Raw genomic sequence first — 115,343 nt, 5'->3', positions numbered from 1 at the left:
CTTGGATGAGCAAACACTAACTAAAGTGGCAGAGATGACTGGTGGACAATATTTTCGGGCGCGAGATACTGAACAGCTCGAAAAGATCTACGACACGATCAACCAGCTCGAGCCCGTGTCAAGCGACACGCAAACTTGGCGTCCGCAGTCAGAATGGTTCCCATACCCATTAAGCGCTGCATTCGTACTGTCGGTATTGTTATTCCTACTGAGGAGAAAACATGGCTGAGTTTATTTTCCTTAACCCTTATTGGCTTTTGGGGCTTATCGCAATCCCTATTGCGCTCTTGCTCAATCACAAATTTAGAGCAAAAAAATCGACACTGATTGCCCCTCACCTAGCTAAAGTGCTCGGACAAAACACGCAGTCCAAACACTATTTTATTCTCTGGGGCGTAGCTTGGGCGATTGCCTGTATTGCGCTAGCGGGACCAAGCTGGCAATCCAACGCTCGCCCAAGCTTTGAGTTAAACCAAAACCGCATTTTAGTGCTTGATATGTCTCGCTCGATGTTCGCTACGGACATCAAGCCTAATCGACTCGCGCAAACACGTTATAAGGCGCTGGACTTACTTCCTAAATGGAAAGAAGGGGCTACGGGTCTTATTGCTTACGCTGGCGATGCCTATAACTTAAGTCCACTGACGACTGATTCCAGTACGCTTGCCGTCATTATCGAGAATTTGTCACCAGAGCTAATGCCTTTTCAAGGGGCAAACCTGCCTTCCGCAATTGAATTAGCGCTCAACCAGTTCTCTCAAGCAGGTATGCAACAAGGCGACATCATCGTGTTAGCTGATGACCTTGATGAGTCAGAACTGTCTCGGACGTTGAATTTGGTCGAAGGTAAAAACATTCGCATCTCAGTTCTCGCAGTAGGAACCGCTAATGGCGCTCCCATCGCCCTACCCGATGGTTCTCTTTTAAAAACTGCACAAGGCACAACAGTCGTAGCGAAAACAAATCTGAAGAATTTACAAATACTAGCAAAGAAAACAGGTGGAATTTTTGTTCCTATTCAGCACACCAATCGCGATGTTGAGAACATTTCAGCCTTTACGAACAACGTTGGCAGTCAACTTTCGGCCAAGCAGAGTGAAGAAGTGAGCACTGACTCTCGCTTAAACGGTGGCTTTTGGTTGCTGCCGCTGTTACTTCTGCCTGCGGCTTTACTGTTCCGACGCGGCCTGATTTGGATGTTTGTGGCAACAATAATACCGATGACTTGGACACAACACGCCGAAGCAAATCCGTTCTTAAATGCCGACCAACGAGGAGCGGAACTCTACAAGCAAGGTGAGTATGAACAGGCGCAAAACCTATTTACAAACCCAAGCTGGAAAGGAGCCGCCAGTTACCAAAAAGGTGACTACGAAGCCGCTATCGAAGCATTTTCTCATGACTCCTCTCCTAACGGCCGCTATAACCTTGCCAACTCTCTGGCGCAAAATGGTCAATTAGAAGAAGCAGCAGAGCTTTATAAAAAACTGCTTGAAGAAAAGCCCAACTTTGAAGCTGCAAAGAAAAACTTGTCGGTTGTGGAACAGAAGCTGAAACAGCAACAGCAACAGCAACAGCAACAGCAACAGCAACAGCAACAGCAACAGCAACAGCAACAGCAACAGCAACAGCAACAGCAACAGCAACAGCAACAGCAACAGCAACAGCAACAGCAACAGCAACAGCAACAGCAACAGCAACAGCAACAGCAACAGCAACAGCAACAGCAACAGCAACAGCAACAGCAACAGCAACAGCAACAGCAACAGCAACAGCAACAGCAACAGCAACAGCAACAGCAACAGCAACAGCAACAGCAACAAAAGTCTCAAAACGGTGAGAAGGAAGAGCAAGGACAACAGTCACAAAATCAGCAAGAATCTGAAAATAAAACAGAAAAGCAAAAAACAGAGCAACATCGACCGAAACGAGGTGAAAAGCAGGCTCAGGAACAAGGTGAGCCAATGCAGGCTCAAGTGCAGCCAAAAAACACGCATCGGGATGATCCTGAATTCCGTCGTCTAGAAGCAGTCGAAAGCGCTCGCGATCCAAGCTTTTTGATTCGTGCACAAATGCAGCTTCAAGCTCAACAAAAACAACCTCCACAACAATCTCAAAAGGAGTGGTAAGCCCATGATGAACAAAGGCGTACAACTGATCTTTATTCTTGTGGCCAGCCTATTATCCAGCTTCTCGGTGATGGCACAGACGCTTCAAGCAAGCGTCAATAAAACACAAGTTGCTAAGAATGAAGTGATCAACCTCAGAATCATGGCAGATACTGAGCTCAGCTCAGATGCAATTGACTTTAATGTACTTGAGAACGACTTTTTCTTGGGTCAACCTCGTTATGGGCGCTCCAGCAATAACATTAACGGAAGAAAATCTGTACGTACTGAGTGGAGTATTTCGATTGCGCCGATGAAAGAAGGTGTTCTGACTATTCCGAGCTTTTCCGCAGATGGTATGAGAACGGAGCCAATAAAGCTTCGTGTCACCGCAAGCCAAGCTGAACCCAATCTCGATAACCTATTTAGCTTTAATATCAGTGTCGACAACAGCACGCTGTACCCTCAGCAATCTGCGACATTACGTATGCAGCTTTTGATCAAAGCAGATACCCGCCGTCTTGATAACCCACAAATTGTGCCTCCACAGATTGAAGGCATGAAGCTTGAAGCGATTGGTGGCTTACAGCAGGGACAAAAGATCTTAAATGGATTAGAAGTAGCGGTCATTGAACAGTCGTTTCGCTTAACGGCGAATCAGCCGGGTACTTACACCTTGATAGGTCCTAGACTGACAGGCTCTTACATTTATGGCGACAGCTTAACGGGCTCTACCAAGATCATGCCAATCAACACCAAAGCTGAGCAAATGCCTATCGAGGTAAAACCAATTCCAAGTGAATTTGAAGGGGAATGGCTTCCAGCTTCAGCGTTAGAAATGACGCAGAGCTGGCAAGACGATCAAGGTAATCCACTGTCGGTTAATGCGCTCAACACTGTCAAACAGGGCTCTTCACTCACTCGAACCATTCAAATTAAAGCTCGCGGAACACAAGCCGAATACCTTCCACGAGTAAGTATTGATTATCCAAGTTCGCTGCGGGTCTACCCAGAACAGCCTCAATTCGACAGCGCGAGAGATGGCACCGTTATCATGACAGTGAAGCAAGTCATTATCCCCACTGAGGCTGGGTCATATACCTTGCCGGGATACCATTTGAACTGGTGGGACAGCCAAAATGATGAAGCGAAAAAAGCGACGTTACCAGAGCTACAATTAGATATAGAGCAAAGTGACACCGGGCTTATCACGTTGCCGGAATCGCCTCTGCCAACACCACCTGAGTCAGCCATCAGTCCCGAACCAAACGGTGGAGTGAGCAGTCTCTGGCAAACCCTGACCTTTATTTTCGCTGGGCTTTGGGTGGCGACGTTAGGAATCGCGATTTGGGCATGGAAGAAGCGTCCTATGACGGCGAGTAACACGGTTTCGAATACCGAGCAACCTCTTTGCGTTGATACGTTGAAAAAAGTCATCAATGAAGGGGACGCTGCTAAAATTGAACGCTCAGTAAACGAGTATCTAAACACTCACCGAGACAGGTTAAGCCCTGGTGATGCGCAAGCCGTAAAACAAGAACTTGATGCTATGAACCAAGCGCGTTTTAGTGCCAATCAACAACCTTGGCGTCCAGACTCGCTACTGGCAAAAATTCAAAACCTTAGCAAAGCAAACGTAACGAAAACCGACCACCAGCTAGAAAAACTATAAAGAAAAATGGCAGCGCTCTAAACGCTGCCATTGTTATTTTCAAAGAATCAAAATGTGTTTATAGACGATAAACAATATTTAAATTAACACCGCTTAAATCTAATCCTTTGTCATCATAAAGCTTAATCCATTCAATTTGCAGTTCTAATGGTGTTCCTTTATTAAATGCAAATCCAACCCCATATTGCAAATCTTCATCACTGTCAGAGATTCCGTCCGCTGACACTGTTATTTTCCCGTATCCTAGTAACCCATACAGGTCTACATTTTCACCCAAAGGAACCAAACCTTTTGCCAACAAAGCAAAATTACGTTCCACCTCGACTGAAATGCCATATAACTCATCATCAGATACGCTTCCATAACCTCGGACTTCAACACCAAAGTTTTGATGGAACCTGTAGCCAAACATCGCGCCTAGAAGAGAGTTATTCAACGAGTACGATCCCAAAGAGCCAAGATTTATATCAGCGTCGGCGTACTGATAGCCTACCCCCAAATATCCAAAAGGTTCAAATTCACTTACACTATTATATTGCTTTCCTTGAGATACTCCGGTGAAACTCAACGCCAACATTGCTAGTAACACACTACCTTTTTTCATAATCACACCCATACCAATCAAGTTGCACACTGCAATATAAAAGTAGTGGACAAGATAGATACCAGCAATAAATTTACAAATAAAAATAACAATAGTGGACAAATTATTGTTCACGTCACGCCACTATTTGATCTTTTTGCTCATATCGCCTTACGCAATTTCGACCATGACTCTTCGCTTGATAGAGAGCCTTATCCGACAACTGGTAAAGATGGTCGAAATTAAAGTCTTTGCCTTTCGTTTTGTAGCAAGAATAACCGACTGACACAGTGAGCAACTCCCCTTCTGGGTTGTGTTGGTGTTTGATGCCTTCATCTTCAATGCATTGACGAATACGTTCCGCTCTCTGCTTTACCGCCTCTTGATCAGAGCCGATCATTAGTAACACAAACTCTTCTCCACCAATGCGACAGAAAACCTCGTCTTCACCTTTGGTATGATGATCCAAGATATGACCCACGCGCATTAGTGCGATATCCCCTTCGAGATGGCCATAGTGATTGTTAAACAAGCCAAAGTGATCAATATCAATCAGGATAAGACCAAAGAACATCGCTTCCTCACACTCTAGCGCGCAATATTTCTGCATCACATGTTCTAACATACGGCGATTGCCAAGACGTGTCAGAGGGTCAAGTTTAGAAAGCACCTCAAGCTGTCGGTTGGCTTCTTCCAACTCTTTGGTTCGGTTCTGTACTTCTAACTCCAGGTTTTCGTTTAATCCGCGAATCGCCTCTTGCGCTTGAGTGCGCTGCAAAACCTCCGCTAGACTGGAAGCGAACATACGAATCACTTCACGTAGCTGAGAAGTCAGCGGCGCGCGCGTCAATAAGTTATCAACGGCAATAAAGGCGATGGGCCCGCTGCTATTCGAAGTCAAAACCGTCATCGCAGCCCAGCCAAAGCCGACAATATTACAGTCATGATAAATAGGAACGGATTCCTCAAATGCAACTTCACTAGGTACGGCGCGAGCTAAATTGATCAACGAAAAGTCTTGTGTCTCACCAAAGAAATAAGACTCATCCACCACATTGCCTTGAATGTCAGTCCCCCAAGTACCTTGCATGTATGAGCAGTTTTCATCGGTCAAAAACACCGCCATCCGATCAATACCAAGATTTTTGATGGCAAAAGTGACGGCCGATTTACATACATCACTGACGGTTGTACAGCGTGATAGCTCAACCATGCTTGAATGCAACATACGCACGTTCTGCTCCTGGCGCTTTCGAATGTAAATTTGTGAGAAAAGGGAGCCAAACGAGTCCAACATCTGTTTTTGATACGCTGTTATCGGCTTGCGATGAATAAAGTTATCAAGCGCGAACCAACCAAATGGCTCATTGCCATCACGTAGGATCAACATCGCGTTCCACCCCTGCCCAACCACTTTACCAGCTGTGTATATCGGCGCATCTTCCACGATCACTAGGTTGCTCTCAAGGCTTGACAGCGCAGCGATGTATTCTTCGCTCAGTTGGTGTAAATCGTATTGCGTGTGGAACTCATCAATGGTGATGCCTGATTCATCCGTGCCGTATGTTCCACTGAAACTGCGCTTTTTCATATCTAGAAGCATCAGTGTGGAGCGATCAAACCCCAACCGTTGACGTAGCGCTTCGACGGCTTTGTAATACAAATCTTTTAAGGAATCAGGGTTGGAGATCTCGAGAGCAACTTGCTGAACTAACTTCATGTTCTCGATAAAGCGCTCGCGTTGGTTAATTTCATCGACATATTGCGCTTCACGAATATCTCTGTGTCTCATCTCTTGCGACGCATTTTTCTCGGCGCGAATGCACTGCCAACGCGCCGCTGCAAGCTGCATTGCATCATAGCTTTCTTCATAGATATTGTGTGCCGTGCGAGCATGAACAGATTGAATCAGTAGGTAGGTGCGTTTGATAGGCGTGTTATCGAGCATCATTATGTAACTATCTCCACCTAAATCTTGGGTGTGATTCCAGTTACAAGTATTGATCGCCAGAGGAATGATGCTTTCAGAAGTGTCAAACTGACTTGCCCACTCCCAGAAGCTGTCAGGATAGCTTTGGATTGGGTAAAGCTCCCCGCGAGAGAAACTCACAGAATAACGGGGATTGATTGAAGGATCTTCAAAAATGGCTAAGGCTTGAGGGGAGAACAAACTCTCTAAATGATCAAATATCGCCTCCGCTAATAAGCGATGATCCCTCGTTGAAGACACTTTTCTTGTAAAACTTCTTAAACTCACCCTACCAACCTAATCTACTTTTTTATTCTCGATAAAAAACTACTTAGGCCATCATATGCAATCAATACAATCAAATTTGAGCTGTTAAGTCATTCGCAAAATTATCAGACTTAGTTTCACATTCGAGAGCTCTTCAGCACTTTTATAACCGTATTTCACATAAGTTACATGTTCTATAAAAAAGGGAGGGATATTTGTGCTTCCTTGCAAGAATTATTGGTATAGGTTGGTGTTATAAATCTGCAGCTTGAAAAGAAAAAGGCCCCTCAAAAAGAGGGGCAAAGTTACCATCGCTTATAGTTATTTAGTTATGCTTGTAAATATGGCGAATTAACCGAAATCACCATTTACGTAGCCTTGAGTACGGTCATCTTGAGGGTTACTGAAGATCACTTGAGTATCGTTATGCTCAACCAGCTCACCCATTAGGAAGAACGCAGTACGGTCAGAGATACGACGCGCCTGTTGCATTGAGTGGGTCACGATAACGATGGTGTAGTTCTTCTTCAGCTCTTCCATCAACTCTTCGATTTTATGTGTCGCAATTGGGTCAAGTGCCGACGTTGGTTCATCCATCAGAATCACATCCGGCTCCATCGCGATCGTACGTGCGATACAAAGACGCTGTTGCTGACCACCCGATAGACCAAATGCGTGTGACTTCAGACGATCTTTCACTTCGTCCCAAAGTGCTGCGCCGCGTAGTGAACGCTCTACCACTTCGTCAATGTGTTTCTTGTCTTTGATACCTTGAGCACGTAGGCCGTAAGCCACGTTTTCGTAGATGCTCATCGGGAATGGGTTTGGCTTCTGGAACACCATGCCAACCTTGATGCGAAGATCCGCGACATCAATGTTGCCGTAAATGTCTTCGCCGTCCATCGCCAATTTACCCGTGATTTTCACGCCTTCGATTAGGTCGTTCATGCGGTTCAAACAACGTAGAAGCGTTGATTTACCACAACCTGACGGGCCGATAAGCGCCGTTACTTGGCGAACTGGAATTGGTAGGTTGATCGATTTCAGTGCTTGGTTTTCACCGTAGAATAAGTCTAGGTTTTCAATATCAAATTTGTTCATTTTCTTAATCTCTTAAATCTTGAATTCGTGTCTTTTAACGTGCGTTCTTAATTAGTGTTGTTAGTAAGTTGCGGTGTTAAAACGTCTAGCAATCAGTTTCGTTACCATGTTGATCAGAAGAACAACCACGATAAGCACTGTTGCGGTACCGTAAGCCTGATTCCATTCTTCAACGGTAAACAGTTCGGTAGTCAGTTTGTATAGGTGAACGGTTAATGTACGACCGGAGTCCAACAGAGAATCTGGAATACGAGCAACCATGCCTGCTGTCAGAAATACAGGAGCAGACTCACCAATGACACGACCAATACTTAGAATGACCGAGGTTAAGATACCTGGCATTGCGCTCGGAAGAATCAAACGCCAGATAGTGTAAATTTTTGAAGCGCCAAGGCCGTAAGAGCCTTCACGATACGTTTGAGGCACTGCCATCAGTGCTTCTTCCGTAGTACGGATGATCACTGGCAGAATAAGAATACTTAGAGTCAGTGCACCCGACAGAATCGAGAAGCCCAGACCAAGAATTGCCACGAAGAACGTCATACCGAACAGACCGAAGATGATCGACGGGATACCCGCCAACGACTCAGTACAGAACCGGATAATCTTTACCAATCGGCTACCGACTTTCGCGTATTCGGTTAAGTAGATTGCCGTCATGATACCCAGTGGCGCCGCTACCGCGATGGATGCGATAACCATGTAGATGGTCGAGACGATCATCGGGAAGATACCGTGCTCTTCACCAGTACGTGTGTAGTTATCAGTAATGAAGTTCCAATCTACGTGTTGTAGACCATTTGATAGGATGTACCAGATAATCCAGAACAAAAAACCTACCGTTAGTGCTGCCGAAATCCAAACCAAAGCGTTAAAGACGTTATCTTTGAACTGGCGAGCTTGTTTTAGTTTTGCGCGATCCATAATAGTCACCTTTAACGAGCGATTACTTCGCTTTTTCTCGGTTTAGGTAAAGAAGTACAGCGTTCAACGACATGATGAAGACCAGAAGTACAACACCAGTGGCGTAAAGAGCGTTGGCGTGAATACCACTTGCGTAAGACATTTCAATCGCGATGTTTGCGGTTAGCGTACGTGCCGAATCCAGGATGCCTTCTGGCATAGCAGGTGCATTACCCATCACCATGATGATCGCCATTGTCTCACCTAGAGCACGGCCAATACCCAAAATCACACCCGTCATGATGCCTGAACGAGCCGCTGGAACGAGCAATTTGAAGATTGTGTATATTTTCGAAGCGCCAAGTGCCAAAGAACCTTCTTTGTATGCGCGAGGCACAGCTCGAATAGACGTTTCAGATACTGTGATTACGGTCGGTAGAATCATCACCCCAAGCACGATGATACCTGCCAAAATCGTGTTACCCGCAGGGACATTAAAGATGTTTTGAATCAGCGGTACAATGATAACCAAACCAAAGAAACCATAAACCACAGACGGGATACCTGCCAAAAGCTCAACTGCAGGACGAATAATATCCGCAAGACGCTTTGGTGCAATTTCGGCAATAAAGATAGCCGTCAGCACACCAATTGGCACACCGACGATTACCGCACCTGCCGTCGATACAATAGATGCAACAATCATTGTCGCAACACCGTAAAGTGCAGGCGGCAGCCAGTTTTGTCCAAGAACGATGCCCGATACACCAGCTTCTTGGAATGCCGGGATACTTTCACGAACAATAAAGTAAGCAATAACGGCTAATGAGACGATGCCGATAACGGCACTGGTTAGGAACAAGCCGTGGAAGATACGCTCTTTCCAGTCTACGCGACGTTTCTCACGCAGGCCGGGCTTGCTGATAGCTTTAGCGTCAGTATTCATAAGCTTTTCACTATTTGTTGCGATGGTCATTTAAAAAATCTCACGGTTCTGGGCGTTTTGCCGGTGAACACTATGGATAGAAAAGGCTCAGCCCTAAATGGTGGGCTGAGCAAACTTAAGAGTCCCGATAAAATTAGTGAACTGAGATGTAACCGTTTTGGTCAACTAGCTTTTGCGCATCTTCAGTTAGCATCCAGTCTAGGAATTTTTGCGTTTCAGCTGATGGCTTGCCTTCTTTGTAAAGCACAAGGAATGGACGAGCTACTTTGTAAGAACCGTTTTTCACGTTAGCTACCGTTGCATCAACGCCGTCGATTGCTAGAGCATTAACAGTGTTGTCTACAGTACCAAGAGAAATGTAGCCGATTGCGTATGGGTTAGATGCAACCATTGTTTTTAGTGCGCCGTTACCGTTTGCAACTTGAGCACGTTGAGAGATAGCTGATACCTTCTTACCAGAAATCTTCATTTTAAGAGACATGATGTCTTCAAATGCGCCACGAGTACCTGAAGCCGTGTCACGAGTAATTGCTACGATTGGCTTGTCTGCACCACCGACTTCTTTCCAGTTTGATACTTCGCCTTTGTAGATTGCAGTCACTTGCTCTGCTGTTAGGCCAGGCAGTTTGTTTTGTGGGTTAACAACCACTGCGATACCATCACGAGCAACCACTTCTTCTATTAGTGTTGATTCTTTTTCAGAGTCTTTTAGATTACGAGAAGACATACCAAGGTCTGCTGAACCATTTTTTGCTGCTTTAACACCAGCTGAAGAACCAGGGCCTTGAACTTCGATAAATACGTTAGGGTTCTTCTTCATGTACGTTTCAGAGAAAACTTCCATCAGTGGAGTTACGCTGCTAGAACCCACTGCAGAGATAGTTTCTTTAGCAGAAACAGGAGTCACTGCCATTGCGCCTAGAAGTGCGATTGCACCGATTACTGTCTTTTTCATCACAATTTCCTTAAGTGGCTTTATTGCCGTTGTGTTTCACTTGAACGGTGCTCACTTTAGAATTTGAATATGACAGTTGTGTTTCACTTAGTTGAACCCTCTATGACACGTTGTCATTTCTGTATATTAATTCCGCGACTGATCCCTCTACCGTTTTTAGCTTAGCGCTTTTATAAATTGCCGCGCGTTCAAAATGATAACTCCATCGATTTTGGTACATTTCATAACAATTGGATATGAGTAAGTCATTGATTTGACGAGTATGGCAATTAAAATCGAAATGCTTATTTATAAAAAAGATAATAATCAAACCGATAGAGGGTCAATCATGCGTCAATTTCTTAGTACGCTTTCTATTAAACTTCAGGTCTTTTTACCTGTTCTATTCACCGTTGTATTACTCATCATTGGATTGAGCGTCGGAATCGGCAAGCTCGACCAAGCATTCAATAAGGTTTCCACTTCCACCAACAAGCTGATCATTCATAAAGAGGAACTCAGCGCCATCGTAGACAACACCTACGCTATGCGCATCAAAGCCATTTACAGTCTATTTAGAGCCGAAGATGTCCAATCTCTCAACCAAGAACTGTCTGAACGACAAAACAAAAACCGCGATTTTCTGAATTCCATCGATAGCCTCCCAGGCGTTCAAACCGAAGTGAATACTATGCGCAAAGCCATGGATCACTATGTTGATTTCACGCGCGTCACCATGACACCTCTGCTCACCACCAAACACTCTTCTGGCTACACCACATCCGATTTCAATCAAAAGTACGAATCTGCGATGGCAGAATATCGATTGGCTGGCGAAGCAATGATCAACGCCATCGACAACCTGTCTAAACAATTGAATCAAATCGTCACCGATGAAGTGGAAGCGAATGGCGAACAGCATTCAACCACGCTCACTTACAGTGCGGTTTCACTTGCGGTGATCTTGAGTGCTGCTTCGCTTATTAGTTGGATACTAGCCAGCTATATCGTTGCACCGATTCGTAACCTTCAAGGAACCATGCAAGAAGTCGCGAAAGGAAATCTATTGGTTAAAGCCGAAGCCATCGGAAAAAACGAAGTGTCGCAACTGGCTCAGGATGTAAACCAAACCATCGACAAACTGCGTGAAACCGTGAGTGCATTAGTTCGAATTAGTGAGGATGTGGCATCAGCATCGACCGAGTTAGCGACTGTTATGACTCAAAGCAGCGTTAACTCAGATCAAGAAAAGCAAGAAGTTGAGCAAGTGGCTTCGGCAATCAACCAACTAGAATCGACTGCAGCTGAAGTGTCGACCAATGCACAAGAAGCCGATAGCGCATCAAATCAAGCACGCATGCTTACCTCACAAAGTCTGAGCATGTTTGAGGAAAGCACTCGCGCAAGCGAAAAAATGGCAGAACAACTCAACGAAGCCGCAGCCGTCGTGACATCGCTGAAAGATCAATCAGAACACATTGGTCGCGTGATCGAAGTGATTGAAGGCATTTCTGAGCAAACCAATTTGCTTGCACTGAATGCAGCGATCGAGGCTGCACGAGCGGGCGAAAGTGGCCGAGGCTTTGCGGTAGTCGCCGATGAAGTACGTATGTTAGCGGCGCGAACTCAGGAATCGACGAAAGAGATCCAAACCATAATCGAAGAGCTTCAGCAGCAATCTGGTCACGCGAATGAAAGCATGCACTCTAGCTTAGCCATGTTGTCAGACAACCAAGCTCTGGCACAAGAAGTTAGCCAATCACTTGCTAATATCAGTAATGCTATCGCCGCTCTGAACTCAATCAACACGCAAGTGGCGACCGCATCAGAAGAGCAGAAACAGGTCACGGCCGATATCAACAACAACTTAACGAACATCTATGAACTAGTGAGCCAGAACGTGACTGGCATTACGCAGTCCGCCTCTGCCGCTCAAGAACTTTCTGGCCTAGCGGAAAACCAAAAGCACCAACTTAAGCAGTTCCAAGTTTAAACATTCTGCTCAACACGATAAGTGCCAAAGGTTAGGGTTAGAAAAGACAAAAGCTCCGCACTGGCGGAGCTTTTTATAAAGGCAAAGCTATCAATCTTTATTAACGTAATAATTATTATTCATCTGTCACTAACAAGAGAGAGCTTTTGAAACTTGAGTCTAACGGATCTCTATTGAAAACCTCACCATTAGTCGTATCAAGAGTAGCAACATGCTTACCGTCACCATTAGGTGTGTTACTCCAGATATTACGTCCTAAAATATCGTCCTTGTCTGTCAGTGTATAACCGCTCGCAAAGCCTGTACCATTCATCGCTGGGCTATAGCAAGCTTGCTCCGTTAACGATACCAACTCTTTAATGTTTGCTAGTCGCCAATTCTTTTTGCCAGCAAAGTTGTGTAGAGGGTGGTTACCGGACGGATTACGAATTTGTTGGGCCGTAGACAGCGCGAATTGCCATGACATCGTAGCTCGCGTTCCGGTGCATTCTTCGTTTGCTGCATTCCATGTCATACCGACTGGACAGCGCATCCATGTAAGACCTGTTTTTAAGTCAGTTACAGTTCCCTTATCTGAATAAGTGTAACGTGTATTAGGTGCTGTTTTAGCAAACTCAGTCGAACACTCTTGTGCTGCCATTGCTACTTGAGAAGCCAACACAAGAGATAGCGCGGTCATTAGTTTCTTCATCTTATTGTCCCTTAACTGCTACTAGACGGATTGGGAATTGGTAGGAATCATAGGCATCTTCACTTGTACTGCTTGAGCGAATCTCAACGAATGAAGTGGCCCCTCTATCTGCGCCCCGAGAGACAATTGCGGGGAAATAAATCTCACCATCCATGAGCTGTGATGATGTTTCCGTAAACCTAAAACCATCATGCCAAAACGCACCTTTTTCTAAATAAGGGCTGCCTAAAGTTTGCTGTGGGAAGTATTTGACATTAAAACCATACACATTGTTCGGTTCATATTCTGTGCTCGGCGCAAATAGTGTCTTTTCACCGAAATCTAGTAAGTCATAAGTTTCACGGTAAGTAGGCAGGCGCCAACCAGTGATTCCACATAACGATTGTTTGTTTATGTACTCAACGTATTGGCTCGTAGTACAAATTTCATCGCCCACCTCTTTACAGCCCGCAAGATCTACATCTTTGCTAAATGGCTTAAATGTTTCAGACTCAAACGCAAATAGGCGGTCTTTAAATTGAATAGAGCTCGCATCCGCACTCTTGTTTTCCCAAACAAGACCAGTACGCTCATCCAAAGTGCAAGCCCACTCAGTGGCATCTGCAGCTAAAGCAGCGCCTTGTGAATCTAGCTTAACGAACTTAAAGCCCGCGCCTGTCGACGTTTGCTTGTCCTCTTTGTCAAAGCCGTATTCCGCATCTTGACCAGGGTAAGAAGCTTGAACCTCTGCAACGTCTGCTGCGCCATCAGCAAAATGAAGAACGGCCCCCGTATCGTTGCTGCCAACCGTTTGTTCAGCAACTGCTGCAATTTCTTCAGCAAATGCACTCACTTCCGCTTCAGACAGAATATCAGAGGCTAGCGATTTACCTTGGAAGCTAAGACTTTGAGCAAGCAGCGCTACGCCTTTGGTCATTTGTTGTGGTTGCATCGCAGCTAATAGCGCAACCGTGTTTTGCTCTAGCTTGTCTAGCTCGCTGGCTTCTGCGTTAGACATTACCGTACCAGATAGAGAAACACCGGCATCCGTGAGTTGCGCTTTAACAATATCTTCAGCTTGAGCAACGGTTTTACCGTCAACCACAAGACCTGCGAGCAATGTTGTTACACCATTTACTGTGTTACCCGTGGCTAAGTTTTGGCCTGGAGCCGCAAGACGCAACGTTTGGTTTGAGCCTTGATCAACTTGAGCAAGAATCGTGCTAGTCAAAATGTTCTTGTCGCTTGACGTCAGGGAGAACTTACCAGCATTATCCGTTTTAGCACTCGGTTCAGTAGTATCACAAACGTAGTTCTGGTTTAAATCGATACATACTGGCGTATCAAGAAGTGTACCTGCAGAAACGATGGTGCCAGCTACATTATAGGTCGGTGTTGACGTGTCACCACCAGAACCACCGCCACAACCAGCTAGGGCTAGTGACATAGCAACGAAAGAATATTGAAACTTCATAAATTTTGTCTTCTTTAGATTTTAATTAACGAGAACGAATCACTCTCACCATTGAAAGCAGGAAAAGTCCTAACAAGGTCCAAGGCGAACCACTGCCACCTGAACCACCACTGCTTTCTTTAGTGGTATCAGCACTACACTGATACTGAGCAAAGTGACTAACACCCCACTCTTTCAACACCCCAGAGTTCCCTGACACGCGGTCAGATACTTCGAGACGCCAAGTACCCCAACTCGGTTGACCGACAAGTGCTTGTAACTCCTCGTCATACTGAGCGGTGAAGTAACCTTTAAATCCATTGGTATTGCTTGATTGATGGCTAAGTAGCACAACCGATTTACCTTGCGGAGACACAAGCGTCACTTGCAGATCCTGCAGTGAGTCATGTTCGATGTTCAGGTAAACCGCAAACGAATCATCAATCGTGCGTGACTTGTCCGATAGCGTCTGAGAGAACAATCTGTCACCCTGCTCCGGCAAAGCGGAATTCACGGATTGAGGCTGGATATCGAGCTCTGGCGTACCATTAACCAGCATCACCTTTTCGCTCCACTGGTGAGTCTTTAAGCCTTCAGCAAATTGGTAATCCAATGAAATAGAGGAATCGAATTGCGTGCCACATGTCAGACCGCTTGGTAACGCCACCTTCATTGAGGTCGAGTCAGAAAGCGTTTCATCAAAGTCGAAAACGGATGCGTTATTTAGCTGCCATTGCCCTTTGATGCTCGCTTCGCGGCCAGTTTGGCTCAGGCTCACTCCCACGTCTTGACCTTGTGCGATGTATCGAGCGTCATAGCGAACGCGAAAAGGCGCTTTAAGCAAGTTGTGTTTGTTGAAGCTGTCCGTCAGGAACTGGGCATAGTCTTTATTTGGGAACAAAGTGCTTGCGGCAAACACGGTGGACTCTGCCAAATCATGCATTTTTACACCACGACCAATACCGTACATGCCTTCAAGAACAATGGCGTCAAACTCGCGGAACACGCTATCGGTGTCATCACCGTATCGTTCAACCGATGCTTTAAGCGCTTGGAACAGTGGCGTTGACCACAGCTCATCGCCTAGTTCACCGCCCACACTAACGTGCGCTGGATACTCTGAGCTCTCGAAGTAACGCGCTCTTTGGTTCCATAAGCTACGAGTTGTTTTGCGTGTTCCGAACATACCGTCCCAGTTGAACACCGTATCTAACTCGAATTCTTGGCCACGGCGAGCTGCGTCTAAATACTGTGTTCGGTAGCTCGCGCTGCCCGCCCAGTAATCACCAACACCTTCTCCAATCGCGCCAGTATGGCCATACGCCCAATCAGGAACGATTTGATAATGAATCCCGTGTCCTAGCTCGTGCAAAATCACATCTGCATCTGCAGCATCTGGAGATACTCCGCCAACGCCTAACATCAGCGCACGCGAACCTGTGTAGTAAGAAGAGTTGTCGAGTGCTAAACCACGTCCATCAAAACGAAGCGGCTCTTCAAATAAGTCATAGCTCAAGCTCGATAAGTACTGCAGTGAGCTGTCAAGATGGTAAAACGCCATCAACTGCAAAAAGGCATTGTCGCCAAGTTGAGCGCTTTGCATCGCTTTTACATCCGCAAAAGATTGAACCCCCTCAGGCGGCAAAATACTGCTTGTATCACGCACAGGCTCCGCACCTACCGCAGGTGAAGACAGTAATGCAAGTGCATCCACCTGTTTAACGCGCTCGTTGGCTACGTAGAACTTGCCACCAGACTGCAAAACTTGAATCTGCTTCTCAACATATTGAAGTGGCTGCGGATAATCCTCTAACGAATTCCAAGCAGAATCAGGCGCAGCTTGTTGTTGCATTGTACGTAAATCAGGATCAAAGAGTGAGACGGGAACCGTTACTAACTCACCAGAGCTCAATGCTGGCGGCTCGGTCACTTCCAAGCGAACAGGCAGTTCCAGTTCTCCGGCTGGCATCGCCTCGCCATTACGAATCACCGTATCTTCAAGGCTTTTGAAAATACGCTCGACTTGGCTGTCTTGGTTAGTCGACAGCACAATGGTGCGTTGCGGTTGATACTGCCCATCGACCCACACATCAAAGTTGTAATGATCTCCGAGCTGAGAACGAGTTTGATAGCGAAACTTAAGTTCGCCAGCGCTAGCGTAATTGGCTTGTAAGTAGCGCAGCGCTTCGGCTTGGTTCGTGACCGTAATAGCCGCGCTAGGGTAATCCCACTCGGCAGCGTTCGTCACTTGAACGCCTGCCAACGCAAGAGAAAGCGCTAAAAGTTTGAGTTTCATGCAGGGCTCCTACTAAAAGATGTACTTCGCGTTAACCGTAAAGTAACGACCTGGTTCCGTTGAGTAGCGTTTGCTCTCATCTGCTATGCCAGCAACGTCTTGGTAACGAATGTATTCTTTGTCGAACAGGTTGATGATGGTCGCACTCAAACGAAAATCTTGGGTGATTTGGTAACTTGCCCCCAAATCAAGCGTGTTCCATGAATCTGTTTGTGCGCACTCGGTCTTTTGTCCAAGTGACGTTTGGCAGCTCGGCACACGATCCATCGAACCAGCCCAGTTCCACGTCGCGAACGCATTAAAGTCTTGCTGCTGATAGTTCAGCCCAACATTGCCCTCGAAAGGTGTGATGCTACGAACGTACTCGCCTTCGGCGTCCTTTCCGTCAACATAACCAAGCTTGGTACTTAGCTTCCAAGACGATGTGAAAGCATACGCACCAGAAAGCTCCGCGCCGTAGGTTTCAACACCGTGTAAATTTTGGTATTGCTTGATGTAGTTACCGAAGTTATCTTGCCCTGTGGTAACAACATCGATGAAGTTTTGGAACTTGTTGTAAAACGCAGAAACGTAAAGTTGCGCGTGGCCATTATCGAATTTGTTACCGATTTCAAACGAGTCCGAAGTTTCAGCCTCTAGGTCCATGTTCGGTGCAATGACAAACGGCGTTAGCGGCACAAAGTCATGGTTTACGAAGCCATACGCTTTGTCGTATTCCGGAGCACGATAACCGTGGTTATAAGATACATAAGCGATGTTATTGACAAACACTTCACGAGAAATCGATAGGCTTGGAGATACCTCTGAGCTATCCATGTCTTTTAATGGGAAGCCGCCCACTTCACCCTCACCGTCCGGTGTTAGACGATGCGCATCAAAGCGCAGGCCGCCTGTAATGGTCCATTTATCCAGCTCCACCATGTCTCGAACGTACAGACCAATGTTATAAGCACGAGCAGGAGCGAAAGGTTGTTTGGTCGAAGGCGTTACCCCGTTCCAATCAATCTTGGAATCGCTATCTGTGCGTTCATAATAGTCAGTAGAAAGCTCGATACCGTAAGCCAATTGGTGCTCAGCATTTGCCGCATAAATCGTATTGGTGAAATCACCACGGAAGCCAATTGTTTCGTCAATGAAGGTTTTGTGTTCTAGCTCGCGACGTCTAACAGTCAAACCATTGTGGTCAACTTGTCTCATTAAACGATTCGTGTCTTCCACCACTTCGGTGTGGCGCCAGTAGACCTTTGTATCTAACTCTTCGAACCAAGTTGGATTAATCGGTGTAACCTCTGCACCAATGTAAGCGCTGTACTCTTTTGTCGATTCATCTTCTGCGAAGTCTTCGATATGCCATTTGCCATCCTTCTGTACAGATGGCGAACCTTCCAGGCGTTGTTGGTCTTGCCGATAAAGTTCGGCACGCGCTTTGACCATCACTTCATCATTGAAGAAATGATTGATGGCGTATGACGCGCTGTAACCATCCAAATCGCGGTTGTACAAATCTTGGTTGAAGTTACGCGTCTCTTCACCTTGCCAATACGCCGCGTTGACTAAGCTTTCCGTGTCGCCAGAACGAAACGCCAGATTGCTCGCGCCTTTGTATTTATTGCTGATCCCCGTGTAAGTGCCCGTGGCATCAACATAAAAGTCACGATCTTTTAAAAACTCGCCCGGCTGTTTGGATTTTAGAATCACAGCGCCACCGATAGCACCAGAACCTAAGACTGAGGAGCTCGCCCCTTTCACTACTTCTAATGATTCAAGATTAGAAAGATCAAACGTATCGCGGCCCACTTTGTCATTGCTGTCATTCGCACCAAAACCGTCTGCTGAGCGAATGCCGTCACGAATGATCATAATGCGGTTACCCGTCATGCCTCGAATCGTGATGTTTTGTGGACGCCCAGCGCCACCCGACACACTTACCCCAGGTTCATGACGCAGCGCATCATAAAGCTCTGTTTCGCCCTTTTGTTCAATCTCTTCGCTAGTGACAACTGCGACGCTGCCTGCTAGTTCAGACATTGGTTGTTCAATCCGATTCGCCGTCACCACGACCTCTTCCATAGAGAAAACGTCAGATTTGGCGTGCACTTGGCTGGCAGCTAGTACCGAAAGTACTGCCGCTGACACTGGGGTAAGCTTCATTTACTGCTCCGCTTTAGATGTTTTAATTAGTGATAAAAGAAAGGCGTATTCTTTTGCTTGTTGTTCTTGCGCTTGTCGTGGGTCCATTTGGTGGCCCGAATTAAAATCGGTCTGCAACAAGTACGGCCCGTCGCGCTCACTTAGCGCGGAAACCTTGGCGAGATACTTGGCACCTTCCCAGTAAGGCACGCGCTGATCGATCAAACCGACTTGAACCAGCATGGGTGGGTAAGCGTCTTTATGAATGTTGAGAATTGGATCGTACGCTTTCATTAGCGCCAGTTGCTCAGATTTGGTTGGGTTACCCCATTCGCCATACTGCTGTGTGGTCAGCGGAAGTGAGGTATCCGACATGCTTGCTACCACATCAACAAAAGGTACTTTAAGCACGACACCTGAAAACAATTTAGGGTCTTGATTAACCGCTCCTGCGACCAACGTGCCACCAGCACTTGAGCCGATGGCAAAAATCTCTCTATTGCCGCGTTCAAACGTTTGCAGCGCATTAGCGGCCGCAACAAAGTCGCCAATAGAATTAGCTTTGCGCACACCACGGCCCTGCTCGTGCCACTCATCGCCAAAGTACCCACCACCGCGAACATGGGCGATAGCGTAAATCACGCCTTGGTCGAGCAAGCTTATGACTTGAGGCATAAAGTAGGGCTTCATCGTAAAACCGTATGCGCCATAGCCGTAAATCATCACAGGTGATTGCGCGTGTAATTTGTCTTTGCGATACGCTAAAGAGACCGGGACAGAAACACCATCGTGCTTGATAAAAATGCGTTGGGAGACATAACGTTGGTTATCAAAATCTTGGTAAACATCTTGAGAATACAAGGTTTTAGTCAGCGTTTTTACATCAAACTCTTCCCACTGAGGAGGCGTAGTCATCGACATGCTTCGTATACGAATCTTGTTTGATTCAAAATCGCCCAACGTGCTCAACCAAGCGACATTGCCATCCTGTTCCAATGGCAGTATCGCTTTTTCCTGACCTTGGTATGAATACACCGTCAATGTCGCTACGTTGTTCGGCTTACTGAGTGCCACAACTCCTGCATCATAAAGGAAGAACTGGTCAAGCGGTTCACGAGGGGTCGTAAAGCGTTGCCATGTTGCGCTAAGAGGTGCTAGATCGGTTTGATAAAGTGCAAATGTACCTTCAAGGTTGCTGTTGATATAAACGCGCCCTTTCGCCACATCCGCGTAATATTCCACGCCCGCTTCCGACACTCTCAGTGAATCGCTTACGGTGCCCGTTTCTAGATCAACAAGCTTCTGCTCTGTGGTTGACTCGTTGTTACTTTGCAGCACCACGTAACGGCTATCTGCCGCACGGTAGAAAGAAAGTAACCAATCTGATTTGTATTCGTGCCATACAACGGTTTTAGCCAAAGATTCAGTGGAGATGCGTAGGATCTGATGAGGTCGCTGTGTACGCATTTCCTTCGAAACGAGGTAAGCCATCTTACCATCAGGTGAAAGCAATACACCGCTATCGACGTGCGTTGCCAGCTCCGTAGATTGGCCAGAGAGTAAATCAACAACCACGGCGCGATATTGCTCGCTGCCATCAATATCTTCAGTGAAAAGCAACGTGTCTCTGCTTACTTGCCACTGTCCTACTTGATAATACGGATATGCAGATTGACGTTCAGAGAAATCAAATACTGTGTTCTCTTGTGCATACTGGTTCGAACGTGATAGCAACACATAACCACCGTCACGACGCGTTAACGTCCATTCGCGTCCATTTACGATCGACCATGGTTTATCACCTTTATCTGCCACCATGGCTTCCCACTGCGCGAGCAGATCTTGCGTCAACGTCTGATATTTTTTTTGATGCTGTTCAGTCTTACGGTTCTGCTCTGTTAGGTAGGTAAGAACTCGCTCATCTTTACGAGCGTCATCTCGCAACCAATTAAAGTCATTAACGGCAAAGCAAGAACTAGAGGTAATTATGAGCCCTAAAAAAACATGAGTAAATTTCATATAGAGAGCGAATTCATTTATAGGATTAATACAATGGCGCGTATTCTGCCCTTAAATAAAAATGAGATCAATTATCATTTTCATAATCATGTGAAATTTTTATCTAGTATGTGAGGAAAAACGTTTGCTTGGACCGAGTTGATAAAACTTAATACCTCTCTAAATTAGCGATCTATGCTGTTTATATAAAACCAGATAAATATAAAAGCCTAGCAAACACGTTAGTACAGAAAGACATCATTTCGCCTAGAGATAAGCATAAAAAAACCCGAGTGCGAACACTCGGGTTTTGAAAAACTAAAATCAGTTGAAAACTGGAGCGACTTTTACTCTTCAGAGTTTGGTGCCGCTGGCTTTTTCTTCGGGATGAACACATCATCACCCACTGATACGTTTTTGTAGAAACTCTTGTCACGTTTAACAGGTTTCTTAGCCGACTTCTTCGCTTGAGGGCGTGATTTCTTCGCTGTCGCTTTCTTGTTACGGAAATCTGGCTTAGGTGGCTTCAGGCCTTTGAACTTACCTTTCAGATCTTCGAATACTGAAAACTCAAGATCTTGTTGTAGGTAAGCTTCTACACGTTTAAAGCTATCCCAGTCTTTTGGACCAACAAGAGAAATCGCATCACCCTTGTTACCAGCACGGCCCGTACGGCCAACACGGTGTACATATTCTTCAGTATGCTTTGGCATATCGAAGTTAATGACGTGTGTTACTGTCGCAATATCCAAGCCACGAGAAGCAACATCTGTTGTCACTAGGATCTTGAATACCGCTCGCTCAAACTGGCTCATGATCGTATTGCGTTGAGTCTGGTTCAAGTTACCACTCAATGCAACGGCCTTCAGTTTCTTCTCGTTTAGCTTCGCTGTTAGGCGCTCAGTATCATCGCGCGTCGCCGTAAAGATGATAACTTGGCGATATTCTGCTTCTGAAAGTACGCGATCTAGAATCGCCTCTTTATGATCAAGATGATCACACAAGTAGAATTTTTGCGTGATATCTTTGTGTTCTTCGTTAGAAACACCGATAGCAATACGTTTCGGAGCATTAAGCATTTCAGCCGCAATGTCATTTACGTCGGCGTGATCCAACGTTGCAGAGAACATTAATGTTTGACGGCGACGATGCTTAGCTGCTTTATGGATACGACGAAGCTCTGGTGCAAAGCCCAAATCCAGCATACGGTCTGCTTCATCAAGGATCAGCGTTTCCAAACCTTCAAGGTAAAGCGAGCGGTGCTCTAAGTGGTCAGCCAGACGTCCTGGTGTCGCCACGATGAATTTCGGGTAACGGCGCAGTGCTTTCACTTGATCATTAAAGTTCTCACCACCCAAAATCAATGCAGCTTCATAAGATAGGCCAGCAAGCATAGAGCGAAGCTCACCATACACTTGTTTCGCTAGCTCACGAGTGGGAGCAAGAATAACTGCGCGAGGGTCTTTGGCAGAAAACGATTTTGTCTTTAAAGACTTGTGAAGCATTGGTAATACAAACGCCAAAGTCTTGCCCGAACCCGTTTTCGAAGATGCCAATAAATCCTTGCCTGCAATCGCAACAGGAATAGCCTGCTTTTGAATGTCAGTTGGTTTTTTAAAATCGTAGTGTTTTAGGTTCTTCAACAATCGGTTGTCTAGGCCTAGATCTTTAAATTGCAAAGTATTCTCCAATAAATCAGTCAGCGTCTGAGCGCTCTGTAATGTCGTTTCCGCTCTAACGCAGCAAAAAAATAAAGCTTGGTATAATACCGCAAATCATAGGAGTATAGATAGAGATCACACAAACTAATTCCCACGGATGAAAACAAAACATCATTTGCGGCTCAATTAAGAACAACCCCTCGCTTTGTTGGTCAGCAGCTTGGCTTAAGATTTAGAGAAAAGCGAGCTCAAGGTGCGCCTCTCGTTCTCCAATAAAACTGCGTAAATGGCAGTTATTTGCGCCGAGAAACTTTCATTTGTGTCAATATCGTCTAAATTATTGATATCAGGAACGTGGCAAAAACACCTGCTATGAGAACTGTTGTGGGAATAAGGGAGATGATAATTCACTCACCTTTGTTAAGCTCAGGTAAAAGTTGACGTCAGGTACTCCATGAAATTCTTGGGTTTTTTTGACTTTTGCTACATCATGTACTGATAAAATGTATCCACATTTAACCTCGCTACTGTATAAAATAATAGTTGGTAGCGAGACTTTCACTATAAGCAAGGAGTTCTTATATGAACAAAACGTTGATCGCAGCTGCAGCAACTTCAGTACTTCTACTAGCAGGTTGTGCTTCTTCTGATGACGCAGCAACAGCAAATGCAGCAAAACTAGACGAACTAAGCAACCAAGTTAGCCAACTAAGCCAAGACGTACAAGCTCTTCAATCTGACGTTCAAAAATCAGGTGCAGCAGCAATGGCTGCTCAAGAAGAAGCTGAGCGTGCTAACGAGCGTATCGATAACATCGCTCAGTCTTACACTAAGTAAGATTTGATACCGCGTCTTAACGCCTGTTAAGGCGCGGTTATTTCGACAGGAACCCCATTCTGTGCGGCAATCGCTGCTTTAGCCTTCACATTTTTCAGTCCGAACTCATCCAGCCACCACTTTAACTCTTTTGGTACCTGTAGGTGATCTTTCTCACCATTGCTGCGAGTCAATGGCTCATGTGCCTCTAAAAATACACTTCTGTCCGGCTCTAGTGATACTTTCACTGGTTGGTTAATGATATTCACTTCTTCACCGTTACGAACTTTTTCAAACAACCATTCAATGTCGCTCGGGTCCATACGAATACAACCCGCGCTGACTCGCATACCGATGCCAAAGTCTTTGTTGGTACCGTGAATAAGGTATTCACCATTTCCGTAGGCTAAACGCAATGCAAACATGCCCAGCGGGTTGTCTGGACCGGCAGGTACAACGGTTGGCAAGTCAATGCCCTTCGCTTTGTACTCGGCACGAATCGAGGCTGGCGGCGTCCACGTAGGGTTTGGACGTTTTTGGCTAATACGCGTTGTCATCACCGGGGTGTCTCGCCCAATTCGCCCGATTCCCACGGGGAATACATGCACAATATCTTCTCCTTTCGGGAAGTAGTATAAGCGCAATTCCGCTAAATTAATGACAATGCCTTTGTGGGGTACATCTGGGAGGATCAGTTGTGTTGGAATAGTAAGAACGTGTCCCTCTTCTGGCAAGAAGGGATCCACGCCTTTATTTGCCGCCATTAAACCTAGCATCCCGACATCGTAGTGCTTGGCAATATTTGCCATGGTTTCGCCTTCTTGCACGACGTGGTTTTCAAGGCGACCAATTAAACGACTGCCATCCTCTGGTAGCTCGTACATTTTAGCGAATGACAAACCACTCGCTAAAGATAACGATACAGATAACAGCGTACGTTTTGCGAAACTCATTGATCGCTTTTTGCTAAGCATTTCACTTTATTCCTTGGCACTTTTAAAGAGCCGTAAGGTTATCTCTCTTTCTGTCTTGTGATCAACCATCGGCTTGTGATATTCCAGTAAAGAAAATCCCTCCCAAGTCCAAGGTTTATGGATGTATTTGTTTGGCACACTTTTGATTTCAGGCACCCAGTGGCGCACGAATTGGCCATCAGAATCAAACTTCTCACCTTGGCTTATCGGGTTGAAAATACGGAAGTACGGCTGCCCATCACAACCCGTCGATGCAGACCACTGCCAACCACCATTGTTTGCTGCGAAATCGCCGTCCACCAGCTTACTCATGAAGTACGCTTCGCCCCAACGCCAGTCAATGTGTAAATCCTTGGTGAGAAAGCTCGCGACAACCATACGAAGCCTGTTATGCATCCAGCCTGTTTGGTTGAGCTGACGCATTGCTGCATCGACGATCGGGTACCCTGTCGCTCCAGCCTTCCATCGCTCAAAAGCCTGCTCATCATAAGACCACTGAATTTTATCCTCCCAGTCGATAAAGCCTTTGCCTTTAACGAGCTTTGGTTCGAAAACCAACAGATGCTGATAAAACTCACGCCAAATGATCTCACTCAACCAAGTTGCTTTTCCTTCTGTTAGGTCATTTTGTTGGTTTTCAGCATACAAGCGAGCAATACATTGCCTTGGTGACAACGCACCAATCGCAAGATAGGGAGACAGTTGACTGGTGCCATCAATAGCCAGAAAATCTCGATCTTCCTTGTAAGCATCACTGCGCTCACGAGCAAATTCCCTAAGCTGCTTTAAAACATCATTGGTCGAAGCAAACCAATCCTCGCTGGACTCTCGAGGATAGCTAAACGTGAAGTCTGAACTAAATCGAATCGGCTCTAATTGTTCCAATATTTTGCTGCTTAGCGGCGCTTGTTCGTGAGGCTTTGTTACCGCTGGCATTTGAAACTGCGTCAACCAAGCACGTTTGAATGGTGTAAATACCTTAAAATACTCACCTTGCTTATTGAGAACCGTCGTTGGTGGGTGCACACATTTGTCGTGAAACAGTTCAAAATCGATATCATGGGAAGCTAGCGCCTCACTCACTTGTGCATCGAGCTCTCTTTCATTCACTTCATAGTGAATATTCGCCATAACAGACGTTGCTTCAAGTGTTTTCGCCCATCCACTAATCACTTCGGTACAATCAGAAAACGACGGCACCTCTTTGTATAAAAAAGGAACATTCAGGCTTTCCAACTCGTCGTTGAGATACTCTAAACGACGAGCAATGAGATCCGCCTGCATCGGCGCCATGTGGTGTTCTCGCCACTGCTCTGGCGTCGCGATAAAACAAGCGACAACAGGCTGACCTGAATCTAACGCCGCTTTAAGTGCGGTGTGGTCTAACGTTCGTAAATCACGTCGAAACCATACTAAGATCATGGTGTCTCCTTCGTTTCGTCTACTCTGTTAGGTGCAGTTTCTCAATCACTTCAGAACATCCAATACGTTCGCCAAAACGTGTTTGAAGCATTTTGATGGACTCCACTTGCTTAGCTGCCAGCGCTTTATTGGAAAACAGGTAAATGAGCGAGTAGCTATCAACAACTTCGTGATCCAGTAAACCAGAGACATCATCAACTTTGTCGATCAACGTCGTGTGATACCCTTGCTCACACAACTTCGCCGCTTGAATCCAGCTCTCTGCTTCCCTATGTTGTTCAAAGCTGATAAGCAAGCACTTCCCTTTGGAAGCGGCTTTGTTTTCAGAGTCGATAACAAGGGCAAGACGAGTGATCAAACAAGTTTGAAATAACCCCATCTGCAACGATCTCAGCGATCCTTTGACCATCTCCAGCGCGTCAAATACAGGGTCAATAAATTGTTCAATAACCAAGTTCAATGGATATTCTTTGAGAACAGAAGCAAGTAAGCTCTCCGCTTTGCCTCGATTCAGTTTCGAAAGTGCTGATAACATGGTTTCTACTTCTTCAAGAGTACGAACTTCATTGTTGACTTCTACGTCTGCACTTTTTCCCAAAAGTCCCTTTACTTTACCGATTGCAATCCCCTTCGCGAGCCAACTCTGGACTTCACGAATCGTATCGAGATCTTGCTGTCGATAAAGTCTGTGCCCTTTTTCTGTTCGCTGAGGCTGGATCAAATTGTATCTTCTCTGCCAAGCTCTCAGCGTAACTGGCTTTACACCCGTGATTTCTGCGACGTCTCGGATCGCGTATAGTTTTTCTTCTGAACTACAAACCATAGCGTAATCTCATCTCCTGCGGATACGGTTCTAAAAACTTCTGTTTTGCTAAATACTCATCTGGGTAAGTGTTTAAGTAGTGCTTAATCAATGTCAACGGTGCTAACAATGGCAATGTACCAGTGCGGTAGTCATGAATTACTGTTGCTAATTCTTCTTTTTCGTCTTTAGTTAAAGCGCGCTTAAAATACCCTTGTAAATGCATTAGTACGTTAGTGTTGTTTTTTCGGCTAGCACGATTCGCAAGTGCCTTCATAAGACCTAAGCGATACTCTTGATAGAATTCTTCGATTTCATAGCTAGCGACATCGGCAACTAAACGACCAAGAGAGCGGTATGACTCAGGGTGATGCGCCATCAAGGTCAACTTATAGCGCGAATGAAAATCGATAATTTTGCCTCGAGTTGGCTCTCCGTCCATCGAGTCATAAAAGTCGTTCAAGCAAAATACTCGGGTAATAAAGTTTTCTTTTAATACAGGATCGTTGAGTCGGCCATCCTCTTCGACGGGCAACCAAGGCATTTTTTTCATCAGCGTTTGTGTGTACAAGCCGACGCCTTCTTTCGCTGCGTTATTTTTGCTATAAACCTTGACGCGCTCCATACCGCAAGTTGGAGACTTGGCACAGACGATGTAACCACAAAGTTGCTCGCTTTGTAGCTCCTCCACTTTGTTAGCAGAGTAAGCAAGCATATTATCGGTATGGTCATTTTCTGGATTTTTAGTTTCTACTAGAGCTACACGCTCTTCTTCGGAAATCAAACGAATTGTTGGTCGCGGCACTGGCATTCCGACGCCCACTTCGGGACATACCGAAACAAAGTCAAAATATGGGCTGAGCTCTTTAGTCACAAAGTTACTGACTTTATGACCAGAGTCAAAACGAACCCGTTCACCCAAAACACAAGAACTGATACCTACTTTGATTGAAGATTCCATGATGACGCATCCCTATACAAAATTTTTTGTTGTATAACTTATAGCAAGGCTTTTCAGATTGTACAAGAAAATAAATTGTACAATTTAATCGTTTTACTGTTCTCAAGAGCATTTCGATCAGCGCTTTCTCAAAAGTTTTTTATGTTCTCAATGTCCATTTTGTGCGCGCAATCGACAAATCGCTCAAAAGCGAATCGATTGCTCTTTTGCTTTCAACAGATTTAGTTATCAATGATGTTCATGGTTTCTAAAAGCGTGGTTTTTGTGACTAAGCTCTCAAGGGGCCACTGTACGTCCCGATATTATTGCTTCAACGAAAACGAACAAGTTCAACAGAATTGGTAATAGCGTTCTATACTAGAGGCGTTTTATCAAAACAAAACTTTGGAGAGCACTTATGGCAACCCCACACATCAATGCACAACCAGGTGATTTCGCTGAAACGGTTCTAATGCCAGGCGACCCTTTACGTGCTAAATACATCGCAGAAACGTTTCTTGAAGATGTGAAGCAAGTTTGTGACGTTCGTAACATGTTCGGCTTTACTGGCACTTACAAAGGCAAAAAAGTGTCTGTTATGGGTCACGGCATGGGTATCCCTTCTTGCTGTATCTACGTACACGAGCTAATCGCAGAATACGGCGTGAAAAACGTAATCCGTGTAGGTAGCTGTGGTGCGGTACGTGACGACGTTAACCTAATGGACGTTGTTATCGGTATGGGTGCTTCTACAGACTCTAAAGTAAACCGTATCCGTTTCAACAACCACGACTTCGCTGCAATCGCTGACTACGGCCTTCTAGAAGAAGCGGTAAACCAAGCGCGTGCTCAACAAGTACCAGTGAAAGTTGGTAACGTATTCTCTGCAGACTTGTTCTACACACCAGAAGCTGACATCTTCGAGAAGATGGAAAAACTAGGCATCCTAGGTGTAGACATGGAAGCGGCTGGTATCTACGGTGTTGCTGCAGACCTAGGTGCGAAGGCGTTAACTATCCTAACGGTTTCTGACCACATCATCCGTGGCGAAAAACTAAGCTCAGAAGAGCGTCAAAAGTCGTTCAACGACATGATGAAAGTTGCGCTAGAAACCGCAATCAACATCTAAGAACAAGTAGTAAGTAATAATTTGCAGCCAGAGTTATTGCTGGCTGCCCGAATTATCCCGAGGGGGCGATTGTGTCTAACGGCGAACTGCCAAAAGACGCAGATGGGTTACAACTCAACTTTTGTAAAACATTGGCGTGTGACAACTTTGGATTGAGTGATGCAAAGCGTTACGTTCTGCAACATGCTAACCCTAAACGTCCGGCGATGGTATGCCGTGAATGTGGAGCTTTCCCCCCCTTACTTAACAATCGCGATGTCGTGAACGAACTTCATCGCCTGCGACACGTCCACAGTGACGGGTTGCCTGCGTGCCGCAATGATGATTGCGAGAACTTTGGACTATCCGTCCACACGCATAAACACCTCTACCACGCTTTCGGTTACAGTGGTGATCGTCAACGTTACCGTTGTAAAGCGTGTCAAAGTACCTTTGTTGATAAATGGTCAGGCGCGAACAAAAAGCTACAATTCCAAGAGAATTTAATGGGCTTATTGTTTACTGGTTACTCTGTGCGCGAGATCTGCCGAAAACTCAGTATCAACCCGAAAACCTTTTACGATCATGTTGATCATATTGCGAGTCGCTGTCGCCGTAAATTAGCCACTATTGATGCTCGTTGGGTAAACCACGCAACGCACTATGAATTGGCCTCAAACTATGTTGCATTGCAGCCAAACAGCAATAATGGTGTCTACTGGATTGTTTCTGGTGAAGCCCACTCAGGCTATATTCTTTGTCAACATGTGAACTATTCTGCTGATGAAGAGCCAATCGCCACGCTAGACCATAACCCGTACGACGAGGTCTCTCGTTTTGTTTCCCAAGAGTACACTGCGGAAGCAAGTGAACCGCCAGCGGAACCTTCGAACCTCCTGCGTGAGCGTATTGACCAAAAATACCAAACCATTTTGGCTCGCGGTAACGTGGAAGATCCTCTTGGTAATCTTTCCGTATTCCATTACCCATCTAAAGGTGCATTAGTTCGTCCGCCTTACACATCATACGCTCATTACTTGCATGTACTTGATATGTGTTGCCCCAACAAACGTGTATCTCTATATATGCCTCAAGACCCCCTGCTACGTTCGGCAGCACTGAGCGTTTGTTTGTCTCGAATTAAAGAGAAAAATGTCGACTTGATGTACGTAGAAGAAGATGCAAATTGGGACATGAGCACACCTTTTGGCAAGGTCGATATCGCCTATATGAGCTGGTGGCGAGATCGCTGGGCGATCTCCACTCAAGACGAAAGCCACAAAGGCATTTGCTACCTTGCTGGTGATAGAAATGAGCCCGAGAAATGGTTTAACGTTGCAACAACTCGCCATGTGCAGTTCTATCAAAATCGCTTCCAGATCCTTTTCGAAAGCTTCATTAACGAGCCACGTCGCAAATTACGACCTGCTGGAATTTTACCTCTTTTAGATATATTCAGAGCTTGGCATAATTTGTGCTATCAGGATAAGCAGGGTCTTACCGCCGCACAAAGGCTAGAAGTCACTGATGCTCCTTTGACCATCAAACAGCTCCTATCGTAACTATTGGCATTTAGATGTAGTAATTAGGGGCTGTGACAGTATACATTACGGCACCTAATCGTTTACCAAAGCGTTATCCGCATCGTTTTGGTAATAAAACATGCATCTAACCACTTAATATTAGGTGTGAATTCCAGTTCGATAGTCATGGATGTGAACGTTGGATAAAAACCAAATTCAGCTAGAAGATGAGCTCAAAAAGCTTAAAGGCCAGATAAAAACGGCCCCTGAACACACCTTCAGTATTGCGCAGCAATACCGTATCCGCGCGGAGCAAATTTTATTTGTGGATGGTGAAATCAGAGCATTGCTGATAATGGCGCAGTGCTGTTGGTGCCTAATGGATTACCGACAAGGCTTAAAGCTAGTCAAAGACGCCTACAGCAAGCAAACCCAACTTGAAACCGACGACCACCTGCCCGAAATTCTTCATTTGTTTGCTCTTCAATATTGGGGACAAGCAAAGTATTACTCAGCCCAACAATATTGGATTAATGCACTCGAACAATCTGCCCTCGTTGATGATATTGAAATTCAAATCGAATCTCTAATTGGGCTTGGCAACGTATGGCGTATCACAAATGAGCATCAACTTGCCGCTTCCACTCATGAGTTGGCCGTTAAAGTGGCAAACAACGTCCGTATTGCTTGGTTGGAAGGCAAAGCTCGTATCCTGTTGGCTTGGGACTATTACTTACTGAATAAATTTGTCGAAATGCTCACTGTGCTGGATGGTGCAACCGAAGTACTAAAAGATCATGATGACAGCACATGGCAAGCAGAGATCTGGGACTTTAAAGGCTTAGCGCTACTTGGGCTAGAACGCCTTGATGCCGCAGAAGAAGCCACACAAAAGGCCCATAAACTCGCTATTGAACATGATCTCATTTGGATGAAGGCACACTCGTTTATTAGCCGCGCAAGGCTCGAACTCTTACGCAAAAATACGGATAGTGCAGCAAAGTTACTACTCGCAGCAGAAGAGTCCGCGCTTAGTTTTGACAACGGCGAGCTACTAAGTCAGATCTGCTTTCAGCAATCTCGAGTCGCTGAAGAGCAAGGTGATTTTGAATCAGCGTTTAACGCGTTTAAAAAATACCGTAAACATGCACTTAAAATGCTCAAAGAACAGACTCATCGAGTCAGTATGGATAAAGCACGCGGCTCCAAACGCCAGCTAGAGCAACGAGCGCGTAAGCTGATTAATCGTATCCGTTCCCAACATGAATATGACCCTGAAAAACAGTTTTCTAATGTTGTGTCCGAGACCTACTGGTGGGAACAGTTAGTTCTGTTTAAAACAGAGCTCAAACGCTCCAACCACGCGATCATTATGATTCAGCATGCAAACCCCGAATTTCTCGATGTTTGTACTGAGCTAGTTCATGCATTGACGACCTCAAATGATCTCATCTCACGAATTTCCAGTGACAGACTAGCTATGTTAATTGCAGAGAAAGGTCAAGCAGCAGAAGATGTCTATCGCACGGTTCAGGCAATGTTAGACATCTATCCATGGAAACGTCGCGGGCTAAAAGGTCCCAAACCGATACTGTATTTGCAAGATATCCTGACCTTCCCATTCACTTTAGAGCAACTCGAAGAAAGCTATATTGAGGTAATGAAGCATGGAACAACTGCTTAGCAAGGTCACTGACGCAGGCATCGATCCTTCTTCCGTCTCTGGTGAAGAAGCGATTACGCTGTGGGAGCACATCGGGTTACATATTGCATCCACGAACCGAGAAAAAGCACATTGCTATATCATTAGTGCCGAGTATCGACGAGAAATTAAACAGCTCAACGACAGTATCGAAGAACTACGACAAGCCCTTGAGTTGCTCGTTTTACCCGACGATGTAGAAGATATTCTGTCTGTAAAAGCAAGCTTGAGTGATCGTTTAGTAGAAGTAGGTGACTACAACGCAGCATTAACCGAGTATGTCGCTGCAACGAATATCGCCGTCGAATATGGCTATATTGATGAGTACGTACTGGCTATATTGATGAGTACGTACTGGCTATTATTGGAATGGGCAATTTGTGCGATGCCTATGGGGATCACCATCGCGCTTTGCGTTATTACCAAAAAATCGATGCGATCGATCACGCCATTAGCAGTCGCTCCCTACGTCTGCGCTACAAACTTTACATGCTTGCCTGTTACATCAGTTTGAACCGTACCGCAGATGCACAAGAATTATTGAGTGAGTGTGAAGAACTAAGTATCCTCGTCAGTGATAAAAACCTTGCTGCGCAAATTCATCTCTACCGGGCCAAACTGCATCGTTTGCAAGAGGATTATCCTAACGCATTGCTTGCTATCTCGAATGTTCAGTATACGACGGGCAGTGCTACCACGTACTGGTTATCCACGATGGTCAAAATCGAGACCGCATATTCTCTAAACGGTGTCGGACACATCTCTTTAGCCAACTTAGTGCTGGACTCTATCGGTAAACGAATTCAGAAACACTCGTCTCCTCTTGTCGCTCAGCATTTTTACAACGCAATGAGTCAAGTTTACGCTTCTCAAGGGTTATTTCAGAAAGCATTAAACTGTGAAAAAAAAGCGTTTCGCATTGAATCTGACCTTGTCAAACACATTCCAATTGGTGAATTGGGTTCTACTCAATTACGTCGACTTTCTCGTTTTGAGCTACAGCTCAAACTCATTTTGTCAGAACTTGAAAACAAAGAGCTCAAGGAAACCACCAAACAACATAAGAATACGGTCGCCCAACTACAGCAAGATGTCTTTACTGACCCGCTAACCTCTTTGCACAACCGACGTTGGTTAGAAGTCAAACTCAAAGACCTGCTTTTGCACGATACTGAATTTGCGTTGATGGTCATCGATATTGACCATTTTAAGTCCATCAATGACGAGCTCAGTCACCTTGTTGGAGACAAAGCGATTAAACGTGTGTCTCAAGAATTAGCAGGATACTTCAAATTTAAAGGCGCTTCTTGCGTTCGCTTTGGCGGTGAAGAGTTTCTTGTCATTCTAGAGAATAGCAATCTAGAACGGGCAGAAATGCATGCCGAGAATTACCGCGAACGCATTTATCAATATGGTTGGGACGATATTCTTGGCGAGCGGGGGTTGACCGTATCGATCGGGATTACCTTACATCGAGAAGGAGAGAATACCCAACGTACCTTCTACCGCGCCGACAAAGCCTTGTACCGCGCCAAAGCCAATGGCCGAAACCAAGTCTGTACCGAACTTTAAACCATGCCCCAACCTTCACTTGGGGCCTAACCGTGGCTTTTATTCTCTATTCCTTCCTTTAGTACTACTTAGTTTGAATATAGTCGCCTTCACTTCTTATTGTCCCCGAATAGCAATCGATACGGATATCGCATAAACATAATTCAAGCACAAAATAACTTGATTGAACGATAGTTAAGACAAATACTTAAACTGTTCATTTACGTAAGATTTTCCATTAGGTAACAAGCACAGGCAGGTAAGATGTTTCTAGACTATTTTGCACTTGGGTTACTCATCTTCGTTGCTTTAGTGATCTTCTACGGGATTATCGTTATTCATGATATTCCGTATGAAATTGCTAAAGAACGCGAACACCCTCATCAAGACGCAATTCATTACGCAGGCTGGGTTAGCCTTTTCACTTTACATGCACTGTGGCCATTTTTATGGATATGGGCAACATTGTGGCGCAAGGAGCGAGGCTGGGGCTTCAAACAACTTGAGCAAGAAACGCACGACATTCATCACCGTCTTGAAGAGCTCATCGACGAAGTCAACGAACTCAAAAACGAAGTATCGATGTTGAAACAACAAAAGATTCAGCAAAGGCCTTTGACTGAACAAAGTAAAGAGGACGAATAATGGATTTATTGCTGATTCTGACTTATACAGCCCTTTGTATCGCCATTTTTAAAGTCTTTAATATTCCTTTGAACAAATGGACCGTACCTACAGCCGTGCTTGGCGGCGTAGTGTTAGTGGGCACACTAGTCCTTCTTATGAACTACAACCACTCATTTACTCAGTTAGGTAACCAAGTGTTCCCAACTACGCCTATCGTCTCTGGTGTACGTGGCCGCGTTGTGGAAGTGCCCGTTCAAGCGAACCAACCGCTCAAAACTGGCGATATTCTTTTCAAAATCGACCCTGTGCCTTTTGAAGCGGAAGTCGCACGCCTTGAAGCGAAAGTGAAAGAAGCAAGCCAAGGTGCGTTGGGTTTAGAGTCTGACTTGAGAGAAGCAGAAGCGGCGGTTTTGAAAGCGCAAGCCGATAGAGATAAAGCACAAAGAGAATTTAGCCGATATCAAAGGGGCTTTGATCGCGGCGCGTTTACGGAACAAGATTTAGATACTCGACGCCAAGCGTACAAAGCGGCAGAAGCCATGCTAGACGTTGCCATTTTGCAGCAAGAGCAAGCACAGATCGCATTAGAGTCGGAAATCGGCGGTGAGAATACCCAAGTCGCGCAACTACTCGCTGAGCTACGTAAAGCAGAGTTCAACCTTGAGCAAACCGTCGTTCGTGCGCCAACCGATGGTTACGTTACGCAATTGGCTTTGCGCCCTGGTGTGATGGCTGTGCCATTGCCGCTTGCCCCAGCAATGACCTTCGTGCATACCGAAGACATTACGTACACCGCGGCGTTCAGACAAAACTCGCTACAACGTTTGAAGGCAGGCTTTGAAGCGGAGTTTATGTTCCGTGCGATACCGGGCAAGGTATTCCGTGGCGAAGTCATCGACGTGATTCCAGCCATTGGTGAAAGCCAAATTCAAGCCAGAGGTGCTCTGCTTGGTACCGATGCCCTGCGCACAAGCGGACGTGTATTTGCGAAGCTGAAAATCACGGACGATTTGAGCGAATACCACCTACCAATGGGTACCGCGGTTGAAGTCGCCGTTTACTCAGACAGCTTTACTCACGTGTCAGTGATGCGCAAAGTGCTGATTCGCATGAAGAGCTGGCAGAACTATTTGTACCTAGACCATTAATGAACAGCTAGCTCATTCATTTATCGATGAAAATAGTATCAGAAAGTGTAATCGGGGGCTGACAATCAGCCTCCGATTTCATTCTAGCCATCCAGACAGATAGCATTCCCACTTTTATCAATATTCTGTATAATGCGCGCCTTATTTTTAATGCTTGCTAAAAAACAAAGCCAGTCAAAGGGATACGTGAATCAAATCACACATTTCCTGAAGAAAAATAGAGCAAACAATAAGCAACTTGGTTGTTTTGTATATATGTTACACAATCAAATAACCAATGCTTTCCAACAATATAAATGAACGTTCTTTAAAATCGACCATTGAACTGAGGTTATCTATGAATCTTTCTGCTAAAACCGTTGTGGTTATTGCAATCGGTGCTGCTCTTTACGGCATCGGTGGCTTACCTATGTTTGGCATCCCTGTGTTTGCAAACACAACGCTAAAACCAGCCATGGCAGTATTAGCATTGTTCTCAGTACTATTTGGCCCACTTGTTGGCTTTTTGGTTGGTTTTATTGGCCACTGGGTCACTGACCTATTCGCAGGTTGGGGCGTATGGCTCACTTGGGTACTTGGTTCAGGTATTGTTGGTTTGATTATCGGTCTATTCCCTTCTCTAACGCGCTACCGTTTAGAGAAAGGCGATTTCAATATGAAAGACTTCGCGTTATTCGTAGTACTTGCGCTATTAGGCAACGTATTTGGTTACGGTTGCTCTGCATTCCTCGACACGATTTTATACGCAGAACCGTTCACTAAAGTGTTTACCCAGCTTTCTATTATCGCGATCGGTAACACCATTCTTATTGCTATTGTTGGCTTCTTCATTCTTAAGTCTGTCGCTAAACGTAACAAGCAAAGCCGTAACTTAACAGAGGCTTAATGTCGAATGACAATCGAATTTTCTAACTTCTCTTTTAGATATGAGTCGCTGGACAAACCGACGCTAAAAAATATCAATCTAAGGATAGAGAAAGGAGAGAAAATCGTCATTATTGGTCCAAGTGGTAGTGGTAAATCTACCCTTGGGCAATGTCTTAACGGACTGCTCCCACACGCAATCAAAGGGGAAACCAGTGGAACATTGACCATCAATGGTCAAGACACCGCCCCTTTCGACATGCACCAATACACTGAGCAAGTTGGCACCGTACTGCAAGATACGGACAGCCAATTTGTCGGCTTGAGCATTGGCGAAGACATCGCATTTGCGCTGGAAAACCAGCTAACTTCTAACATCGACATGTACCCATTGGTCAAAGCCACGGCCAAAATGGTCGACTTGGAACAGATGCTAGATCGCTCTCCCCACGATCTATCTGGCGGGCAGAAACAGCGTGTTTCTTTGGCGGGCATTCTCGTCGATGACGTCGATATCCTTTTGTTTGATGAACCACTAGCTGCGCTTGACCCTAAAACGGGTAAAAAAACCATCGAGATCATCGATGATCTACACCGCGAAACGGGCAAAAGCATCGTAATCATTGAGCATCGTCTTGAGGACGTTCTGCATCGCTCAGTTGACCGTATTATCTTGATGGAAAGCGGCGAAATCATTGCCGATACAACGCCAGATGAAATTTTAGCGTCGCCTCTGCTAGAAGATTACGGCATCCGCGAACCGCTTTATATTTCGGCTCTGAAAGAAGCAGGCTGCGCGATTGAGGGCGATGCAAAACCTTCTAGCTTAACTACCTTACCGTTGGAGCAATATAAACGAGCAGTACAAGCATGGTTTGATGGTTCAACAGCACAACCACCTAAAACGCCAGCCGAGACTTTGCTTGAAGTCCGTGGCCTCACCTATTCTTACGACGGTGAGAAAAACGCGCTAGAAGACGTGAGTTTTGACATCAAGCGTGGCGAGTTTGTCTCTGTACTTGGCAAAAATGGCTCGGGTAAATCGACCATCACCAAACTGATTATGGGCGTTATTGAAGCGGATAGCGGCTCAATAAGCATGAATGGGCAAGATCTAAACGAACTGACCATCTTCGAGCGCAGCCAGAAAGTGGGCGTGGTGATGCAAAACCCGAACCACATGATTTCCCATCACATGATTTTCGACGAAGTGGCCTTCGGCCTCCGTAATCGTGACGTTGAAGAGAAACAAATCGAAGCTAAAGTACTTGAAGTCCTTGAGCTGTGCGGTTTGAGCAAATACCGTCACTGGCCAATCGAAGCATTGAGCTACGGCCAGAAAAAGCGCGTAACCATTGCGTCAATTTTGGTCTTGGAACCAGAGCTTCTGATCCTTGATGAACCGACGGCAGGTCAGGACTACCGGAACTACACGTCTATGCTGAGTTTCATCGAAAAGCTCAATCGCGAGTTGGGCGTAACCGTGATGATCATCTCTCATGACATGCATTTAGTGCTGGAATACACTACGCGCTCTATCGTGATTGCAGACAGTAAATTAGTCGCGGATGCACCAATGACGCAGGTATTCAGCAGTCCAGAGTTACTAGACCAAGCGAACCTCACCACAACAAGTCTGTTTGAGTTGGCTACGAAAGTTGGCATCGAAGACACCAATGGCTTTATGCAGCATTTTATCAATGTAGAAAAAGCGCACCGCCAACAAAAAAGCAGCGAAGTAAACCAACCAGAGAAAGCAGTGGCATGAAAGACAATAAGATGAAGTTTGGTATCAACTACATCGATACCCAATCGCCACTTCATAAGTTGAATGGCATTACTAAGTTCTTGCTTTTCATTGCTTGGGTGACGGTGGTGTTGACCACATTTGACTTGCGAATCATCGCGCTGTTGATCGTGCTTGGTTTAGGCTTATTGAAAATGACCAAAGTGCCATTTCATGTCTACAAACCGCTTTTACTGGGTACAGGCACGGTATTGCTGATCAATGCCCTGTTTATGTTCGCGTTAGCGCCGCAACAAGGTACTGAGTTCATGGGCTCATCAACGGTTTTACTCTCGTTACCCAGTAATTACTCGCTTACTCAAGAGACGTTGTTTTACTTAGTAACAGTGACGTTGAAATACTTCAGCATGTTCCCAATCGCGTTGGTGTTTGTATTTACCACTCACCCGACGGAGTTTTCAGCCAGCTTGAACCGCTTAGGTGTACCTTACAAAATCGCCTATGCCGTGAGCTTAACGCTGCGCTACTTGCCGGAAGTGAAAAAGGACTTTGTTAACATCATGCACGCGCAACAAGCACGCGGAGTAGAACTGAGTAAGAAGGCTCCGTTGTTCACTCGTATGAAGAACGTGGCGAAGATTCTTGGCCCTCTTATTTTCTCTAGTTTGGACAGAGCAGACCAAATCTCAAACGCGATGACGCTACGTGGTTTTGGCCGTCACTCATCTCGCACCTGGTACAGCCTAAAACCCCTGACCAAAGCCGATATGATCTGCATGGCGGGGATTGCAGTGATAGTGATTGCTGCGATCAGCAAGCGTGTTATGGACACACAACTGTTCTGGTATCCGTTTTAAATTCTAAAGCTTCAAGCTGAACATAACGTGGTTAGTGTTGTGACCACGTTATGTTTCCCTCTTTCCCCTCGATAACCCGCTCATTAGCCTCTTGCTTGCAGGTGCTCAAAATAGGCGTGTAATCTCAGCTGCTCGTTGATGTGCCAGAAAGTTGCTTATTTAAGCGACCAACATGAACTAAACTCATCAGTTTTATCAGGGGCTTAATGATCAACTGTGCGCTGCCTACGATGAACAGCCAAGTCCCGCTTTCAATCAACGAATCATTCAAAAAGAAAAAACTACCAATTAAAAACCAAATAGCTATGAGCAGATCGTTGGCAGCACCTAACGCCTCATAGCGACGTTGAATAACGACGTGACGGTTTCCTAGATCTAAATCCAACTCCCTGCCATGTACCTGCACTGTAAAACCCTCCTTAGTGTTTCGACTCATGTTGTATCCGAGTAATTTCAACATACTTAGGTATAAAACCCTAACGGACCCAATAGATATGTACAACCATAGAAGACACAACATGAGGATAAAGAAAAGGGTGCCTAAGCACCCAAGTCAATAAAGCTATTAACAGTAATTAACTTCTATTACTAGATAGTAAGTACCAACTTAGCTCCACTTTAATAAGCGGGTCTCATTGCCCTCTTCTGGCTTCGCTGGAATATTGAGTGACAGCAGTAAGCTCACAGCCGCCATACCTGCACCGATGTAAAATACGCTAGCAGGAGAAACCAGCCAAATCACACCAAACGTAACGGGTATCACAACCGCCGCAATATGGTTAATAGTAAACGCAACCCCAGCGGTCGACGCCATATCGGCAGGATCGGCAATTTTTTGGAAGTAGGTTTTGATAGCAAGCGCTAGCGCGAAGAACAAATGGTCGACAACATACAATGCAGCAGCCCACTCCGCGGTTTGCACCAAACCATAACCGACGAATACGAAGATCAAACCGACGTACTCAAACATCAGCGCTTTACGCTCACCAACAACGCCGATGAAGCGGCCGATTCGCTTCGCAAACAAGAAGTTAAAGACATAGTTGATCAAAAACAGCAAGGTAATGTCTGCGGCAGAGTAGCCAAACTTCTCTACCATCAAGAAGCCAGCGAAAACAGTGAAAATCTGACGGCGAGCACCACTCATAAACGTGAGCGCATAGTACAACCAGTAACGTTTACGCAGAATGAGTTTCTTGTTTTGAGGCACTTTTGTTTTAAATTGAGGGAAAGCGAATGCCATCACCAAAATAAGCACAAAACCTAGGCCACCAGCCATTAAGTAGACCGTTTTAAAATCAAGTTTGAGCTGTTCGAGCGAAACCCAAATGGCGCCGTAGGTAAACAGAGAAGCCAAAGCCCCAACAGAAATAAATTTACCCAGCATTTCCGGGGCTTCTTCTTTCGATAGCCATTGTAAAGACAAAGACTGCTTTAGTGTTTCAAAGTAGTGGAAACCGGTGGACATTAACAAGGTGGTAAAAAGTAGACCGTACAAAGTGGGAAAATAACCAGTTAATGCCGTACCAAGCGTAAGCATCGCCAAAGAGACGAGCATAAAGCGTTGTTCACGGATAAAAAGTAAAACGAATACCGCGGTGAAAGCGAGAAAGCCAGGTACTTCTCTAACACTTTGAAGTAAACCGATATCAGCGCCATCAAAGTTCGCTTTCTCGATAACGAAGTTGTTCAACAACGCCATCCAGGTAGAAAAAGCAATGGGCACGATAATGGAAATTAACAGGAGGAAATTTTGCGGCGTTCTCCAGCCTTGCGATGAGGTAGTCATGATGTTTCCTTTAAATATGAAGGCATCATCATAGCTTCAAATGTAACAAATTCGCAATATCATTATTATTTTCAACCCAAACCAAGCAGATATTGCATAGGGATATTGTTATGAAGATAAACATCGCACTCAATTCCTTGACTAAGCGCGATGTTGAAATATCGAGAGAAATAGGTAAAACGCCAGTGATGAGGCTCAGTAACTTAATCGATATTCTTTACTGTTAGACGATTCTTAAATTCAAACACATGTTCTGGACACACATCCAAACAGCGGCCACAGCTAATGCAGTTTTGATCCATAACTCGACGATCTCCCTCTTTCAATGGTTGTCGAAGCACCTCAGGTTCTGGGCAGACGTAAAAGCAATCCATGCATTTGGTGCAATCTTCGCGGCGAACAGCAGTAACGCGCAACAGGCTTTTTCGGCCTATCACACCATAGGTAGCACCCAGTGGACATAAGTGCCCACACCACCCATGCTCAACTAAGAGTAAATCCAGTACGAACACCAGTGCGATCAACACCCAACCTGCGCCCATACCAAACACCAATCCGCGATGCAATGCCGCCACTGGATCTAACCATGTCCAAAGAATCGCGCCAGACAGAGCACTACCCAACATCAAAACAGGGATCAGCCAATAACGAATAGTAGGAGACCAACGATAGCTCGCTTTAATGTTGAGCTTTCTGCGCAGCCACGCCGCTAAGTCCGTCACGATGTTCAACGGGCATACCCAAGCACAAAATGCGCGCGGTGCTAAAATCGCATAGAACACCACGACAATCACTACGCCTAACAACACATTAAACTCCGGTATATGCCCTGTCGCCAAAGCTTGAAGCACAATTAACGGGTCACTTAAAGGGACCGTATCGAGCAACATACTCGATGAGAGGTTACCGGTTAGAACCCCTAATGTCGGCCCAGCCATAAACAGCGCAATGATGGTGAGCTGACATAGCCGACGTAAAACCAGAAACCGATGCGCGCGCCACCAACCAAGCTTTTCTACCGCTTCTTTGCCAGCATTTTGAGCTAAGTTCTTTGCCATTACTTACCTCCTTTTAGCGATTCAAGCGCACCTTCCGGTACAGGCGTCTCACTAGGGAGGATATTTTCGAGTGGTTTGTCGATCTCTTTCCAACCAAAATTGTAGTGACTGCCCACTTTGCCTTTCGCCAAATCCGTCGGGACGACTTTAATAGCAGCGACATCCAACACGCACGCTTGTTCGCACTTACCGCATCCGGTACACACTTCGGAATTCACTGTTGGGATAAGTTTGGCGTGATAACCGGTTCGGTCGTTGTGAACCATCTCTAACGTGATGGCTTCATCAATCAGCGGACAAACGCGATAACAAACGTCGCATCGTAATCCTTGCCAGTTAAGGCAAGTTTCATGGTCAATAAGAACCGCTGTCCCCATGCGAGCATCATCAATATCGGTTAGCTTCGGATCCAGCGCCCCACTCGGGCAAGCCACCACACAAGGAATGTCTTCGCACATTTCGCAGGGAATATCGCGCGCAGTAAAGTAAGGAGAACCAGTGGCTACAGGAGAAAGTAATGTCGCGAGTTTCAATGTGTCGTAAGGGCATGCTTGAACACACAAGCCACATCGAATACAGGCTGATTCGAAATCGCCTTCTGGCAATGCACCGGGTGGGCGAATAGGCACACCTTTAGTTTCTCGAGCTTGGCTTTGCAGCGATTGTAAGCCCAACACACACGCCGCTGCGCCAACGCCTGCCGCAGTTCGGACAGTATCACGCAAAAATCGACGCCGACTTTGCGATGTTTTAGACTGAGAGGATTTCATGCTATTTCCCCAACGAAACTCCTTTATCAAGTTAAGCATAAATAGCGCTAAACGTACCTCTTCCCCATACCTCATAAGAGGTAACTCCACCCTCAATTGATTCAAGTCAACTGATATACAGTGCCGTCGTCACAGTTTGAATAATTCCATTTATTTCCTCCAACATGAAATTCACCACGATACTCTGCCGTGCACGCCATTTTCAGTACAATAATTCAACGCCTTTGCAATCTATTCGCTAAATTCAAAGATAAATGACTACTAAAATTTAGAAAAACATCGCTATAACAACCTAATTTAAAAGGTGTTTATCTCTCAAACTTAAAAAAATACTATCCAAAATAAGGAACTGTGGTTAGATTGAAAATTAATACTAAAAAGCGAAGGAGAGAAGCATGGAAATTATCGTACGTCCAACAACCGTTGAAGACGCCGCGGCACTCGTAGAAATCTATTCACAACCAAAAGCACAACGTGAAACCCTGCAACTCCCAAAACCTTCGCTCGCAATGTGGGTAGAACGATTGTCAAATATGCCCGCTGGCGTTTACAGCTACGTCGCTGAAATCGATGGTAAAGTAGTGGGTAACATTGGCTTTCACCACTCGCAGCGTCCAAGAACAATGCACACAGCATCATTTGGCATCGGAGTGCATGACAGCTTCCATGGGCTCGGTATTGGTAGCAAGTTGATTGAAACAGTCACTGAACTGGCAGATAACTGGCTAAACGTGAGAAGAATTCAGATAGAAGTCAACGCCGATAATGGCGCCGCCATTGGCCTGTACAAAAAGCATGGATTTCAAATTGAGGGCGAAGCGATTGATGGCTCCTTCCGAGATGGCGAGTTCATCAATACCTATTACATGGCACGTATCAGGCCAAGTAAAAAGTAAATCAAAGCCTCCTAATTGGAGGCTTTTCTTTTTAAACTTCTACTCACTTTCGTAAGTGAGCCAGCGCTCTGCTAGTCAATGCTTCTGTGTAAGGATTGATCTTCCAGTGATCAGGGCTCCAGCCTTTCACAAAGCGTTGAAAGTCAGCCCACGCAACCGCAAACAAAGGACGCCATTCGCGCTCGACTTCATTGGGGTCAAGATTCGACTGATAAACCATTAACGCCTGTTGCAACTGAGCAAAATACGTATCCAAGACCCAAACTTCCATCTCTGCACAACGTTCTGGCTTGACGGCGCTGCTCATGAACAGTGCTACGTCTTTCATCGCACAGCCATGTCCGACGTATTGAAAGTCGACCGCAGCAACGCTTGATTCTTCTCGATCAAAACAGAAGTTCGCCAATTTGGCATCACCGTGTACAAACGTCTTGAACTTGGCTTGCGAAAGCGTTTGATCAATCAATTGAGCATAATTTTTTAGCTCGGTGTCTTGCAGCACCTCAAGCTCATCGGGTCTGGTTGCCAAGTGCCAATACGTGCCGCTATGCCACAGCTTATCCGAGCGAATACCGATGTAACGCGCATGAAAATTCGCCAACCAAGTAAGGCAGGCTCGTAGATGTTCTAGTTTTGCATCGGTGATGACTTTTGGAAAGCCCGCCTCGGCGAGATCTTCCATCACGATGAGCCATTCATTCTCCGATTGGAACGTTTTTAGACCTTGTGGTACTCGGCAGCGAGTGCTCACCTCTCTGGAAAAATGCGTATACCAATTCACTTCCACCTGATAAGAGTGCAGCTTTCTTTGGTGAGATCGGTCAGTATTCCAACCTCTTGGATGCTCTGAAGGCTTAGGGAGTTTTACATGCTTAATGATCACCGAACAAGTTGAATAAGTAACTCGGACTAACTCACCATAGCCTCCCCATAGCGATTGTATGACTTCTACCGCTTGATAATTCCCGAGCTTTAGCTCCTGGCCAATGCTTTGGTAACGTTGGTGGTTGTCGTTCATCATCATGCAAGCAGATGTGACCAGGCTTGGTTTTTCTCCATATAATGAATGACATATGGACAGACTGGTTTGATTTGGTAACCGAGTGCCTCAATTTCTGGCAATACCGCTTCCATCATCACTTTTCCGTACCCTTTACCTCGTAATGCTTCAGGAACTACGGTTGATGTGATGTGCATGACATTATTCTCAAGCTGATAAACCACCTTGGCTTTATAACCTTGTTCTAAATCAACCCAAAATGTGTTGTTTTCAACTTCATGAGTTACTTTATGCATATCTTGCTCTCTAATTTTTGTTACGGATTGATTGAATCAAACTATATCACTGAATAGAATCAACACCATGCGGAAGTGCTCTGTCACTTCACGCCATTACCTTCTCAAATCAGGTACGACACTAATAATGAGAAATATGAGCCCTATTGCCAGAGACGGCAAACTACCTCTGCAAAGCAAGAAGGCACCCGAACGTCAGGCAAGTACACTAAATAGCACCGATGCAATGGCAATGGTCGAACATGGCAGTGAAGTTAGTTTAAACGTCACGACACCTGTTGGTACCAAGTTTATTACAACCAGCACATTTGTCGGCTGTCACTCAAATAATACCGCATTGATAGAGGTTCCGAACATCTCCGATGAGGACTTGAAATTCTATTTTCAAGAAGGCTTTTGGATCAATGTAAAAGCGTACTCTCATCGAGGGGAAGGTGCTGTCATTCCATTTCGGGCGCAATTGCAGCACCGACTCGGCGACCCGTATCCAATTTTAGTGCTAAGTCTACCTAACACCATGCAGGTCTTTCAGCTTCGTAAAGAAGTACGTTACGAAGTGAATTTGAGAGCGCGCGTTTGTTTAGAAGCCTATCGAACTGAATGCGAGATAAGAGATTTATCTCGTAGTGGGTGCCGCTTTGTGACATCACCAATGAGCCGACCACTTCAGGTTGGTGATCGCGTTTCATTGGACCTAACCATGCCCGGTGAAAGCCACATGCTCGCGCCATTGAGAGGTCGTATTTGTAACTTACAAAAATCGACACACCATGCTCGCTATGGAATGGAGTTTGATGAGGTTGGTAAAACCAACGCTAAAAGTCTCCTGAGTCACCTAAAATTTGATGGGACTAAACTCACACTAAAAAGGTAGCTTTGATAACGAGCACCAAGTAGCGACCAGTTTTGATACCCGGAAAACAAGAAACCCCTTACTGTAAAGTAAGGGGTTTTGTTTACTAAGAATAAGGCAGAATCTTAGATAACAGTTTCGACTTAGAAGTCGTAACGTAGACCTAGCGCTAGCTCATCTTTTTCATCAGCGCCTTCGTTATCCATTAGATCGAAGTTGTATGATGCGTAGCCACGGAAGTTAGGCTTGAAGTAGTAAGTAACATCAACAGCTAGGTTTTCTACAGTATCAGCATCTTCTAGCTCACCTTTGTTGAACGTAGAAGTAAATACAGTTTGACCCATAGTGTATGATGCAGCTAGTTCGTAGCCTTTGTAATCCGCAGACTCACCTGCAACATCCACGTCTGCGCCTGTGTAGTTACCAGCGAAGTAGAAATCACCTACAGAGTATGCAGCAGCAAGCATGAACTCATCACTATCGTTTTGGTCTGCATAACCAGCACCTAGTTCAATACCAGTATTAGCAAATGCGTAGATACCAGATAGAGAGAAGCCATCTTCCTCGTTGTCTGTAAAACCTTTTGCATCTGTTGTGCGATCAGCAAAGCGGTAGCTAGCACGTACAGCTAGTTGCTCGAATTGGCCTTTGTAAGACAGCATGTTGTCTGTACGGTCAGATACAGGCAGTTTAAGTGCTGCAGTGTTACCGTGGTAAGCCATAATATCGGTAAAATCAGTAAGAACGAATAATGCACCGTCGTTTTTACCGTAAGTTACTTCACCGTATTTACCGCCTAGGCCTGCGTAAGCGTAACGAGTTTCAAGATCACTGTTGTTATCTACGGCACCTTCTTCTTTTGTTTCGAACTCACCTTCCCAAAAACCAACACCGTATAGGTTTTCATTGATTTCCTGTTTGCCTAGGAAGTTAAGACGGATGCGAGTACGGTCTTTTGCCTTACCATCCATCATAGAAAGACGCGCTTCAGCGCGGCCGCCCATCTCAAGAGAAGTGCCATCTTGGTTGTATAGTTCTGAAGCGACAACTTGAGATCCTGATGCCATTAGCGCCACTGCTACAGCTAAAGTTTTTAATTTCATTGTTATTTTCCATATCATTGTTTTATATGTATTTTCTCACCAGAAAAACAGGACTTTTCTGTACCAACGAGAAAACTGGCGGCATAGTAGCAGCTGTTATTTTTCACGCAACGCGTTGAATAAACAGCACTTATAGAAGAAAACACCAAGTAAAATGACGATATGAATACCTCTCAACCATCAAGTTATCGGTTGAGGTAAAAAAATCGTTCGCGTCAAAAAAAAATTGACGCAAAAAATGTAAAAACAATCTCATTATATGTGATTTTGCTCGCAAAATATTTTCACTAAATGACTGTTTTAGATAGACTTCCTGATTTTAAATCAGTTTCTCACAAACAAAAAATCCCCAAGCAATAGCTCAGGGATTTATACATTTTGTTAGGCGAATAGCGAATTAAAGCTTAAAGAAGCTCAATTGCTCTTTCTGCTTCTCTGCAAGTAATGAAAGCTCAGTACTCGCGCTTGCGCTTTGACTAATACCCGCCACATTCTGGTTAACGAGTTCAGACATGTTAACCACGTTGCGGTTGATGTCTTGAGTGACTTGAGACTGCTCTTCGGCTGCGGTTGCCACTTGCGTGTTTGAATCGTTAATGTTGGCTACCGACTCGGTAATACCAACCAATGCCTCATTCGCTTGTTGCGTCAGTTCGTTGTTACGACTGAGCATGTCAAGGCTGACTTGCATGCTGTCATTCGCAAGCCCAGACTGCGCTTGAAGTTCTTCAATAATCGTTTGGATCTCTTGAGTCGAGTCTTGAGTCCGTGCCGCGAGCATACGTACTTCATCCGCAACAACCGCAAAACCACGACCAGACTCACCAGCACGCGCAGCTTCAATCGCAGCGTTCAATGCGAGTAAGTTGGTCTGCTCAGAGACACCGCGAATCACTTCAATAACGTCGTTGATCTGAACCGACTGCTCTTTTAAACGCAGTACGACTTGCGCTGCATCGTTCAATGCCTGAGACATCTGTGCGCTTGCTTCTGCGCTCTCTTGGAAGATAGCCAGACCTGATTGCGCAAGACCATCAGCTTCGCGAGCTGTCGAATCCGCAGACGTTGCGTTATCGCTCACGTTGTTTGCGGTGCTGGCAAGTTCATTAACAGCCGATGCAACTTGTTCTATCTCAGCGAGCTCTAGCTGAGCATTCGCTTCTGCTTGCGTCATTACTGCGGCAAGCTCAGTCGATGCCGATGCCACCTCTTCACTGATGCGAGTTAGCTGGTCGACCGTGTTGTAAAGCTGTTCTGCTGTTTGGTTAACATCTTTGCTCAGCTTCGCAATTTCGTTATCACCATCTACATCTGCGCGAACTGATAAGTTGCCCATTGCCAACTGACGCATCACTTCTTGAAGTTTTTGAATAGGCGTAACAATCATGCCTGATAAGATCCACGCCCCCACCAATGAGAACGCAAATACCGCAAGAACTGTCAGCATAGCGTTGTTTTGTACACGCTCATTCTGTTGATGGCTTCTTATGGTTGACTGCTCTGCTTGGTCATTCACATGCTTCGACAGAGTATTGATTTGTTGAACCATTTCTCGGCCAACATTACGGTACTCTTTAATGAATGCACGGTACTCACTGTCCGATTTCAAGCCTTGATCGTACTGGTTAAAGAAAGCCACTGAGCGCTCTGAATATCGAACATAGGCTTCGATCGCTTGGCGAACTTTAATCGCATCTTCACGAAACAGATTGCGAGCTTCAATCGCACTTAAATCAGCTTCAACCTGCTTTAAGCCTTCTTTCAATTCATTAAGAAAATTTTCACGACGGGAAGCGTCGTAGATAGCGTAAACCGCTGTAATACGAAGTGGATAAATTTCATCGTCAATACGCGCCAAAGTGTCTTTATGGAAAACCAAAGACTCTTGGTTGGAAGCAATAACATCTTGCTCAGCTTGAAGATTGTTTTTAGTAATCCACAAAGCAATAAACAAAACAATCGCGGTAAATAATACCGGAACCAAAATTTGCGTTCGTACTGACAAATTTTTCAGTGATAACTGCATGACTGGACCTCAGTTGTATGCGTGATGCCTATATCCAAACGAACTCAAGCAACTCTCAATACTGAAGCTGCATTTCGGTTATTTGAATATCTATGCTTCCTTGCGACGGGAAAGTTCCCAGACGAATAAACAAGTGGCGAATATTAGAGGTCGATCACACTTTTGTCTAGTACAAAAAGTCCCCATTTTCAATCTGTTATTGACAATATCCCGACAGTAGTGTCGGGATATTGTCGTTATGATAAATTGTGATCACTTATGATGAGATACATTCACATTTAGGGCGGTTTTAGGCTATTTTCTCAACGAATTGAGCTTAGCTTGAGCAAGGCCAAAAATCGTATCTATTGGATAAGAACCTTCATCGGTTGGTTCACCGGCGACTTTCCCCGTGAACAGCTCGATGGCTTCAGTGACATGATCAATCGCCCAAATATTAAACTCACCTTTTTCTACTGCTTTCACGATGTCGGAACGGAGCATCAAGTTATGAACATTAGATTGCGGGATAATGACCCCCTGCCCTTCATGACGACCTTTAATCACACACACATCGTAAAAGCCTTCAATTTTTTCGTTCACACCACCAATCGGCTGAGCTTCACCAAACTGATTCATCGAGCCTGTAATCGCAATGTCTTGTCGGTTTGGTTGCTTTGAAAAAGCAGACACTACAGCACATAGCTCTGCCATGCTGGCACTATCACCGTCGACACCACCATAAGATTGCTCAAACGTAATCGTTGTGGTTAATGGTACTCGCGCCGTTTTACCAAATACGGAAGACAAGTAGGCCGATAGAATCATCACGCCTTTAGAGTGAATACTGCCGCCCAAATCCACACTGCGTTCGATATCGATAACATCTCCATCGCCGTAACACGTCGTCGCGGTGATGCGATTCGGCGCGCCAAACATGTAGTCGCTGGTGCTTAATACCGAGAGGGCATTCACTTGACCGATAGCCTTCCCTTCAGTACGAATCAAGGTTGTACCGTTAACAAACGTTTCCATCACGTTGTCGCGTAATCGGCTCACTCGCATTTCTTGGTTCTTGAGCGCCTCTTCCACATGACCGGTACGGATCATGTTGGAGTTGGCTTGACGAGCAACGTAGTTTGACTCACGTAATAAATTCGCAATATTGGCAGAGTGGAGTGATAGCTTGGTTTGATCACCAGACAAGCGTGAACTGTATTCAATAATCCGTCCCATGGACTTTCTATCACAGTGCAGCATGTTGTTATCGTTCACGACGCTAGAAATAAAGCGCGCATAGTGCAGTTCCGACTCTGGCGTTCGCTTCATCTCATCTTCAAAATCCGCTGTCACTCTGAACAATTCACTGAACTCTGGATCGTAATGCTGCAGCAATTGATAAGTTCGGTAGTCACCAAACAGAATGATTTTAATATCGAGCGGGATAGGCTCGGGATCGAGTGATACCGCCCCTGTCAATGTCACTTCTTTTTCTAGGGAGGTAAAGCTCAATTGACGAGCACGCAGTGCGCGCTTCAAACCATCCCAAACGTAAGGCTGTTCAAGCACTTTCTGTGCATCCATTAACAGAACGCCGCCATTCGCCTTATGCAAACTCCCCGCACGAATCAGCGAAAAGTCGGTAAACACGGTTCCCTTGAAAGTGGCTGTCTCAATCGAACCGAAGAGCGAATGGTAATTGGGGTTTTCTTCAACAACGATAGGAAAGTCACTGCTGTTGCGACTTACCAAGACGTTCACTTTATAACGACGTGGCAATTTTTTATCCAACGACGCCGTCGCAATTTCGCCTTGCTCACCACTTTGATCAAGGAAGATATCTGCGTTTTCAACAATATCTTTTTGCAGCTCAGTTAAGTACGTTTTGATTTCAGAATATTCCGCGTAATCCACTTTGAGTTTTTTGATGAAGTGAGTAATCACATCAAGCGTCACTTCATCATTAAGCTTTTTGATTTTATCGCTGTACGTCTCTTCCCACTCTGTGAGTTCACGAACCATCGAACGTAATCGTACTTCGAGTTCATCAATGGCATCGCTGAACTGCTCTTGCTCTTTCTTACTTAGTGCATCAAAAGACTCTTCCGTATGAAGCTCGTCACCATTCATGGCGACAAACTGATAATCGCCTTGTGTGGTAAGCGTCAAGCTAATGCCTTTCTCTTTTGCCTCTCGGCTAATGCGGTCCAGCTCGTTTTGTTGCTTCGCTGCCAATTGATTTTTTAATCGCTCAGCTCGGCTAAAGTACATCTCATTGTCGAACGCTAGGGGTAAAGCATTCAGTAGTTTGCCCATTAAGGCTTCAATATCAACACGTAACTTATTCCCGATACCACACGGAAGCTTTAATACCTTGGGTGTGCGGGTATCTTCAAAGTTCGCAACGTAACACCAATCAAACAAGGCTGCTGCATCGTGCTGGTGACGATTCAGATAGCGCAGGATCATGGTGCGTTTACCTAGCCCATTCTGACCAATGGCGTAGATGTTATACCCTTTCTCTTTGATGGACATCGCAAACTCGACCGCTTTTTGCGCGCGCTCTTGGCCCACAATCTCATCAATTGGAGGTAACTCCTTGGTCGACTTACATGGCATATTCTCTAGATCTGCTACAGAATATAGCTGCTTAGCTTCCAATCTTAGTATTGCCATATCCACTTCCTTTTTTCTTATTTTCGTCATTTGAGTGTAGAGATTATTTGCTTAATTTTAAGTGATTTACCTTCCACCCTAGTTTGATTGGACGTTTTATGAGCATAAAAGTGATATCAATACTCACTTGCAATTGATAATCAATTTCATTTAATATCAAAACAAATCAACTCTTGTGGAGATGGACATGAATATTGAGCAATGCTGGATGCGCTACTTGAAAGCAGAGCAATTGATGGAACAAGGCCACTGGCCCGAGGCACATCGTTTATACGACGATGTACTCAGCAATCTACCGAACCACATTCATTCGGCGCTCGAAAATGCTCAAACCAAACCTTGTCAGTTTGTCTGTCTTATCACCGGGCTTAGAGATGCGTGCGTCGCACAATCGGAGATTCTCAACAAACTCGGATTACAGCGCGATGCTTTTTCAACACTCAATCAAACGTACGCACTATTCCAATTCTTGCAACTAGAGAATCATGAACTTATTGAGCGTGTGGGTCATTTACTTGGTCAACAAAGTGAAGACTTATTAGCTCATATGGCGGCATTTTGCTCCGCTCAACGTAATGCTCAATGGATGATTGAGCTAGACCATGTGACGCGCGCACATGAGCAGTTTTTGCATTTGCAAGCGATGAGTTCGGCAAAGTCTTCGCCTTCTCACCTGTACAATTAATCTAGAATCCAAGCAATGAGGTCTGCCAGACTTAGCGCAGCTCATTGCTTGTGTTTCATTTGCTTTATCAACCACAAGGATCTGTGATGTCTTCTAAAACCATTCTTTCGGTGAATAACCTATCGGTCAGCTTTACGACAAACGATGGGATCGTCGATGCAGTAAAGAATGTTAGCTTCGATTTAAAAGCAGGCGAGACGCTTTCCATCGTTGGGGAGTCTGGGTCTGGCAAGTCAGTATCAACCAATGCACTGATGAAACTATTGCCAGACAACGCTATTTTGCATACGGACTCATCCATCATGTTTGAGGGTAGCTCCATCTTGGATAAAACGGAGCGTGAAATGCAAAGCGTTCGCGGTGATCGTATCGGTATGATTTTTCAGGAGCCGATGACCTCACTGAACCCATACATGCGGGTGGGGATCCAAGTTGCTGAGGCCATCATGTGCCACCGTCCAGTGGATAGACGGAAAGCCAAAGCGAGAGTGTTAGAGCTGTTTGAACTGGTTCACATGCCAGAGCCAGAGAAAGCGTACAGCAAATATCCGCACGAGTTTTCTGGCGGTCAATTGCAACGCATCATGATTGCGATGGCACTGATTAACGAGCCCGATATTTTGATCGCCGACGAACCAACAACGGCGTTGGATGTCACGGTTCAAGCAGAAGTGTTGCACCTGATTAAAGAAATTCAGGCTCAGATGGGCATGGCAATCCTATTTATTACTCATGACTTAGGCGTCGTAAAACACTTTGCCGACCGTGTCATTGTGATGTGTAAAGGAGAAGTCGTCGAAGAAGGCGAAACGCAAATGCTCTTCGAGGACCCAAAGCACGAATACACACGTATGCTGATCAACTCTATTCCAAAAGGCAGTAAGGACCCTATTAGCGAGAATGCTACACAACTATTAAAAGCTGACGATATACGAGTCAAATTCTTGATAAAGTCGCATTTTATTGCCAGTAAAAATGAGTACTTCGAAGCGGTAAAAGGCATTTCTCTTGAGCTCAAACAAGGGGAAACACTCGGGATTGTTGGGGAATCCGGTTCAGGCAAGTCTACCCTCGGCCGCGCATTGATAGGCCTCCTGCCATCCACAGGTAAAATCGAATACAAAGGCCAAGACATGGCTTTGCTAACAAACAAAGAACGTTTTGAGCTGAAAAAAGACGTTCAGATGGTGTTCCAAGACCCTTATGGTTCGCTTTCTCCTCGTATGACTGTCGGCGAGATCATCACTGAAGGATTAACTGTCCACCAGCCAATGTTGAGTAAAAAAGAACGCATGCGGAAAGCACGCGACGTGCTCCGTGAGGTCCGCTTAGATCCCGCGTCCATCAACCGTTATCCGCACGAGTTTTCGGGAGGCCAACGTCAGCGTATTGCTATCGCGCGAGCACTGATCCTTGAACCTTCGTTTATTCTGCTTGATGAGCCGACCTCTGCATTGGACCGCTCGGTTCAACTGACTGTGATTGATCTGCTGAAAGATTTGCAGAAAAAGCATAACATTGGCTACTTGTTTATTAGCCACGATCTATCAGTCGTCAAAGCCCTTTCTGATCGTGTTCTTGTCATGCAAAAAGGCGAGGTCATGGAACAAGGTACGGCCGAAAATATTTTCCAAAACCCTAAAAATGACTACACGAAAAAACTGATAGATGCCTCATTTGATCTTGAAAACAGTGAAAATCAGCACAATGCGGCTTAGGTTCATCACAGTTTCATATTCATAAACTAGGATTAAGAAAAGGTGATGATTTCATCTTGTCTTAAGAATGGCGTAGCTGCCTTTCGGTTTGGCCGCCGAGACTGGTTGGTTCAAGAGTCAGACTTAGTCAACCTGGCTCAAATACTGGTAAACAGTATGAATTGAGTTCCCCCAACCATGAAAAATGCCGCGACAGTGTCGCGGCATTTTTTATTCTCAGAAGCTTCGAGCAACTAAGGCATTAAAACGACTCAATACCCATATTGTATAACGTAAATGCATACACGTCTGTGGTGAGGTCAATTTGCTTACTCAGCGGCATTCCTGCACCATGACCAGCATTGACATCAATGCGTATTAATACTGGATTCGCGCCTTGCTGCTTGTCTTGCAGCTCCGCAATAAACTTGTACGAATGTGCTGGAACCACACGATCGTCGTGATCGGCAGTTGTCACCAATGTCGCAGGATACTGCACGCCTTCTTTTACATTGTGAACAGGAGAGTAGCCAAGCAAGTATTGGAACATCGCTTCGCTTTGTTCAGACGTGCCATAGTCATACTTCCAGCCTTCTCCAGACGTAAACGTATGGTAACGCAGCATATCAAGCACACCCACGGCTGGCAGCGCCACCTTAAATAACTCAGGACGTTGCGTCATACACGCACCAACCAACAAGCCGCCATTTGAACCACCACGAATCGCTAGGCGCTCGGAGCTAGTGTAGTCGTTTTCAATCAGGTATTCCGCCGCCGCAATAAAGTCATCAAATACGTTTTGCTTTTGCTGCTGAGTGCCTGCGTTGTGCCAAGCTTTACCGTATTCACCGCCGCCTCGCATGTTGGCGACAGCGTAAATACCACCCAATTCTAGCCAGTTGGCCACATTGCCAGAAAACATCGGAGTGAGGCTGATATTAAAACCGCCATAACCATACAGCATGGTTGGCGCACTACCATCAAGTGCGATGCCCTTCTTGTATGAGATGATCATCGGTACTTGCGTGCCATCTTTTGAGGTGTAGAACACCTGTTTTGATTCATACTCACTGCGATCGAATGGCGCTTTTGATTCTTGAAACAGCGTCGATTCACCAGACTCAACATCAAATGAGAAGATCGTCGGTGGCGTCACGTAGTTAGTAAAGGTGTAATACAGCGTGGTTTCTTCTTTTTTACCCGCTAGACCATAAGCCGTACCCTCTCCCGGCAGTTCAACATCTCGAATCCATTCACCTTGGTAGTTAAACTGCTGCACTTTAGAAAGTACATCCACCATATAAGTCGCAAACAGATAACCGCCACCTTTGCTGATTTCTAACGGCTGTTCTTGTTCAGCAATCACATCCATCCATTGCGCTGTTCGGGTGTTGTAGCTGACAACTTTGCCATTCGGCGCATCTAGGTTGGTGTAAAGCAGCAAGGTTTCGTCTTGACTATCAATCAAGTAGGTGTCGCCTTGCGTTGTATCACGAAGCGTCACAATCGCTTGGGACTCAGACTGTAAATCGATATAAAACAGACGATTACCCGATGTGGATTCTGCGCCAGAAATAATGAGGAAGCGATCGTCCGTCGTCGTGGTACCAGACACATAACGGTGAACCTGCGTATCCAACTCACCGAAAATCACTTTATCTTCAGACTGAGGTGTACCAAGTTCATGATAATAAAGCTTGTGATGTTCAGTTCGCGCAGATAACTCACTGCCTTGCGGCTTATCATAGCTTGAGTAATAGAAGCCTTTGCTGCCCCGCCAAGAAATCGACGTAAACTTCGCATCCACAATCTCAGGCTCTAACTGTTCTTTGGTTTCCGCATCAATAACAAAGATCTTGCGCCAGTCACTGCCCCCTTCAGAGATGGAATACGCGACCAAACGATAATCTTTCGAGAAGCTGACTTCGCCAAGAGAGGTCGTGCCCTCTTCAGAGAACGTATTTGGGTCAAGGAAGACTTCGGCTTCTCCCTCCCCTTTACGACGATACAGCACGCTTTGGTTTTGCAAACCGTCGTTTTTGTAAAAGTAAGTATAATCACCGCGCAAAAATGGCTGAGAGTATTTCTCGTAATTTTGACTGTTTGCGACCAAGTCACGAATCTGTTGGCGATACGGGATCTGACCAAGAAAATCGAATGTTACCGAGTTTTGACCCGAAACCCATTGTGCGGTTTCTTCGCTGCGATCATTTTCTAACCAGCGATAAGGGTCGGCAATGTCGTGACCAAAGTAAGTGTCCACGACAGAATCTTTACGTGTTTTTGGGTAATGCATAACGTCCGTGTTACTCCGTTGTTTTTATTAAGTTGTTTATTTTCATATCGTTTTATTGCGGTGACCACCTTAGAGCACCCAATATTGATTTCAACGACATTGTTTTAAATCTATGAAGAACCTAGAAATAATGAGATATCGTTAAGTAACGATCACGAATGTGCTCAATAAGCAGCTTCACTTTATTCGGTGGTTGACGAGTAAACGGGTACACCGCGTAGATACCCAGCTTTTTGCCGACCAGTTCGGGGAAAATATCCACCAGCTGGCCATTACGAATATCGTGGTACACCAAACAGCGCGGGACGTAAGCTATACCATGGCCGCCCAGAGCGGCTTTACGTAATGCGGTCGCGTTATCAGTAGAAAAGCAGCCCGAGACTTTGACGATGTAATTACCATCTTCTCCTTTGAACTCCCAGTCTGTTGCACCTGTGGTTTGGTAAGCGTATTGCAGACAATTGTGCGTGGTGAGATCAATCGGCTCGATCGGCTTCCCATTTTTAGCGATATATGAAGGGGACGCGCATACCACCCATTGGGAATCGAGAATATGTCGTGCGATCAAACTGGAGTCGGCTAGGTAGCCAGTTCGAATGACTAAATCGTAACCATCAGCCACCAAATCGACAAAGCGGTTATCCAATGACATGTCCACGGTCAGACCCGGATGAAGGTTACAAAATTCCGCAACGGCATCAGCAAGTATCAAATCTCCAGAGATACAAGGCACGGACATTTTTATGTGACCGCTCACATTCTCTCCAAAGCCTGCAACAGCGTCCATAGCCTCCTGAGTGGCCTGCTTCACATTTTTAGCACTGTGGAGTAACACCTTACCTGCTTCGGTTAAGGTCAATTTACGCGTTGTTCGATATAATAGCTGCGCCCCTATCTCTTCCTCCAACCTTGCCATTCTTTTGCTAACTACCGAATTTGTAAGGTTATTTGCTTCTGCAACCTTACTAAAACTGCCCAGTTCGATTACTTGAGAAAATAGGATTAAGTCGTCTGCTCTCATACGATTATGTCACTTTTGGAATTAATTATTTTCATTATTTCCCTATATCAACAAAAAATAAAGGAGTAAATTCACGCCAAATTAACAAAACCATTACAACAAAAAGTCACCTCTACAGCGGATTGACACCGTTCGAGAAGTCAGCGTACGAAGGATGTACAAATGAGTGAAACCCTACTTGCCCTAGTGGCATTTTCGCCAATTGTTGTTGCCGCCATCTTATTGGTTGGTCTCAACTGGCCTGCTAAAAAAGCCATGCCTGTTGCGTTCGGTTTAACCGTCGCTATTGCCCTAATGTTTTGGGATATGTCAGCCAATCGCGTACTGGCTTCTGTATTCCAAGGGCTAGGCATTACTGTCTCTGTTTTATGGATCGTGTTTGGTGCCATCTTCTTGCTCAACACTTTAAAACACACTGGAGCGATCACCACTATCCGTAATGGATTTACCGATATTTCAGCTGACCGCCGTGTGCAAGCCATCATCATTGCTTGGTGTTTTGGCTCATTCATTGAAGGCGCATCAGGGTTTGGTACCCCGGCAGCAATTGCTGCACCACTACTGGTTGCAATCGGCTTCCCTGCGCTAGCCGCTGTCCTAATGGGCATGATGATTCAGTCAACGCCAGTGTCATTCGGTGCGGTGGGTACGCCAATCATCGTGGGTGTAAACAAAGGTTTAGACACGCATAACATCAGTGAGTCTTTGGCTGCACAAGGCGCAACATGGGAAATGTACCTGCAAGATATCACCGCGCACGTTGCTGTGATTCACGCTGTTGTAGGTACGATGATCCCTGTATTAATGGCGATGATGTTAACACGTTTCTTCGGCAAGAACAGAAGCTGGAGTGAAGGTCTGGATATTCTACCATTTGCTTTATTCGCAGGCGTCTCTTTCACTGTGCCATACGCGTTAACCGGTGTGTTCTTGGGCGCAGAATTCCCTTCACTAATCGGTGGTTTGGTTGGTCTTTCTATTGTTGTTACCGCAGCGAAAAAAGGCTTCTTAGTACCAAAGACTAAGTGGGATTTCGAAAGCGAAGACAAATGGCCTGCTGAATGGCTGGGCTCGCTAAAAGTCGATCTAAACGACAATCCAGGCAAACCAATGAGCATCGTAAAAGCTTGGGTACCATATGTAATGCTGGCGGTAATTCTCGTCGCAAGCCGCGTAAGTCCGGAACTGAAAGGCTTTGTACAAAGCGTAAGTTTGTCGTTCAGCAATATTCTTGGTGAGACTGGTGTGAGTGCCGCTATTCAGCCGTTGTACCTGCCAGGTGGCATCCTCGTGTTTGTCGCACTGCTTGCCGCAATGTTACAAAGTGGCAGCGTAAAACCATTGCGTGAAGCGTTTGGCGAGTCAAGCAAAACACTGATTGGCGCGGGGTTTGTCTTGGTATTTACCATCCCGATGGTTCGTATCTTCATCAACTCTGGTATTAACGGCGCTGACCTAGCAAGTATGCCGGTTACAACAGCGAACTTTGCCTCTGACCTTGTCGGTTCTGCGTTCCCAGCACTGAGTGCCACCGTTGGTGCGCTGGGTGCGTTCATCGCTGGCTCAAATACGGTTTCAAACATGATGTTCAGCCAGTTCCAATTCGAAGTGGCACAAACACTATCTATTTCGAGTGTGATTGTTGTGTCGCTTCAAGCCGTTGGCGCTGCCGCAGGTAACATGATTGCGATTCACAACGTTGTTGCCGCATCAGCCACCGTAGGCTTACTTGGCCGTGAAGGCGCAACATTGCGTAAGACGATTATCCCTACGTTCTACTACATTGTAATGACGGGCATTATTGGTTTGGTGTTGATTTACGGCCTCCAAATGACGGATGTCTTGATGAAGTAACGCGAAACGCAGGGTTTATAGCTCTGCCTAATTTGACACAGCTGTCAGCACTACTACCCCGACATGTTGATTTAGCTTGCGACATCAATCCCCCCGGCAGCTGTGTCATCCTTTCCAATTTGTATAACTGATTGAGTGATTTAACAAAATTTTTCAATCAATTATGTAAATGAGTTACCAACATCAGCAGTTCAAAAGTAAGTGAACCATAGGTAACTATACTCACTTTGATGCCTTCACTGCTTTGCGATGAAGGCTCAACGAAAGAGCAAATTGCTCCACAACTTTGCTTAGAATAACCGCTAGGACACCATTATGATTATCTCAGCTTCTACTGACTACCGCGCTGCCGCGAAAGCCAAGCTTCCCCCGTTTCTATTCCATTATATTGATGGCGGTTCTTACGACGAACGCACGCTGAAGCGTAATACTGACGATTTAGGTGATGTCGCTCTTCGCCAACGCGTCCTACGCGATATGACAGATTTGAGCCTAGAAACCGAGATCTTCGGTGAGAAACTGGCAATGCCAATCGCGCTAGCTCCTGTTGGTCTAACTGGTATGTACGCGCGCCGAGGCGAAGTGCAAGCAGCAAAAGCAGCCGAGAAAAAAGGCATCCCGTTTACTATGTCGACTGTTTCGGTTTGTCCGATTGAAGAAGTCGCACCTGCAATTGAACGTCCAATGTGGTTCCAGCTTTACGTGCTTAAAGACCGTGGCTTTATGAAGAACGTGCTTGAGCGTGCAAAAGCTGCGGGCGTAACAACGCTGGTGTTTACCGTTGATATGCCAGTTCCTGGCGCACGTTACCGTGACATGCACTCAGGTATGAGTGGTCCTAACGCAGCCATGCGTCGTGTATTCCAGGCGATGCGCCACCCAAGCTGGGCGCTGGATGTAGGTCTACTTGGTAAGCCGCACGACTTAGGTAACATCTCAACGTATCGCGGCGAACCAACAAAACTAGAAGATTACATCGGCTGGTTAGGCGCAAACTTCGACCCGTCTATCTCTTGGAAAGATCTTGAGTGGATTCGTGACTTTTGGGATGGCCCTATGGTCATCAAAGGCATCCTCGACGAAGAAGACGCGAAAGATGCGGTACGTTTCGGCGCGGATGGCATTGTGGTGTCTAACCATGGTGGTCGTCAGTTAGATGGCGTACTTTCAAGTGCTAAAGCACTACCAAGCATTGCAGATGCGGTAAAAGGCGATCTTAAGATCTTTGTTGACTCTGGTATCCGTACTGGTCTTGATGTGGTTCGTATGCTCGCGCTGGGTGCTGACTGCACACTGCTTGGTCGTTCATTTGTGTACGCATTGGCTGCACAAGGCGGCGCAGGCGTTGAAAACCTACTGGATCTGTACGACAAAGAAATGCGTGTAGCTATGACGCTTACTGGTGCGAAGTCTATCGCGGACCTTTCTCGCGATTCCTTGGTGAAAATCCCATAATCTTTGCAGGCGATTAAAAATAGAAACGAAAAAACGAGCCAAAATTGGCTCGTTTTTTATTGCTCTTCAACCCGATAATTTGACGAGCAAGCTAGCTTACTTGGTGAACGTACTCAATCACGACTTGGTTTCCGTCGATAAACACGTTACTGATATCGCCATCCACCGTCACACGATTTTGTAAATAAACCGTACCAGATGCAGATAGATCACGCTCCGTCAAAGACGGAATCACCTGACCAGGACGTACATGTAGCTGCTCGCATAGCTGTTTTACAAAACCTAGCGTCAGTGGAGAATTACCACGTAACAAGCCAGAAAACTCGTGTAGACTCAAACCAAGGCGCTTCGCCATTTCCATTTGAGTGATGTGCATTTTGGCTTTTTGTGACATCCAGATGTCGTAGAGCGCGTTTCGATCCAGCTCTGTAAATTCCATATCTGCCTCCGCTAATTCAAGAGCCAATACACTCTCACACTTACTTAAGATAAATGTTAGCGATAAGTCAGAGAAGTTATAATTGATCGTTCAAATATCAACGCACATCGGAGATGACGAAGCTCCGCACACGAATGGAACGGCGGCTCATCACCCAGTTTCGACCACTCACTTTTCACCTCACGAAATAGCCTACCTCAGGCGATTTATACATAAGTGAATGATTTAAAGGAAATCACTGGGGTGAAGGAGTAATATCTGCTACCTTTCCTTCCATGGTTCACTAGAAAGAAGTTACATATGTCACAGTGGTTTACCGATTTGCAAAGCTATATTGAAACATCTCATCAAGATTGGAGTGGGAGTGTCCTTTTCATTACACTCGCCAGCTTTATTGCTTGGATAGCTTGGCGACTGATCCGCTCTCGTCTCGCAGTACTAGTGGAGAAAACCCCTTTCCACTGGGATGACATGTTGCTTGACGCGCTAAAAGCGCCAGTCAGTACACTCATTTGGTGTTGGCCAGCAACCGTCTCTATCGGCATCATATTAGAGAGCGAGCTCAACGATAAAATAAACTGGTTAAGCACGCTGAAACTGATTTTGGTGATCAGTATATTCGTCTGGACCGTTATGCGACTCATCACCAATGTTGAAGAATACGTCCTAGAACAAAAAAACCGAGATGAAACCACAGTGCAAGCGATAGCTAAAGTCGCGCGCTTGTTCTTTATTACCGTCGGAATTCTCACTGTGATGCAGGCGTTTGGCTTGTCACTGTCAGGATTGCTCACCTTTGGTGGTGTCGGTGGTTTAATCGTTGGTTTAGCGGCGAAAGATCTGCTGTCGAACTTCTTTGGCGGCCTTATGATCTACTTCGATCGTCCGTTTAAAGTTGGCGACTGGATCCGCTCTCCAGATCGCCAAATTGAAGGTACGGTAGAGCGAATTGGCTGGAGAATGACCATCATACGAACTTTCGACAAGCGTCCTCTTTATGTGCCAAACTCTGTGTTTAGCAACATAGTCGTAGAAAACCCATCTCGCATGCTAAACCGACGCATCTACGAAAAAATTGGACTTCGTTACGACGACGCCGAAAAAATGCCGCAAATCATTACAGCGGTGAAAGAGATGCTTAAGAATCACAAAGATATTGATGCACGCCAAACGCTTATCGTCAACTTCGATACGTTCGGTCCATCGTCACTGCATTTCTTCATTTATACCTTCACAAAAACCGTGAATTGGGTGAGATACCATGAGGTTAAACAGGATGTTCTTCTTCAAGTAATTAACATCATTAAAGAACACGAAGCAGATATCGCCTTCCCAACTCAAACACTCAAGCTCGACCCAGTTCAAATGATAAAAGCTGAAGAGCAAGAAGATCACGGCTTCTAATTTCCATCAATACCAATAACAAAGCCCGCTTTATTCAAGCGGGCTTTTTCATTTTTTATTTGCTTGGATTGGTTAGTGTTGCATTAACACCATACGAGCATTCAATGGTTGGATGGGACGATTGTTTTCCCCCATCACTGTCGTAAACGCTTTAATCTGCTCAGGGGAAATGGTTTGTGCTTCTTTCATCACTAACCAACGAACCCCTTCAGAGCATGGTGGTGTCGTTAGTGAGCCATTAAAGCGATAATACGCTTTGTCTTTTGGAAGCAACGCATCCGCTTCAAATGGCAATTTAATCTCTACACCTTGATCTTTACTTGGTATGTTTGCTAGTAACTTCGCTAAATCTGGGTTCGCTTTTCCGGATTGAAAAAACACGGCCACAACCGCCAAATGGCCAGTTGTATCAGCATGCACAAAGTGCGCTTCTAATGGGTATTCTTTGCCATCCACATGGTTTTCTGACGGAGTATGGAAGTGGAACTGCTTTAACGTGAATGCATTGCCATCAATCAACAGTGTGTTGTCACCCTCTAGGCTGGTTTGCAGGGTGTGGCCGTTATTGAGCAATGAGATTGCTTTGCCATGGTAGTCGAACTGTAATTTGTCTAACTTCGCTTCTGCTGCGGAGACAATATTAATTGGGCTTTGGTTTTGACCTTTGGAACATTCAGACGCAAACTCGCCCCAATGCTCAGGCCCGTGACTCCCCTCGTAACCCCAGCTTGCTGCGTAAGCTGTTCCTGTAAATACCAACGCCAAACCTAGAGCTGCCAGTGACTTCTTCATAGTTTTCCTTATTCCTTCAAGTTAAATGTTGTGAAAACAAAACCATACTAATCGCACAGAATTAAGCGGGAATAGAGTGAAAACTATGATTACAAAAGTTTTTTGGAATAGATGCCTCTAGTTATGCAATTGATATGATTCTCAAAATTGAACATCAACGATTATCGAGTCGGTATAAGTGCCAGCTGGTGGGGTGTTTTTTTGTACAAGAAAGATTTGTGGTATTGCCCTAAATCACTTGGAACTTCAGGCTGGAAATGTTGCTGTGCATGATCTAGAAAAAAGACTATGGACATTTGTAAAATGAGGGCTATATGTTCTATGTTACCGCTTATGTTTACAACATATCGCTAAAAAAAACGCCCCTTTCGGAGCGCTTTCTTATTTGAGCAGATTATTCCCAGTCAAGGATAACTTTTCCAGACATGCCTGAACGCATGACATCGAAGCCTTCTTGGAAGTCATCAATCTTGTAGTGGTGCGTAATAATTGGTGATAGATCCAGACCAGATTGAATCAGTGAAGCCATCTTGTACCATGTTTCGAACATTTCACGACCATAGATGCCTTTGATAACTAGGCCTTTGAAGATCACTTGGTTCCAATCAATGCCCATATCTGATGGTGGAATACCGAGTAATGCAATACGACCACCGTGGTTCATTGTGGTTAGCATTGAGTTGAATGCCGCTGGGTTACCAGACATTTCTAGGCCTACGTCAAAGCCTTCTGTCATGCCTAGTTCAGCCATTACATCTTCAAGCTTCTCTTCAGCAACATTTACTGCGCGTGTTACACCCATTTTACGAGCTAGCTCTAAACGGTACTCGTTTACGTCTGTGATAACCACATGACGAGCGCCGACGTGTTTCGCAACTGCGGCGGCCATGATGCCGATTGGGCCAGCACCAGTGATGAGCACGTCTTCACCGACTAGATCGAAAGAAAGCGCAGTGTGTACCGCGTTACCGAACGGGTCGAAGATCGATGCTAGATCGTCAGAAATCTCGTCAGGGATCTTAAACGCGTTAAATGCAGGAATCACTAGGTATTCTGCAAATGCGCCTTCACGGTTTACACCCACACCGATCGTGTTGCGACACAAGTGAGTACGACCGCCACGACAGTTACGGCAGTGACCACAAGTTATGTGACCTTCACCAGATACGCGGTCACCAATTTCAAAGCCACGAACTTCCTGACCAATCGCAACCACTTCACCCACGTATTCGTGACCGACAACCATAGGAACTGGAATTGTCTTTTGTGACCATTCGTCCCAGTTGTAGATGTGTACGTCTGTACCACAGATAGCGGTTTTCTTAATTTTGATCAGAATATCGTTATGGCCAACTTCAGGTTTATCAACCTCAGTCATCCAGATGCCTTCTTCAGGCTTTAGCTTTGATAATGCTTTAATTTTCATAATGTAACCTTAATTAAAGGCCCTATTATCTAGGACCTAGAGTCTTAAATAAGACCCATGTCCTTACCAACTTCGATGAACGCATCAATTGCACGATCTAGCTGCTCACGAGAATGCGCTGCTGACATTTGAGTACGGATACGCGCTTGGCCTTTTGGTACCACAGGGAATGAGAAGCCGATTACGTAGATGCCTTTCTCTAGTGCTCGTTCAGCAAATTCTGCTGCCACTTTCGCATCACCTAGCATGATTGGAATGATCGCATGGTCAGCGCCGCCCATTGTGAAACCAGCAGCTTCCATACGTGCGCGGAAGTGTGCTGCGTTTTCCCATAGACGGTCACGTAGGTCACCGCTCTCTTCTAGTAGATCTAGAACTCGGATAGAAGCGCTTACGATTGCTGGTGCAACAGAGTTAGAGAATAGGTATGGACGAGAACGCTGACGTAGCCAGTCAATCACTTCCGCTTTACCAGACGTGTAACCGCCTGAAGCGCCACCCATTGCTTTACCTAGCGTACCTGTAATGATGTCGATACGGTCAACCACGTTGTGGTATTCGTGCGTACCTGCACCCGTTTTACCCATGAAGCCAACCGCGTGAGAGTCATCAACCATGGTCAGTGCGCCGTATTTTTCAGCTAGGTCACAAATAGCCGGAAGGTTCGCCACTACGCCATCCATTGAGAACACACCGTCAGTAACGATAAGAATGTGGCGTGCGCCTGCTTCTTTCGCAGCAATCAGTTGTTGCTCTAGCTCTTCCATGTTGTTGTTTGAGTAACGGAAGCGCATTGCTTTACATAGACGAACACCGTCGATGATTGACGCGTGGTTTAGTGCGTCTGAAATAATTGCGTCTTCTTTACCGAGAATGGTTTCAAACAGACCTGCGTTTGCATCGAAGCAAGAGGTGTAAAGAATCGTATCTTCTTTACCTAGGAACTTAGACAACTTCTGCTCAAGCTCTTTGTGGATGTCTTGAGTACCACAGATGAAACGTACTGAAGCCATACCAAAGCCGTGTTCGTCCATACCCGCTTTACCCGCTTCAATTAGCGCAGGATGGTTAGCAAGACCAAGGTAGTTGTTTGCACAGAAGTTTAATACTTCTTCATCGGTAGAGATTTTAACAGCCGCTTGCTGCTGAGACGTGATTACGCGCTCTGATTTGTAAAGACCTTCAGCCTTCACTTCTTCAATTTGCTGCTGAATCTGTTGGTAGAATGCAGAAGACATTTGAAATTCCTTCCTGGTTATTTTGGCGAGTATTTACTCGTTTAGAATTAGGTTGAGCCTTTATGTGACGGGCATCACGGGCTATCACTCATCAATTAATTGTAGTGTAATTCAAGGAAGGAAGAAGGATTATCCCTTAAGGTGGAAAAGCATTAATGAATTCAAGGCACGAATTCAATTAATGCTTTCCTATAATATTGTAATAAAAGGAGTTATCGCCCAGTTGGTTGTTTAAGTAGTGCTTCAAAGTCTTTGGCTGGTAACGGGCGGCTATAGTGGAAACCTTGCCCGAACTCACAGTTTAAGTCTTTTAGATAATCGACATGACGCTGTTCTTCAATGCCTTCAGCAACAATCTTAAGGTTCAGTGCTTTCGCCATTGCAATGATCACGTTGACGAGCTCACGATCGGAGTCGTTTTCGAACATATTTTGCATAAAGCTGCGATCAATCTTAAGGCGATCGAACGGAAATTTCTGTAAGTAACTCAACGCAGAATAGCCAGTACCAAAGTCATCGATGGTAAGCTTAGTGCCTAACGCTCTTAAGTTATTGAGCATGTCTAATAGTTCTGAGTCGTGATTAAAGAGAAGGCTCTCTGTCACCTCAATATCGAACTTATCTGATGGAAGACCAGACTCCTCAAGGCTCTTCTTAATAAACGCAAGTAAGCGATCACAATACCTAAATTGAACACTGGAGAAATTCACAGAAACAAACAGCGGCGTCAGACTTTGCCATTGCGCCGCTTGGCGGCACGCTTGCTGGATAGCGAATTCACCAATTTGATGAATCAAGCCATTTTTCTCAGCAATAGAGATAAACTCTTCAGGATTTACGAATCCGTACTTCTCATCATTCCAACGCATTAACGCTTCTGCGCCAACAATTTTATTACTGCTCAGCTCAATAATAGGTTGATAATACAACTCTAGTAATTGGCTGGAGATGGCATTTCTTAGTCGATTTTCCAAATCCAAATAGCGTTGCAAGTCTTGGTTCATATTGTGGTTATAAAAGCAGAAGGCATCGCGTCCATCTTGCTTCACGCGATACATCGCCATGTCAGCACAGGCGAGGAGCTGCTCGGCATTATCTCCATCATCCGGAAATACAGACATTCCGACGCTGCTACTCAAGAAGAATTCATGGTTGTTCCATACAAATGGATCGTTAAACGCCGAAAGCACGCTTGAAGCAACGCGCTTCGCGGTGTCGTTGTCAGGCAAGTCAGGAATCACTAATAAAAACTCATCCCCACCAATTCTCGCCAGTAAGTCTGTTTTTCTCGCGACTTGATGCAGTCGTTGAGCACTAAGTTTAAGGATCTCGTCGCCAACAAAGTGACCCATTGAATCGTTAATCTGCTTAAAGTGGTCTAAATCAATAAACATGACCAATACTTTTGAACCACTACGTGACGCTCGAATCAACTCCAAAGCCAGTCTCTCAGAACCGTAGCTACGATTAGGCAAGTTAGTCAACGTATCGTATTTAGCTTGGAAGGCGAGTTCTTTTTCAGACGCTTTTCGGCGTTCAATTTCGTTAGTTAGTTTTCGGTTCTGTTGAGAAAGTATGTCTTTTCGCTTTTTCTCTTCTTCAAGTTTAATTTTCAATTCAATTCTATTATTGTTTGTGATGAACGCATAACACAGCGCAATAACAACCATAACAGCAAGAATACTCAAACCGAGAATGAAGATCCGTGATGTGAAAATATCTCGCTCACTCAAAGGCTCAAACCAAGCCATAAGTTTGAAGTGATGTTTTTCAACAGGCACTTCAAAATATATTTTTCCATCAACGGCTTCAGATATTAAATAATTCTCATCTTTATTATGAGAAGACGTTTTATTTATTGTATCCCATACGACCATCTCAACGTCTTTTATTTTGAGCACCAGCCGGCTATAACTGTCTTCGTGCTCTTGATTAGTGAGCTGATCAATAACAATGTTTTTATTGAGATCTGCAATTAGAAAGGCAACTGGCTTTCCAGAGAACTTGACTTGCTTAATGACTTGAATACGCACGTCGTCGTTATATCGAGTTGCACAAACCTCTTCGGGATGCCCATGTTGAGTCATTAAGGTTTGGAGATCCATCTTCTGCTCTATGTTGTCTTCAGAGCCCGTCGTGACAATCGTTGTGCCATCACTGCCTACCAGTGTGAGCTTTTTATAGATTTGGCTGCTATTAATTAACTTACCATCTATCTTTTCATCGAAACGACGCTTCAAGTTAATTAAACTCGCTCCTAATCCGTACTCCATTGACATGCCAGAGGCTAAATTAGCAAAGAATGTTTGTACTGTTTTATCTGTAGATAAATTATCAACATCTTCACTAGCAATGGTAAATAAATTATCGAGTGTGCTTGCGTAACTTTTTACTTTTAAACCAAGTTCCCTATGTTGGGATTCTTTTAATTTATTTTGTCCCAAACTTGTCACAACAATAAGCATAGCTAAATAAATAGAGACTAATATTGCGCTTATTGCAATAAATTTTTTACTGGATATTTTTTTAACGGCCTTTTTCATCGGGTTTTCTTACTATCTTCTATGAAGTAATCGTTATAAAAGTAGTAAATAGATGGATAGTATTTTTTTACTAATTTTTCGTAGGTTCCATCTTTCTTTATTGAATCTAAATAACGATCAAATGCTTTGCGTAATTCCGGCGAGCTTTTACGGAATGCAACAGCCATTTTCTGATTTTCGGATACTGGACCAATGACTTTTATTTCACCTGGCCATTTTTCTAATGCAATTAACGTATCGGCGACGTCTAGTAATGTGCTTTCCGCATCATTTTTCATTATCGCTGGCACCATCTCATTAAGAAGACGAGCCCCATCAGGCAGTATGACTTTTGCGCCTGTGTCATATAAGTCATAAAGGTTAGGGTCCAAACAAGAGTGCTCCAACGCTAACACTTCGCGACCATGAATAAGCTGCTTGACGGTTTTTACATCTTCATCAACCGACCCACTTGGTTTAATCGGACTCAGCGTGGAATCTGTTCTGGAAACTAACCAAACACCTGACGGGAAGTAATCTTGTGAAAAGTCTAAAACTTCAGAGCGCCAGTCAAGAATGGTAACGCCATTTGCGATCAAGTCACCCTCGATTGGAACACTTTCTCCCACAACGGCTTGCTTATTATGGTATTGAACATCTTGGCCCGTCAGCTTACCGACCATATCGCTCCACTGAGCTGGAACATATTGGTACTTAACGCCCAACGACTTGGCAAAGCCTTTTACTATCTCTACATCTAAGCCAGTCAAGGTTTCCACTTCACCTTGTTCAATATAAGAAACGAAGTTAGCGTACGGCACACCAATATGGCGCAACACTCCGCGATCACGGATCTGTTGTAAGTCGTCTGACCAAGCGGAAGAGGACATAACAGAGGCCGCCATAAGCGCCATCGCCGCTAAAGTTCTTTTGAATGTTTTGACTGACATAATAATATCCTTACCTTTCACAAAGCGCCCAATAACGGGCGCTTGAGTGATAAACAACGATGTTAGAACGACGAGTAATACAAATTCGTCATCGCCACCACGAGCCCTTCAACATCCTGCTCGTCATGGAACAAGTGCGTGGAGATACGGAGTGCGTAAGTATCAAAGTCATCATCTTTATGCAGCTTAAAGCTGGTTGTTCGAATGATGTAGCCATATTCTTCACGCAGACGATCTCTGAATTCAGTCAATATGTCTTCATTCGTCACATCAGAGAATGGGTTAACTGTGGTTAAGCCGCTCGTTAAACCTTCCACGTTTGGCGAGTACATTTGGGCTTGTGGCAAGTACTCTTGTAGTAAGGTTTTACACAAACTACCAAGACTTAGAACACGTTCCTCAATGCGGTCACGACCAATCTCATCCCACATTTTGCAGCTATCAACTAACGCTTGTTTCGCAGGATAGTTGTCGTTCCCGATGTACTGCATCTGTAACTGCTTGCCTAAGTAATCCGCATGAGAAAGTGAAGAGTTGATCAACCACAACGGGTTTTCACGATCACTCCAATACTCATTCAAGCGATTGGCGTTATCACGTACGTACAAAATACCGGTTGCGCCAGGACCACACTGCCATTTGTGACCAGAACCTGCATAGAAATCACAGTCCATATCATGGAAATCGAGGTCAAACATACCGACAGTATGCGCTCCATCTACAAGCGTAGGCACACCATATTCTTTCGCTAAAGCACAAATGGCTTTGGCTGGTAACGCCGTTCCCGTTTTATAGGTGATATGAGAGAACATGATGAGGCGAACGTTTTGATGCGCATCAAGCGCGTCGCGGAAAGCTTGGATGTAATCTTGTTCAGAAACGTCTTCAGTACCGGTAAATACTGGTAGTTGAATTTCAACAACATCGACGCCAAAACGATGTTTTGCGACGTTCATCGGTGATGTTGCTGCCATATGCTCATGGTGCGTCGTTAGAATCACATCGCCTGGTTCAAAGTGTAAGCCGTTAATGATCGAACATAGACCATCAGTAGTATTGCGGCTGAGAATGATCTCTTCTGGGTTCGCACCAAAGCCAGGCGCTACTTCTTGAACCATCTCAGAGACATAAGGCCAAGAGCCAAATTTGCCCTTCATATCCCAAGGATATTTAGCCACCAACTTGTTGTTATGCTCGTAATCTTGAAGAACTTGTCTTGGCATAGAACCCGTTGTGCCAATGTTCATGTAAGTCGTACGTTTATCCAAAACGAACTGTCGTTGCACTTTACGCCAAAAGCGCTTATCGTGTTTTCTACCTAGCCCGCGGCTGCTCCAATCAATTTTCTGTTCTCGTGCTTGAACTGCGCCCGAGAAAGCGGAAGCACTCACACCAGCAACAACAGCTCCTGTTGCGCCTTTCAGAAAATTACGGCGGCTGCTATTAGTCTGAATAGATTCCTTGTCTTTCATCTTTTTCAATCCTTGTCGGAAATTAGCCATATTATTAATTTTAAGTGCGTAACTATCTGTTACTAAAACATTATTACCCATTAAAACCAGAGTTTAATTTTTTCCTCTGCTATTAAGTGACTTTAGTTCCAATTTTTTATCTTATTTGATGATATAAGCAACAGTTTGACCACAAACCTATAAACAACCATATTCACATTAAAATATTCATTAAATTGATTATTTTTTATAGAAGACAATTCCGACAACTTCTTTATAAAACAATTATGAGCTTTGTTATAAAGTCATTAAAAATTTAACTTTGCGTTAATTTAAAAATATTCAGGCTATTTTTTGATTGACGTCTATTCTTTTTATATCTGAACAATCTCAATATGTTAAGTCTTAATAAAGGAGAACTGGTTTCGCAGATAGATACCAGTTTAAGACCATAGAGTGAGACACATCACTCTCTGACATAAACCCACCGCTCAACAGACATAAGGAAGAGAAGTTTTCACTAATATGTGCTTGAGCGTACAACCAAAAAGAAGGAAGTCCCATGTTAAAAGGATTGCTATGCATTTCAGTTGCTGCCACTCTCGTAGCCGCTCCTAACGTACTTGCGCAGACTGTAGCGATGACCGATCTCAACAGCAAGAAAAGCGCTGGCACCATTGAGATTTCACAAAGTGACTATGGCGTGGTATTTATGCCTCAGTTATCAGGTTTGTCATCAGGGGTGCACGGTTTCCATGTTCACACCAATCCATCGTGCGATAGCGCGGAGAAGAATGGCAAAACCGTCCTTGGCGGTGCAGCAGGTGGTCACTATGACCCCAGCAACACAGGGAAACATGGCTACCCTTGGACCGATGACAATCATTTAGGCGACCTGCCTCCACTCTACGTGGACATGGATGGCAATGCTAATCAGCCCGTTGTCGCGCCTCGCCTAAAATTATCAGATTTAAAAGGCCGAGCATTAATGATTCATGCTGGTGGTGACAATCATTCCGACCATCCTGCTAAATTAGGCGGCGGCGGTGCGCGCGTTGTATGTGGCGTTATTAAGTAGTCATTCGATAAGCCAAATTCGCGCTTCTCCTCAAGTAGCGAGAAGTGCGAATTTTTGTTGATACTCAGTGTCCGTCTCACACGTCTCTAAGTAGCTGTGGTGCAACATTAAAATTGACTGCACTATCTTTGTACCAATTCCTAATGCGCCACCGACGGCATCTTTATCAATTCGGTTGACAAAAGTGAACAGGATTCGCGACTTATCCTCACTCAAATGCGCTTGGCAATGCACTTCCGAGCCGATTGGGCTGTGGCGCAACGCATTTTCAAGCAGGTTCAATACCAACCGCTCTAAGAGTCCTTTATCACCCACAGTTTGAATCTCGCTATCGATATCCACTTTCAACACCACTTCTTTACGAGAAAACTGGCTCTGCATCGTCTCGGCACATTCTGCCATCAACGCGCCAAGATCTATGGGGCGGTATTCGTAGTTTGGCATTGGTTCCTCTTTACGCGCGGCGTCTAATAAAGAATGCAATTGAGTTGAGAGCTTCTCACAATTTCGGAACGCGACATCAATCAGCGGATCGGATCCCGGATGCTGCAAACGCCACGTTTCCAGATAGCCAAGCACGCTCGATAACGGCGTTTTTAAGTCATGACTGAGCTGCAATAAGCTTTGACGGCGATGAGAAGACTGATACTCCAACTGTAAAAACTGCTGCTGAATGTGCTTCGCCATCATCTGATAAGAGTGCGCAATCGGCACGAGCTCCGGCACTTGGTAAGTAAAGTCAGGTTGCAGGTGAAAATCATGTTCGGCTTGCTGTTGAAGTTGCTTGGTCACACGCTCAATCGGGTTCAATAGGCTACGTTTGACCAGCACATAAGCCCCGAGAGCAAAGCCTAAAATGGACACTAAGACCAATCCTGCCAGCGCGATGTAAGGGGTATCGACTTGCGCATTGGCAATGGCGTCATGTCGGGTACTGCCAATCACCACATAAAGATAACCGACCGTAGAGCCTAGTTCCTCTATCGCCGCAACAGAAAACACTTTGTGTTCACCGCGATTACGAGGATCTTCGCCTAATATGGGAAGCGGTTCGTTGTTTAAGAATTGCTGAATGGGGTTCAGATCCACCGAGTCCATAAGCTTTGCCCCATCTGGCGCAGCATGGGTGGTGATATTGCCTTGGCTATCGAGGAAGTAGATTTCAAAATCAGGGCCAATCAGCATGAGCGTGTGAAAGATCGACTTTAGCGCTTTAGGGTTGTAATCCGTCCCGATCATCAGCGGATTATCATCACGCATGTGGCTGGCTAGCTCTTTGTGCAAACTTTGCTTAGTGCGTAACTCGATGGTTTCTTTTTGCCAATTGTAAGTCAGTGCAATCACCACCGCCGCGAGGCAGAACCACAAGCTAGTAAATACTACCAAGCGAGATTTGAAGCTCATCCTATCGCCTCCTTAAACAGCGGTGTTTCTGAAACACCCGTGATGATTGAACAATGACGGTGAAAACAACTGCCAACCTACTGTCTTGGCTTGATGTTTTGACTTACTTTCTTGCATTAGTGTCTTGGTTGAAACTTATATCCAACACCCCACACGGTTTGAATGAAGTGATGATCAGAATCAGACAAAGACAACTTGCTGCGTAAACGGTTTATGGTGCTACACACCGTATGGTGATAACCAGAATGACTGGTGTTCCAAACGTGATCGAGCAATTCATCTTTACTGTAGACTCTGCCCGGACGAGTCGCGAGAAACTGCAGCAAAGTAAACTCTGTCGCGGTAAGAGTGACATCCTTGTCGTTTAGGGATACTTGGTGCAACTCCGGAATGATTCTCAGCGGACCAAAATCCATCGCATCGTCGAGGGCTTCATTTGCTACTTTGACTTCTGCGGTTTGGCTGACTCGGCGCAGCACGTTTCGCACTCGCGCTTGGAATTCTAATACGCCAAATGGCTTGGTAATGTAATCATCCACTCCCGCTTCTAAACCGTCAACCTTGTCCATTTCACCGTCTCTGGCTGTCAACATAAGCACAGGGCTCCAATCTTGTTGCTGACGCAAATAATGGCAGATGTCTAGGCCATCACCATCTGGCAAACCTCGGTCAAGGATCAATAAATCAAAGGGGTGTTGCTGATATTGTGCTTTAGCATCGGCGACATTTGTGGCTCGCGACACTTGGTGTCCTTGAAACTTAAGATGCATCTGAACCAGTTCTGCCAAATCATCGTCATCTTCCACCAGTAAAATCTTCGCCGATAAATAGCTAGCTTGTCGTTCCATGATCCTTTCCCTAACTTACGTAAAGCCACTCTGCACATGACCGGAACAAACTAACATTTCTTTCATATCACCAAGTGCTCCCTTACTGCTATATTCAGCGAGTATCACCTTAGGTAATAAAAAGGTTCCGATGACGCCATAAGGGATAAAGCGCTTTGGAAAGGAGACGTCATCGGAGCCTGTGTTACTCGACTCGAGTGATGGTGACTTTCGCACCTGGGTTCAAGAAACGATGGTTCGCAGAGAGTGCTGAGTTTGCTAATCCATCATCTTGGCTAACTACCCCCGCATGGAAGGCAACAACGTCATTGCTGTCATTACGAGCGGCATTGAAGCCCTCACCGCCACCTGCTGGGCCCGGAATGGTTGCGGCAAGTTCATCGTTCAGTTCCGTGCCAGAATCCCAAACGTTCATGCTCATTTCATAACTTTCACCCACTGCGAGCGATTTGAGCGATAGCCCCGTTTCGCCAACAAAGGCATCGTTGGTATTCACGAACATAGACGCCACAGACAAGTAACCGTAACGACTAGGGTCAACCGTGATGGTGACTTCGTCCGCTGCACCCGGCAACACCAATCCATTACCCGAAATACCTTGGTAAACACTGTCATTGCTGTTAATCAATTCAATCAGCTCAGCGTTACTGCCGCCTTCGGCGAGATGCTCAAGTTCAACAGATGCCGCTTGTCCAATTTCAAACAATTGGTAGTCACCATTGTGAGTGAGTACCGCAAGCGGAGACATTGGTTGATTCGCAGTCAAGTTCGCCACGTTGACGGTGTAGCGGTACGATTTCACTATGTCGTTATCATCATCGCTTGGACAACCGGCGAGCAAACCGACTGAAGCTGCTACTAGTAAGATTCTGACTTTCATACATCCCCCTTACTTCACAACGATTGTGATGGTTGCAACTGGGTTTAACCAACGATGGCTGCTGCTATCTAGGTCACTGATGCCGCCGGTTGGATCGCTATCACCAAGGTTACCCGGATGCACGTGGACTTTATCGTTAGTTACCGTTGCTTCAACGCCTGTGCCGCCAGTACCAAAGGTAATGAAAGGTGGGTTTGGCATGCTAGACGCAAGCTCATCGTTCGCTTCTGTACCAGCATCGTAACTTCTTAGCGTTGCTCGGTATGTACCCGCTTCCGTTGGAATCTTCCAGCTATCCAGACCGACGAAGCCATCATTGGTTGGCAGCAACATAGCGCTCAGAGAAAGATAACCGTGGTCACCACTGTCCAAAGTGAAGGTGGTTGCAACACCCGGATTCAAAATACCACCAGCAGGATTCTCAACCACCACACCACCAGCGTTACCAATCACACTAGCAAGACCAGAGATATCACCGCCTTCTGCCATTGCTTCTAGTTCTGGCGTTGCTGCTTGACCCGTTCTGAACATTTGAAGGTCGGAGCCATGTGCAGCAACAATAAGTGGCGTAAAGTAGATGCCTTTGGTTGCGTTTGTCACGGTGATTTCCAATTCCGCCGCATTCACTGATGCAGAGCCTAGTGCCATAGCGACTGAAGTCATGACGAGTCCGAGCTGGGTACGTTTTTTCATTGTGATTCCATCCTTTAATGAGGGTTGAACTACCCAAGCCCATCTGTACGGCTTTACTTCTTTGTTCGTGACTTGAGTAGGTTAAGCATTGCGTTTCGAACGTTTTGCGTTCTTGCCTCTAAGAATGACGAGCAAATCTATCAGCAACTTCATCGAATTCTCATAAAATTCTCACAAGTTCTGTTCGAATTCTGTCAGCAGCACTTTTTGTATTTACACTTCGCGCTCTCGCCTCCTACAATGCGGAATTCCCTGTTTAAATCACTATTCTCACCATGATTCATAACGTTCTGTCTGCCTACTATGGCGAAATCTACGGCATCGCTTTTTTCAACCACTACTTGAGCCATTACGCCCAAAGTGAACAACAAACACTGTGGCAAACCTTGATTGAAGTGGAAGAGCTCACCGCAGAAAAGCTCAGACCTGTACTGCTGACAGATGGCATGGATATCGAAAGTCGACACCACGAGATGCTGGATAAAGGCTTGGCAGATGCAACCAAGTGGATTGGTTTACCATGGCAAGAGTTGGTGGCGACTCTTTTGAAGTGGGTGGAGCCTTATGAGGTTAAGTATCGAGAGTGGCATGAAGAAGTGAAAGCTTCACAGCAGTATTCAACCGCTGAGCAAGAAGCTATCGAGTTAATTGCAGACCACGAAACGGCCATTTATCACTGTTGGCAGCAATACCATACTGGTGAATCTGGCTTGCCTGCACTCCATGCATTTTTGGCAAAATATCGTTAAAGCGAGACGGTGACACTTGAACCTCGTGAAACCGTACCAGACAATATCGTTATTCCGCTGCGCAGAACTGAACAATTATGGTTAATCCAAAACTCATTGCCCTACTTCCTGATCTTGCTTCGTTTATCTTAGTGGTAAACGAAGGCAGTTTTACCGCTGCAGCCAAACAACTCGGCGTGACGCCATCGGCTTTAAGTAAGTTGATCACCCGACTAGAGCAAGCCCTCTCGGTGAAACTGTTTGAGCGCACGACTCGTAAATTGATCATCACTCAAGCTGGGCAAAAGGTTTACGACCAAAGCATCGCAATGGTGAATGCCGCGCAGCAAGCCGTTGAGCTATCAGCGGAAGATCATGCCGAGCCAACAGGCGCACTCACAGTGGCAGCCCCCGAAGCATTTCTTAATTCGGTGCTTCAACCGTTTGTATTGCCATTCCTAGAACGTTATCCAAATATTCAGCTTAAACTGCGTGCAGCAGATGGTGAGATCGATCTGTTCCGCCAAGGTATTGATGTCGCATTTAAGCTTACCGATAAACCCGATGAGAACCTGGTACTCAAAGAGATCAGTAAGACCAATCTTGTTTTGTGTGCCTCTCCAGATTACCTCACCAAACACGGTATGCCTGAGCACCCAACCGAGCTTGAACAGCACGATTGTATTTACCTTGCCGAGAACGACAAAGACAACATCTGGTCGTTCTTTAAAGAGGAAGCCTTTCATTCGATCGCAGTAAGTGGACGCTACGCCGTCAACCACTCTCAAATGCGCTTGAACGGGGTTAAGTCTGGCTTGGGAATTGGGATCTTCCATGACTTCGTGATCAAAGACGCGTTAGAGCAAGGAGAAGTGGTGGAGGTATTGCCGGATTGGATGATCAAGAGTAACTACCACGGCGCTATTGCGATGCAGTATGCACAAACCAAATATATGCCTGCTCGCCTGCGCGTGTTTATCGACTTCGTTAAGGAGCATTTAGTCTCCGAGGACACTAACCATGCTTGAGGATACGAGCCATGTTTGAAGAGGTTAACCATGTTTAATGCCATTCATCACGTTGCGATCATTTGCAGTGATTATCCAAGGTCAAAACGCTTTTACACCGAATTGTTAGGGCTAAAAGTCATTGCTGAAAATTACCATGAAGCCAGAGACTCCTACAAGCTTGACCTCGCTTTATCTGACGGCAGCCAAGTTGAATTGTTTAGCTTTCCGGACGCACCAGAGAGACCGAGCTTTCCTGAAGCTCAGGGGTTACGCCACCTTGCTTTTCAAGTGGATGATGTCGAGCATGTTAAAGAATATTTAGAGACGAGAGAAATTGAGGTAGAGCCCATTCGCATCGATGAATTTACAGGCAAAGCGTTTACCTTTTTCAAAGATCCAGATGGCTTGCCGCTAGAAGTTTATCAACGCTAACTTTGGTGGGGCACGAGGAACTGGCGTTTCAAATCGTACACTTAGAGCCAAAAAAGTGTAGCTTTCAGAAATGACCAAGCTCAGTTGTGGAAGTATTGGTGTAGTTGGAAGTGAATCATGATGAAAAGTCGAAAAGTGGCTAAAAGGACAAGGTTTGCCTTTATGGCTGACGGCATTGTCACTTTCTTCAATTTGAACCAATTCAAAACCATTAAGCGTGCATAGCGTCGCCCACACGCCCATGCTGTTACCATGAGCATTGATAACAGGCATCAGCGTCACTAGCACCCAGCTTAGAGTACTAGCAAATAGCATGGAGCGATAAAAAGGAATTGATCTACGCATAACGGTGACTTAACAAATTTCATTCAGCGTAACTAATTCTGAGTGCTAGCTCAAAAACAGGATCAATAAGTGGTTGCCACCTCACAGCTTTTCTTCAATAACGCAATTGACAGACACAAAAAAGCCCACCAAAACGGCAGGCTATTTTCATATTCTATTGTCAGCTTTTATCGCGATTAGCCGAACAGCTTACTCCAAATACTTGGGTTACGCTTGTCGTGGTATTCTTCACGTAGGCTATCAATTTCACGTAATTGTGCTTTCGCGTCTTGCAGGTTACCAGCGTCTAAGTCTGCTTCAATCTTGTCTAACGTTACCGTTAGTTTATTAAAGCCTTCTAAGTAGGTATCGAATTTCTCTGGTGGATAGTTACCGCGCTTAGATTGCTCGACGATTGCTTGCAAGCTATCAATTGCAGACTTCATGGTTTCAACATCCGACGCTTCTGCCGCCTGTTTGAATTCCATCTTCATCTGCTTCATGTTTTGTTTTAAATCAACCGCTTCCGCCATTGCGTATGTTGAGCCAAACGCAATCGCACACCCTAGGACTAAAGGACGTAACATTTTCACTTCTCCATTTATAGTGCCGAATTCTGTGTCGGCTTTATTTACCCAAATAACCCACGCCATAAAAGGCGACAAACTAGCTTAGTTGAGTATTTCCGGGTCGCAGTGTAAAGCAATCTTACGCCAGGTGCATACCTAAAATGTAATCAAGTTTATGCGTTGCGAATGTCGTCATACTCTGGAATTGGCTTACGGCCTCTCAGAGCTAAGAAAGACAAAAACTGCTGAGCGGTGTGAGTAATCACTTTTTTGCTATCGATACCCACTTTATCCATTAGCTCTCCAACCAAATCCAGATTACCAACATCATGACAGAAATGCGCATCACTTCCCGTTGTGAAGAAGACACCGAGATCTTTACCGATTTGTGCAATCTCGTGGCAACGGTCTACGCTACCCACTCGGCTATTCCCTTTTAGCGTGGTGTTATTGATTTCAATCGCAACATTATGCTCTTTCGCGCACGTTAAAACGGCCTGAAAATCAAAGTCGAAATTTGGATTCCCAAGATGGCCAAGCGCATCAATACGACCGTTTTGAATCACATTAATGAGCGCTTCCGTATGAGTTTCTTTGTTTGCAGGACGAAAAACAGGTTCATGGAAACTTGCAATAACCCAATCTAGGTTACGATCGACACTCAGCGGAATATCGATGTCGCCTTCGGTATTAAGAATGTTGGATTCCACACCCCGAATGATCGCGATACCGTCCAAAAATCGAGGCAGGATTTTTTGGTTGGAGAAAAACCAGTAATGCGGCGCGCCCGGCATTGATTCTGCGTGATCGGTAGTACAGAACATATCCAAGCCGTTCTCTTTCGCCAATTTTGCATTTTCAATCAAGGTGCTGTACGCATGACCACTGGCGTACGTATGTGTATGGGTATCAACTTTAAATTCCATCATCCACTCTCTTAGGTGCGCTATCTTGCGTGCTATTGTATACCTACACGTGACGTACCGTCAGCCCAAGATGAGTATCATACTTAAGCTTGCTCCTCACTGATGGCTTTTATTAGGGGCAACGCTTTTTCCCATCCGTGATTAAACATAGAAACAAAGTCGCTGTGCGTATGAATGGTGACATTGAGTAACAAACGATCACTATTGGTGTCGATCTGATAGATCTCTCGTGATCCAATCCACCTAGATGCTAAATCCCCATCCAATTGCTGCCTATTATCCGGATTAAAAATAGCAATGTGATGAAATTCAAGATGCTGTTGCGGTTGCACGATATCGATAGTCGCTCGCGTTCCGCCCATATCGGGATCAAAAAAAGTGATGTCTTGCCCTTCTTCCCATATCCCATCAAATTGAGACTGGGGTGAGAAAGCCTGTGCCCAGCGTTTGTATAACTCAGCATCGGTTAGCACTTCCCACACCCGTTGCGGTGTAGCTGAAATCTCAACGTAATAATTTAGCGTAAGCATTATTTCTCTCCCTGAACCTTTCTTGACGCTAGTTCATTGTCAGAAAAAATCAAACCTCACCTCTGATTTGCCTTACTTAATCCTCTATTTTCCGACAGGCTAAGAAGTTCTCGCTTGTAACCTACCACCACGATGCGCCGTAAAACGAACCCAACATGTGTTCAGTATGGTTGCGAGCACGATTAAACTCATCCCGATAATTTGGCTTTGACTCATTCGGTCATCGAAAAACGCACTCTGCCAAACCGCGGTGAACAGTAGGTTAGTAAAAATAAGTGGTGCAAGTTGAGAGCCGCTGCTTGCCAGTTGATACGCTTTGGAGCGGAAAACTTGGGTGTTAATGATCATCAGGGACATCACACCGAGCCACAGCATATTAGAAGAAACAGTAGATTCCATCACATTGGCTTTGAGGAAAACATCGATGTCGTTAAACAACGTTAGCGGTAACAGAAATACGGCAGCAAACCCAAACGCCCAAAAGTTGATTTCTAATGGCGACATATCAGTTTTACTCACTTTATATAGCGTAAGCTGAGAGCCGGAATTGAAGAGTCCACCAGCTAGACCGAGTAATAAATCCGAGCGCCAAGTAAACTCCCCACCAACTCCCGCCAACATAACCACTCCAGTAAACGCCATTGCTAAAGCCGCCAATGTTGAAACGCGAATGTGGCCTCCCATAAACAGCTTTTCAACCAAAGGAATAAATAATGGGCCAGTGGCAAACAATACCACCCCTTCTACCAGCGTTAACGTTTGTAATGACGCGATGAAACACAACTGTGATAAGCCGATACAAAAGGCGCGAAGCAAAATCGATTTTAACGTCCCAGCTTTAGGAAAGGTAAGATTTTTGAAACGAAGTAAGACAAGCAAAATAAGTGCAGGAGCCAAAAAGCGTAAGAAACTAAACAGTGTGACGGAAAGTTCACCTGTCAACTGCTTTGCTAACAACCCAGTAACAGATAAGCTTAACGTAGACATCAGCATGAAAAGAATAGATTTATTTACTGCATTCATTCGATACTCCTTAATATATGGAGTATTTTATGAGATATCACTTATTGTAAATAGCGAGTAATATTAACCATTAATGTAAGAAAAACTTACAGGTTAACTTATCTCTCATCATGTTACGGTTTCTAAAATATGCGTAAATTAGTCCCTCTAAAATCCATCTATGCATTTGTCGCTGTGGCGGAATCTGGCAGCATGACAGAAGCAGCGCAGATATTAAGTGTGAGTCATTCGGCGGTGAGTCAGGCGATAAAATCACTGGAGACTCAGGTCAACAAACCTCTGTTTGATCGCGTAGGCAGACAAGTTCAACTTAATGCTGACGGTAAAAAATATTATCGAAAGGTTGCGCCAGCTTTAGAACAAATTGTCGATGCCACAGAAGCGCTAATCCAAGACCAAAACTTGCAACGTATTACGCTTAATATGGTGAATTCCTTGGCGCTGCATTGGTGGATTCCGCGAATGTCGAGTTTGCAGGACTTTGCTCCGCAATTAGACGTTCGTTTATCAAACCTGTCTGGCAGGTTTAATCTAGAGCAAGAAGGTATCGACGCTGCCCTCGTGCATGGAAACACCGAGGAATGGCAAGATTATTACTGTGAAAAGCTCAGTGAAGATGAACTGGTTTTGGTGTGTAGCCCTGAATTGATAGCTAAGACGAATGACTCAAATATAGCTCAACTGTTAAAGCAGTATCCCATCATTGAAGTCACTAACGAACGAAGAAAAAATGACTGGAACGTGTGGCAGAATGCGACTGGCATCCTGCGACCTAAAAGCAAAAAAACAATCACTTTTAATATGTCGATACAAGCCGTGCAGGCGACGACTCGTCGTTTAGGCTTATTGGTGACTCATCGCTTGTTTGTGAAAGATGACATCAAATATGGCCAGTTAATCGAGCTGGGTAAACCCGTCATTAATCCTAACCAACAGTTTTACTTTGTTTGCCCACCACACAAGCTAAAGCTGGAATCGTTTCACCTTCTGCGCTCGTGGTTGCAACAATCATTCAATTAAAGAAACCTTTTGTTAAGCACATTCATTGAAAAATTAGTATAAAGTTAGAAAGAGCACTTTTCATCCAAGGATGGTTTATGAAGCGGTATCAAATATGGTTAAGCGTACTCTGCCTCACAGTACCCATGAGTGCAGTCGCTGAAAGTGAAGACGCTCATTCAGAGCAAGGCATCTCAACGGCAATCATAGGCGGCCAGCAAGCCACTCAAAATCAATTGCCCTTTTTCGCACGACTCATTCTACACAAAACTGGCGCTAATCAATTTGCCAACATCTGTGGCGGCACGATTGTTAATGACCGCTTCATTTTAACCGCCGCTCACTGTGTAGAGCCGAGTGTTTTTTCTGACGGATGGACAATCAATGATCTACGAGTTTTAGTAAAAAACCCGACAATGAATGATGTGTTTGTTGAAGAATTCAAAGATGTTCGCTCTATCGTCATTCATCCAAATTACGAGCCTAGTGATTTATGGATTAATGATATCGCCGTACTTGAACTTACCCACCCGATCACCGACAACGTTCAATCCATTACGTTGCCGCAAGATTTTGGTGATTACAGCAGCCAATCGGTTTATCAGATATTCGGTTTAGGGCAAACCTCGACCAACGATGAAAATGGACCAAGTTATTTGCGATGGGCGGAAGTAAAACCACTCACCGATGCGCAATGTGCTTCTTTAGTGACCGGGTTTAATGCTCAAGAAAGCTTATGTGCCAATGGGTTTCCTGAGCGCAGTTATACCGGTATTTGTAGCGGTGACTCTGGTGGCCCTCTCACCTATCAAGACAATAACGGAATGTATCAACAAATCGGTATTGTAAGCTATGGTTCTTCTGTTTGTGAATCCGCTGCGATTCCGAGTGTGTTTACTGAGGTTCTAAATTACACAACATGGATTGAAGCCCAAACCAGTTCGGGAGTGAAGACTCGTTACAATGCCCTCTTAGCAAGCACAGAAGATTATCATAGTGAAGGTGATTCCGGCTTTGAACCAGAAGATACCAACACATCTGGCTTTGAGGACAATGGCAGTAGTGGTGGCGCACTTGGCGCAGGGATGATCATGCTTGGAGGCTGGTTTGGTTGGCTAAGACGCCGAAGAAATTATTCGCGCTCCAAATAGCTTCGATAAGACATCATAATATCTTGCGCTTAACACGAGAGTTGATGATGTCTTCTATTATTTTTTGCTCTTTTTTCGCTTTTTCATAATTTTGCTTAGTACGCCATCGTTCGAGCACTTTTTCTAACCCTTGAACACGAGCGTGTTTGTGCTCCAGCGTTTTTTGTACAGACGCGCATTCCGCTTGCATGACGGCTTGTTCATGCTCATGGTGGCGAAGCATTTTTTGCAGCATTTGATCGACACGATTAAAGTTCATCAGTGCTGCGCTTGTCAGTGTTGGAACAGTTCTGGTTGATTGTCCCGCATGACCTTTCAATGCTGACAATTGTTCCAACTGCATTGAAAGATGGGAGTGACGTTGGCGCATGGCATCAAGTTGCTGACCCACACGATCACGTTGCTTTTCTTCCATTTGTTGCAGCTTACCCACTGCTTTTAACTTGGATTTCATCTCAACGATACCACTCCCATTTGGTTAAGCACTTTGAAAAAGCTGCGCAAGCTCGGTCAAACTGGTTGGGTAATCCACTGACTCATTGGCGGCTTGTTGTAAATACGCACGTAAGTTTGGATACATAGCAACAGATTGATCTAATTCAGGATCTTGCCCCGGTTGATAGCCTCCTAACGGCAACAGTTCTTTCACCTGAAGATAGTTGGAGTACATCTGGCGGAAATTATTCGCGATCGTGCTATGCGCCTCCTGTGTACAGGTACTCATACAACGGCTGATAGACGCATTAATATCAATGGCAGGATAGTGCCCTTGCTCGGCAAGTTGACGCGATAATACAACATGCCCATCTAAGATAGCACGCGCAGAATCCACGACAGGATCTTGCTGGTCGTCCCCTTCCGCCAACACGGTATAAATTGCGGTTAGGCTGCCGTGCTGATTTTCACTGTTGCCCGCACGCTCGAGGAGTTGCGGTAACACGCTGAAGACAGAGGGCGGATAACCGCGAGATGCCGGAGGCTCGCCCAACGACAGAGCGATTTCACGCTGTGCCATGGCGTATCGAGTGAGAGAGTCCATCAACAACAGAACATCTTTGCCTTGGTCTCGAAAATACTCGGAAACGCGATGACAAAGCAGTGTCGCTCTTAACCTCATCAGCGGGGATTCATCAGCAGGAGCTGCGATGATAATCGCCTTCTTGCGCGCCTCTGGGGTTAAGTTTCGTTCGATGAACTCGCGTACCTCTCGGCCTCGCTCACCAATAAGACCGACCACAATCACATCGGCTTCGGTGTTTTTGGTGATCATCCCCATTAAAACACTTTTACCGACACCACTGCCCGCCATTAAGCCAATGCGTTGCCCTTTTCCGACGGTCAAGAGCCCATTGATTGCGCGCACCCCAACGTTGAGTGGGGTATCAACAGGACGTCGCTTCAATGGGTTAATCGGTTTTGGTTCAAGTGAAACACGATCTCCCCCTTTAAGCGGTGCCCCGTCATCCAACGGCTCACCTAAACCATTCAGCACTCGCCCTAACCACTGAGCACTTAACTGCACGGTACTGTCACCGTCCAGAGGAATGACTTTCGCACCAGCAAATAAGCCACCTAAGCGCCGAATAGGCATTAGGTAAGCAATAGTGTGCTCAAAGCCCACCACTTGCGCTTCGATCATGTCGCCTTCTGCGGTTTCTACGAGACAGCGCTGCTCCAGTTTAAACCGGCACCCAACGGCTTGTAACATTAAGCCGTTTACTTTAATCAAGCGCCCTGTCACGCGAGCAACAGGGATTGAATCGAGCGAAGCCAATGCTTCGCTCAAACGCTCACTCAATAGCTCATGGCTTAAGGTATTACTCATGCTCTGATTCTACCTGCGGAATACTAACTTCATCCAAAAGGTGTTGTTTTACATTGTCCATACAGGCTTCTAAACGAGAGTCGCAACTTGCATCCGCCTCTGCATCATCGGTCACTAGTTGACAGCCACCAATCGGAAGTTCCGTATTAGCCACCAGTTTCCAAGACTGTGGTAGATCAGCATTAATGTGAGTAATTCGTTCTAAATCCTGCGGATTTAAATGCACGGTTACGGTTTCCGCTTTGCCTGGCATGGCAGACAATGTCTCATCCACCAAAGCAAGGATCTGTTGAGGCATTAAAGTGAGCTCAGCACGAATCACTTGCTGAGCCACTTTTTGTACCAGCTCACAAATCATATGGCGTTGCTGTTGCTCTTTTTCGTCTTGCCAGCGAGACAGCGCATGAAAGAGCTCGTTCACGGGTTTCGCCGCCTCTAGAAAACTCTGTTTTCCTGACTGCTCACCAGACACAAAGCCTTTTTGGAAGCCTTCTTTTTGCCCATCTAGCAGACCTTGTTGCTTACCCTGCTCGATACCTTGACGTAAGCCTTCCTCATGCCCTTGCTGTAAACCTTGTTGAAAACCGGCTTCAAGCTGTTGTTGAATATCAACTTGCGGCTCTTGCCAACCCTGGTTATCTAGCCCGAATTCGTCTTCTATAGCCTTAGGCTGCGCCAAAGGCGGAAAACGGTGCAAACGGTATCCACTCGGCGGCAGTCGCATCGTACTTGATTTTGTCTCTACCATGACGTTACTCCACCGTTGGCTCTTCATAAAGAAGCAACTGAACTTCACCAGATTCATCCAACTCACGCACCATTTGCATGATGTCTTGACGCGCTTTTTGAACACGACTTAGCGCAACAGCCCCGCGCGCTTCCATATCGTCTTCCAGTGCTTTCACCATACGCTGAGGCATAGAACGTTTAATGGCTTGCTGTAACGTAATTTCTGAACCTTTGAGTGCAACTGCCCACAATTCTAGTGGGATCTGCTGCACCAGCATGTCCATGGTTTCTTCACGCTGACGACCAAGAACCATAAAGTCGAACATATTCTCTTCAATGGCATTGACGACATCTTCATCATGCAACTTCAGCATTTCCATCAACGACCCGCGATCACCTTCAAAGCGGTTAATGATGTCAGCAGCTTGCTTGACACCAGATAGCGGTGTGCTTTGGCTTGCAGATACTTTTTCAATGCAGCGCTCAACGAGCTCATGCAAATCAATAGCAACTTGATGATCGATGTCTTGCAGCTGAGCAATTCGGAACAAGATTTCGTCATGGTAATCTTGTGGCAGGTGCTTCAACACCGCTGAAGAGCTATCGGCTGGCAAATAGGCAAGAAAAATCGCTTGCATTTGCGGGTGCTCATTCACAATGAAACGAGCAAGCGTTTCTGCTTCTACCCACTGTAAGCGCTGCATATTGTTGCGAATTTCATCACCATACAGCGTATTCAGCAGCCCTTTTGCCAAATCATTACCCAATGCTTTACGTAGCGTATTAGACAAATATTCTTTAGAAGCTCCACGAATGCCACTGTGCTCACGAAAGTCTTCAAAGAAAGTTTGAATAACGCCGCGAGCGGAATCGCTCTTAATGCCATTCAACTTCGCCATTGCACGAGTCACCCGCTGGGTTTCATCACGGCTAAAGTGCTGTAAAACCTTCGCAGCGGCATCCTCGCCCATGCCTAATAGCACGAGCGCGGTTTGTTCTACATAACTAAGCGTCTGCTTTGATGGAACTGTGTTCATTGATGTTTACCCATTGTTTCAGTATTTCGGCTACGCGCTCTGGCTCTTCATTGGCAATAAGCTGTAGGTGTTTCAGTTGAATCTCTAGTGGCGAACCGGCTGGAGGCAGCATGTCGCTGTTTACATCTAAACCGGAAGAGGCTGAGATACCTTTTTCTGATAGACGACGATCAAGCACTTCTTCATGCTCACGCTCTTCACGCGTTTGCAGGTTGTCGTAATCAGGCTCTTCTTGCGGCTCTGCAAAGTCTAACTCTGGTACTGGCTTATCAACGCCAGTGAGGTGCATGATCAATGGGCGTAGTACGAAGAAGATCATCGCCAAGCCTAACAAACCACCGATAACGTAACGTATTGGCTGCTGTACTGTAGGGTCTTGCCACCACGGCAGCGCAGGAGGCGCATCAATTTCAATTGGAGTGAAGTTGAAACTCATCAAGCTTAAGCTGTCACCTCGTGCCGCAGAAATACCGACAGCATCCATGATCATATTTGAAATCTGCTCTTTATCTGCTTCACTCCAAGCAACACCATCCGGAGAGGCTTTCGAGTTCAACAGTACCGACACGCTCATTTTCTCAATTTGACCTTGTTGGTATTGAGTACGACGAACACTACTCCCCACTGCATACTGACGGTTTACTTCAGAGCGTGCGTTGGTGTTTTGGCTATCGTTCGTTTCTACTTCTTCACCAGTTACCGGCGGTTGGTTGCTTAGAGAACCTGGTACGCCTAGCGCAATTTGGTCAACTGAGTTGTTGTGAATGGTGTGCTCGTTACGTACGACAGGTGCGTTATCCAAAATCTCTTGCGTTTCTTCAACTTGGCTAAAGTCCATATCAGCAGCGACTTGCACACGGAAGTTACTCGGACCCACAATTGGCGTAAGCATGTCTGCTGCGCGTTGAATGATCTGCTTCTCAACGTTCTTTTGATATTCAAGGTATTTTGCATTGACTTTACCTGCTTCCGCCGAAGCAACATCTGCACTGAGTAAACGGCCATATTGGTCGATAACAGATACAAATTCAGGCTTCATCGCCGTCACGCTACCAACCACTAAGTTTATGATTGCTTCAACTTGCTCAGACTTGAGGTCTTCGCCAGGTTTCAGCTCAAGCATCACTGATGCTGAAGGGTTCTCGCTGTTTTGACGAACAAATAAGGTTTGACGAGGAATAGCTAAGTGAACACGCGCATTCGCCACTGAATTCAGAGACATGATAGTGCGTACTAACTCACCTTCTAAACCATGACGGTAACGCGCCGTTTCCATAAATTGGCTTGTACCGAGAGAGCTGTCTTCTTTAAGCGAATCCAAACCTGTCGGCAGTTTGGCTTTAACACCTTTTGACGCAAGCAACATGCGAACTTTCGCAACTTCGCCTTCTGGCACAAGAACTTGGCCATTTTGCTCTTGCATACGGTAGCTCACACCTTCACTTTCTAATACCGAGACAATCTCTCCGATATCAAAACGTTCTTGTTGGCTATACAGTGGACGGAAGCTTTGTGAGGAACTCCAAAGAGCGACCACAATGATTGCCGCAACAATCGCAGCGAGTACGGCAGATAACACTAGGTTTCTCTGGCTACTCGACCAGATTTGCTTCAGCTTCGTTGTTACATCGTCCATGCTATTCGCAGTAGAAAATGTCTGTGCTGAGCCGGAGGTCATGGCTGTATTTCCGGCGACTTGGGGGGTTAGTTCTGACATGAATTACACCGGCATCTTCATAATATCTTCAAATGAGGTCACGACTTTGTTGCGCACTTGCATCAAAGCATTAAATGATAAGCTGGCTTTTTGGCTAGCGACCATCGCACCAACTAGGTCATCACTTTTTCCTGTTTCTACGGCCGTCATTTTTTGACTAGCCACTGATTGATGTTGATTCACTGTATCCAACACATTTGTCATCGCTTGTGAGAACGATAATGGTGCGTTTAGTGATTGTTGATCTAAAGGATTTGCACTCACGATAAACTCTGGCGGCTGCACTTGTGCCTGCATCGCCTGCATTTTTGACAACATAAGTTGCTCTGCCGAGACCGCATGAGTAGGTTGACTTGCCATCTATTTTTTCTCCTATTAGGCAGCCGAGCCTAGTGCCGACTGTAAATCAATACCATGTTCTCGCATGGCTGCGAGTTTGTAGCGTAGCGCTCGAGTTGATACTCCAAGCGCGTTTGCGGTTTTCGTTCGGTTTCCACCAAACTGACGTAATTTTTCTAAAATAAATTGATATTCGGCCTGCTTCTTCGCTTCTACATGACCAAAGCTTGAAGCTGGCTCAGCGGATGGAACTGGCGCAACAAGTTCAATAGGCAGCATCAGATCATGGGCAGTAATGTAGTCACCATGACGCATAACCAATGCACGCTGAATGACATTTTCCAACTCGCGAATATTGCCTGGCCAGTGATACTGACTCAGCGCACTGATCGCATCTTGGGATAGATGACAGCGACTGCTATCTTGATACTTTTCAATAAAGAATTGGCTGATCGGTAAAATGTCTTCTTTTCTTTCACGCAAAGGCGGCCAGTGCAGAGGCAAAACATCCAATCGATAATAAAGGTCTTCACGGAATGTGCCTTTTTGAACTTCTTCACGTAAGTCTTTATTGGTTGCCGCAATAACACGAATATCAAGCTTCACCGCCTTGTGGCTGCCTACGCGTTCCACTTCACGCTCTTGAAGAACGCGTAATAACTTGGCTTGAACTGCAGGGGACATTTCACCGATTTCATCTAGCAAAATCGTCCCGCCATTCGCTTCTTCAAACTTACCGCTTTGAGAGTTAGTCGCTCCTGTGAAGGCACCTTTGACATGACCAAATAGAACCGCTTCTAGCATCGACTCTGGAATGGCGGCGCAGTTAACCGCCACAAATGGACCATCAATACGTGGAGAGTGCTCATGCACATATCGAGCCAGCACTTCTTTACCCGTTCCTGATTCGCCTGTAATTAACACACTGGCGCTGGTGCAAGCGGCACGATGCGCCAATTGCAGTACCTGCTTGCTTCGCCAAGATTCCGCAACAATGTTGGCCATTGGCTTACCTAACGCTTCAACGCGCTTCAGTAAATTGAGCAGCTGATTCGCTTCAAATGGGCGTAATAGATAATCGGTTGCTCCCGATTTCATCGTCTCAGCCGCCAAGATTCCCTGCTCTTGATCGACAATAGCGATAACAACACCAGAGTTACGTTGCTTTTGGTGGCAAGCAACAAACTCGCGGACACACATATCCGGTAAAGTAGAGCTCACAAGAGTGATTTCTGCTCGCTCTTCAAGTAATGCGCCTCGGCCAGTACGAGTGTGTTTTGCGGTGTAACCTGCATTTTGCAACACATCCAATACTGGTTGAGCAAGAGCTTCATTCGGCTCAACCAACAAAATTTTCGTTTTCGTCATCATTGAACCTTAACTTTCGTTTGTTGATTTTGTTGTTGTACATCAGGGTGGTGTTTCACTGCCGTTCGCTCGTTATCTCTAACTAGGCGCAACGTTACGCGTCGATTTTTCGCTTGGCCCTTCGTCGAACTATTGCTGGCAATTGGGTAACGAGAACCATGCGCTCTTGTTTCGAGCATCGATTTATCAATACCAAGTTCAACTAGGGCCTCGGCAACTTGCTCTGCTCTAGTACGTGATACTGAAAGGTTCGCCAAACTAGAACCAACGTTATCGGTGTGGCCATCAATTAAAATCTTGGTCACGCGATCATCAACAGATACATAGCTATTTAACGCTGCGAGCGTTTCTTGCTGCTTACGACTTAGCGCCTTCTGACCAAAGTCAAAAGACAGAACAAGATTTCGTGCCTCTGAAAACGAAAGCTTAGGCAAACGCGCTCGACAGGCATTAAATGACTTGAGCGCGTTTTGAATTTGAATAGTCGGAATCACAATCTCCGACAAAGAGGAAGCATTACTTCCCTTTAGTGACAACGTCACCCAGTTACCAGTAGCAATTGAATCCATGAGTTCATCAGCACCTTTGCTGAAGACAAATCGTTGGGATGGCTTAGTAAAATCAAGGGTGGCAAACTCTTTTCTATAAAGCTCACTAGACCAAGGGGCACTTTGACTTATTAGAGCAATCGTTTTCCATTTATTATTTTCATAATGTATATCGGAAATAAAATAAGTTTTATTGTTAGGTTCCGAACGGAAATAAAACTTCCCATACGGCGTGCTTGAGTGCAATAAGTTGCATTCAAAGTTGTTTCCTTTATATGTCCACTTTGAAAGGTCCATGGGGATGGTCACAACCTCACCTGAATATGTCACCTTAGACACTAGCAAACTGACAAAAATAAATATTTTACAATTTATTAAACCGTTAGGGTTCATGTATATCTTACAATTCCATGACCTTATCAATTTAATTAAATATGCCACTAAGCCGTGATAACTGGCATAGCTAATCATGTTAATTACCTATTCTGAATATTGAAACTGGTTACAAAATACTCACAAGAGCATAGCCAAACCTTTAAAATCAAGATTTAAGCTTTAAAAACAATGTCTTATATTTTAATTATCTAAATTAGCCGTTACACCATGAAGATGGTTTTAAAAAGTTAATAACAACTAAAAACGCTTAATATTTTTATATTTTCTTATTAAGCAATTTATAAAGGAAACTAACCCTTTTTAAATTTTATTAAAAGATTAAGACTATATGCTCAAGGCAACATGTGAACTAAAGTCACAATCTTAGAGTTTGAAACTAAAAGATCATTAAAATTTCTGTGTAGACTACACGCCATTAAGTTAAAACAGTTTCGATTGTTAACGCACGGTAAAATATAAATGGAAAATAGAGTTAGCGAGCCTATTTCTGATATTCAACTACTTGATGTAGAATTATTAGGCAAACCTATTCATATCATTCGTGAAAAGCTTGAAGGCTTGATTTCAGAGTCTTGTTCCAGCCTTACGATTGAATTACAAAATTGGCTCAGTACGAGTAAAGTGGAAGCTAGCTTAACCTCTGTAGACTTGCATCGCTTTACACCGATAAAAATGGATAAAGACCAAACGTCAACCTATCAACACCAAGAAGGCGGCATGGTATTTGTTCATGGAGATGCTCACACGTTAATAAAACTGGCAGATCGGTTCTATGGCGCCAGCACTGAGCGTTCAGCAACAACACTGACAGCAAGTGACCTCCGCCTACAAGAGCGAATCAGTCGTATCATTATTGGTTGGCTTGCACCAGGTGAGATGTGGGAAATGGGTGAGTACGAAGCGCCCCGAGGGATTGGAATTAACGTGCAATTAAACATCGCGTTTGACGATCACCAAGGCTCAATTCATCTCAAACTAGATAGCCACCTTATTCAAACACTGATCGAGCAACTTGAACTGCAGCCCGATACGGATTTGTACCAACCATTCTGTCGCTCTTTAGAGGCAACGCCTGTTCGACTGAATGTTGTTTTAAGTAAAAAGAAGATGCCGTTGAGCGACGTTGTTGGCTTACAACCTAACGATATTTTACCAATTGAGCTTCTTAATACGGTTCCAGTCAGCATTGGTAACCAATCTTTATTTACAGGTCGTATTGCTGAGCAAGACGGCCAACTTGTTTTGATCTTTAACCCTGATAAGGAACCGCAGCGATGAGCGAAGCGCCAGAAACGAATGCATTCGACGCAGAAGAATTGAACTTTGACGACTTTCAATTAGAAGACTTTGAAGCTGAAAGTACGCTCCAACAAGAACCAGCAACTGCGGAACGTGATCTTAGCTTTTTCAAAAGTATTCCCGTCACTGTCACGCTGGAAGTTGCAAGCAAAGAAATCCCACTTGGGGACTTAATGAAAGCCGGAGAAGGCACGGTTATCGAACTTGAAAAGCTCAATGGTGAGCCTTTAGACGTAAAGGTAAACGGCTCTCTAATGGGTCACGCTGAAGTCGTCGTTGTTAATGATAAGTACGGACTTCGTCTGATCGATGTACATGACTCTGCATTGAGTGGCGTTGGTCAATAATCTTAGGTAGGCATCACAATGAAAAATCTGAGCGCTTGGCACCGTTGGTTACCTCTTTTGGTACTGGTGTCACTTTTGTTTGCTTTCCCAACCATGGCGGCAGACAACGGCTTAACTATCTTGTCCGTTTCTGATGGCGACACACAGCAAGAATACAGCGTTAAATTGCAAATTCTGTTGTTGATGACGGCGCTCAGTTTTCTTCCAGCATTCATTCTGATGGCAACGAGCTTTACTCGGATTATCGTCGTCCTCGCGATTTTGCGCCAAGCCCTTGGTCTTCAACAAAGTCCTCCTAACCGCGTATTGGTTGGGATTGCTTTGGCATTGACCTTGCTGATCATGCGACCTGTTTGGAGCGATATTCATGAAAACGCATTTCAACCGTATGACAATGGTGAAATCACGCTAATACAAGCGTTCTCTGTAGCAGAGAAACCAGTGAGAGAGTTCATGCTGGCACAAACTCATCAAAGCTCTCTTGAGCAAATGCTGCGTATTGCCAATGAACCACTCGACCAAAACGTTGAAGATATTTCTTTTGCGGTTGTCTTGCCTGCGTTTGTCATCAGTGAACTAAAAACCGCCTTTCAAATTGGCTTTATGCTCTTCATCCCCTTCTTGGTTATCGACTTGGTTGTCGCCAGTGTGCTCATGGCAATGGGTATGATGATGCTATCGCCTTTGATTGTTTCACTCCCTTTTAAACTGGTGGTGTTTGTACTCGTGGATGGCTGGGCAATGACGGTTGGCACATTATCTGCCAGTTTCGGTTAAATAGGAGCATGCTATGACCCCTGAACTAACCGTAACGTTATTTTCCGATGCAGTATGGCTGATCATTTTGATGGTTGCGGTACTGGTTGTTCCTGGCTTAATTGTCGGTTTGTGTATCGCCGTTTTCCAGGCCGCCACACAAATCAACGAGCAAACACTCAGCTTTTTACCACGTTTGCTCGTTACGCTATTGATGGTGATTTTTGCGGGTCATTGGATGCTCCGAAAAATCATGGAACTGTTTGATTTCTTATTCCACAACATACCGGGGATGATTGGCTAATGGCCATCACATTTGCAGAGCTCTCAGCGATACTCGGTCAACTCTGGTGGCCGTTTTTTCGTGTGGGAGCTGTATTTATTTCGATGCCCTTCTTTGGTGATGCAATCATTCCCGTTTGGATCCGTACCTTACTGGCACTTTCGATCGTCGTGATTACCGCACCATTGATGCCACCAATGCCACAAGTCGAATTATTCTCCATGACGTCTCTATTCCTTGCTTTTGAGCAAGCGATTTGGGGCGTGATGTTTGGGCTAATTTTGCACATGCTCTTTAACGTTTTCACCATGCTTGGTCAGGTCGTTTCTCTGCAAATGGGATTGGGTATGGCAATGATGAATGATCCTATCAACGGACTTTCTGTCGCCATTTTGGGCCGCATATTTCTTATATTTTCAACCTTGTTATTTCTCGCGCTAGAAGGACACTTGCTCGTCATTGATATCGTGATTCAAAGTTTTGTCGTGTGGCCGGTCGGTTCTGGCATCACATCGCTTTCTCTGCAAGGCGTTGTAAATATTTTCGGTTGGATGTTTGCCTCTGCTTTAGCACTAGCGTTGCCTGCTATTGTTTCAATGCTCTTAGCCAACATCAGTTTTGGTGTGATGAATCGCGCCGCCCCCTCACTCAACGTGTATGCGTTAGGCTTTCCAATGACGATGCTTCTTGGCCTGTTCAGCGTATTAATTTCAGTATCTGGTGTGCCGGGTCGCTACACCGCGCTTGTGCACGACACCATCAGACACTTGAGTAACTTTATGTTGGGGGGCGCATGAGCGATCAATCGTCTCAGGACAAAACTGAAAAAGCCTCGCCGCAGAAAGTAAAAAAAGCACGTCAGGAAGGACAAATTCCTCGAGCAAAAGAGTTTACTACTGCGGTGATATTTCTAGCGGTAGCGCTCTACTTTTACTCTCAGCTCAATAGCATTTGGGAAAGTATGTCAGGTATTTTTCGCTACAACATGATGCTGACGCGAGCCGACCTAGAAAACCCTAAACAGCTTGTCGAGCAATTAGGACAAAGTTTAGCGGTAATCATCGACATGTTATTACCGTTGTTTACCGTCATTATTATCGTGACCTGTGGTAGCAGCCTTGTACTAGGCGGTTGGATGTTCCGTCCGGCGAACGTGATGCCAAAGCTGAGCAAAATTAATCCTTTAAGTGGGATAAAGCGCATTTTTTCGACACGCTCAGTGGTTGAGCTCTTAAAGTCCACGTTCAAAGTAGCCGTGATCTTCGGCATCTTATATGGCTATTTAGACAACCACTTACAGCCTCTGCTAGGTATGCAAAACTTACCTTTAAGCCAAGGCTTTTCCCTGGTGATGTCTATTCTCTTTGAAGGCTTACTGTTGATGGGGTTTGCGTTGTTGTTATTTGGTGTTGTAGACATTCCCTACCAACGTTGGGAGCACCTAAAAGAGCTGCGTATGACCAAACAAGAGCTGAAGGAGGAATTCAAGAACAACGAAGGCCGCCCAGAAGTAAAGCAGCGAATCCGTCAAATTCAACAGCAGTTTGCACGCCGTAAAATCGATAAGATGGTACCAACGGCTGACGTGATCATCACTAACCCAACTCACTACGCTGTCGCTCTGAAGTACGAACCTTCACTTTCTGATGCTCCATTTGTGGTTGCAAAAGGCGTAGACGAAACAGCCATGCACATTCAACGAATCGCCCGAGAAAACAAGGTGGAGATCATCAACTCACCACCGTTGACTCGTTCGATCTATCACACCACAGCGATTGAACAAGCAATCCCAAGCCAACTGTACATTGCCGTGGCACATATTCTTACGTACGTTTTGCAATTGAAAGCCTTCCGTAAAGGTGAAGGAAAAGAGCCAACTCCTTTGCCTCATTTTTCGATTCCAAAGCATTTGCAGCACTGATTAACCCGCGTTTATCCAAGGACACGAAAGTATGCTTAACCGGTTAAAACAACTTCAAACATCAACCAAAGGCTACATTGGCATTCCAATTGTCTTGCTAATGATTTTGGCAATGGTGATTTTACCTTTGCCTCCCCTGCTATTGGATGCGTTGTTTACCTTCAATATCGTCTTAGCAATCCTAGTATTGCTGGTCAGCACTACCGCAAAGCGACCATTAGACTTCTCAGTTTTTCCAACGATTTTGTTAGTCGCGACATTATTGCGTCTTACACTGAACGTCGCTTCCACACGAATCGTACTCCTAGAAGGACATAATGGGGGGGATGCGGCAGGTAAAGTCATCCAAGCGTTCGGTGAAGTCGTTATTGGCGGTAACTACGTCGTTGGTATGGTGGTGTTTGTTATCTTGATGATCATCAACTTCGTCGTAATTACCAAAGGTGGCGAACGTATCTCTGAGGTGTCAGCGCGCTTTACTTTGGATGCCTTACCGGGCAAACAGATGGCGATTGATGCCGACTTAAATGCCGGTCTTATCGATCAGGAAACCGCTCGATTGCGTCGCAAAGAAGTCGCTAACGAAGCCGATTTCCACGGCTCGATGGACGGTGCCTCAAAGTTTGTGCGAGGCGATGCTATCGCTGGTTTGCTGATTCTGTTTATCAACATCATTGGTGGTATCAGCATCGGCGTCTTTGAGCATGGACTCGCAGCATCTGACGCCTTTAAAACCTACGCACTACTTACAATCGGTGATGGCTTAGTAGCTCAAATTCCGTCACTTCTATTGGCAACGGCTGCAGCGATTATCGTTACGCGAATTAATGATAGCGATAATGGCATGTCGGAAACCATGCAAAAACAATTGCTGGCAACCCCGGCGACACTGTTTACCGTCGCAGGCATCATGGCTGTGATAGGCATGGTACCAGGCATGCCACATTTGGCCTTTTTTGCTTTCGCGGGTGCTTTAGCTTTCGCGGGTTGGCGTCAAATGAAAAAGCCCGTGCAAGACTCCCAAATCGAGGAGGTCGAAGCACTTTCACAAGCCATGCAAGAGGACGATACACCACTTACGTGGGAAGATATTCCTCATGTTCAAACGTTGTCACTTTCCCTGGGTTACCGTCTCGTTCACCTAGTCAACAAAGAACAAGGTGCACCTTTATCACAGCGTATTCGCGGTGTGCGCCGTAACCTATCTGAACAAGTCGGCTTTTTATTACCAGAGGTGCGTATTCGAGACAACCTAAGCCTTAAGCCGAATCAGTATACAATTTCTCTCAATGGCGAAGTGATCGAACAAGGCTTTATCGAGCCAGAACGTTTGATGGCGATTGCAGTCGGAGAAACGTACGGTGAGGTAGATGGTATTTTGGGCAGTGATCCTGCCTACCAACTACCAGCAGTATGGATTGAACATCAAGACAAAGCGAAAGCGCTGAACATGGGTTATCAAGTGGTCGATGATGGCACGGTCATCGCGACTCATATTAGCAAGATAATGAAAACAAACCTTGCTGAGTTGTTTACGCACGACGATGTTGAAGCCATGACGCAACGTTTGACACAGCAAGCACCGAAGTTAGCCGAAGCCTTAGCCGCGGCACTTAACCCTGCGCAGCAACTCAAAGTATATCGCCAGTTGTTACTAGACCAAGTGCCACTAAAAGATATTCGTACGATTGCTAACACAATGTTGGAATCCGCGGAAAACACTAAAGACCCGATTTTACTGGCATCTGATGTGCGTTGCGCACTAAAACGCACGCTCGTAAACCTGATCGCGGGACAGAAAAACGAATTAAATGTCTACGCTCTCTCTGATGAACTAGAACAAATGCTACTGACTTCGCTACAACAAGCACAATCTTCAGGTACAGTAATGTTAGACAGCTTCCCAATTGAGCCAAATATTCTTGGTCAGTTCCAACAAAACTTGCCACTGATAAGACAACAGCTCAAACAACAGGGATTACCTCCGATTCTTCTCGTTATGCCTCAGTTACGTCCACTTCTGGCTCGTTACGCACGCACATTTACGCAAGGACTGGCAGTATTGTCTTACAACGAAATTCCAGAAAACAAACAAATCAATGTGGTAGGAAACCTTGGTTAATCTTATTTCAACACATGCGATGTACGAACATTTGGTTGGTCTCGCAGTACAACATATCGTCACGGATGACGATCAATTAGTATTTGATGCTTTAAAGCACAATGACATTCAACACGCGTGCCAAGCCATTCGCGAGACTCAATCAGGAGAGGTAGAATTCCAACACCTAACGTTGAGATTTGGCACGCGTGGCGAACAAAGCGTCTATCAATTCGAACTCTCTGAACAAATGCAGTACTGCCTAGATTTGTTCAGCCTTTATCTCGCATTGCGACAAACACAGTTTCAGCTAGAAGCCTTTCACCCCGACTTAATCAGTAACGTCGTCGTGCCGATAAGAATTGACGCATTACTATGGGAACCAGGCATATACTTTCTCGAACAGATGATTCAGTTTCACTCTTGCGCTTTTCAACATGTGATTCCTTCTCTTCAAGCAGACAAAACGCTATGCGCCTATGATAAAGTCTCAGCGCTGATTGAGAAGTTAAGAGAAAACGCCTACTCACTTTGGTTTGAAGTCGCGACATCACAAGTGAACTTCGAACGAGTCGCTGACTTTAGTCCCGATATGATCAAACTATCAGTCACATTAGAGGATAAAGAAGAAAGACATGCTTTCCTACCGATTGCTAAGTTCTTAAGAAAGCACAAATACCCTTGGGTAGCCGGGCGGGTAGCGAGCCAAACAGAGCTAAACCGCTATCGCTTGTTAGGGGCCAATTATTACTTTGGTTATTTCAGTGACATCCCGACCTCCCTCTCTTTTCAATCTTTTGGTGAGGAATGACAGAATCCTAACTATTAATCTTTATAAAACAGCGCGAATTATTCGCGCTGTTTTTTTATTTATAACGAAGAACGACAATATTGATAGATGACTGCTTCCCTGATTAAGTCAGGCTTATTCAGGTTATTTGATGTTATATCTGTATTTTCATGGAATACAAGTCACTAAAAATCATCAATTTTGATCTTTTTTAGGAATTTTTTAATTTTCAAATTAATCATTAAAGCTGACCGACCGCCTCTAGTTAGTGACTAGGGAATATCCCGAGGCCTGAAAGATATAGTGACTAACTAAGGAGACTAAGATGGCTTTATCAATGCACACTAACTACGCATCGCTTGTAACTCAAAACACTCTGAACAACACAAGCGGTCTTCTAAACACTGCGATGGAGCGTCTAAGCACGGGTTACCGCATCAACTCAGCAGCAGACGACGCTGCGGGTCTACAAATTGCAACTCGTCTGGAAGCTCAGACTCGTGGTATGAATGTAGCGATGCGTAACGCACAGGACGGCATCTCTATGATGCAGACTGCTGAAGGTGCAATGGATGAGATGACAAACATCACATACCGCATGAACGACCTAGCAACACAATCTTTGAACGGCTCAAACAGTCAAGAAGACCGTGCAGCTTTGGATGCAGAGTTCAAACAGCTAGCATCTGAGCTAGGCAACATCATGGAAAACACTTCATTTGGTGGTCAAAAACTTCTAGCTGAAGGCGGCGGTTTTGGTGCAAGCAGCGTTACTTACCAAATTGGTGCGACTGGTGCAGAGAAACTAGCTGTAAATGCAAAAACACAGCTAAACGAGATCTCGACAGCAATTGCAGGCCTGACAAGCATCAGCACTGCTGCTGCAGCTTCTACAGCTCTTGCAAACCTTTCAAGCTCTGGCGGTATGCTAGCAGATCTAGGTACAGCACGTGCTCAGTTTGGTGCTAACATCAACCGTCTAGAGCACACAATGACTAACCTTGGTAACATGACTGAAAACACTTCTGCAGCAAAAGGCCGTATCACTGATGCAGACTTCGCTACAGAGTCTTCAAACATGACTAAGAACCAAATGCTTATGCAAGCAGGTACAACAGTTCTTTCTAAGACTAACCAGCTTCCTGGCATGGCAATGTCTCTACTACGCTAATCATTGAAGCTTATAACCCCACCCATCCGGTGGGGTTTTTTACTATCTGAATATTATGACACCAGTTTATTCTCAACATATTGATATCATTCGCTCTCGTTGGCCTGACGTAGCAAAAGCCTTAGACAGTGCAGACTTTAGCGACTTACACTTTGAAGTAGTTGAAAAAGCAGCGATGACCCTAAAAGTCAACGGAGTTCAACTTAGCAGTGCTTATGACCCGGTCGAAGAAGCCTTCCAGTACCGAAGCCTAACGTCTAGCGACGATTATCATATTTGGGGCATCGGTATGGGCAATGTCCCATCCCTGTTAACACAAGATAAAAATGCTCGATCAATTCGTGTTTATCTTTATAACCTACCGTTAGCAAAATTGGTGCTTTCTCTCGTTCCACAACAATGGATATCCGATCCTCGTGTTTCGTTGATCATCGTCTCAGAAGACCAAAGCGATATAGGTAGAAAACTCGCGAGCCTTACTTGGGATGATTGTATCATTCTCAATGCCGACAGAGCCATTTCGCGTCATACTCATCAATGGCTTTATTTCCGCTTAGAAAACCGTGTTTTGATCGGCTATGCAAACGCTAGCTATAGACATAGCGATGAAGAACTGCTCACAAGAGAGAAAGAAAACGAACCTCTTTTAAAACGCCTAAACTCTTCTGATCATTATCTTATGTATCAAGTAGACGACGCTATTTGTATTGGTGCTGGCCCATCACTCCAGCATCATATTGAAGAGTTAAAAACAGTCTATAACCGACCAAATCGTCCCAAGCTTATTGCTGCATCAACTGCATGCAAGTGCTTAATTGAAAATAACATCAAACCAGATGTCGTATTTGCTGTAGATTTAAATTTAGGTGACGAACATATTCCATATGAGATCGCCAAAAATACTATTTTGGTGTTTGGTAGCCATATGCCTAGCCGTATTTTCCAAAACTGGCATGGCGAGAAGTATTACTTACACTTGGGTGACTTCACATACGACAGATTTGCAAGCAAACTACCGGTTAAATATCGCCCTTACTCGTTTGGTTCGGTAATCCATCCTCTAATCCACTTCACCCTTTTACAAGGTGCTACCCAAGTATCACTAATCGGATGCGATTTTGGTTTCCCTGGAGATATCATCCATTCAGGACGCGAAAACAGACCAGACGACCCGAACGCGACGATGACAGCACGAGTAGAGAATGGTTATGGTGAGATGATCAAAACCTCACCAGCCTACCGCATGTTTGGAAGCGGTGTTGAGAACCTAATAGCAGCATCACCACAGACCAAGTTTTACAATTGGAGCCGTATTGGTGCAAAAATTATTGGTGCTGAATATTTCAATGTGGAGGAACTATATGGCAACCGAGATTAACTCTGTTTATGACACTTTTATTAAAACTTCAGAGGTTTACTCATACGGTGACCACTTGACAGGCGACTTAATGTTAGGGAGATGTCTAAATCTCCTAACAAAATTATTCACCGTTCAGTCAGAGCGCACGTCTGTTCTCGAAATACTTTCGCGAATAAATACCGCCCGAGAAGTTCATGACTTCACTGCACTTGCAGATATTCTAAGGTATGAAATTGCGCCTAACATAAAAGCGTTGAGTGAACGCTATTAGCTCTAGAAAGCCTCATCATTGAGGCTTTTTTATCGCCTGATGTAAATAGAACTATTATTATCCCAATGAGAGTCTGGCAATCTAAAACCTACTTTCAGCATAATATTCCTTAACACTTTGTTAAATAACTCTAGTTCCACTGGCTCAGGACTATTATCGAACTGATAGCGTTTTAACTCAGGAAATTTTGATATGGCCTCTTTTTGGATACTTGCCAACTCGTCAGAATTAAGACTCTGCTTGCTAAGTAATTTAGCGTGAATAAAGCGCTCATATTCGCGAGCACACTTCATTAGTCGTAAGGCAAATTCGTTCATAATTGTTGTTTTTCTTTCCGATACTCCAATTTGATGAAAAGATAACAGGAAGCATATAAATACGATGTAAGAATTATCTTAATTCATTAGAAGTAAACACCGAAATATCTATTCTGAGTCCCTTCCTCCCTTTCAACTCCACTTAGAAATTCTATTAAACATTTACGAGTCTTGAGTCGCCTTGTCTTATAGGAAAACGCTACTTGTTTTCTAGAGGAAAGCGGAACACAAAAGGTGGAACCACAGCTTCCTCTCTATGAAATAATACATCGCAAAGCATTGTTATATATAGCTATTTATATACGGCACACATCTTGCGATGAACTGTTAAACCAAGGCATAGCAGATAAGCTATTTAAGCCGTATATATGAGAGAGGGAGTAACCTCATGAGTTCATTAGATCCAATTACAATGGCTACTAAATTTGCCACTTTTGACGTTCAACCGTTTCAACAGCGCTATCAGCTACAAGCCAGCAAATATCAAGCGCAACTTTCCGCTCTAGGTAAAGTTGAAACGGCATTACGAGACTTTCGTAATTCGTTAAACGAAATGAACAGCAGCACAAACACCATCATTAAGAACAGTGCAACCCTATCTCAGGAAGGTTACTTTACAGCCAGTGCAGATGCTAAGGCCCTCACAGGCAACTACCAAATTTTTGTTGAGCAAGTTGCCACGTCTCATCAAGTCTCTACAGGGATGCCTGCTGATCTAGAAGCAACAACTGAAGTCCCAACAACTGGCTCTCTCGAGTTCACGATCAATGGCGAAACAATGACGCTAGATCTATCGACTGTTGATTCAGACGGTGATGGCACAGCAACAGTCAGTGACTTAGCAAAAGCAATCAACAACAACAGCGATAACCCTGGAGTAAACGCCACCTTAGTTCGCTCAAATGGTCAAACTCACTTTATGTTATCAAGCACTGAAACTGGTGTTGCTAACCAAATCAACGTATCGGCGTCTGGTACTGGCCAAGCCTGGTTTGAAGATGCATTCACAAATCTAAACCAAATTAGCGCCCCGCAAGATGCTGTAATGTGGTTGGGAGCTAAAGACTCTGGTCTCAAACTGACGAACGCAAGCAATACATTTGAAGGTGTAATCGACGGTGTAGATATTACTCTAACCAAAGCTCAAGCTTCTGGTGAAACACCTGTTGGCCTTGATATAGGCTCTGACAGCGAAGCAACTAAAGAGCAATTGGATAAGTTTGTTGACGCATATAACACTCTTATTGGCGCAATGAACCAGCACACCCAAATAGGTAGTGAAGACAAAAAACGTGGAGTGTTAGCAAGTGATCCAACACTTCGCTCCATTGAGAGCCAATTAACTAATTTGGTTCGAGGGGAACACGGTGGTATGCGTCTGAGTGAAATCGGTGTGAGCTTGGATCGTGATGGGAAAATGAAAGTCGACCACGAAAAATTCGCCGAAGTTCAAAAGAATAACAGCGTGGGCTTGGAAGCAATGTTTAATGGCGACGATGCCTTACTTGACTCAATGGACGCGATGATTGATCCATTTCTGAAGTTTTCATCAGGCGCATTCAAATCCCGTAAAAATGCGCTTCAAGCTAACTTGGATCGCATAGAAGATAAACAATCTACATTAGAGCGTAAATACGATATGTCGTACAAACGCTACATCAAACAGTTCACACAAATGAACGCGTTAATGACCCAAATGAACCAAACCATGTCGATGTTTGGCTAAGCCTTTAGGAGAAAAAACTCATGCTTATGGACTCTGGCTATGACTCGTACCAGCAAGTAGACCTCAACGCGCAAGCGGCAGCAGCAAACCCACACCAATTAGTCATTATGTTGATCGATGGCTTACTTGATGAAGTTGAACGTATTCGTGGCCATTTGGCTGCGAATCGCTTGGCGGAGAAAGGTAACGGAATCAACAAATGTATGAACATCTTAATTGGGCTCACAAGCGCTCTAGATGATGAGAATGGTGGCGAAATTGCTGAAAATTTACGCCAGCTGTATGACTTCTGCCAAGTTGAGCTTTATTACGCCAGCGTGCAGAACGATGCGAATCGCTTGGTTAATGTCGAGCGTGTAATGGGTAATATTCGTGAAGGTTGGATGAATTTTGGACAACAAGCATAAAGTGTCGCCAGAGCGATTTCGTCATTTATCTCAGCTCATCCAATTCGCTACAAAAACAGCAGATTGGCATGCGCTTAAGCGCTATGACTTGCAGTTGCGAGAGCTATTGATCAGTCACAAACCTTTTTTGAAGGATCCTAAGCTTGCACCTGAAATTCAACGTGCCAAAACCGTTCATGCTGATGCATTCGCTAGATTAGAAAAGTCGAAGAACGAGTTAGAAAAAGAGATGAACATGGTCAATGACCATCAAGAGCGCGCTATGGCCTATCAATTAGCGATGACCATGGAGCTAACTCAATGATCGTATCTCCTTCAACTCAAATATCCGGCAATGCATCACCTGGCCATGAAGGCAACATAAAACAAGCAAGAGCTGTACACGGTTTTTCTCATAACCCTATGTCGGAGCATAGCCAGTATGACGGCCAAGGTTTCGCCTCAGCTTCAACCGTGCCGAGTTTTCATCTTACCGCTCCAGCTTTGGACAGCGAAGAAAAGGCGCATGCTCATGGTTTGGATACTGACGAACACTCGGCTTCTGAAGCAGATGCTCACCTGACAAGTACACTGGGTTCAACAGAATCACCTGATCTTGCTATGCAAGCTCAGGCTCTAACCCAGCGTATGCTCACTATGGCAGAAAAGCAGTCGGGTCAGTTCGGAAAAACTCCGCCTTTATCGGTAGCTAACGATGTTAAGTCTACAATACAAGACTCAAATAACGCCTTTCTAAACACCTCTCCAAAGCAACAAGAGGTGCAACAAAGCCAACCGATGTCATCGAACTCGCGTCTATCAATCTCCAGTGCCGACTTTCAGACCCTATTGAGTCAACCAGCTCAAGGGCAACCAACGGCCTCACCACTCCAAGGACAAACACCAACGCCACAAGCCCCGAACACCGCCGTTGCCACGAGTCATATTCAAACTCAAGGCTCTGAGTGGGCGGCTGTGCGCGTTGACACCAGTGCTGGGAAATGGGGAGAGCAAATGATGCAAGTTCTGCATGACCGTGTGACTCTTCAAGCGCAACAAAATGTACAAGAAGCCAAAATCCGCCTCGACCCACCGGATTTAGGTAAGCTGGATTTACTTGTACGTGTTGAAGGCGACCGACTAAGCGTGCACATCAATGCCAATGCAGCCGCAACACGGGAAGCTTTAATGCAAGTGTCTGAGCGTCTACGCACAGAACTGCAAGAGCAGAACTTCGTCCATGTCGATGTCAACGTGGGCTCTGATCAAAGCCAGAGTCGCAATGACCAACATACAAATGAAGAAGACGCCACTATTTTCGCAGCACGAGAATCTGGTGCATTCCAAACTACAACAACAAACTATTCAGAACACTGGCTGAACACTCAAGCCTAGTTAATCCTCGAGGAAAAAGGTTATGACCAAACAACAAATGATCGCCCTGTTTATCGCCATGATCATCACCAGCGCCCTCGTTTCGGCCGCCACGATTATGGGCGGAATCTGGTACTTAAACAAACACGCTCAAGAGTCACCTGACTCTGGTTCCTTGATCGATGATTCTCCATTGTCATTTTTAGTCACAGAAGAACCGACAAGCAAAGGTCCTAGCTTCCATCCTTTAGACAAAGTCGTTTTGACCGTGAAAGGTAAAAAACAGACTCACTTTGTCATGCTAGAACTAGCAATTGAAACACGCCGTCCTGAGCGCATCAAAGACATTGATGAGTACATGCCAATGGTACAAAACTCATTATTAAAATTGTTTAGCGACAAAACATTTGATGAGTTACAGCAAGCGGGTGCCATCGATATTCTGCAAAACGAAGTAAAACAAACGCTTTTACTGGCTTTTGCTAAGACAGACATCGTTCGCGAAATCGACGATGTTTTGTTGACTAAATATGTTGTGCAATAACGGAGCACAACCATGTTAGACATGAATATACAAGACACCTATACCACAGAAGAGGAAGTGACGACGCCATCACGTCCAATTGACGAAAATGCACTACTGCAACGTCATCAAGTTATGGTGAAACGCGTCGTTAACCAGCTACGTGTTCATGCCACTTCTCACTGTAGTATTGAAGATATGCAGCAAATTGGCCTTATCGCTCTAGTTGAAGCTGGACGCCGATACGGCGATGTTGACGATCCTCATTTCCCTGCCTTTGCCGTGTGTCGCGTTCGAGGTGCAATTTTAGACGAATTACGCCGGCTAGATTGGCGCTCACGTAAAACTCGCCAGCAGGCTCACGAACTCAATGACGTGACTCGAGATCTCACACGCTCTTTAGGTCGGATGCCCACGGATGCAGAAATCATCCAAGCCTTGGGGACGAATGAGCAGGACTATTACAACCGCCAAAATGCCGCCCTTGCGGGAGAGATGCAAAGCCTTGACCAACTAATGGAAAGCAGTGGTGATAGTTATATTGGCGGGCAATATGATGGCATGGAACATGAGCATATTCGTCGCAGTTTAGATAGCGCTTTAGGCAAATTGCCGAAGCGTGATCAATTGCTGCTTACTCTGTTCTATCAACATGAACTCAACTTACACGAAATAGCTCTGGTATTGGATCTGACACCACCTCGTATATGTCAGCTTCACAAACAAGCGCTGAAACAACTCAACCAATTAATGTCCTCTTAGGAGTCACAAGATGCAAAAGTTTTTTGGAGTCCTCACTATCCTGGTGTGCGTCTTCGGTGGATACATGTGGGCCGGCGGTAACTTAGGCGCTATCTGGCAACCAGCCGAATTCCTTATCATCATTGGCGCTGCTGCTGGTTCTTTGATCATCGGTAACCCACCTCACGTACTGAAAGAAATGCGTCGCCAAGTGCCTGCGACCATTAAAGGTCCAACAGAAGAGCATGAGTACTACATGGAATTAATGGCGCTACTCAATAACTTGCTTGAGACAGCGCGCAACCGTGGTTATAAGTTTCTTGACTCTCACATTGAGTCGCCAGAACAGAGCTCTATGTTTCTCGCTTACCCGACGATTGCTGAGGATCATCGCCTAATTTCTTTCATTACTGATAATTTACGTTTAATGGCAATGGGACAAATGTCGCCTCATGAATTAGAGGGACTGCTAGAGCAAGAAATTGAAGCTATCCAAAACGAAATGCTTTTGCCTTCACGCTCATTACAGCGTACAGCAGAAGCACTACCTGGCTTCGGTATTCTTGCAGCAGTTGGTGGCATCATTATCACCATGCAGGCCATTGATGGCTCAATCGCGATGATTGGTTATCACGTTGCAGCAGCTCTCGTAGGTACATTCATTGGTATTTTCGGTTGTTACTGTGGTTTAGACCCACTAAGTAACGCCATGGCTCAGCGAGTAAAACGTAATATGACTGCTTTTGAATGCGTACGCGCAACCTTGGTTGCCTACGTAGCGAAGAAGCCGACATTGCTCGCCATTGACGCTGGTCGTAAACATATTCAGCTAGACATCAAACCAACATTCAACCAAATGGAGAAGTGGTTAGCTGAACAGGAGGGATAATGCAAAAACAAGAGCATGTAGTGTTCAAACGTGCCAAAGCACACAGCCATGATGAACCTCATGGCGGCGCGTGGAAAGTCGCGTTTGCTGACTTCATGATCGCCCTAATGGCGCTGTTTCTTGTGCTTTGGGTTATGCAGGTGGTAGACAAAGAAGAGCGTAAAGCAATTGTCGCCCACTTACATAGCTCGAGCGTATTCGACAAGAGTTACGGTAATCCATTTGATACTTCACAAAGTATCTCTCCTATTGACTTGGCACAGGACTCTTCTGTGCCAAGTAAACACAATTCCAACCACGTGGTAAGCTCATACTTTCGAGGTGACGGCGATGGGCCAGAAATCGACTCGTTGATTCCTGGTAACTTCGATACTCAGGAGCAACTTGCAGCGTTGGCGAAAGTCATTGAACGAATGACCGCTCAGATTAACGCACAAGGAAATGTCAACGTCACCGTGACCCCACAAGGCCTACGTATCGTCCTTCAAGATGATTACAAACAGCATATGTTCAGTCGTGGTGGCGCAGAGCTGACCCCTTTCTTCGAAGACTTATTACTTGCACTTGCGCCTGTATTTCAGCGTGTGAACAACCCACTGATCATCAGCGGACATACGGATGCGATTCCATTTAAAAAACGCTTTGGTCGTCAATCAAACTGGGCGCTATCTGCATCTCGAGCTGATGTCGCAAGAAATACGCTGGTTGAAGGTGGCATGCCGGATGATCGAGTCATGCAGGTCACAGGCATGTCGGATAGAGCACTGCTTAACCCTGATGAACCAGATTCAAGCGAAAACCGCCGTATCGAGCTGTTCGTTTTAACGACGCCAGCAGCCAAAGTACTCGAAACTCTTTTTGGTAACCACCAAGAAAGTGAACTGCAAAAAGCGAAAGATAAAGCCGAATTTAACCAACCAGTCATTCGACAAGAAGTCATCAATTACTCGGGTGATACGGCCACCAACGAAGTAAATATTCAAGAATTATAACCTCAAAAGGTCACCTCGCCTGATGGTGACCTTTCTAACTGAAACCTCTGTTACTGTGACTTTTTAGTTGAGTTCTATATGCACATAACACCTTCCGAAAACAAAAAACGCGATCTGTTGAAGAAAGCCTTTTTATGGTTAATTGTCTTCGACTACCTTTTATTGGCGTTTTTCTTAACTCAGCTGTCCAGTTTAACGCTTAACAGTGGGACCATGATCAGTATGCTGCTCGTCGTCTACAACGTCTTACTCGTTTCTCTGTGCTTTCAAAGAACCAATAAACAGGACTCTTATATTATCTACCCTGTTTTATCCGCGACGTTGTTGGCATTTGTCTGCTTTCTTTATTTCTTTTTTTTAATTTAGATACCAGACTCCACCATTGATTTGATTTTTACTGCTTTTTCGAAGTGGTCGAGCCGATGGGTCTGAATCCACCACGTAGCCGCCTCCATCAACTGTTCAGGATCATCATTTTTGTTGGCGAAAAACGCATAAAATGAGAGCCCAACCTGCTCACCTTTGCTTTCGATCTTTTTGTCACAGACCTCTATTATTTTGTCTCTCAATGAAGCTCTCATTTCTATTCCCTTACGCTAGTACATACTCACTAACCATACGGTTGAAAGAAATCAGATCAAACGAACCTTTAATTTCAAAACGTACTCTTCCCACCTCACTCATGAAGAACTCAATTTCACAATCTAAGTCAAAAGTACCAGACGTCTCGATAGAAAATGCATTGATCTTGCTATAAGGCAGCGACGTGTAATCCACTTTTGAGCCCGTAATCCCTTGCACATTCGCCGCAATCACTCGCTTGTTGGTGAACACCACTTGGTCGCGAACCGTTTTAAAGCCCGCAAATACCGACTCGCCATCAATAAGAAACTTGTGAAAATCTTCCCTAACTTTTGATACCTCAATGGGTTTAAGCTTAAACACTGATGAATTGTCGAAATCGATCATAGTCATTCCTTTTTAGTTGATAGCGAACAAACTCAACGTAGCAGATACACAGACCGTTGCCTATCAGCTAAGTACCATCTTTCGATTTCAAACCTAGGAAAAAATTCAACAAAGTGCATTACTTCCATCCTTGCCGCCATAGCTCTGGGTCTTTCAGCTCTTGCCAGTTCATCTCTTGCTCACGTTTACTCATAACCGCCTCAATGACACATTTCACAACATTGCCTTCTTCATCCAGCTCCATTTCTGTTACGACAAAGTGCTTCTCTTTATTTTTAGGTGACGTCGCCGTCCATTTGCTGTGCAATAGCTTCTTGGGGTGAATTTTATTCATAGTGGTATACCAATTTAACTAACATCTTTATGTATACGACTGAATAACAAGAGAGAATCAGATTTTATTTTTAAGCCTCCACGAAAAGAAAAAGCCGCAAAAGAGGTCATCCCCTAATGCGGCCTTACTTGCATCCCAATTAGGTCTTTTGACCGTTCAAACGAGGGGTTAAGTACTGACTCTGTAGCAACTGCAACGCCTTACCAACCAGCACAATCACCACCGCGCCGATCAGTACTGGCGTGAACAAAAAGCTCCACCCCTGCCCAGAGGCCATGATCAAGATAGGATTTGCGCCCGCAGGTGGATGCGTTGTCTTCGTAATCAGCATTGCTGACACTCCTAACCCAGTCGCAATCGCGAGCGTGATTGGCGTGATCTCAACGTATTGGCTAAACGCAATACCGATAGATGCCGTAATGAAGTGACCAATGATCACATTTTTTGGTTGAGCGAGAGGGCTGCTAGGCACCCCAAACACCAACACCGCCGTAGCACCAAATGGCGCCATGAGAAGTACCACCTCAGTAAGAGACACCTCGGCGTAAGACAACACACCAATAGCCAATGTCGCACCAAGCCCCGCGACCAACGATAAAATTAAATTATTCATAAACACCTCAAAGTAGACCGAATTGTCTACAAATTAAAATAGACAAACCTGTCTACCTTTGTCAATATGTGTTTGTAGAACTTTTTGAGGACGTAGTTATGAACAAAAAGAAACAGTTATTGATCGATACCGCGTTGTCGCTGTTTTACAAACAGGGCATCAACTCCATTGGCATCAATGAAGTCCTTAAAGTATCTGGCGTGGCTAAACGCACGCTGTACAGCCATTTTGAAAGCAAAGAAGCGCTCATCCTTGCCGCACTAGAACAACGCCACCAAATCTTCATAGCGTGGCTAGAGGAGAAACTGTCATCAGCACTATCGAGCACAGACGTGATCGACCAGCTGTTTACCGCGCTAAACGGCTGGTTTCATGGTTCTGAGGAAAAGTTGGGCGAGTTTCGCGGCTGTTTTTTCATCAACACGTCCGCCGAATTCAGTGACGACAGGGGCGAGATCGCAACGTATTGCCGCCACCATAAACAACAGGTTCGAGAGCTAATTCAACGCTATCTCAAATCAGACAACACATCATTACTCGATGCCATTTGCATCATGAAAGAAGGCGCCATCACTACCGCTTACATGACAAAAGAGTACGACGACGTCACAAAGAAATGCGTGGAAATTTTGCACAAGCTGTAACGGTAAGAAAGCAAGAAACGAAACGACCAAGCACCAAACTGGCGAGAATGTTCAGAAATGGTAAGGTTATTTTATCAACCTAATGAGACACGCTTGATATGAAAATTGGCGAACTGGCGCAAAAAACGGGCCTTGCTCCCTCGCGTATTCGATTTTACGAGCGCATCGGACTGCTAAAAACCGTGACCCGTAAAGCCAACGGGTACCGTGAGTATCCGCAAGAAGCACTAATGATTCTGGACATGATCACAACGGGTCAACAAGCTGGCTTCAGTTTGGATGAACTAAGTGCCTTACTGCCATCCGACCTTTCTAACTGGGATCATCATCAGTTATTGACAACCTTGCAGCAAAAAGTCCAAGAGCTCGACGAGCTTGAGCGAAAAATTGCGCAGAGTAAAAGCAAGTTAAAAGAAGTACTTAAAGAGATTGAAGCTAAGCCAGATGACATGGACTGTGCAATGAATGCAAAACGCGTCATGTCTCAGCTTGGACAAACGATTCTGACCAAAGAAAACCCGTCAAATAAAAAGTAAAGCCGTCAGCAAATCAAAGCAATGTTAACAAGCGAAGCTTTACTCTTGATGTTGGGTTAGAGATTCGCCAATTCCCCTGCTAGCCACTAAATTGAGTCTGTAAAAACCATTCGCTCTTAGCTCAGGTGTACCACCTCCTTGTTTCTATAATCAATAAAAAATCAATCCAATTTATCTTCAAAATGTGGGTTGACCTTAAACCTAACTTTAACGTTAGGATGAATATCAAAGCAACACAGCAGGAGATTGGTGAATGCAAACGATATTGGGTGCAAGTGGGCAAATTGGCCGTGAGCTGGCATTAAGCCTAAAACGGGACTTTACGAGCGACATCCGATTGGTGAGCCGCAATCCACATCGAGTCAACGAGACGGATCAACTGGTAAAAGCGGACTTGCTGGACGCGAAACAAACATCAGATGCCGTAAAAGGTTCTAGTATCGTTTACCTTACTGCAGGGCTACCAATGGATACCCAACTGTGGGTGGAACAGTGGCCAACAATGATGCGTAATGTCATCGCCGCATGTAAAACTCATCAAGCAAAGCTTGTTTACTTTGATAATACCTACATGTACCCGCAAACGGATACGCCTCAACAAGAAGATGCACCATTTCAGCCCAATGGAGAAAAAGGTCGAATTCGTGCGGTCATTACTGACATGCTGCTAGAATCGATGAATAAAGGAGAAATCGAAGCCGTTATCTGTCGTGCTCCGGAATTTTACGGCCCGGGGAAAACGCAAAGCATCACTAATTCCACCATTATCGATAATCTACTTAACCAAAAGAGCGCAAAAGTGTTTTTACGTGATGACACCAAACGCAGCTTAATTTATACGCCAGACGCAAGCCGAGCGATGGCGCTAATTGGGAATACGCCCGATGCTTACGGACAAACTTGGCATTTGCCTTGCGATGATCGTCGACTGACGTATCAGGAGTTTATCGCTGTTGCAGCAAAGGTTTTTAACGTTCAACCGAAATACAAAGTCATCAAGCGCTGGCAATTGTGGCTAGCTGGGCGATTTAATCAAACCATTCGAGATGCAGCCGAGCTTTTGCCTCGCTACGAATCTGACAACCTTTTTGTTTCGGATAAGTTTCAGACTCGTTTTCCAGATTTTCAAATCACCACATTCGAACAAGGCTTGACCACAATTCAACAAGAAAAAGCCAATGGCCAGAAACCTCTTTAAGCAGGCATTGATAGGAGCTTTTTGATGAAAGATAACACACCGACATCACCCCCAGCTCGTTGGATCATATACGGAGCCAATGGTTATACAGGCGAGCTGATTGCGAGAGAGGCCGTAAAACGGGGTCACCACCCAATCCTTGCAGGTAGAAGTTTAGAGAAAGTACAAAGCCTAGGGGCTGAACTAGGGCTGCAAAGTCTTGCTTTTTCTCTTGAGGATAAAAGCAGCGCGGTCCAACATATTTCGGGTTCATCACTGGTATTAAACTGCGCAGGACCCTTTTCTTCGACGGCAAAACCGATGATGAAAGCGTGCCTAGAAGCAGGCGCACATTATCTCGATATTACAGGTGAGATCTCTGTATTTGAGTTTGCACAAACGCTGCAATCACAAGCAAAGGAAGCTGGTGTCGTATTGTGCTCCGGTGTTGGTTTTGATGTTATTCCAACGGATTGCATTGCAGCCACATTGAAAGCTGCGCTACCAGATGCAACACACTTGTCTCTCGGTTTTGACTCTCGCTCTGGTTTTTCTCCGGGCACGGCGAAAACGTCTGTCGAAGGTTTGGCTCAAGGCGGAAAAGTGCGACTTAACGGAAAAATCACCACCGTTCCGCTAGCGTATAAAGTTCGTAACATTGATTTTGGTGACGGCGAAAAACTTGCTATGACCATTCCGTGGGGCGATGTTTCAACCGCCTATTACACCACGGGGATTGAGAATATTGATGTTTTTATTCCCGGATCGCCAAACATGATAAAAAACGCTAAACGAGCGAATTGGGTTCGCCCCCTTCTCGGCATAACCTGGGTACAAAGTCTCATAAAAAGCCGTATTGAAAGAACCGTAAAAGGACCGAATGAGGAGCAAAGAAACCAATTACCCACATATGTGTGGGGTAAAGCAAGCAACAAACTCGGACGAAGCAAAACAGCACGAGTACAAACGGCCAATGGCTACAGCTTAACCGTAACGGGATCTCTGGCGATTGTAGAACACCTGCTACATACGAAGCCTGAAGCCGGTGTATACACCCCATCTAAGCTCATGGGATCCAATTTTGTGTCGCAGCTTCCCGGCTCTAGTGGCATAACCATTGAAGAGTAAACCAAAAGGCACCAATCGGTGCCTTCTGCATTAACCGGGGTTGAGGCCATCACAACTCGTGTTCGGTACGGGCGATGATGTCATCCTGCGCGTCTGTTGACAGCGCGGTAAAGAAGGCTGAATAGCCCGCAACTCGCACGACAAGGTCACGATATTGCTCAGGGTTCTTCTTCGCTGCCAGCAAGGTTTCACGAGAGACGATGTTGTACTGCACGTGCCAACCTTTATGGTGATTAAAGAAGGTACGAATCAGCATCGATAGCTTGAGCTTATCTCCTTCTGAAGCGACAGCCGCTGGGCTTAACTTCTGGTTAAGCAGCACACCACCCAAGATTTTATTAGCTTGAATTTTACCGACTGAGTTGTACACCGCCGTTGGTCCCAAACGGTCAGAGCCCGATGCTGGACTTGCGCCTTCCGCCAGTGGCGTTTTCGCTTTTCGACCATCTGGTGTTGCCATCGTGGATGCGCCAAATGGCACGTTGGCAGAGATGCTCGATGTTCCCGCGTAGTAGCCACCACCAATTGGTCCGCGCCCATGACGTGTGTTGACAAATTGCGCCAACTCATCGATATAAACTTGGTAAGCATCAGCCAGCAATTGGTCGACATAATCGTCGTCATTGCCGTATTTTGGCGCGAAGTTGATTAAGCGTTGGCGAAGTTGTTCGTTCTCAATACCATCGAAGTCTTCTTCTAATGCTTTTGCCAGTTCCGTTTGGCTGATTTGCGCTTCTTCAAACACCAAATGTTTGATCGCCGCCAAACTGTTACCTAAATTGGCGATGCCCACTTGCAGGCCAGATACCCAATCGTATTTCGCTCCGCCTTCTTTTACTGTTTTACCACGCGCCAAACAGTCATCCACCAGCGATGAGCAGAAAATATCTTGCGCTTGCTGCTCAAGCACACTGTCGACTACGGTATCGATCTCTATCGATTTACGTGTGTAGTAGCGAATTTGCTTCGCCCAAGAAGCGGTGACTTGCTCAAAGCTCTCGAAGTTGCCTTTTGCCAACGACTTATCATGCGGCAAGAAGGCTTTGCCCGTCGTTGCATCCACACCTTCGTTAAGCGCAGCCAGTAAAATACGCGCAAAGTTAATGAAGCTCATGCCCGTGCAACGGTAACCCCATTTGCCTGGAACAGCGGTTTCAATACAGCCAATAGACGCATAGTTGTAAGCGTCTTCTTTCTCAACGCCAAGCTTGATGAATTCTGGAATGACGATTTCATCGTTGTTAAATGCAGGCATACCGAATCCACATTTGATCACTTCAATACAGCCCATCAAGAACTCTTGATTCAGACCTTCATGATAGCGAACACTCAAGTTCGGTTGCGTGGAACGTAGCTGACCACAAGACTCTAAAATCGCCCAAGATAGCGGATTTACGGCGTCTTCAGGTTCTCCATTCTCATTCAGCTTTTGGCCACCGATACAGACGTTTTGATACAACGGAGAACCTGCCGATGCTTTTGAGTGCGCACCAGAGCGAATCTTGTTTACTTCAAGCAATTTCAACCAACAGCTTTGCAATAACTCAAGGGCGAACGCTTTGTTCATCGTGCCACTTTCAAGATCACGCACGTAGTAGTCGTTTAGGAACTGGTCCATTCGACCGAATGAAACAGAGTGGCCATTCGATTCAATTTGCAACATCAACTGCACAAAATAGCTCAGTTGCAGAGCTTGCCAG

Annotated in this window: 106 protein-coding genes and 1 pseudogene (2 of these 107 cut by a window edge); 50 read left to right on the top strand and 57 right to left on the bottom strand. The window is 45.2% G+C overall.

Features of this window, described 5'->3' with window-relative positions; all coding sequences use genetic code 11:
• The 3 genes in view from ACZ5ZC_RS04775 to ACZ5ZC_RS04765 are tightly spaced (at most 4 nt apart) and all read left to right on the top strand, a layout consistent with a single transcriptional unit that may run on beyond the window.
• On the top strand, window positions 1-229 hold the 3' portion of the coding sequence (locus ACZ5ZC_RS04775) for a vWA domain-containing protein (RefSeq protein WP_085344156.1). 776 nt of this gene lie to the left of the window's left edge; only the last 229 of its 1,005 coding nucleotides appear in the window; its start codon lies off the left edge, out of view; it ends in the stop codon at window positions 227-229.
• Window positions 222-2,129, top strand: a complete 1,908-nt coding sequence (locus tag ACZ5ZC_RS04770; RefSeq protein ID WP_464931433.1) for a VWA domain-containing protein — start codon at window positions 222-224, stop codon at window positions 2,127-2,129. The genes ACZ5ZC_RS04775 and ACZ5ZC_RS04770 overlap by 8 nt, the downstream gene beginning before the upstream one ends.
• Before the next feature lie 4 nt (window positions 2,130-2,133).
• Window positions 2,134-3,780 carry a BatD family protein gene (locus ACZ5ZC_RS04765; RefSeq protein ID WP_464931432.1) on the top strand — a complete coding sequence of 549 codons (1,647 nt, stop codon included), beginning with the start codon at window positions 2,134-2,136 and terminating at the stop codon, window positions 3,778-3,780.
• 58 nt (window positions 3,781-3,838) lie between these two features.
• On the opposite strand, the gene ACZ5ZC_RS04760 is transcribed toward ACZ5ZC_RS04765, so the two are convergent.
• The 6 genes from ACZ5ZC_RS04760 to ACZ5ZC_RS04735 form a co-directional block, all read right to left on the bottom strand.
• On the bottom strand, window positions 3,839-4,498 hold the full coding sequence (locus ACZ5ZC_RS04760; protein ID WP_256899164.1) for an outer membrane beta-barrel protein: 660 nt from the start codon (window positions 4,496-4,498) through the stop codon (window positions 3,839-3,841).
• A 1-nt stretch (window position 4,499) separates the two neighbouring features.
• The gene (locus ACZ5ZC_RS04755; RefSeq protein WP_258459227.1) at window positions 4,500-6,620 is read right to left on the bottom strand and encodes a sensor domain-containing diguanylate cyclase; all 2,121 of its coding nucleotides are present in this window, start codon (window positions 6,618-6,620) and stop codon (window positions 4,500-4,502) included.
• A gap of 330 nt (window positions 6,621-6,950) precedes the next feature.
• Window positions 6,951-7,700, bottom strand: a complete 750-nt coding sequence (pstB, locus tag ACZ5ZC_RS04750) for a phosphate ABC transporter ATP-binding protein PstB (RefSeq protein ID WP_005397884.1) — start codon at window positions 7,698-7,700, stop codon at window positions 6,951-6,953.
• 60 nt (window positions 7,701-7,760) lie between these two features.
• Window positions 7,761-8,624 (bottom strand): phosphate ABC transporter permease PstA, encoded by an 864-nt coding sequence (gene pstA / locus ACZ5ZC_RS04745; protein ID WP_005397882.1) that lies wholly within the window; start codon window positions 8,622-8,624, stop codon window positions 7,761-7,763.
• A 22-nt stretch (window positions 8,625-8,646) separates the two neighbouring features.
• A complete protein-coding gene (pstC, locus tag ACZ5ZC_RS04740) occupies window positions 8,647-9,579 on the bottom strand; it encodes a phosphate ABC transporter permease subunit PstC (protein WP_006741921.1) in 933 nt (310 codons plus the stop codon).
• A gap of 103 nt (window positions 9,580-9,682) precedes the next feature.
• Window positions 9,683-10,504, bottom strand: coding sequence for a phosphate ABC transporter substrate-binding protein (locus tag ACZ5ZC_RS04735; protein WP_005397879.1), 822 nt, complete (start codon window positions 10,502-10,504; stop codon window positions 9,683-9,685).
• Between the two features lie 328 nt (window positions 10,505-10,832).
• Here ACZ5ZC_RS04735 and ACZ5ZC_RS04730 point away from each other — a divergent pair, with 328 nt between their 5' ends.
• A complete protein-coding gene (locus tag ACZ5ZC_RS04730; protein WP_253650935.1) occupies window positions 10,833-12,476 on the top strand; it encodes a methyl-accepting chemotaxis protein in 1,644 nt (547 codons plus the stop codon).
• 115 nt (window positions 12,477-12,591) lie between these two features.
• On the opposite strand, the gene ACZ5ZC_RS04725 is transcribed toward ACZ5ZC_RS04730, so the two are convergent.
• From ACZ5ZC_RS04725 to ACZ5ZC_RS04700, 6 genes are all read right to left on the bottom strand, one after another.
• Complete coding sequence (locus tag ACZ5ZC_RS04725; protein WP_053808314.1) at window positions 12,592-13,167, bottom strand: Lcl C-terminal domain-containing protein; 576 nt, start codon at window positions 13,165-13,167, stop codon at window positions 12,592-12,594.
• Between the two features lies 1 nt (window position 13,168).
• The gene (locus ACZ5ZC_RS04720; protein ID WP_464931431.1) at window positions 13,169-14,620 is read right to left on the bottom strand and encodes an Lcl domain-containing protein; all 1,452 of its coding nucleotides are present in this window, start codon (window positions 14,618-14,620) and stop codon (window positions 13,169-13,171) included.
• A gap of 25 nt (window positions 14,621-14,645) precedes the next feature.
• Window positions 14,646-16,895, bottom strand: a complete 2,250-nt coding sequence (locus ACZ5ZC_RS04715; protein ID WP_464931430.1) for a proprotein convertase P-domain-containing protein — start codon at window positions 16,893-16,895, stop codon at window positions 14,646-14,648.
• A gap of 12 nt (window positions 16,896-16,907) precedes the next feature.
• Window positions 16,908-19,046, bottom strand: a complete 2,139-nt coding sequence (locus tag ACZ5ZC_RS04710; protein ID WP_464931429.1) for a TonB-dependent hemoglobin/transferrin/lactoferrin family receptor — start codon at window positions 19,044-19,046, stop codon at window positions 16,908-16,910.
• A complete protein-coding gene (locus ACZ5ZC_RS04705; RefSeq protein WP_464931428.1) occupies window positions 19,047-21,044 on the bottom strand; it encodes a prolyl oligopeptidase family serine peptidase in 1,998 nt (665 codons plus the stop codon).
• Between the two features lie 326 nt (window positions 21,045-21,370).
• Window positions 21,371-22,714, bottom strand: coding sequence for a DEAD/DEAH box helicase (locus ACZ5ZC_RS04700; protein ID WP_047009779.1), 1,344 nt, complete (start codon window positions 22,712-22,714; stop codon window positions 21,371-21,373).
• Window positions 22,715-23,266: 552 nt separating this feature from the next.
• Between ACZ5ZC_RS04700 and ACZ5ZC_RS04695 the strand changes: the two genes are divergently transcribed.
• Window positions 23,267-23,521 (top strand): Lpp/OprI family alanine-zipper lipoprotein, encoded by a 255-nt coding sequence (locus tag ACZ5ZC_RS04695; RefSeq protein WP_005375145.1) that lies wholly within the window; start codon window positions 23,267-23,269, stop codon window positions 23,519-23,521.
• Between the two features lie 26 nt (window positions 23,522-23,547).
• Here the strand turns inward: ACZ5ZC_RS04695 and ACZ5ZC_RS04690 are convergent, their stop codons facing one another.
• Genes ACZ5ZC_RS04690 through ACZ5ZC_RS04675 form a run of 4 tightly spaced genes read right to left on the bottom strand, consistent with a single transcriptional unit; the run spans window position 23,548 to window position 27,659 of the window.
• Window positions 23,548-24,474 carry a L,D-transpeptidase family protein gene (locus ACZ5ZC_RS04690; RefSeq protein ID WP_005394922.1) on the bottom strand — a complete coding sequence of 309 codons (927 nt, stop codon included), beginning with the start codon at window positions 24,472-24,474 and terminating at the stop codon, window positions 23,548-23,550.
• Window positions 24,475-24,480: 6 nt separating this feature from the next.
• Window positions 24,481-25,896: a deoxyribodipyrimidine photo-lyase gene (gene phrB, locus ACZ5ZC_RS04685; protein WP_464931427.1), complete on the bottom strand. Its 1,416-nt coding sequence runs from the start codon at window positions 25,894-25,896 to the stop codon at window positions 24,481-24,483.
• Window positions 25,897-25,915: 19 nt separating this feature from the next.
• Entirely contained in the window at window positions 25,916-26,719 is an 804-nt protein-coding gene (locus tag ACZ5ZC_RS04680; protein WP_085344176.1) for a MerR family transcriptional regulator, read from the bottom strand.
• Window positions 26,709-27,659: a YbgA family protein gene (locus ACZ5ZC_RS04675; RefSeq protein WP_046875782.1), complete on the bottom strand. Its 951-nt coding sequence runs from the start codon at window positions 27,657-27,659 to the stop codon at window positions 26,709-26,711. The genes ACZ5ZC_RS04680 and ACZ5ZC_RS04675 overlap by 11 nt, the downstream gene beginning before the upstream one ends.
• Before the next feature lie 397 nt (window positions 27,660-28,056).
• Between ACZ5ZC_RS04675 and deoD the strand changes: the two genes are divergently transcribed.
• The 9 genes and pseudogenes from deoD (at window position 28,057) to ACZ5ZC_RS04630 (ending at window position 38,765) form a co-directional block, all read left to right on the top strand.
• Window positions 28,057-28,767, top strand: a complete 711-nt coding sequence (gene deoD, locus ACZ5ZC_RS04670) for a purine-nucleoside phosphorylase (RefSeq protein ID WP_005394915.1) — start codon at window positions 28,057-28,059, stop codon at window positions 28,765-28,767.
• 71 nt (window positions 28,768-28,838) lie between these two features.
• Window positions 28,839-30,308: a hypothetical protein gene (locus ACZ5ZC_RS04665; RefSeq protein ID WP_005394913.1), complete on the top strand. Its 1,470-nt coding sequence runs from the start codon at window positions 28,839-28,841 to the stop codon at window positions 30,306-30,308.
• 160 nt (window positions 30,309-30,468) lie between these two features.
• Window positions 30,469-31,953: a tetratricopeptide repeat protein gene (locus tag ACZ5ZC_RS04660; RefSeq protein WP_164665883.1), complete on the top strand. Its 1,485-nt coding sequence runs from the start codon at window positions 30,469-30,471 to the stop codon at window positions 31,951-31,953.
• Window positions 31,937-33,543 (top strand): annotated as a pseudogene (locus ACZ5ZC_RS04655) (GGDEF domain-containing protein). Before ACZ5ZC_RS04660 ends, ACZ5ZC_RS04655 begins: the two are co-directional and overlap by 17 nt.
• 243 nt (window positions 33,544-33,786) lie before the next feature.
• The gene (locus tag ACZ5ZC_RS04650; protein WP_006741936.1) at window positions 33,787-34,167 is read left to right on the top strand and encodes a DUF3302 domain-containing protein; all 381 of its coding nucleotides are present in this window, start codon (window positions 33,787-33,789) and stop codon (window positions 34,165-34,167) included.
• Window positions 34,167-35,297, top strand: a complete 1,131-nt coding sequence (locus tag ACZ5ZC_RS04645) for an HlyD family secretion protein (protein WP_464931426.1) — start codon at window positions 34,167-34,169, stop codon at window positions 35,295-35,297. The genes ACZ5ZC_RS04650 and ACZ5ZC_RS04645 overlap by 1 nt, the downstream gene beginning before the upstream one ends.
• A 337-nt stretch (window positions 35,298-35,634) precedes the next feature.
• Window positions 35,635-36,183, top strand: coding sequence for an ECF-type riboflavin transporter substrate-binding protein (locus ACZ5ZC_RS04640; protein WP_005375133.1), 549 nt, complete (start codon window positions 35,635-35,637; stop codon window positions 36,181-36,183).
• A 6-nt stretch (window positions 36,184-36,189) separates the two neighbouring features.
• The gene (locus tag ACZ5ZC_RS04635; protein ID WP_464931425.1) at window positions 36,190-37,929 is read left to right on the top strand and encodes an ABC transporter ATP-binding protein; all 1,740 of its coding nucleotides are present in this window, start codon (window positions 36,190-36,192) and stop codon (window positions 37,927-37,929) included.
• Complete coding sequence (locus tag ACZ5ZC_RS04630; RefSeq protein WP_069498355.1) at window positions 37,926-38,765, top strand: energy-coupling factor transporter transmembrane component T family protein; 840 nt, start codon at window positions 37,926-37,928, stop codon at window positions 38,763-38,765. Before ACZ5ZC_RS04635 ends, ACZ5ZC_RS04630 begins: the two co-directional genes overlap by 4 nt.
• A gap of 124 nt (window positions 38,766-38,889) precedes the next feature.
• Here the strand turns inward: ACZ5ZC_RS04630 and ACZ5ZC_RS04625 are convergent, their stop codons facing one another.
• The 4 genes from ACZ5ZC_RS04625 to napG form a co-directional block, all read right to left on the bottom strand.
• On the bottom strand, window positions 38,890-39,201 hold the full coding sequence (locus ACZ5ZC_RS04625; protein ID WP_054866856.1) for a YrhK family protein: 312 nt from the start codon (window positions 39,199-39,201) through the stop codon (window positions 38,890-38,892).
• A gap of 171 nt (window positions 39,202-39,372) precedes the next feature.
• Complete coding sequence (locus ACZ5ZC_RS04620) at window positions 39,373-40,554, bottom strand: MFS transporter (protein ID WP_005394895.1); 1,182 nt, start codon at window positions 40,552-40,554, stop codon at window positions 39,373-39,375.
• 203 nt (window positions 40,555-40,757) lie between these two features.
• Window positions 40,758-41,612, bottom strand: a complete 855-nt coding sequence (gene napH / locus ACZ5ZC_RS04615) for a quinol dehydrogenase ferredoxin subunit NapH (RefSeq protein ID WP_464931424.1) — start codon at window positions 41,610-41,612, stop codon at window positions 40,758-40,760.
• Window positions 41,612-42,382: a ferredoxin-type protein NapG gene (napG, locus tag ACZ5ZC_RS04610; protein ID WP_015313573.1), complete on the bottom strand. Its 771-nt coding sequence runs from the start codon at window positions 42,380-42,382 to the stop codon at window positions 41,612-41,614. The genes napH and napG overlap by 1 nt, the downstream gene beginning before the upstream one ends.
• 395 nt (window positions 42,383-42,777) lie before the next feature.
• Between napG and ACZ5ZC_RS04605 the strand changes: the two genes are divergently transcribed.
• Window positions 42,778-43,278, top strand: a complete 501-nt coding sequence (locus ACZ5ZC_RS04605) for a GNAT family N-acetyltransferase (protein WP_054866853.1) — start codon at window positions 42,778-42,780, stop codon at window positions 43,276-43,278.
• Between the two features lie 43 nt (window positions 43,279-43,321).
• Here ACZ5ZC_RS04605 and ACZ5ZC_RS04600 read toward each other — a convergent pair whose 3' ends face one another.
• The gene (locus tag ACZ5ZC_RS04600) at window positions 43,322-44,296 is read right to left on the bottom strand and encodes a phosphotransferase (RefSeq protein WP_464931811.1); all 975 of its coding nucleotides are present in this window, start codon (window positions 44,294-44,296) and stop codon (window positions 43,322-43,324) included.
• Window positions 44,297-44,298: 2 nt separating this feature from the next.
• On the bottom strand, window positions 44,299-44,574 hold the full coding sequence (locus tag ACZ5ZC_RS04595) for a GNAT family N-acetyltransferase (protein WP_006741945.1): 276 nt from the start codon (window positions 44,572-44,574) through the stop codon (window positions 44,299-44,301).
• A gap of 127 nt (window positions 44,575-44,701) precedes the next feature.
• Between ACZ5ZC_RS04595 and ACZ5ZC_RS04590 the strand changes: the two genes are divergently transcribed.
• Window positions 44,702-45,448 (top strand): flagellar brake protein, encoded by a 747-nt coding sequence (locus ACZ5ZC_RS04590; RefSeq protein WP_043884593.1) that lies wholly within the window; start codon window positions 44,702-44,704, stop codon window positions 45,446-45,448.
• Window positions 45,449-45,570: 122 nt separating this feature from the next.
• Here ACZ5ZC_RS04590 and ACZ5ZC_RS04585 read toward each other — a convergent pair whose 3' ends face one another.
• The 3 genes from ACZ5ZC_RS04585 to ACZ5ZC_RS04575 all read right to left on the bottom strand — a co-directional run bounded on the left by ACZ5ZC_RS04585 (window position 45,571) and on the right by ACZ5ZC_RS04575 (window position 51,211).
• On the bottom strand, window positions 45,571-46,530 hold the full coding sequence (locus ACZ5ZC_RS04585) for a porin (RefSeq protein WP_005394882.1): 960 nt from the start codon (window positions 46,528-46,530) through the stop codon (window positions 45,571-45,573).
• A gap of 397 nt (window positions 46,531-46,927) precedes the next feature.
• Window positions 46,928-48,556, bottom strand: coding sequence for a methyl-accepting chemotaxis protein (locus ACZ5ZC_RS04580; RefSeq protein ID WP_005394881.1), 1,629 nt, complete (start codon window positions 48,554-48,556; stop codon window positions 46,928-46,930).
• Between the two features lie 294 nt (window positions 48,557-48,850).
• Window positions 48,851-51,211 carry a Lon protease family protein gene (locus ACZ5ZC_RS04575; RefSeq protein ID WP_464931423.1) on the bottom strand — a complete coding sequence of 787 codons (2,361 nt, stop codon included), beginning with the start codon at window positions 51,209-51,211 and terminating at the stop codon, window positions 48,851-48,853.
• Between the two features lie 187 nt (window positions 51,212-51,398).
• Here ACZ5ZC_RS04575 and ACZ5ZC_RS04570 point away from each other — a divergent pair, with 187 nt between their 5' ends.
• Together ACZ5ZC_RS04570 and ACZ5ZC_RS04565 are read left to right on the top strand one after the other, a co-directional pair.
• Window positions 51,399-51,896 carry a hypothetical protein gene (locus tag ACZ5ZC_RS04570; protein WP_054866850.1) on the top strand — a complete coding sequence of 166 codons (498 nt, stop codon included), beginning with the start codon at window positions 51,399-51,401 and terminating at the stop codon, window positions 51,894-51,896.
• 86 nt (window positions 51,897-51,982) lie between these two features.
• Window positions 51,983-53,614, top strand: a complete 1,632-nt coding sequence (locus ACZ5ZC_RS04565) for an ABC transporter ATP-binding protein (protein ID WP_464931422.1) — start codon at window positions 51,983-51,985, stop codon at window positions 53,612-53,614.
• 241 nt (window positions 53,615-53,855) lie between these two features.
• Here the strand turns inward: ACZ5ZC_RS04565 and ACZ5ZC_RS04560 are convergent, their stop codons facing one another.
• A complete protein-coding gene (locus ACZ5ZC_RS04560) occupies window positions 53,856-55,889 on the bottom strand; it encodes a prolyl oligopeptidase family serine peptidase (RefSeq protein ID WP_464931421.1) in 2,034 nt (677 codons plus the stop codon).
• Between the two features lie 121 nt (window positions 55,890-56,010).
• A complete protein-coding gene (locus ACZ5ZC_RS04555) occupies window positions 56,011-56,910 on the bottom strand; it encodes a LysR family transcriptional regulator (protein ID WP_005375112.1) in 900 nt (299 codons plus the stop codon).
• Between the two features lie 162 nt (window positions 56,911-57,072).
• Here ACZ5ZC_RS04555 and ACZ5ZC_RS04550 point away from each other — a divergent pair, with 162 nt between their 5' ends.
• Window positions 57,073-58,764, top strand: coding sequence for an L-lactate permease (locus ACZ5ZC_RS04550; protein ID WP_048625381.1), 1,692 nt, complete (start codon window positions 57,073-57,075; stop codon window positions 58,762-58,764).
• Between the two features lie 315 nt (window positions 58,765-59,079).
• A complete protein-coding gene (gene lldD, locus ACZ5ZC_RS04545) occupies window positions 59,080-60,219 on the top strand; it encodes an FMN-dependent L-lactate dehydrogenase LldD (protein ID WP_005383962.1) in 1,140 nt (379 codons plus the stop codon).
• Between the two features lie 91 nt (window positions 60,220-60,310).
• Here the strand turns inward: lldD and ACZ5ZC_RS04540 are convergent, their stop codons facing one another.
• Window positions 60,311-60,658 carry a helix-turn-helix domain-containing protein gene (locus ACZ5ZC_RS04540; protein WP_005375109.1) on the bottom strand — a complete coding sequence of 116 codons (348 nt, stop codon included), beginning with the start codon at window positions 60,656-60,658 and terminating at the stop codon, window positions 60,311-60,313.
• Between the two features lie 300 nt (window positions 60,659-60,958).
• Here ACZ5ZC_RS04540 and ACZ5ZC_RS04535 point away from each other — a divergent pair, with 300 nt between their 5' ends.
• Window positions 60,959-62,062, top strand: a complete 1,104-nt coding sequence (locus ACZ5ZC_RS04535) for a mechanosensitive ion channel family protein (RefSeq protein WP_046875767.1) — start codon at window positions 60,959-60,961, stop codon at window positions 62,060-62,062.
• 72 nt (window positions 62,063-62,134) lie between these two features.
• On the opposite strand, the gene ACZ5ZC_RS04530 is transcribed toward ACZ5ZC_RS04535, so the two are convergent.
• From ACZ5ZC_RS04530 to ACZ5ZC_RS04505, 6 genes are all read right to left on the bottom strand, one after another.
• The gene (locus ACZ5ZC_RS04530) at window positions 62,135-62,854 is read right to left on the bottom strand and encodes a carbonic anhydrase (protein ID WP_150917640.1); all 720 of its coding nucleotides are present in this window, start codon (window positions 62,852-62,854) and stop codon (window positions 62,135-62,137) included.
• Between the two features lie 394 nt (window positions 62,855-63,248).
• The gene (gene tdh, locus ACZ5ZC_RS04525) at window positions 63,249-64,280 is read right to left on the bottom strand and encodes an L-threonine 3-dehydrogenase (protein ID WP_005394871.1); all 1,032 of its coding nucleotides are present in this window, start codon (window positions 64,278-64,280) and stop codon (window positions 63,249-63,251) included.
• Between the two features lie 44 nt (window positions 64,281-64,324).
• Window positions 64,325-65,518 carry a glycine C-acetyltransferase gene (locus ACZ5ZC_RS04520; RefSeq protein WP_054866848.1) on the bottom strand — a complete coding sequence of 398 codons (1,194 nt, stop codon included), beginning with the start codon at window positions 65,516-65,518 and terminating at the stop codon, window positions 64,325-64,327.
• Window positions 65,519-65,730: 212 nt separating this feature from the next.
• Window positions 65,731-68,061, bottom strand: a complete 2,331-nt coding sequence (locus tag ACZ5ZC_RS04515; protein ID WP_464931420.1) for a putative bifunctional diguanylate cyclase/phosphodiesterase — start codon at window positions 68,059-68,061, stop codon at window positions 65,731-65,733.
• Window positions 68,058-68,990, bottom strand: coding sequence for a transporter substrate-binding domain-containing protein (locus ACZ5ZC_RS04510; RefSeq protein ID WP_464931419.1), 933 nt, complete (start codon window positions 68,988-68,990; stop codon window positions 68,058-68,060). The genes ACZ5ZC_RS04515 and ACZ5ZC_RS04510 overlap by 4 nt, the downstream gene beginning before the upstream one ends.
• 62 nt (window positions 68,991-69,052) lie before the next feature.
• Window positions 69,053-70,462, bottom strand: coding sequence for an aminotransferase class V-fold PLP-dependent enzyme (locus tag ACZ5ZC_RS04505; protein ID WP_006741963.1), 1,410 nt, complete (start codon window positions 70,460-70,462; stop codon window positions 69,053-69,055).
• A 541-nt stretch (window positions 70,463-71,003) separates the two neighbouring features.
• Between ACZ5ZC_RS04505 and ACZ5ZC_RS04500 the strand changes: the two genes are divergently transcribed.
• Window positions 71,004-71,519, top strand: coding sequence for a superoxide dismutase family protein (locus tag ACZ5ZC_RS04500; RefSeq protein WP_005394862.1), 516 nt, complete (start codon window positions 71,004-71,006; stop codon window positions 71,517-71,519).
• Between the two features lie 30 nt (window positions 71,520-71,549).
• Here the strand turns inward: ACZ5ZC_RS04500 and ACZ5ZC_RS04495 are convergent, their stop codons facing one another.
• From ACZ5ZC_RS04495 to ACZ5ZC_RS04480, 4 genes are all read right to left on the bottom strand, one after another.
• Entirely contained in the window at window positions 71,550-72,923 is a 1,374-nt protein-coding gene (locus ACZ5ZC_RS04495) for a sensor histidine kinase (protein ID WP_464931418.1), read from the bottom strand.
• Between the two features lie 116 nt (window positions 72,924-73,039).
• Entirely contained in the window at window positions 73,040-73,771 is a 732-nt protein-coding gene (locus ACZ5ZC_RS04490; protein WP_464931417.1) for a response regulator transcription factor, read from the bottom strand.
• Window positions 73,772-73,955: 184 nt separating this feature from the next.
• Entirely contained in the window at window positions 73,956-74,651 is a 696-nt protein-coding gene (locus tag ACZ5ZC_RS04485; RefSeq protein WP_054866844.1) for a spondin domain-containing protein, read from the bottom strand.
• Window positions 74,652-74,660: 9 nt separating this feature from the next.
• The gene (locus tag ACZ5ZC_RS04480; RefSeq protein ID WP_054866843.1) at window positions 74,661-75,344 is read right to left on the bottom strand and encodes a spondin domain-containing protein; all 684 of its coding nucleotides are present in this window, start codon (window positions 75,342-75,344) and stop codon (window positions 74,661-74,663) included.
• 275 nt (window positions 75,345-75,619) lie between these two features.
• Between ACZ5ZC_RS04480 and ACZ5ZC_RS04475 the strand changes: the two genes are divergently transcribed.
• From ACZ5ZC_RS04475 to gloA2, 3 genes are all read left to right on the top strand, one after another.
• Complete coding sequence (locus ACZ5ZC_RS04475; RefSeq protein WP_054866842.1) at window positions 75,620-76,093, top strand: hypothetical protein; 474 nt, start codon at window positions 75,620-75,622, stop codon at window positions 76,091-76,093.
• A 77-nt stretch (window positions 76,094-76,170) separates the two neighbouring features.
• Window positions 76,171-77,100 (top strand): LysR family transcriptional regulator, encoded by a 930-nt coding sequence (locus ACZ5ZC_RS04470; RefSeq protein ID WP_042601221.1) that lies wholly within the window; start codon window positions 76,171-76,173, stop codon window positions 77,098-77,100.
• A 30-nt stretch (window positions 77,101-77,130) separates the two neighbouring features.
• Complete coding sequence (gene gloA2 / locus ACZ5ZC_RS04465) at window positions 77,131-77,514, top strand: SMU1112c/YaeR family gloxylase I-like metalloprotein (protein WP_054866841.1); 384 nt, start codon at window positions 77,131-77,133, stop codon at window positions 77,512-77,514.
• On the opposite strand, the gene ACZ5ZC_RS04460 is transcribed toward gloA2, so the two are convergent.
• From ACZ5ZC_RS04460 to ACZ5ZC_RS04440, 5 genes are all read right to left on the bottom strand, one after another.
• Entirely contained in the window at window positions 77,494-77,859 is a 366-nt protein-coding gene (locus ACZ5ZC_RS04460) for a hypothetical protein (RefSeq protein ID WP_104970459.1), read from the bottom strand. The genes gloA2 and ACZ5ZC_RS04460 overlap by 21 nt on opposite strands.
• Window positions 77,860-78,035: 176 nt before the next feature.
• Window positions 78,036-78,425 carry a cytochrome b562 gene (locus tag ACZ5ZC_RS04455; RefSeq protein ID WP_005394852.1) on the bottom strand — a complete coding sequence of 130 codons (390 nt, stop codon included), beginning with the start codon at window positions 78,423-78,425 and terminating at the stop codon, window positions 78,036-78,038.
• A 155-nt stretch (window positions 78,426-78,580) separates the two neighbouring features.
• Window positions 78,581-79,333, bottom strand: a complete 753-nt coding sequence (locus ACZ5ZC_RS04450) for a phosphatase (protein WP_046876136.1) — start codon at window positions 79,331-79,333, stop codon at window positions 78,581-78,583.
• An 83-nt stretch (window positions 79,334-79,416) separates the two neighbouring features.
• Window positions 79,417-79,863, bottom strand: a complete 447-nt coding sequence (locus tag ACZ5ZC_RS04445; RefSeq protein WP_464931416.1) for an SRPBCC family protein — start codon at window positions 79,861-79,863, stop codon at window positions 79,417-79,419.
• A 99-nt stretch (window positions 79,864-79,962) separates the two neighbouring features.
• Window positions 79,963-80,886, bottom strand: a complete 924-nt coding sequence (locus ACZ5ZC_RS04440; protein ID WP_167427766.1) for a DMT family transporter — start codon at window positions 80,884-80,886, stop codon at window positions 79,963-79,965.
• A gap of 129 nt (window positions 80,887-81,015) precedes the next feature.
• Here ACZ5ZC_RS04440 and ACZ5ZC_RS04435 point away from each other — a divergent pair, with 129 nt between their 5' ends.
• A complete protein-coding gene (locus ACZ5ZC_RS04435) occupies window positions 81,016-81,906 on the top strand; it encodes a LysR substrate-binding domain-containing protein (RefSeq protein WP_005394847.1) in 891 nt (296 codons plus the stop codon).
• Between the two features lie 125 nt (window positions 81,907-82,031).
• Window positions 82,032-83,036, top strand: a complete 1,005-nt coding sequence (locus tag ACZ5ZC_RS04430; RefSeq protein WP_253652390.1) for a S1 family peptidase — start codon at window positions 82,032-82,034, stop codon at window positions 83,034-83,036.
• Between the two features lie 13 nt (window positions 83,037-83,049).
• Here ACZ5ZC_RS04430 and fliJ read toward each other — a convergent pair whose 3' ends face one another.
• Genes fliJ through ACZ5ZC_RS04390 form a run of 8 tightly spaced genes read right to left on the bottom strand, consistent with a single transcriptional unit; the run spans window position 83,050 to window position 91,070 of the window.
• Window positions 83,050-83,490 carry a flagellar export protein FliJ gene (fliJ, locus tag ACZ5ZC_RS04425; RefSeq protein ID WP_005394844.1) on the bottom strand — a complete coding sequence of 147 codons (441 nt, stop codon included), beginning with the start codon at window positions 83,488-83,490 and terminating at the stop codon, window positions 83,050-83,052.
• Between the two features lie 24 nt (window positions 83,491-83,514).
• Entirely contained in the window at window positions 83,515-84,861 is a 1,347-nt protein-coding gene (gene fliI / locus ACZ5ZC_RS04420) for a flagellar protein export ATPase FliI (protein WP_005394843.1), read from the bottom strand.
• A complete protein-coding gene (fliH, locus tag ACZ5ZC_RS04415) occupies window positions 84,854-85,609 on the bottom strand; it encodes a flagellar assembly protein FliH (RefSeq protein WP_005394841.1) in 756 nt (251 codons plus the stop codon). The genes fliI and fliH overlap by 8 nt, the downstream gene beginning before the upstream one ends.
• Window positions 85,610-85,613: 4 nt before the next feature.
• Window positions 85,614-86,627: a flagellar motor switch protein FliG gene (locus ACZ5ZC_RS04410; protein ID WP_005394839.1), complete on the bottom strand. Its 1,014-nt coding sequence runs from the start codon at window positions 86,625-86,627 to the stop codon at window positions 85,614-85,616.
• Window positions 86,596-88,344, bottom strand: a complete 1,749-nt coding sequence (fliF, locus tag ACZ5ZC_RS04405; RefSeq protein WP_031780427.1) for a flagellar basal-body MS-ring/collar protein FliF — start codon at window positions 88,342-88,344, stop codon at window positions 86,596-86,598. The genes ACZ5ZC_RS04410 and fliF overlap by 32 nt, the downstream gene beginning before the upstream one ends.
• Window positions 88,345-88,347: 3 nt before the next feature.
• A complete protein-coding gene (gene fliE, locus ACZ5ZC_RS04400; protein ID WP_005375045.1) occupies window positions 88,348-88,704 on the bottom strand; it encodes a flagellar hook-basal body complex protein FliE in 357 nt (118 codons plus the stop codon).
• Window positions 88,705-88,719: 15 nt separating this feature from the next.
• Entirely contained in the window at window positions 88,720-90,051 is a 1,332-nt protein-coding gene (locus ACZ5ZC_RS04395) for a sigma-54 interaction domain-containing protein (protein WP_006741978.1), read from the bottom strand.
• Entirely contained in the window at window positions 90,051-91,070 is a 1,020-nt protein-coding gene (locus ACZ5ZC_RS04390; protein ID WP_053808281.1) for a MotY family protein, read from the bottom strand. Before ACZ5ZC_RS04390 ends, ACZ5ZC_RS04395 begins: the two co-directional genes overlap by 1 nt.
• Before the next feature lie 384 nt (window positions 91,071-91,454).
• Here ACZ5ZC_RS04390 and ACZ5ZC_RS04385 point away from each other — a divergent pair, with 384 nt between their 5' ends.
• The 10 genes from ACZ5ZC_RS04385 to ACZ5ZC_RS04340 all read left to right on the top strand — a co-directional run bounded on the left by ACZ5ZC_RS04385 (window position 91,455) and on the right by ACZ5ZC_RS04340 (window position 101,041).
• On the top strand, window positions 91,455-92,273 hold the full coding sequence (locus tag ACZ5ZC_RS04385) for a FliM/FliN family flagellar motor switch protein (protein ID WP_005398043.1): 819 nt from the start codon (window positions 91,455-91,457) through the stop codon (window positions 92,271-92,273).
• On the top strand, window positions 92,270-92,641 hold the full coding sequence (gene fliN / locus ACZ5ZC_RS04380; protein ID WP_005398044.1) for a flagellar motor switch protein FliN: 372 nt from the start codon (window positions 92,270-92,272) through the stop codon (window positions 92,639-92,641). Before ACZ5ZC_RS04385 ends, fliN begins: the two co-directional genes overlap by 4 nt.
• Window positions 92,642-92,659: 18 nt before the next feature.
• Window positions 92,660-93,418: a flagellar type III secretion system pore protein FliP gene (gene fliP / locus ACZ5ZC_RS04375; protein ID WP_005398045.1), complete on the top strand. Its 759-nt coding sequence runs from the start codon at window positions 92,660-92,662 to the stop codon at window positions 93,416-93,418.
• A 13-nt stretch (window positions 93,419-93,431) separates the two neighbouring features.
• Complete coding sequence (gene fliQ, locus ACZ5ZC_RS04370) at window positions 93,432-93,701, top strand: flagellar biosynthesis protein FliQ (protein ID WP_005375036.1); 270 nt, start codon at window positions 93,432-93,434, stop codon at window positions 93,699-93,701.
• A complete protein-coding gene (gene fliR, locus ACZ5ZC_RS04365; protein WP_006741982.1) occupies window positions 93,701-94,477 on the top strand; it encodes a flagellar biosynthetic protein FliR in 777 nt (258 codons plus the stop codon). The genes fliQ and fliR overlap by 1 nt, the downstream gene beginning before the upstream one ends.
• The gene (flhB, locus tag ACZ5ZC_RS04360) at window positions 94,474-95,601 is read left to right on the top strand and encodes a flagellar biosynthesis protein FlhB (protein WP_006741983.1); all 1,128 of its coding nucleotides are present in this window, start codon (window positions 94,474-94,476) and stop codon (window positions 95,599-95,601) included. Before fliR ends, flhB begins: the two co-directional genes overlap by 4 nt.
• A 31-nt stretch (window positions 95,602-95,632) precedes the next feature.
• The gene (flhA, locus tag ACZ5ZC_RS04355) at window positions 95,633-97,723 is read left to right on the top strand and encodes a flagellar biosynthesis protein FlhA (protein WP_420664560.1); all 2,091 of its coding nucleotides are present in this window, start codon (window positions 95,633-95,635) and stop codon (window positions 97,721-97,723) included.
• A 19-nt stretch (window positions 97,724-97,742) separates the two neighbouring features.
• The gene (locus ACZ5ZC_RS04350) at window positions 97,743-98,513 is read left to right on the top strand and encodes an EAL domain-containing protein (protein ID WP_047009608.1); all 771 of its coding nucleotides are present in this window, start codon (window positions 97,743-97,745) and stop codon (window positions 98,511-98,513) included.
• Window positions 98,514-98,817: 304 nt separating this feature from the next.
• Window positions 98,818-99,663 (top strand): lateral flagellin LafA, encoded by an 846-nt coding sequence (gene lafA / locus ACZ5ZC_RS04345; protein WP_054866831.1) that lies wholly within the window; start codon window positions 98,818-98,820, stop codon window positions 99,661-99,663.
• A gap of 55 nt (window positions 99,664-99,718) precedes the next feature.
• A complete protein-coding gene (locus ACZ5ZC_RS04340) occupies window positions 99,719-101,041 on the top strand; it encodes a 6-hydroxymethylpterin diphosphokinase MptE-like protein (RefSeq protein WP_005398053.1) in 1,323 nt (440 codons plus the stop codon).
• Window positions 101,042-101,323: 282 nt separating this feature from the next.
• Here the strand turns inward: ACZ5ZC_RS04340 and ACZ5ZC_RS04335 are convergent, their stop codons facing one another.
• Window positions 101,324-101,611, bottom strand: coding sequence for a hypothetical protein (locus tag ACZ5ZC_RS04335; protein ID WP_041853112.1), 288 nt, complete (start codon window positions 101,609-101,611; stop codon window positions 101,324-101,326).
• Between the two features lie 388 nt (window positions 101,612-101,999).
• Here ACZ5ZC_RS04335 and fliD point away from each other — a divergent pair, with 388 nt between their 5' ends.
• The 9 genes from fliD to ACZ5ZC_RS04290 all read left to right on the top strand — a co-directional run bounded on the left by fliD (window position 102,000) and on the right by ACZ5ZC_RS04290 (window position 108,608).
• Window positions 102,000-103,337, top strand: coding sequence for a flagellar filament capping protein FliD (fliD, locus tag ACZ5ZC_RS04330; protein WP_006741986.1), 1,338 nt, complete (start codon window positions 102,000-102,002; stop codon window positions 103,335-103,337).
• 20 nt (window positions 103,338-103,357) lie between these two features.
• Entirely contained in the window at window positions 103,358-103,744 is a 387-nt protein-coding gene (gene fliS, locus ACZ5ZC_RS04325; RefSeq protein WP_005398523.1) for a flagellar export chaperone FliS, read from the top strand.
• The gene (locus ACZ5ZC_RS04320) at window positions 103,728-104,048 is read left to right on the top strand and encodes a hypothetical protein (RefSeq protein WP_005398525.1); all 321 of its coding nucleotides are present in this window, start codon (window positions 103,728-103,730) and stop codon (window positions 104,046-104,048) included. The genes fliS and ACZ5ZC_RS04320 overlap by 17 nt, the downstream gene beginning before the upstream one ends.
• On the top strand, window positions 104,045-105,118 hold the full coding sequence (locus tag ACZ5ZC_RS04315; RefSeq protein ID WP_053808277.1) for a flagellar hook-length control protein FliK: 1,074 nt from the start codon (window positions 104,045-104,047) through the stop codon (window positions 105,116-105,118). Before ACZ5ZC_RS04320 ends, ACZ5ZC_RS04315 begins: the two co-directional genes overlap by 4 nt.
• Window positions 105,119-105,140: 22 nt before the next feature.
• Window positions 105,141-105,641 (top strand): flagellar basal body-associated FliL family protein, encoded by a 501-nt coding sequence (locus ACZ5ZC_RS04310; protein ID WP_005398533.1) that lies wholly within the window; start codon window positions 105,141-105,143, stop codon window positions 105,639-105,641.
• 12 nt (window positions 105,642-105,653) lie between these two features.
• Window positions 105,654-106,382: a FliA/WhiG family RNA polymerase sigma factor gene (locus ACZ5ZC_RS04305; protein WP_005396579.1), complete on the top strand. Its 729-nt coding sequence runs from the start codon at window positions 105,654-105,656 to the stop codon at window positions 106,380-106,382.
• Between the two features lie 10 nt (window positions 106,383-106,392).
• Window positions 106,393-107,250, top strand: a complete 858-nt coding sequence (gene motA / locus ACZ5ZC_RS04300) for a flagellar motor stator protein MotA (RefSeq protein WP_005396580.1) — start codon at window positions 106,393-106,395, stop codon at window positions 107,248-107,250.
• On the top strand, window positions 107,250-108,242 hold the full coding sequence (locus tag ACZ5ZC_RS04295; RefSeq protein WP_005396581.1) for a flagellar motor protein MotB: 993 nt from the start codon (window positions 107,250-107,252) through the stop codon (window positions 108,240-108,242). Before motA ends, ACZ5ZC_RS04295 begins: the two co-directional genes overlap by 1 nt.
• Before the next feature lie 78 nt (window positions 108,243-108,320).
• Window positions 108,321-108,608, top strand: coding sequence for a hypothetical protein (locus ACZ5ZC_RS04290; protein WP_031780567.1), 288 nt, complete (start codon window positions 108,321-108,323; stop codon window positions 108,606-108,608).
• Here ACZ5ZC_RS04290 and ACZ5ZC_RS04285 read toward each other — a convergent pair.
• The 4 genes from ACZ5ZC_RS04285 to ACZ5ZC_RS04270 form a co-directional block, all read right to left on the bottom strand.
• Window positions 108,605-108,823, bottom strand: coding sequence for a DUF6500 family protein (locus ACZ5ZC_RS04285; protein ID WP_054866829.1), 219 nt, complete (start codon window positions 108,821-108,823; stop codon window positions 108,605-108,607). The genes ACZ5ZC_RS04290 and ACZ5ZC_RS04285 overlap by 4 nt on opposite strands.
• Before the next feature lie 10 nt (window positions 108,824-108,833).
• Complete coding sequence (locus ACZ5ZC_RS04280; RefSeq protein ID WP_005396583.1) at window positions 108,834-109,211, bottom strand: PH domain-containing protein; 378 nt, start codon at window positions 109,209-109,211, stop codon at window positions 108,834-108,836.
• 118 nt (window positions 109,212-109,329) lie between these two features.
• Complete coding sequence (locus ACZ5ZC_RS04275; protein WP_005396585.1) at window positions 109,330-109,545, bottom strand: TIGR02450 family Trp-rich protein; 216 nt, start codon at window positions 109,543-109,545, stop codon at window positions 109,330-109,332.
• 139 nt (window positions 109,546-109,684) lie between these two features.
• Window positions 109,685-110,158, bottom strand: a complete 474-nt coding sequence (locus ACZ5ZC_RS04270) for an HPP family protein (protein WP_006741990.1) — start codon at window positions 110,156-110,158, stop codon at window positions 109,685-109,687.
• Window positions 110,159-110,256: 98 nt separating this feature from the next.
• Here ACZ5ZC_RS04270 and ACZ5ZC_RS04265 point away from each other — a divergent pair, with 98 nt between their 5' ends.
• The 4 genes from ACZ5ZC_RS04265 to ACZ5ZC_RS04250 all read left to right on the top strand — a co-directional run bounded on the left by ACZ5ZC_RS04265 (window position 110,257) and on the right by ACZ5ZC_RS04250 (window position 113,643).
• Entirely contained in the window at window positions 110,257-110,802 is a 546-nt protein-coding gene (locus tag ACZ5ZC_RS04265; RefSeq protein WP_152813202.1) for a TetR/AcrR family transcriptional regulator, read from the top strand.
• Window positions 110,803-110,900: 98 nt separating this feature from the next.
• Entirely contained in the window at window positions 110,901-111,338 is a 438-nt protein-coding gene (locus tag ACZ5ZC_RS04260) for a MerR family transcriptional regulator (protein WP_006741992.1), read from the top strand.
• A 253-nt stretch (window positions 111,339-111,591) separates the two neighbouring features.
• Window positions 111,592-112,536: an SDR family oxidoreductase gene (locus ACZ5ZC_RS04255; protein WP_464931415.1), complete on the top strand. Its 945-nt coding sequence runs from the start codon at window positions 111,592-111,594 to the stop codon at window positions 112,534-112,536.
• Window positions 112,537-112,560: 24 nt separating this feature from the next.
• The gene (locus ACZ5ZC_RS04250; protein ID WP_395195227.1) at window positions 112,561-113,643 is read left to right on the top strand and encodes a saccharopine dehydrogenase family protein; all 1,083 of its coding nucleotides are present in this window, start codon (window positions 112,561-112,563) and stop codon (window positions 113,641-113,643) included.
• Between the two features lie 49 nt (window positions 113,644-113,692).
• On the opposite strand, the gene ACZ5ZC_RS04245 is transcribed toward ACZ5ZC_RS04250, so the two are convergent.
• A protein-coding gene (locus tag ACZ5ZC_RS04245; protein WP_464931414.1) for a formate C-acetyltransferase/glycerol dehydratase family glycyl radical enzyme crosses the window boundary here: on the bottom strand, window positions 113,693-115,343 show its 3' portion. Its footprint extends 773 nt past the window's final position; the window shows 1,651 of its 2,424 coding nt (coding positions 774-2,424); the start codon falls outside the window, past its right edge; its stop codon occupies window positions 113,693-113,695.

Source organism: Vibrio sp. JCM 18905 (genome assembly GCF_055393305.1).
The sequence above is the reverse complement of the archived record's forward strand: the minus strand, read 5'-3'. Positions and strand labels throughout refer to the sequence as shown.

Excerpts from the sequence above, each read along its gene's own strand:
- ACZ5ZC_RS04770 (WP_464931433.1), top strand. The coding sequence starts at position 222 with ATGGCTGAGTTTATTTTCCTTAACCCTTATTGGCTTTTGGGGCTTATC.
- ACZ5ZC_RS04765 (WP_464931432.1), top strand. The coding sequence starts at position 2,134 with ATGATGAACAAAGGCGTACAACTGATCTTTATTCTTGTGGCCAGCCTA.
- pstB (WP_005397884.1), bottom strand. The coding sequence starts at position 7,700 with ATGAACAAATTTGATATTGAAAACCTAGACTTATTCTACGGTGAAAAC.
- pstA (WP_005397882.1), bottom strand. The coding sequence starts at position 8,624 with ATGGATCGCGCAAAACTAAAACAAGCTCGCCAGTTCAAAGATAACGTC.
- pstC (WP_006741921.1), bottom strand. The coding sequence starts at position 9,579 with ATGACCATCGCAACAAATAGTGAAAAGCTTATGAATACTGACGCTAAA.
- ACZ5ZC_RS04735 (WP_005397879.1), bottom strand. The coding sequence starts at position 10,504 with ATGAAAAAGACAGTAATCGGTGCAATCGCACTTCTAGGCGCAATGGCA.
- ACZ5ZC_RS04730 (WP_253650935.1), top strand. The coding sequence starts at position 10,833 with ATGCGTCAATTTCTTAGTACGCTTTCTATTAAACTTCAGGTCTTTTTA.
- ACZ5ZC_RS04725 (WP_053808314.1), bottom strand. The coding sequence starts at position 13,167 with ATGAAGAAACTAATGACCGCGCTATCTCTTGTGTTGGCTTCTCAAGTA.
- ACZ5ZC_RS04720 (WP_464931431.1), bottom strand. The coding sequence starts at position 14,620 with ATGAAGTTTCAATATTCTTTCGTTGCTATGTCACTAGCCCTAGCTGGT.
- ACZ5ZC_RS04715 (WP_464931430.1), bottom strand. The coding sequence starts at position 16,895 with ATGAAACTCAAACTTTTAGCGCTTTCTCTTGCGTTGGCAGGCGTTCAA.
- ACZ5ZC_RS04710 (WP_464931429.1), bottom strand. The coding sequence starts at position 19,046 with ATGAAGCTTACCCCAGTGTCAGCGGCAGTACTTTCGGTACTAGCTGCC.
- ACZ5ZC_RS04705 (WP_464931428.1), bottom strand. The coding sequence starts at position 21,044 with ATGAAATTTACTCATGTTTTTTTAGGGCTCATAATTACCTCTAGTTCT.
- ACZ5ZC_RS04695 (WP_005375145.1), top strand. The coding sequence starts at position 23,267 with ATGAACAAAACGTTGATCGCAGCTGCAGCAACTTCAGTACTTCTACTA.
- ACZ5ZC_RS04690 (WP_005394922.1), bottom strand. The coding sequence starts at position 24,474 with ATGCTTAGCAAAAAGCGATCAATGAGTTTCGCAAAACGTACGCTGTTA.
- phrB (WP_464931427.1), bottom strand. The coding sequence starts at position 25,896 with ATGATCTTAGTATGGTTTCGACGTGATTTACGAACGTTAGACCACACC.
- ACZ5ZC_RS04680 (WP_085344176.1), bottom strand. The coding sequence starts at position 26,719 with ATGGTTTGTAGTTCAGAAGAAAAACTATACGCGATCCGAGACGTCGCA.
- ACZ5ZC_RS04675 (WP_046875782.1), bottom strand. The coding sequence starts at position 27,659 with ATGGAATCTTCAATCAAAGTAGGTATCAGTTCTTGTGTTTTGGGTGAA.
- deoD (WP_005394915.1), top strand. The coding sequence starts at position 28,057 with ATGGCAACCCCACACATCAATGCACAACCAGGTGATTTCGCTGAAACG.
- ACZ5ZC_RS04650 (WP_006741936.1), top strand. The coding sequence starts at position 33,787 with ATGTTTCTAGACTATTTTGCACTTGGGTTACTCATCTTCGTTGCTTTA.
- ACZ5ZC_RS04645 (WP_464931426.1), top strand. The coding sequence starts at position 34,167 with ATGGATTTATTGCTGATTCTGACTTATACAGCCCTTTGTATCGCCATT.
- ACZ5ZC_RS04640 (WP_005375133.1), top strand. The coding sequence starts at position 35,635 with ATGAATCTTTCTGCTAAAACCGTTGTGGTTATTGCAATCGGTGCTGCT.
- ACZ5ZC_RS04635 (WP_464931425.1), top strand. The coding sequence starts at position 36,190 with ATGACAATCGAATTTTCTAACTTCTCTTTTAGATATGAGTCGCTGGAC.
- ACZ5ZC_RS04630 (WP_069498355.1), top strand. The coding sequence starts at position 37,926 with ATGAAAGACAATAAGATGAAGTTTGGTATCAACTACATCGATACCCAA.
- ACZ5ZC_RS04625 (WP_054866856.1), bottom strand. The coding sequence starts at position 39,201 with ATGAGTCGAAACACTAAGGAGGGTTTTACAGTGCAGGTACATGGCAGG.
- ACZ5ZC_RS04620 (WP_005394895.1), bottom strand. The coding sequence starts at position 40,554 with ATGACTACCTCATCGCAAGGCTGGAGAACGCCGCAAAATTTCCTCCTG.
- napH (WP_464931424.1), bottom strand. The coding sequence starts at position 41,612 with ATGGCAAAGAACTTAGCTCAAAATGCTGGCAAAGAAGCGGTAGAAAAG.
- napG (WP_015313573.1), bottom strand. The coding sequence starts at position 42,382 with ATGAAATCCTCTCAGTCTAAAACATCGCAAAGTCGGCGTCGATTTTTG.
- ACZ5ZC_RS04605 (WP_054866853.1), top strand. The coding sequence starts at position 42,778 with ATGGAAATTATCGTACGTCCAACAACCGTTGAAGACGCCGCGGCACTC.
- ACZ5ZC_RS04600 (WP_464931811.1), bottom strand. The coding sequence starts at position 44,296 with ATGAACGACAACCACCAACGTTACCAAAGCATTGGCCAGGAGCTAAAG.
- ACZ5ZC_RS04595 (WP_006741945.1), bottom strand. The coding sequence starts at position 44,574 with ATGCATAAAGTAACTCATGAAGTTGAAAACAACACATTTTGGGTTGAT.
- ACZ5ZC_RS04590 (WP_043884593.1), top strand. The coding sequence starts at position 44,702 with ATGAGAAATATGAGCCCTATTGCCAGAGACGGCAAACTACCTCTGCAA.
- ACZ5ZC_RS04585 (WP_005394882.1), bottom strand. The coding sequence starts at position 46,530 with ATGAAATTAAAAACTTTAGCTGTAGCAGTGGCGCTAATGGCATCAGGA.
- ACZ5ZC_RS04580 (WP_005394881.1), bottom strand. The coding sequence starts at position 48,556 with ATGCAGTTATCACTGAAAAATTTGTCAGTACGAACGCAAATTTTGGTT.
- ACZ5ZC_RS04575 (WP_464931423.1), bottom strand. The coding sequence starts at position 51,211 with ATGGCAATACTAAGATTGGAAGCTAAGCAGCTATATTCTGTAGCAGAT.
- ACZ5ZC_RS04570 (WP_054866850.1), top strand. The coding sequence starts at position 51,399 with ATGAATATTGAGCAATGCTGGATGCGCTACTTGAAAGCAGAGCAATTG.
- ACZ5ZC_RS04565 (WP_464931422.1), top strand. The coding sequence starts at position 51,983 with ATGTCTTCTAAAACCATTCTTTCGGTGAATAACCTATCGGTCAGCTTT.
- ACZ5ZC_RS04560 (WP_464931421.1), bottom strand. The coding sequence starts at position 55,889 with ATGCATTACCCAAAAACACGTAAAGATTCTGTCGTGGACACTTACTTT.
- ACZ5ZC_RS04555 (WP_005375112.1), bottom strand. The coding sequence starts at position 56,910 with ATGAGAGCAGACGACTTAATCCTATTTTCTCAAGTAATCGAACTGGGC.
- ACZ5ZC_RS04550 (WP_048625381.1), top strand. The coding sequence starts at position 57,073 with ATGAGTGAAACCCTACTTGCCCTAGTGGCATTTTCGCCAATTGTTGTT.
- lldD (WP_005383962.1), top strand. The coding sequence starts at position 59,080 with ATGATTATCTCAGCTTCTACTGACTACCGCGCTGCCGCGAAAGCCAAG.
- ACZ5ZC_RS04540 (WP_005375109.1), bottom strand. The coding sequence starts at position 60,658 with ATGGAATTTACAGAGCTGGATCGAAACGCGCTCTACGACATCTGGATG.
- ACZ5ZC_RS04535 (WP_046875767.1), top strand. The coding sequence starts at position 60,959 with ATGTCACAGTGGTTTACCGATTTGCAAAGCTATATTGAAACATCTCAT.
- ACZ5ZC_RS04530 (WP_150917640.1), bottom strand. The coding sequence starts at position 62,854 with ATGAAGAAGTCACTGGCAGCTCTAGGTTTGGCGTTGGTATTTACAGGA.
- tdh (WP_005394871.1), bottom strand. The coding sequence starts at position 64,280 with ATGAAAATTAAAGCATTATCAAAGCTAAAGCCTGAAGAAGGCATCTGG.
- ACZ5ZC_RS04520 (WP_054866848.1), bottom strand. The coding sequence starts at position 65,518 with ATGTCTTCTGCATTCTACCAACAGATTCAGCAGCAAATTGAAGAAGTG.
- ACZ5ZC_RS04515 (WP_464931420.1), bottom strand. The coding sequence starts at position 68,061 with ATGAAAAAGGCCGTTAAAAAAATATCCAGTAAAAAATTTATTGCAATA.
- ACZ5ZC_RS04510 (WP_464931419.1), bottom strand. The coding sequence starts at position 68,990 with ATGTCAGTCAAAACATTCAAAAGAACTTTAGCGGCGATGGCGCTTATG.
- ACZ5ZC_RS04505 (WP_006741963.1), bottom strand. The coding sequence starts at position 70,462 with ATGAAAGACAAGGAATCTATTCAGACTAATAGCAGCCGCCGTAATTTT.
- ACZ5ZC_RS04500 (WP_005394862.1), top strand. The coding sequence starts at position 71,004 with ATGTTAAAAGGATTGCTATGCATTTCAGTTGCTGCCACTCTCGTAGCC.
- ACZ5ZC_RS04495 (WP_464931418.1), bottom strand. The coding sequence starts at position 72,923 with ATGAGCTTCAAATCTCGCTTGGTAGTATTTACTAGCTTGTGGTTCTGC.
- ACZ5ZC_RS04490 (WP_464931417.1), bottom strand. The coding sequence starts at position 73,771 with ATGGAACGACAAGCTAGCTATTTATCGGCGAAGATTTTACTGGTGGAA.
- ACZ5ZC_RS04485 (WP_054866844.1), bottom strand. The coding sequence starts at position 74,651 with ATGAAAGTCAGAATCTTACTAGTAGCAGCTTCAGTCGGTTTGCTCGCC.
- ACZ5ZC_RS04480 (WP_054866843.1), bottom strand. The coding sequence starts at position 75,344 with ATGAAAAAACGTACCCAGCTCGGACTCGTCATGACTTCAGTCGCTATG.
- ACZ5ZC_RS04475 (WP_054866842.1), top strand. The coding sequence starts at position 75,620 with ATGATTCATAACGTTCTGTCTGCCTACTATGGCGAAATCTACGGCATC.
- ACZ5ZC_RS04470 (WP_042601221.1), top strand. The coding sequence starts at position 76,171 with ATGGTTAATCCAAAACTCATTGCCCTACTTCCTGATCTTGCTTCGTTT.
- gloA2 (WP_054866841.1), top strand. The coding sequence starts at position 77,131 with ATGTTTAATGCCATTCATCACGTTGCGATCATTTGCAGTGATTATCCA.
- ACZ5ZC_RS04460 (WP_104970459.1), bottom strand. The coding sequence starts at position 77,859 with ATGCGTAGATCAATTCCTTTTTATCGCTCCATGCTATTTGCTAGTACT.
- ACZ5ZC_RS04455 (WP_005394852.1), bottom strand. The coding sequence starts at position 78,425 with ATGTTACGTCCTTTAGTCCTAGGGTGTGCGATTGCGTTTGGCTCAACA.
- ACZ5ZC_RS04450 (WP_046876136.1), bottom strand. The coding sequence starts at position 79,333 with ATGGAATTTAAAGTTGATACCCATACACATACGTACGCCAGTGGTCAT.
- ACZ5ZC_RS04445 (WP_464931416.1), bottom strand. The coding sequence starts at position 79,863 with ATGCTTACGCTAAATTATTACGTTGAGATTTCAGCTACACCGCAACGG.
- ACZ5ZC_RS04440 (WP_167427766.1), bottom strand. The coding sequence starts at position 80,886 with ATGAATGCAGTAAATAAATCTATTCTTTTCATGCTGATGTCTACGTTA.
- ACZ5ZC_RS04435 (WP_005394847.1), top strand. The coding sequence starts at position 81,016 with ATGCGTAAATTAGTCCCTCTAAAATCCATCTATGCATTTGTCGCTGTG.
- ACZ5ZC_RS04430 (WP_253652390.1), top strand. The coding sequence starts at position 82,032 with ATGAGTGCAGTCGCTGAAAGTGAAGACGCTCATTCAGAGCAAGGCATC.
- fliJ (WP_005394844.1), bottom strand. The coding sequence starts at position 83,490 with ATGAAATCCAAGTTAAAAGCAGTGGGTAAGCTGCAACAAATGGAAGAA.
- fliI (WP_005394843.1), bottom strand. The coding sequence starts at position 84,861 with ATGAGTAATACCTTAAGCCATGAGCTATTGAGTGAGCGTTTGAGCGAA.
- fliH (WP_005394841.1), bottom strand. The coding sequence starts at position 85,609 with ATGGTAGAGACAAAATCAAGTACGATGCGACTGCCGCCGAGTGGATAC.
- ACZ5ZC_RS04410 (WP_005394839.1), bottom strand. The coding sequence starts at position 86,627 with ATGAACACAGTTCCATCAAAGCAGACGCTTAGTTATGTAGAACAAACC.
- fliF (WP_031780427.1), bottom strand. The coding sequence starts at position 88,344 with ATGTCAGAACTAACCCCCCAAGTCGCCGGAAATACAGCCATGACCTCC.
- fliE (WP_005375045.1), bottom strand. The coding sequence starts at position 88,704 with ATGGCAAGTCAACCTACTCATGCGGTCTCGGCAGAGCAACTTATGTTG.
- ACZ5ZC_RS04395 (WP_006741978.1), bottom strand. The coding sequence starts at position 90,051 with ATGACGAAAACGAAAATTTTGTTGGTTGAGCCGAATGAAGCTCTTGCT.
- ACZ5ZC_RS04390 (WP_053808281.1), bottom strand. The coding sequence starts at position 91,070 with ATGATTAGCTATGCCAGTTATCACGGCTTAGTGGCATATTTAATTAAA.
- ACZ5ZC_RS04385 (WP_005398043.1), top strand. The coding sequence starts at position 91,455 with ATGGAAAATAGAGTTAGCGAGCCTATTTCTGATATTCAACTACTTGAT.
- fliN (WP_005398044.1), top strand. The coding sequence starts at position 92,270 with ATGAGCGAAGCGCCAGAAACGAATGCATTCGACGCAGAAGAATTGAAC.
- fliP (WP_005398045.1), top strand. The coding sequence starts at position 92,660 with ATGAAAAATCTGAGCGCTTGGCACCGTTGGTTACCTCTTTTGGTACTG.
- fliQ (WP_005375036.1), top strand. The coding sequence starts at position 93,432 with ATGACCCCTGAACTAACCGTAACGTTATTTTCCGATGCAGTATGGCTG.
- fliR (WP_006741982.1), top strand. The coding sequence starts at position 93,701 with ATGGCCATCACATTTGCAGAGCTCTCAGCGATACTCGGTCAACTCTGG.
- flhB (WP_006741983.1), top strand. The coding sequence starts at position 94,474 with ATGAGCGATCAATCGTCTCAGGACAAAACTGAAAAAGCCTCGCCGCAG.
- flhA (WP_420664560.1), top strand. The coding sequence starts at position 95,633 with ATGCTTAACCGGTTAAAACAACTTCAAACATCAACCAAAGGCTACATT.
- ACZ5ZC_RS04350 (WP_047009608.1), top strand. The coding sequence starts at position 97,743 with ATGTACGAACATTTGGTTGGTCTCGCAGTACAACATATCGTCACGGAT.
- lafA (WP_054866831.1), top strand. The coding sequence starts at position 98,818 with ATGGCTTTATCAATGCACACTAACTACGCATCGCTTGTAACTCAAAAC.
- ACZ5ZC_RS04340 (WP_005398053.1), top strand. The coding sequence starts at position 99,719 with ATGACACCAGTTTATTCTCAACATATTGATATCATTCGCTCTCGTTGG.
- ACZ5ZC_RS04335 (WP_041853112.1), bottom strand. The coding sequence starts at position 101,611 with ATGAACGAATTTGCCTTACGACTAATGAAGTGTGCTCGCGAATATGAG.
- fliD (WP_006741986.1), top strand. The coding sequence starts at position 102,000 with ATGAGTTCATTAGATCCAATTACAATGGCTACTAAATTTGCCACTTTT.
- fliS (WP_005398523.1), top strand. The coding sequence starts at position 103,358 with ATGCTTATGGACTCTGGCTATGACTCGTACCAGCAAGTAGACCTCAAC.
- ACZ5ZC_RS04315 (WP_053808277.1), top strand. The coding sequence starts at position 104,045 with ATGATCGTATCTCCTTCAACTCAAATATCCGGCAATGCATCACCTGGC.
- ACZ5ZC_RS04310 (WP_005398533.1), top strand. The coding sequence starts at position 105,141 with ATGACCAAACAACAAATGATCGCCCTGTTTATCGCCATGATCATCACC.
- ACZ5ZC_RS04305 (WP_005396579.1), top strand. The coding sequence starts at position 105,654 with ATGTTAGACATGAATATACAAGACACCTATACCACAGAAGAGGAAGTG.
- motA (WP_005396580.1), top strand. The coding sequence starts at position 106,393 with ATGCAAAAGTTTTTTGGAGTCCTCACTATCCTGGTGTGCGTCTTCGGT.
- ACZ5ZC_RS04295 (WP_005396581.1), top strand. The coding sequence starts at position 107,250 with ATGCAAAAACAAGAGCATGTAGTGTTCAAACGTGCCAAAGCACACAGC.
- ACZ5ZC_RS04290 (WP_031780567.1), top strand. The coding sequence starts at position 108,321 with ATGCACATAACACCTTCCGAAAACAAAAAACGCGATCTGTTGAAGAAA.
- ACZ5ZC_RS04285 (WP_054866829.1), bottom strand. The coding sequence starts at position 108,823 with ATGAGAGCTTCATTGAGAGACAAAATAATAGAGGTCTGTGACAAAAAG.
- ACZ5ZC_RS04280 (WP_005396583.1), bottom strand. The coding sequence starts at position 109,211 with ATGATCGATTTCGACAATTCATCAGTGTTTAAGCTTAAACCCATTGAG.
- ACZ5ZC_RS04275 (WP_005396585.1), bottom strand. The coding sequence starts at position 109,545 with ATGAATAAAATTCACCCCAAGAAGCTATTGCACAGCAAATGGACGGCG.
- ACZ5ZC_RS04270 (WP_006741990.1), bottom strand. The coding sequence starts at position 110,158 with ATGAATAATTTAATTTTATCGTTGGTCGCGGGGCTTGGTGCGACATTG.
- ACZ5ZC_RS04265 (WP_152813202.1), top strand. The coding sequence starts at position 110,257 with ATGAACAAAAAGAAACAGTTATTGATCGATACCGCGTTGTCGCTGTTT.
- ACZ5ZC_RS04260 (WP_006741992.1), top strand. The coding sequence starts at position 110,901 with ATGAAAATTGGCGAACTGGCGCAAAAAACGGGCCTTGCTCCCTCGCGT.
- ACZ5ZC_RS04255 (WP_464931415.1), top strand. The coding sequence starts at position 111,592 with ATGCAAACGATATTGGGTGCAAGTGGGCAAATTGGCCGTGAGCTGGCA.
- ACZ5ZC_RS04250 (WP_395195227.1), top strand. The coding sequence starts at position 112,561 with ATGAAAGATAACACACCGACATCACCCCCAGCTCGTTGGATCATATAC.